This is a genomic window from Novosphingobium sp. FKTRR1, assembly GCF_020404405.1.
GTDB lineage: Bacteria > Pseudomonadota > Alphaproteobacteria > Sphingomonadales > Sphingomonadaceae > Novosphingobium.
This window is the reverse complement of record NZ_JAIZDA010000009.1, coordinates 55,846-142,649: the sequence shown is the minus strand read 5'-3', so window position 1 is coordinate 142,649 and position 86,804 is coordinate 55,846. Positions and strand designations below refer to the sequence as shown.

Genomic DNA, 86,804 nt, shown 5'->3' with positions numbered 1-86,804 from the left:
CCCGCACCTTCCCGCATATGCTTGCGGCGAGCGGTATCAGTCCAGGGCATGTGCTTCCTCCATCGTCTCGACAACGACGCTGAATCACAACCTACTGATATCGCTCAACCACTTTTCGCTCGGGCTCTAAGTGAAGTTAAGGCTCTCGATCCGCGTCGCGTCGAAATACTCTCCATTGCGGAGACGGGAAGTGATGCCGGAATTGGTGATTGGGTCCGCTCAAAAACGGATGGGCTTGGCGCTGACATCTTCGTTGACGCGGTTGGACCGGGGGCGCCGCACACCACATCGATGAACTGCATCGACGCACTCCGCCGTGGTGGCCGCATGGTCAATATCGGCGGAATGAGTGAGCCTCTCCCGCTCCACATGTTCAAGATGATGTGCTTCCAGATCAGCGTTATTGGGTCGCTCTGGTTCGACACCGCTGAGGGACAGGACATGGTCGAGATGGCGGCTGCTGGCACTCTGGATCTGTCGGTCTTCCGCCACAAAACGTTCGGTCTCAATCAGATCAATGAAGCTCTGGATGAGGTCGAAAACCGGCACGGTGGTTTCACCAACGTCGTGATCAAGCACGGATAAATATCATGACGATACGGCGCGTCCTGGCCAGCAATGTTGGCGGCAAATCGCAGGTGATTGATGATACCTCAGGTATCTCTAACGCCTTTGAGCATGTGCGTGGCTTTGACCCCGCTCTGCTTTGGAAAACTGCCCCAGGCGCACAAGTTGCGGTGGTGCAATCTCCTCGGTCGGGCCAAAATGTCCTCCCTGTTCCAGGCGAAACTAGTCTGCTGATCGTTACGTTTCCGCCAGACGGAAACATGATGGACATCGCGGACCCTGCGGCGGCTGGTGCTGAATATCTTCAAAGAATCCCTGGACTCGCTGAAAAGTTCGAGCCCGAAAACCCCGGCATGCACCGAACCGAAACCACTGATTACGGTATCGTCCTAGAGGGCGAAGTCGTGTGCATGTTCGACAACGGGGAAGTTACCCTGAAAGCTGGCGACGTGCTGGTTCAGGATCACACTCGACACGGGTGGAGCAACCGTACCAATGCTCCTGCCAAAGTGGCATTTGTTTTGATTGGTTGAGGCTTTGAGCCTCTAAAGTTCAACTATACGAGGGAGGAGAGCATGAAGAAGATCCTGTTAGGCCTAAGCGTGTCCACAACTGCCATGCTAGCATTTAACACCGCTGCGTTTGCTCAGGAGACTGCCGCTACTGCCAGCGGGGAATCCGAAGCCGCATCAAGCTCCGATAATGGCGACATCGTGGTGACGGCCCAGCGTAAGTCCGAGAAGCTGCAGAACGTTGGCATCGCTGTTTCTGCATATTCTGGGGAGGCACTCCGCACCCAAGGCGTTACCGCCACCATCGACATTGCCAAGTTCACCCCGGGCGTTAGCGCATCCGGAACGCTCGGCGGTCAGGGCATGCAATTCTCTATCCGCGGCGTAACGCAGAGCGATTATAACGACGCTATCGAAGCGCCTGTCGCTGTATACGTCGATGACGTTTATATCTCGTCGCAGCAAGGTCAGGGCATGGCCCTCTATGACATGCAACGCGCCGAGGTTCTCAAGGGACCGCAAGGCACACTGTTTGGCCGCAATGCGACAGGCGGCCTTGCCCATTTCATCGTCAACAAGCCTGAACTGGGCGTTACAACCGGCTACATGAATGCCGGCTACGGCAGCTATAATCAGACGAAGTTGGAAGGTGCAATCAACCTCCCGCTTGGCGACACACTTGCTGTTCGCGCCTCGGGCTTCTGGAACCGCCATGATGCGGTGTGGAAGAACGTCAATCCTGCGGGTGTCGCCACGGGCGCGCCGCTGAACTTCGGTCCGGCTGGCGTTAGCCCGGCCGGGCAGGACCTTGGTGGTGAAGATGCGCTTGCTGGCCGATTGCAGATTCTGTGGCAGGTCTCGGATGCAGTAACTGCCCGTCTTACCGGCTCGATCTTCCGTCAGAACCTCTCCGAGTCTCCGTGGACGTCTGCTGCTGTTGTACCGGAAGTGGACGCACAAGGCCGCGTTGTCGGGTCGATTTATGCTTCGCCAACCGAAACGCGCGCTGCCATTGGGCCAAACGGACAGAATTATTTCAATCCGGCCGTCCTGCCTTTCCAGGGCTTTCTTTTCAGCCCGAACAATGACGGCCACCGTGCCCCCGGCGCGAGCTGGTTCGGTTACACGCCGGTCAACATCGAAAATCGCACGCTGTCCAAGGACTTTGCCCTCAGCAACCTGAACCAATTCCGGGCATACAATGTCGCGTTACACCTCGATGCCGACCTTGGCTGGGCACAGCTCGCTTCAGTGACCGCGTGGTCGCAGTACCGCAAAGTCTTTATGCTCGATGCCGACGGGTCTCCTGTGAACGGCTTCGCTTTCGGTACCAAATCGAACATCAAGACGATCTCGCAGGAACTGCGCTTGTCTGGTGAAACCGGCAATTTGTCGTGGACTACAGGCGCCTATTTTCTGAACATCAAGGCCCCCAACGCGCAAGGGTTGCTTGCTCCCAAGGGGTCGGCGCTTTCAGCTGTGTTCGGCATGGCCGCTACCGGCGTAGACCCGATGAGCGTGTTCACGCTCAAGACAACATCTGGCTCGCTCTTCGGACAAGCGAATTGGAATTTCGCCCCCAAGCTGACCTTGGTGGTCGGTGGTCGCCTCATTCGCGAGCATCAGGAATATGACTTCTCTTCGGGTGGCTACCTGAATGAGAACGACTATACCGTGGACACGGGCACGCTGCTGTTTCCGCTTCAACCCAGCTTCACGGATCGCCGCACCAATACTCTTTGGGCCGGCAAGGCGCAGCTGGAATACCGTCCCATTACAGGGCTTCTGGTTTATGGTGGCGTCAACCGCGGCGTGAAAGCTGGCAGCTACAACGGCAAGCTGTTTGACGGCACGCCGGCGCTGGCTCCAAGTCAGATTCCCTATAAGCCGGAAGTACTGACCTCGTTGGAAGGCGGCTTCAAGTACACCGGTCCGGGTGGCGCATACACGCTGAATGGGACCTTCTTCCACTACAGCTACAAGAACTACCAGTCGTTCGTTTTCTCTGACATTTCCGGTTTCGTCCAGAACCGCGATGCTCGGACCAATGGCGTAGAACTGGAGGCCACTTTCCGCCTCCTCGACAGTATCCGCGTTGGGCTGAATGGTTCCTATGTCGATGCAAAGGTCAAAGACCTGCAAATCGCGCCTGGGGTCTTCCGGGATACTCGTCCGACCTACACGCCAAAATACTCAGGCAGTGCCAATGTCCGGTACACCTACCCCAATCCAGTGCTGGGAGGAGAGCTCGGGTTCGGGGCAATGGTCTCGTATCAGTCCAGCTTCTACCAGAACGCGCGAAACTTCGCTTCGCAGTTGTTTGATAGCCGGACGCTTGTGGACCTCTCAGCTGACTGGAACTTCAATTCCGGCCTGAGCCTGTCCGCCTATCTGCGCAACCTGACCGACAAGCGCTACAAGCAGGTCGGTCTTGATCTCGGCACGGGCTGCGGGTGCAATCTTGAAGCTTACGGGATGCCTCGCACCTGGGGCGTCTCCGTCGGCTACAAGTTCTAACATGCAAGGGGTGTCTCTCATCGAGAGACACCCCGGTTGCGGCTGCACTCTGCCGCGCATGAAGACCAGTTGTTGATGAAGCGGAGTGGGTAGCCCACCTTCAATCTAACACTCTAGTATGCTAATGCGACAAGGTCCCGACCATGCCAATTGCAACAATCTGCGCTTCCCACTCGCCACTCATGCATGAGGGTGAAGCGGATCAGGAAACCAAGGATGACGTTCGGGAGGCATTTGCTTCACTGACCTCCTTTGTCGCAGACTTCTCTCCAGATCTGATCGTGATGTTCTGGCCAGATCACTTCAACAGCTTCTTCTACGATTTGATGCCGCCCTACTGCCTTGGTATCAGTGCACGTTCCATAGGAGACTGGGATACTCGGGCTGGTGAGCTGCCGGTTCCGTCCGAGGACGCCTCAGATCTACTCTCCCAACTTCTGTGTAACGGCGTCGATATGGCATCGTCACGGCGAATGTCGGTGGATCATGGCGCTGTCCAGATCTGGGAGGAGATGTTCGGCCAAGACAATCCCTATCCTGCCCCCATCATTCCAATCTTCATAAATTGCTCGGCGCCGCCTGTTCCTGAGTACCAGCGCGTGCGGCAACTCGGCCAACTGGTAGGCAAATGGGCTTGCCGTACCGGGAAGCGGGTGCTTATCGCCGGCTCAGGCGGGCTCTCTCATGATCCGCCAACTCCCGAAATCTCAACTGCTCCGGATGAAGTTCGAGAACGGCTCATTTCAGGTCGGAATCCCACGCATGAGGCGATGGCTGCACGTAAGGCTTTCGTCCTCGAAGCCGGGGCTGCCGCTGCGAAGGGCTTGCCGCCCTGCATGCCGCTAAACCCTGCCTGGGATGCTCAAGTTCTGGAGATCATGTCCAGTGGCAAACTGAGCGAATTCGACGCATTCAGGCCGAGGCAAGTCCGGGAGATCGCCGGTCGAGGCGCCAACGAGATCCTCACCTGGGTAGCGGCACTGTCGGCCCAGGCGGCGGCTGGTGACTACGAGTCCGCATTCCAATTCTACCGAGCTGTCGATGGCTGGATCGCCGGCATGGGCATGATCGCGTGCCGGTCGAGCCAGTCCTGAACCCGATACAATAATTCAGAAAATCTCGGAGATTTTTCCATGAACAAAGGCCACTTCGATACGGATGTGCTGATTGTTGGATCCGGCCCCACCGGAACCACGACAGCTCTGGCACTGGCCACCTACGGAATTCGCTCTCACGTCGTGTCGATGTGGAACTGGCTTGCTCACACGCCCAGGGCACACATCACCAATCAGCGGGCAATGGAGGTGTTTCGTGACCTTGGCTTTGAAGACCAGGTCTTGGAACAGGCCACGGCATGGGAGATGATGGGTGATACGCCCTATACGACCAGTCTTGCAGGCGAGGAACTGATCCGCCAGCGCTCTTGGGGCACCGGTGACAAGCGCAAGGGCGAATACCTTCAGGCCAGCCCTTGCGGTCTCGTCGATATTATCCAGCCGAAAATTGAGCCGATCCTGCTCAAGAACGCTGCGGAACGCGGAGCTTCATTCGCCTTCAACACCGAATACCTTCGGTTCGAAGAAGACACTGACGGCGTAACTGTATTTCTGCGGGAGCGGTTGACTGGCCGCGAGTACACTATGCGAGCACGATATCTTGTCGGTGCTGATGGAGCCCGCTCATCTATCGCAGAACAGCTTGATCTCCCGATCGAAGGCCAAATGGCTCGCGCGGGCACTGTCTACACCCTGTTTGATGCAGATCTCACCCGGTATGTCGAACATCGTCCTAGCATCCTGAACTGGATCGTTAGCCCGGACGCCAGCTTCGGTGAAATCGGCATGGGCCTGCTGCGGGCTGTAACGCCATGGACCCGCTGGATTGCAGGTTGGGGTTTCGACATCAGCAAGGGGGATCCTGATCTCTCGGACGACTTCGTCATCAATCGCATTAAAACGCTGATCGGTGACCCTGAAGTCGATGTGAACCTGATCAATACGTCCGTTTGGTATGTAAATCAGGCGTATGCGACCAAGTATTCACATAGCCGCGTCTTTTGCGGTGGCGATGCCGTTCACCGGCATCCGCCCTCCAGCGGCCTCGGTCTGAATACCTGCGTTCAGGACGCCTTCAACCTCGCATGGAAGCTGGCCTATGTTACTCATGGTTTCGCTGGCCCGGAGCTGCTGGAAACCTACAGCGTGGAACGCGCTCCCGTCGGTAAGCAGATTGTCCAGAGAGCAAACCAGTCGCGCCTCGACTATGCTCCGCTGAATGCTTGCTTCCGGGTCCCGGGCGCAGAGAACCCGGTTCACGAGGGCATCAAGCGTTTCCGTGATCCCGGACCGGATGGCATGGCCGCTCGGAAGGCCGTTCTCGATGCACTTCGTCTCAAAGACACGGAGTTCAATGCCCTCGGTCTGGAACTAAACCAGCGCTATAATTCCTCAGCCGTTGTCTCGGACGGAACGGGCGCAGAAGTGTCGGACCGGGACCCCGTTCTCCATCTGAACCCAACGACCCGGCCAGGTGCCAAACTGCCTCATGCTTGGCTGGTCGGCAGGACCGGCAGGCGTGTGTCTACCCTCGACATAGTCGGAAAGGGTATGATGACGTTGATCACCGGATTGTCGGGTGACGCTTGGGCCGCTGCAGCCGAGCGCCTGTCATTGCCGTTTCTCAAGACTGTCGTCATCGGGGCACCTGAATATCAGGATCTATATTGCGACTGGCAGGAAGCTCGCGAGATCGATGAAGACGGTGTGATCCTCGTTCGTCCAGACGGATACGTGGCTTGGCGCAAGCTTGCGGGCGTCTCTTCAACCGATGAAGCTGAAGCCATGCTTCGAGAAGTGCTCAGTGCAGCACTCTCACAGGCACCTGGCAAAGAGCAAGGTGGTGCCTACCGTCCCAACTTCGGCCCCCACCTGTTCGGCTGAATTTTTCGCCTGCGGGACAGGCTAAAAAGATCGAGGAGTATTTTATGAGTGAAATCCGCCCGACGAATTTTTCGAGTGTGTGGTCCGACTTACGTGGGGTGACCTTTTCGCAAGGTTATCTGGAAGCAGGAGGTATCCGCACGCGTTACATTCAATCCGGCGATCCGTCGAAGCCCTTGGTGCTTGCGTTACACGGGGTGGGTGGACATGCGGAGGCCTATTCCCGCAATTTCGGACCTCATGGTGAACATTTCTGGTTCGTTGCCATCGACATGCTCGGGCATGGTTGGACTGACCAGCCGGCGATAGATTACCAGGTCAAGGACTATGCGGAACATGTGCTTGCTGTTCTCAAAGCTCTCGGCCGTTCGAGTGCGATGTTCACTGGCGAGTCCCTGGGGGGCTGGGTCGCGACATATCTCGCGGTTCACCATCCAGAAGCCGTTGAGCGGCTGGTTCTGAACACGTCAGGTGGCTGGACGGCTCATCCTGAAGTCATGGCTCGTCTCAAGAAGCTGTCGAACGAGGCCGCCTCGGATCCTTCGTGGGAACGCATCAAGGCTCGCCTTGAATTCCTGATGTGCGACAAGTCGATGGTTTCCGATGATCTGATCGAAACGCGACGCGCGATCTACGCCCAGCCGGAGTTCGAGGCCACGATGGCGCGGATCATGTGCCTGCAGGACATGGAAATCCGGCGTCCTAACATGATTACCGAGGCACAATATCGCTCGATCAAGGCTCCGTCTCTGGTCGTTTGGACGTCGCATGACCCCACGGCTACGCCGGAAGAAGGGAAGCAGATCTCGGAAATGATCCCAGGCGCCCAGTATGTCGTTATGAACGAATGTGGCCATTGGCCCCAGTTCGAAGACGCCGACGAGTTCAATCGTCTCCATATAAACTTTCTTTTGGGACGATCCTGATGGCCGGGCCCTATGAACAGACCGCGCGCGCGTTGCGTGATGCCTACACCAACGGTGCGATCCCCCCCCTGCGTGATGCCTTGGAGCCCACGGACGCTGCTGGCGCCTATGCGGTGCAAGAGATCAACACCCGCTATTGGGAAGCGCAGGGCCGGCGCATTGTCGGGCGCAAGGCGGGGCTGACCGCGAAGGCGGTACAGGCGCAGCTAGGCGTAGACCAGCCCGATTTCGGAGTGCTGTTCGAAGACATGCAGGTGGCTGATGGCGGGAGGCTCGATCCCGGCAAGTGCCTGCAGCCCAAGGCCGAGGCGGAGATCGCCTTCGTGCTGGCGTCAGATTTGCCTTCGGCACAGACGACGCCTGCCGATGTCGCTGCGGCAGTGGGCGCGGTTCACGCGGCGATCGAGATCGTCGATTCCCGCATTGCTGACTGGAAGATTACGTTCGCCGATACCGTGGCCGATAATGGCTCGTCGGCCTTCTTTATTCTGGCTGATGAAGGCCTTCTGCTGGCCGGGCTCGACCTTGAAGGCGCGGCGATGGAGATGAGCTTCAATGGGAAGGTCGTCTCTACAGGGGTGGGTTCAGCGGCACTTGGCAACCCGCTCAATGCGGCGGCGTGGCTCGCCTGCACACTAGCCTCGCGCGGCGAGCCACTGAAGGCGGGCGATATCCTGCTGGCAGGAGCCCTCGGTCCGATGGTGGCGCTGACCCCGGGCGATGTCATCCATGCGCGCATCGCCGGGATCGGCGCATGCGGCTTCACATACAAAGGCGTTTGAGATGACGAAGACCAAGGTCGCGATCATTGGTTCCGGCAATATCGGCACCGACCTGATGATCAAGGTGATGCGCCTGTCCTCGGTGTTGGAGATGGGTGCGTTTGTCGGCATCGACCCGGAATCCGACGGGCTGAAGCGCGCTCAGCGCATGGGCGTGCCCATCACCGCCGACGGCATTGACGGCCTTGTCGCCATGCCCGAGTTCGTGGACATCGGCATAGTGTTCGATGCGACCTCGGCCGGAGCGCACAAGCATCACGACGCGGTGCTGCGCGCCCATGGCAAGCGGGTGGTCGACCTCACCCCGGCTGCAATCGGCCCCTATGTCATTCCGCCGGTCAACGGCGAGGCAGCGCTCGATGCCCCCAATGTTAACATGGTGACCTGTGGCGGGCAGGCGACTATCCCGATTGTCGCGGCAGTGAACCGGGTGGCCAAGGTGCATTATGGCGAGATCGTCGCCTCGATCGCATCGAAGAGCGCAGGCCCCGGCACGCGCGCCAATATCGACGAGTTCACCGAGACTACCAGCCAGGCGATCATGGACGTAGGCGGCGCAACCCGCGGCAAAGCGATCATCGTCCTCAACCCGGCCGAACCGCCCCTGATCATGCGCGACACTGTCTATTGCCTATGTGACGATGCTGACCAGGAGGCGATCCGCCAATCGGTCCACGACATGGTCGCAGAAGTGCAGAGCTACGTTCCCGGCTATCGCCTGAAGCAGGCTGTGCAGTTCGAGCATATCGGCTCCAACCGGCCACTGCGCATTCCCGAGATGGATGGCGAGTTCACCGGCCTCAAGGTCTCGGTCTTTCTCGAGGTAGAAGGCGCGGCGCATTACCTGCCCGCCTATGCCGGCAATCTCGACATCATGACCTCGGCGGCGCTGAAGACCGCCGAGAAGATCGCGCTGCGGATGCGTGAAGGAGCAGCGGCATGACTTTCGACCCCATCACCCAGAAGCTCTACATTCAGGACGTCACTCTCCGCGACGGGATGCACGCGATCCGCCACCAGTACGGGCTCGACCACGTGCAGGCGATTGCCCGCGCGCTCGACCGGGCCAAGGTCGATGCGATCGAGGTTGCGCACGGCGACGGGCTGCAAGGCTCCAGCTTCAACTACGGCTTTGGCGCACATACAGACTGGGACTGGATCGGGGCGGTGGCCGAGGTGCTGGAGCATTCGGTGCTGACTACCTTGCTGCTCCCCGGCATCGGCACGGTGCATGACCTGAAGCATGCTTACGAGATGGGCGTGCGCTCGGTCCGCATCGCGACCCATTGCACCGAGGCGGATGTCTCCAAGCAGCATATCGAAGCGGCGCGCAGCCTGGGCATGGATGTCTCGGGCTTTCTGATGATGAGTCACATGACCGGCCCCGAGGCGCTGGCCCAGCAGGCCTTGCTGATGGAAAGCTACGGCGCGCATTGCGTCTATGTCACCGACAGCGGCGGGGCGATGAGCATGGACGACTACGCCGCGCGCGTTGCCGCCTATGACAGGGTGCTGAAGCCCGAGACACAGCGCGGTGTGCACGCGCATCACAATCTGAGCCTTGGCGTCGCCAACTCCATCGTCGCCGTGCAAAACGGCGCAATGCGCGTCGATGCCAGCCTGGCCGGGATGGGCGCGGGCGCGGGCAACGCGCCGCTCGAAGTCTTCATCGCCGCTGCCGACCGCATGGGCTGGAACCATGGCTGCGACCTTTACGCGTTGATGGATGCGGCAGAAGACCTCGTCCGCCCCTTGCAGGACCGCCCGGTCCGGGTCGACCGCGAGACGCTCACGCTGGGATACGCCGGGGTCTATTCAAGCTTCCTGCGACATGCCGAGAAGGCCAGCGCCGATTACGGCGTCGATACCCGCTCGATCCTCGCCGAGGTTGGCCGTCGCAAGATGGTCGGCGGGCAGGAAGATATGATCGTCGATATCGCCCTCGACCTTTCGAGGTCACAGGAAATGCGGAATTCACAGTGAATTGATGGGGGTGGGAAGCTACCGAGATTGCCTCTCGAATTGCGGCACATCCGCTATGTGGTGGCTGCCGCAGACCATGGCAGCTTCCGCCGCGCTGCGGCCGCTCTTGGCATTCAGGAGTCGGCTGTCAGCCGCAGGATTCGTGATCTTGAAGATCGACTGGGCACGGCATTCTTCATCCGCTCTCCTGGCGGCGTAAAGCTGACACATGCGGGCAGGCAATTCGTCCAGCGTGGGCGCAAAGCGTTGTCAGAGATTGGCCTAGCAAAGGCTGAAGTCTCAGCCATCGGGCGCGGAGATGATGGTCACCTGAAGATTGGCATATTCTCATCATTGGCGTCAGGGTTCCTCTCCGAACTGGTCCGGGCCTTTGGCGACCGATACGCGGCGGTCCAACTCACTTTCATCGATGGCAATCCGGCTGAGCATCTTGCGGCAATCCGCCAGCACCAGTTGGATGTCGCCTTCATTACCGGCTCCGGCTCTTGGCCAGGATGTGCCAGTCAGCATCTCTGGTCGGAACGAATCTTCGCGGTCCTGCCCACGCATCATCCCCGCGCGGGCGACCTCATGGTCAAATTCGAGGATCTGGCCCATGAGCCGTTCATGGTGAGCGAGGCTGCACCGGGAGAGGAAATCCACGACTATCTGGTTCAGCGACTTGCCGGTCTTGGAAGGCACCCGGACATTCATCAACACCTGGTTGGGCGGGACAATCTGATGCAATTGGTGGCACTCGGGCGCGGACTGACGGTCACGAGCGAGGCCACCACTGGAGCACAGTTCCCCGGCGTTGTGTTCAGACCCATCGAGGATGAAGTTCTCCCCTTCTGCGGAGTTTGGTCGGATGGCAATGACAACCCCGCGCTGGCGGGCCTTCTCGACCTAGCCCGATCCATGACCAGCGCCGACGAACAATCCGCCTTCAGCTTCCTGTTCCCCGAAAAGGGAGAAAGCGATCTTTAGGACCTCTCGGTCTCGAGGGGACCAACAGTGAGAGGCCCGGTTGTCCCGTGTCCGAAATCTGCATGCGGATTTCGGACAAGCCAGTCCAGGCTATCATTCTCCGTTTCGGCGTTCGGCATCACGCCTGGCTTTGGCAAAGCCCCGGTCTGAGGCCACGAAGCGCTCGAGCATGGGAACGATCAGGCGGATGGGATCGCCGCTCGCCTGCCCCGCTTCGCGACCCAGGATAGCCGCATAGGCCACGAGGTCGCGGTGTAGGCTCGCCGGCAATTCCAATGTGATCTTGACCGGCTTGTCGTCTGCGATCGGCCCCAATTTCAGCTTTGCCATCTCAGCCTCCGTAGGGTTCAAGGACAAGGTCGCGGGTCACCATTACCCGGACCGGGAAGCCGGGCCTGATGGTCAAAGTGGGCGCGATTCCGAGCTGCCGGCTGACGATCTGCTGGCCAGTCTGGCTGATGCTGTTCGAAGCCCCCGTGCGCAGCGCCTGCACCAGGCTGCTCTCGTTCTGGCTTGTACCCGCCTCAGCACCCACCGAAAGCAGCGTCGAAAGCGCCGCAGCCTTGAACATCTCGCCCCAGTGGAAATCGACGCCATCTTCCAGGCCGGCATAGCCTTCGGCGTTGGCGCCGGGTTGCCGTTCAAGGACGATGGAGCGTCCGTCTGGCATGATGAGGCGGCTCCAGACCAGCAGGACCCGGCGCTGGCCGAAGCCGACGCCGCTGTCATACTGGCCGATGATCCGCGTTCCTTGAGGCACCAAGAGGATGCGACCAGTGGGGCTGTCATAGACGTTCTGCGTGACCTGCGCGGTGATCTGGCCGGGCACGTCGGAGCGGATTCCGGTGATCAGGGCAGCGGGAATGACAGCGCCCGCCTGAAGGACATTGGCAGAGGCAGGCGCCATGACCCGGTCGGGCGCAATCGTGCGCTTGTCGGGTGTTTGCCCGAGGAACGCGAGTTGGCGGTCCTGCGCCGTCGGTGTGGCCGGCTGCGGCGCAAGACCGAGACCGGCAAGGTCGGTCGGGGCTGCACCGGACTGCGGGGCAGGCGAAGCATTCCCGGTGACCGCCTGGGAAGCCGAGAACAGGCGAGCCGTCCGTGCCGCCTCCAATTCCTGACGGCGGCGTTGAATTTCAGGATCGGGACCGGTTGGCGCGGCGGCTTGCGGCGCCATGCCAGGTGTAGGAACTGGCTGGCCGTTATTCTGGGCATTGAGAATTGGTCGCCCAAGGTCGCCCGGAAGCGGCGGCCCAAGCCGCGGGACCGCACTATAGTCCTTGGGTAGCCCCGCCAAGCCATCCGGAGCGCTGCGACCATCCGTCGTGTAGAGTTCCTCGGTCGCCTTGCCGCCGTGCTGGGCCTGGAGCGCGTAGATCAGCGTGCCCCCAATTCCGAGGCCGGTCACGATACCGACCCCGGCCAGCACCTTGCGCGACAGGCGTGTCACACGAGGCGGTTCTGGCCGCAGTCGCATGCGCGCGACCGGCTCGCCGACAAGCGGCAGTGCGTTATCATCACCGTCCGCGTCCGGCAGGGCAGAACCCTGCGGCGCTCCACCGTCTCCCTTTTCGGGTTCCTTCTGTTCGGTCACGATGCCGGCCTCCCGTCGGTACGGGAGATCCGGACCCGCTGCTGGTGCTTGCCGGACCCGAAGCGTAGTTCCGCGGCTGCAAAGAGCCGGTCAACGATCATGTAGTTGGCGCGGACCCGGTAATTCACCAGTTCGGAGGTGTTGCCTTCAGGGCCGACCACGAAGATCGGCGGCATCTCCCCTTGGGCAACACCGCGCGGGAATTCGATGAAGACCTGGCGACCATCGTCAAATGCCCGCAGTGGCTTCCACGCCGCCCGATCGCCCACGATGTCGTAGCGGAAATTGACGCGGGCGAGATCAATGCCCGACGCTACGGGCTCGGCGGCCCTTGCCTCGGCGTTCTGACGGCGAAGCGCAATGAGCTGGTCTTGCGGATACTGCCACGAGACAGAGGCCATGTAGGTCTTCTCGGTCGAGCGCAGCTCGATGTGATAGGTGCGCTGGGTGGTGTTGATGACGAGGTTGGTCATCAGCGAGGCGCGCGTCGGTTTGACGAGGATGTGGACCTGCCGCGCTGAGCCGATGCCGCTTTCGGTATCACCGATGATCCAGCGCACCGTGTCACCGGCCGCGACCGGGCCGGCACCGACGAGTTGTTCGCCGGGTTGCAGGCTGATGTCGGTGATCTGCCCCGGCGCGGTATAGACCTGATAGAGCGCCCCATCGACAAACGGGTAGACCTGGATGGCGTTGATGAAGCCGTTCCTGACAGGCTGCATTCGTGCTGCGGCATTGGCGGCGTTCACGCGAGAGGCCGGGTCGGGCGAGTCGGGCGGTGGCGACCCGTCCCTGCCGACCGGCTTCAGCTGCCCCGGCAAGGGTAGAACCTGTGGGAGTTCCACGACCTTGATCGGCAACGGTGGTTCGACCGATTGCACGGCGGCCGGGGCATCGTCGAAACTGATGGCGGGCGGCTTCTGCACCGTGGCACAGCCGCCGAGCGTTGACGTGCAAAGCAGCAGGGGCAGCGCGGAGTTCCGCACGGCCGGGATGACAGCGAAGAGGAAAGCCGGGAAATCCACACTCGGGCTCAAGGCATTGCGCAAGGTGGGTTTCATTGTCCAAGCTCCTTCGACCAGTTGATGGCGTTGACGTAGATGCCGAGCGGATTGGCCCGGAGTTTCTCGGGATCGCGGGGCGGTTGCACGGCGATGGTGAGGATGGCGGTCCAGCGTTCCGTCGCTGCGAGCGCGCCGTCCTGATAGGTGCGCTGGACCCAGGCCACGCGGAACGAGGTCGGCGATGCCCTGATCACGCTGGAAACGTCGATCGCCACCTGCGTCTTGCCGACCTTGGCGAAGGGATCATTGGCACGGGCATAATCGCCCAGCGCCAGCGCCCCGGCCTGAGTGGTGAAGTCGTAGGCGCGCAGCCAGTTCTGGCGCACGATGATCGGGTCGGCGGGGATGCTCCTGACCTGCTCGATAAAGCGCGCGAGATAGAACGCGATCTGCGGGTCGCTCGGCTGATAGTCGGCGGTCGCTGGAGCAACAGCCTGAGCCTGTCCAAGATGGTCGACCTGCACCACCCAGGGTACGATGGAGCCGCTGGCGGTCTGCCAGACCAGTGCCGCCGAAAGGCCTGCCGACAGGGTGAGTAAGCCGAAGGCCATGAGCCGCCAGTTGCGGGCCTGGACGCGGGCCGACCCGATGCGGTCATCCCAGATCTGTGCAGCGCGCTGATAAGGCGTCTCGGGCGTGGGCAATTTACCGTAATGGGTCGAGGGGCGTTTGAAGATGCTCATGGGTCAGTCGCTTTCGGAAAGGTTGATAGAAGCGCCGCCGCCGTGGCTGTCGCCGGCTTTGACGGCGTGGGCGGCGACCTGGACGCCTTGGGAAAGCTGCTGATTGCGCTTCATGCGCTTGGCCCAATCGGGCTGGCCTTCCGGGGGCGGCGATGAAGTGGTTGCGGCGGGGTCGCCTTCGGTGGCTCCGCCAGCGATCCCGGCGGCGGCATCAGCACCCGCCTGATAGCTGGACTTGAAGCTGTCGGCGGTTTTCGAAGCGGCCCGTTTGAACGGTGAAGCGGCGGCTTGAGCGCCGGTGCTGGCGACACTGCCGAGGCCCGAAGCGACGCTGGCAACGCCGGTCTTTTCGGCCGCACCCAAACTATAGGCGGTCGATGCTCCTCCTGCGAGCGTTGCACCGCCGCGCGCGGCGGCAGCGGCCCCGCTTGCCAATGCGGCCCCGCCTGATGCGACCGCTCCGGCAGCGGCTGCCCCGGCAACGGCCATGCCGCCGGCGGCGAGGCCGGTCCCGACAGCAGCGCCTGCACCGAGTTGCGGTCCGCCCGAGACGATGCCGTTCGCAATGCCCGGTCCGAAGATGCCAAGGCCGAGCAGCGACAGGGCGGCAAGAACGATGGCCATGGCCTCGTCGATCGTTGGCGTCGCACCGCCGAAGCCTGCTGTGAACTCGGAGAACAGCGTCGAGCCGATGCCGACGATGACGGCGAGCACCAGGACTTTGATGCCAGACGAAATCACATTGCCGAGCACGCGTTCGGCCATGAAGGCGCTTTTGCCGAAGAGGCCGAAGGGTATGAGCACAAAGCCTGCGAGCGTCGTCAGCTTGAACTCGATCAGGGTGACGAAAAGCTGGATCGCAAGGACGAAGAAGGCGAGCAGCACCAGCGCCCAGGCGAAGAGCATGACGGCGATCTGGATGAAGTTCTCGAAGAAGGACCAGTAGCCCATCATGTTGGAGATCGAGTCGAGCAGCGGCCGCCCGGCATCGAGCCCAGTCTGCGCGACCTTGCCGGGGCTGAGGAGGTCGGCGGTGCTGAAGCCCGATCCGCTCGCCTTGAGACCAAGGCCGGCGAAGCTTTCGAAGACGATACGGGCGAGGTTGTTCCAGTTGCCGATGATGTAGGCGAACATGCCGACGAACAGCGTCTTCTTGATCAGGCGCGCCATGATGTCGTCGTCGGCACCCCACGACCAGAACAGCGCGGCAAGCGTCACGTCGATGACGACCAGCGTCGTGGCAATGAATGCGACTTCGCCGTGCAGGAGACCGAAGCCGCCGTCGATGTAGCGGGTGAAGACCTCGAGAAAATGGTCGATGACGCCGGTGCCGCCCATGTCAGCGGACCTCCGTGGGATCGGATGCAGACTGCTCCGGCTCAGATCCGAGGAAGCGACGGCGATTGTCGGCCCAGGCCTTCAGGCATTGCGGATCGTGTGCACCGGCCTCGCCCGCCTCGGAGCAGCGGGCAAGCTGCGCGTCGAGTGGATCTTGGGTAACGATGGATGGCACCTTTGCCGATGTCGTCCCCGGCGCTGGATCGCGGCGGCTCATGTCGATCGCGGTTGCCGTGACCGCGAGGGCCAAGAAAACAACGGCGCCGATGCGTGCGAGGGTCTTGCCGTCCATCGTCTGACCTCAATTGCCCGACTGGAACATCTTGGCGTTGCCGGGTTGATAGCCGGTTCCGGGCGTCAGGAATCGGCGGCGCTGTTCCTGACCCTGTGCCGCCGCAGCCGCCTGTTCAGCCGACTGGAGCGCCTGCGCCCGGCCGTTGGCCGCGATGAGCGCGGTGAGGTCGGCCAGTTGCTGTGCCTGAAGTGCGAGGAGCTGGTTTCCGGCTTGTGCTGCCTGCAAGGCTCCGGTTGCGCCCTGGCTCTGGCTGATGAGCGCCGACATCTGGGTACGGTTGGTGTCGATATTGCCAACGACACCGGCCTGCACGCGCATGGCATCCTGCAAGCCGCCCACCGTATTCTGCCAACGCGTGCGCGCATCGGCGATGAGCTGGGTATCGCTCGGCGACATGGCGGTGCTGCCATATTTGAGCTGAAAAGCGCGGTCGATCGACTGCACGTCATAGGCGATGTTCTGGGCCTGGCTCAGCAGCGACTGGGTGCGCTGTACCGACTGCTGGAGCTGCTGGAGCGCTGAATAGGGCAGGCTTGCGAGGTTGCGGGCCTGATTGATCAGCGACTGCGCCTGATTTTGGAGTGAGGTGATCTGGTTCGTGATCTGCTGGAGCGATCGCGCCGCCGTCAGCACATTTTGCGCGTAGTTCGAGGGGTCGTAGACGATCCCGCCGAACCCGAATTGTGCGTAAGCCGGCGCTGCCAGTATCGGAGTGAGGGCCACAGGGGCGACAAGCAGCGCGGCAATGAGCCGAACGCTGCGCGAGCGGCGCAGTTTCATGGGGCTTTGTCCTGGTTTGTGAGGTTGGGGACGAGGTCAGCGGCCCAGCCGAGCCCGCGGTGTTGAAGCCATTGGATAAGGAAGGCTTCGCGTCCGTGCTCGCTGAGGATCTTGGCAATGGCAGCCTGATCGGTCTTCGATGAGGCAGCGCAGAGCGCCAGTGCGACGTCGGACAGACCCAGCTCGAACAGCCGGTTGCCGCGCCGGGACTGGCAGTAATAGTCGCGCTTGGGGGCTGCCCTCGCGATGATCTCGATCTGGCGATCGTTGAGCCCGAAGCGGCGATAGATGGCCGTGATCTGAGGCTCGATCGCGCGTTCATTGGGGAGGAGCAGCCTAGTCTGGCAGCTCTCGATGATGGCGGGCGCGATCGGCGAGCCGTCGATGTCGGACAGTGACTGTGTGGCGAAAACGACGCTGGCGTTCTTCTTGCGCAGTGTTTTCAGCCATTCGCGCAGCTGGCTGGCGAATCCCTCGTCGTCGAGCGCGAGCCAGCCTTCGTCGATGATGATGAGCGTTGGCGATCCGTCGAGCCGGTCTTCGATCCGGTGGAAGAGATAGGCCAGGACCGCCGATGCCGCTCCGGTGCCGATCAGTCCCTCGGTCTCGAACGCCTGCACTGTGGCGCTGCCGAGATATTCGGCCTCGGCATCGAGCAGGCGGCCGTAGGCGCCGCCGACGCAATAGGGACGAAGCGCCTGTTTCAGGTCATTGGACTGGAGCAGGACCGCAAGGCCTGTGACGGTCCGCTCATCGACGGGAGCTGAGGCCAGTGAGGTTAGCGCGGTCCAGACATGCTCCTTCACATCGGGCGTCATTGCCACGCCTTCGCGCGTCAGGATCGCGCCGATCCAGTCGGCAGCCCAGCCGCGTTCGGCGAGATCATCGACCCGCGAGAGCGGTTGCAGGTTGACCGAGGTTTCTGCGGCGTCGGTGAGACCGCCACCGAGATCGTGCCAGTCGCCGCCCATGGCGATCGCGGCTGCCCGGATCGAACCGCCGAAATCGAAGGCGAAGACGTGGGCTCCGGTATAGCGGCGGAACTGGAGCGCCATGAGCGCAAGAAGAACGGACTTGCCCGCGCCCGTTGGGCCAACGACGAGCGTGTGCCCGACATCGCCGACGTGAAGGGAAAACCGGAACGGGGTCGAGCCTTCGGTCTTGCCGAAGAGCAGTGGGGGGGCTGCAAAATGCTCGTCCCGTTCCGGCCCCGCCCACACCGCTGACAAGGGTATCATGTGGGCGAGGTTCAAAGTGCTGATGGGCGGCTGCCGGACGTTGGCGTAGACATGCCCCGGCAGGGAGCCGAGCCAAGCATCGACCGCGTTGATGGTTTCCGGGCTGGCGGTGAAATCGCGGCCCTGGATGATCTTCTCGACAAGGCGCAGCTTTTCATCGGCGGTGCGCGGATCGGTATCCCAGACCGTCACGGTCGCTGTGACATAGGCCATGCCTGCATAGTCCGCCCCGAGTTCCTGGAGTGCGAGGTCGGCGTCGGCGGCCTTGTTCGCCGCGTCGGTATCGACCAGGATCGATGCCTCGTTGGTCATTACCTCTTTCAGGATTGCAGCGACGCTTTTGCGCTTGGCGAACCATTGCCGCCTGATCTTGGTCAGCAGCTTAGTCGCATCGGTCTTGTCGAGCAGGATCGCGCGGGTTGCCCAGCGATAGGGAAATGCCAAACGATTGAGTTCGTCGAGTAGACCGGGCGTCGTGGCCGTGGGAAAGCCCGTGATGGTGAGAACGCGCAAATGCGATGCGCCGAGGCGCGGCTCGAGGCCGCCGGTAAGCGGCCGATCGGCGAGCAGCGCGTCGAGATACATCGGCGTTTCAGGGACGCGGACCCGATGGCGTTTGGTCGATACGCAGCCGTGGAGGTAGGTCAGCGTCTCGGCATCATCGAGCCAGCGGCATTCGGGCATGAAGGTTTCGATCAGTCGCAGGATGCGATCGGTGCGGTCGGCAAAACCAGAGAGCACTTCGAATGGCGCGATGCCGGAATGCTCCCGGCCCTCATAGAGCCAGCTTTCCGCGCGGGAGGCGTCTTCCGCCGGTGGCAGATAGCAGATGGTGAGGAAGTAGGCGGACTCGAAGTGTGCGCCGGCTTCCTCGAAATCGGCCTTGCGCTCGGCATCGACCAGCGCCGAGGCCGCGTCGGGAAACCGGCTGTCAGGGTAATGGGCAGCGGCGTGGCGATCGGCCTCGACGAAGATCGCCCAGCCCGATCCGAGGCGGCGGAAGGCGTTGTTGAGCCGCCCTGCCACGGCCACCAGTTCGGCAGGCACCGCGGAATCGAGGTCCGGTCCTCGGAACTGAGCCGTGCGCTGAAAGCTTCCGTCCTTGTTGAGGACCATCCCTTGGCCAACCAAAGCCGCCCAGGGCAGGAAGTCTGCGAGCCGGCTGTTGCGATTGCGGTATTCGGCGAGGTTGAACACGGATCGGCGCTCCTCAGACGGAAAGATGGCCGGGGATGCGCAAATGGCGGCGCACCACATCGACAAAGAGCGGATCGCGCTTGGCGGCCCAGACGGCGACGACATGGCCGACTGCCCAGATGCCAATGCCGACGAGCCAGAGGCGCAGGCCAAGGCCCACGGCGCCTGCGAGCGTGCCGTTCAGGATGGCGAGACCGCGCGGCGCCCCGCCCAGAAGGATCGGCTCGGTCAGCGCCCGGTGAACCGGGACCGTATAGCCTGCGATCTCGCCGCCTTGTTCGACACCGCCGATCATCAGACGAGCGCTCCGCCGCCGAACGAGAAGAACGAGAGGAAGAAGCTCGAAGCGGCAAAGGCGATCGAGAGACCGAAGACGATCTGGATCAGACGGCGGAAACCGCCCGATGTGTCGCCGAACGCCAGCGTCAGTCCGGTGGTAATGATGATGATCACTGCGATGATCTTGGCGACAGGGCCTTCGATCGACTGGAGGATGGATTGCAACGGGGCTTCCCAGGGCATCGAGGAGCCGGAAGCGTGGGCAGCAGGCGCCATCACGGCACTGAGGACAAGCGCAGACAGGGCCGTTGTCAGGCGGCGACAGGAACGATGGGCAAGCGCATTCATGGGCAGGCTCCTTCTTTGGGCCGAGGGATGATGGGTGTGACGTGGTAGTCGCCGTCCGGCCCCAGGCCCTCGACGAGGGCCAGTTCGACAAGGCGGCGAGAAGCACCGCGACCCGCGAGGACGGCGATGAGATCGATCGTTTCCGCGATCAGCGCGCGGGGCACGGTGACGACTGCTTCCTGGATGAGCTGCTCCATCCGCCGCAGTGCGCCGATGGCGCTGCCGGCGTGGATCGTGCCGATCCCGCCGGGATGGCCGGTCCCCCAGGCTTTCAGGAGATCGAGGGCCTCGCTCCCGCGCACCTCGCCGATAGGAATGCGGTCAGGACGCAGGCGGAGCGACGAGCGCACGAGTTCGGACAGTGAGGCGACACCATCCTTGGTGCGCATGGCGACTAGGTTCGGCGCGGCGCATTGCAACTCGCGCGTGTCCTCGATGATGACGACGCGGTCGTCAGTCTTCGCGACTTCGGCCAGGAGCGCGTTGGTAAGCGTGGTCTTGCCGGTCGAAGTGCCGCCCGCGACGAGGATATTGGCGCGTGCGGCAACACCTGAGCGCAAGGCCTCGGCTTGATCGCTCGCCATAATCCCCGCAGCGACATAGTCAGCCAGCGTAAAGACCGCGACGGCGGGTTTCCGGATCGCGAAGGCGGGCGCGGCGACGACAGGCGGGAGCAGCCCCTCGAACCGCTCCCCCGTTTCGGGAAGCTCGGCGGATACGCGCGGCGAACTGGCGTGCACTTCGACGCCGACATGGTGTGCAACGAGGCGGACGATGCGCTCGCCATCGGCCGCAGAGAGGTATTCGCCGGAATCGGAAAGCCCTTCCGACAGGCGGTCGACCCAGAGCCGTCCGTCAGGATTGAGCATGACTTCGACGACCGACGGGTCTTCGAGCAAGCGGGCAATGGCGGGACCGAGCGCTGTGCGCAGCATGCGCGCGCCGCGTGCCGACCTTTGCGAATTGTGGTGTGAAGCCGCCATCGGGTTCCCCGTGTCACCGGGGAGAACAGGCGCTCCCCGGCTTGGGGATGATTAAGAGAGCCAGAAATTCGGCCGGTTCAACAGCTTTCGGTCGTAGTAGAAGCGTGGCGTGCAAATACAGGGAAACGGCGGAGTTCCGGCGATCTGGGAAGGCAGCGGGGCGACGCGCAGTGCCTTGGTCGCCTGTAACAGAGCACGGATAAGCGCTCGGCATCGCCAATAGCTTGAGGTTCTGCCGGCAGGTCTGGAAATGACCGCCATAGCCGTCAGGAATGGGCTTCATGACTGCCTACACGGTCATTCCATTGTTTTTTAACATAGTTGCTGGTATTGACCGTTATCGCGGTCGAGAAATGGCCTTATGACCGCCATAACCGGCATTGAGGTTCATGTGACTAACCATCCCCGCCCATATTCCCGCGTGACGCGTGAAGCGCTGACCATGATGGGCGGACTCATTCGCCTCGCACGTAAACAGCGCAAGATGTCGGAGGCTGATTTGGCGGCCCGCGCAGGTATCGCGCGCAGCACGCTGCAACTGATCGAAAAGGGGCACCCCAAGGTAGAAATCGGGCTGGTGTTCGAGGCTGCGACGCTGGTGGGTGTACCGCTCTTTGTTGACGAGCCTTCGCGGCTTGCTCCCGAGATTTCCAGGGTCAACGACAAGCTGGCGCTCCTTCCGCAGTCGGTGCGGCGTCCTCGCTCGGAGGTGAAGGATGACTTCTGATCGCCCTCAGCCCACCACTACGGCTCACGATCCGATCGCGCCCGCCACGGAAGCTTTCGTGTGGATATGGCTGCCGGGCGCGCTTGAGCCCGTCATTGCCGGGAGGATCGAGTTGGATGGTGGCCTCTATGCCTTCAACTACGGCCGTTCCTATCTCGAACGCGCCAACGCCATACCGATCTATGCACCGGAGCTGCCACTCCAGCGCGGCAGGATATTGCCCGAAGCACCACTCGACATGGCCGGGTGCTTGCGCGACGGCGCGCCGGACGCATGGGGGCGCCGGGTCATCATCAATCGTCTGACGGGCCTTGGCGGTGAGGCCGCGCACAATGTCGAGTTCGACGAACTGACCTTCATGCTCAATTCGGGTTCCGATCGCATTGGCGCGCTCGATTTCCAGACCTCAGCCGACAAGTATCAGCCCCGTGAGCAGGATAATGCGACGCTTGAGGAACTACTGGAAGCGGCCGAACGGGTCGAGCGCGGCGAACCCATTCCCCCGGCTCTGGACAAGGCGCTGTTCCACGGGAGTTCGATAGGCGGCGCACGTCCCAAGGCCTTGATCCAGAATGGCGAAGACAAGTTCATCGCCAAATTCTCAGCCACCAATGATACCATGGCCGTGGTGAAGGCCGAGTTCGTTGCGATGCGCCTGGCGGCAGAAGTGGGCCTCGACGTCGCGCCCGTTCAACTGACGCAGGCGAGCGGCAAGGATGTCCTCCTAGTGCGCCGCTTCGACCGCAAATGGAACGGCACTGGCTGGACTCGCCGGGCAATGGTCTCTGCCCTGACGATGTTTGGCCTCTCCGAAATGCAGGCCCGCTATGCGAGCTATGTCGATCTCGCAGAGATGGTGCGCGCGCGCTTCACCGATCCGCAAGCGACTCTGCGCGAACTGTTCGGGCGGATGGTCTTCAACGTGCTGACAGGCAATACCGACGACCACGCCCGCAACCATGCGGCCTTCTGGGATGGTGCCAGCCTCACACTCACCCAGGCATACGACATATGCCCGCAGCCACGAAATGGCCGGGTGGCCAATCAGGCGATGCTGGTGAATGGTGAGGACAAGCGCAGCCTGCTGGAAAGCTGCCGCCTATCGGCGCCGAATTTTCTGCTCAGCGACCGCGATGCCCGTGATCTGATCAACGACCAGATCGTCAAGATCGCCCGGTTGTGGCCCAATATCTGCGAGGAAGCCGCACTGAGCGAAGTTGATCGCGGATATCTGTGGCGCCGCCAGTTCCTCAATGATTACGCCTTCGAAGGGTATGTCGATGGAGTGCCGCAACTTTGAGTGCAATGCACCGCACAAATGGGAATCCCAAGGTCCGAAAAACCGACATCGACGGCTCAGCGACCAAGTTGCTGGGGTTTCTGGAGAGAAACAGGCTCGAAAGGATCTTCGACTACCCCTTCGGATATTCCTACCCGCAGAATTGCTGCGAGAGCGTGTCGCTCATGCTGACCTACCTCCTCGAAGAGAAATATCGCCTCGACAACGTCTGCATTATCAAGGGATCGAAGGCTTGTGGATATGATCACCATTTCTGGGTCATGGTAGGTGACTGGAACTACGATCTGACCGCTCACCAATTCGCCGGCCGCAAGCCGCGGATCGGCGTTCTCGCCGATCCCTTGTTCCTCTCCTTTCCTGAGTGGAACATCGAGAATAAGCGGGAGTTCGTGGAGCGGTCGGAAGTCGTTGCCGCATTCCGCAGTGGGGTCATTCCGTTTTGAGCGGATGAGATGGCGAAGCACCGCTACCTTCAACCGCGCGTTCCTCTGGGATTTCCTGACGCAGCCTCGGTCCCTTGGCCAACCGTCGGCCGAGTGCCGTGACAAAGGCGTCGTAGCGTTCGCCGGCTTTGGCCCGGGCAGCATGGGCCGCCGGTTCTGGCAAGGCAGGTGTGGTCGCCAGCCAGAAGCGGATGAAAACCGCCAAGGTCTCGATTCCAATGCCCACATCGCGTTCCGTTCGCGCCATACGTCGATCGAGCTGATCGAGCCGTTTAGCGAAAGCCGCTTCGCGTCGGTCGGCAGCATCCGGCGAAAGGAACGAAGCGATGGCCGCTTCCGCTACCAACGACTGTGACTGATTGCGACGTGCGGCATAATCCGCCAGCATCGTCATGACATCAGGGTCGAGATAAACGGAAATCTGCGCCTTCTTCTTGCGGATGGTCATCTGTCAGATCTCAATCCCGTCGCCGAGGTCGAGCGAAGCTTGACGCGCTACGCCCTGCATGATCCCGGTCAATGCGCGGTTTCGTGCAGCCAGATCGTCTCCATCATCATTGTGCTCGCTGTCGATCTCGAACTCATTGGGGATAGGCTGCGGGCTCTCCGCGGGCTTGGCCAGACTCAATTCGGGCTGATGGCGGCGCTCGGAATCCGTAGGATCATCATCCCCACCACCAGTCAGCATTGCCTCTGGGACCGCCGGCGGCGCTGGCAACGCCAATCCGGTCCAGTCGTCCGCCTGCCCTTGTTTCGGTACGTCCAGTTCAGGCGGCGGCAATATGCGCTCTCTGAAACGGGAGTCCTCGAAATAGCGGGCTTTCATGGCCCGGATCGGGGGAATGCCCGCAGCCATGACGATTTCATCGGCGGGCGGAAGCTGCATGATCTCGCCCGGTGTCAGCAAGGGACGCGCGGTTTCGGATCGCGACACCATCAGATGCCCGAGCCAGGGCGAGAGGCGGTGCCCGGCATAATTGCGCATGGCCTTCATTTCAGTGGCGGTGCCGAGCGCATCCGAGACACGCTTGGCGGTGCGCTCGTCGTTTGTCGCGAAGCTCACCCGGACATGGCAATTGTCGAGGATCGAGTTGTTCGGACCATAGGCCTTCTCGATCTGGTTCAACGACTGCGCGATGAGGAAGCTCTTCAGTCCGTAGCCTGCCATGAACGCCAGCGCGCTTTCGAAGAAGTCGAGGCGGCCAAGCGCGGGAAACTCGTCCAGCATCAAGAGCAAGCGATGCCGGTGGCACTTGGCTTGCAAGTCCTCCGTGAGCCGGCGTCCGATCTGGTTGAGCAGGAGCCGAATGAGCGGCTTTGTCCGGTTGATGTCGGATGGTGGGATGACGAGATAGAGCGTGGTCGGATGCTTTCCGCTTACGATGTCGGCGATCCGCCAGTCGCAGCGCCGGGTCACGGCGGCGACCACCGGGTCCCGGTAGAGGCCGAGGAACGACATGGCGGTCGACAGCACACCTGATCGCTCGTTGTCCGATTTGTTGAGCAATTCGCGGGCAGCACTGGCGATGACGGGATGTGGGCCGACCTTGCCCAGATGCGCCGTCGTCATCATTGCAGCGAGCGTCGATTCGATAGGGCGCTTGGGATCGGACAGGAAGGCAGCGACGCCGGCGAGCGTTTTGTCGGCTTCGGCGTAAAGGACGTGGAGGATCGCGCCGACCAGCAGGGCGTGGCTGGTTTTCTCCCAGTGGTTGCGCTTCTCAAGGCTGCCTTCGGGATCGACCAGAATGTCCGCGATGTTCTGGACGTCGCGCACTTCCCATTCGCCGCGCCGAACTTCGAGCAGTGGATTGTAGGCGGCGGACTTTGCATTGGTCGGGTCAAACAGCAGCACGCGCCCGAAACGCGCCCGAAAGCCCGCAGTAAGTTGCCAGTTCTCGCCCTTGATGTCGTGGACGATGGCAGAACCCGGCCATGCCAGCAGCGAGGGCACGACCAGGCCGACGCCCTTACCCGAGCGGGTCGGTGCAAAGCACAGCACATGCTCAGGGCCATTGTGCCGCAAATACTCGTGCTGAAAGCGGCCGAGAACGACACCATCGGGACCAAGCAGGCCTGCGGAGCGAACCTCACCGGGTTCTGCCCAGCGCGCCGAGCCATAGGTCTCGACCTTCTTCGCTTCGCGCGCACGCCAGACTGACATGGCGATGGCGACGACAACCGAAATCAGGCCACCGGAGGCAGCGATATAGGCCCCCTCGACGAAGATGGCTGGTGCATAGGCATCGAAGCCGTACCACCACCAGAAGAACGAGGGCGGCAGATAGAAGGGGAAACCGAAAAGCCGGAACCATGGCGCGCCCAATTCTGGCTGGAATGCCAGGCGCCAGGCCACCCATTCCGTCGCTGCCCATGTCGTAGTGAGCACGATCAGGATGACGGTAATGACCTGGCCCCACAGTATCTTGGTCGCGGACATAAAAATGGTCCTTTCGTATGTGATGGATCAGAGACCGAGCCCCCGCTTGCGGGCGAAGCTCCAGTCGATGCCGCCGTCGCCCCGCGCCACGCCGGAAACGTGGCGACCGAGGTGCTTTTCAAGGGCGGGCGTCCAGGGCACGAGCTGGAAGCCGAGACCATCATCGAGCATTGCGAAGCGGCCAGACGCCAACGTCATGCGCTGTCGGTAAGTCCCGGCCACATATTCGCCGTTGCTTGCGTGGTTGAAGGGCTTGCCGGTCTCGGCGGAGAGCCTGTCCCCAAGAGCGTCCAATTCTTGCCGCCGAAGCGTATCGATGAGATTGCGCGCGAACCGAACCTGCACACCGTGTCGCTCGGCGAGCCCTTGGCCGATCAGATGTTCGGCACGGCGGCCCAGTGCTTCACGCACGTCGCCACCGAAGCCGCCTTCTGACAAGCTGGCTGGTTCCTTGGCGATGGCTTGTCGGTCGAGCCAGGTCGCACCGGCGGCTTTGATCTGATGGTCGATGTCAAGGTCTGATCGGATGGCCAGTGCTACACGCCGCATCCCACGCGCGTCATCAAAGGCACGTAGTTCGACGATGGAGCCTGGCGTGCAAGCACCAGCGGCATCAAGGTCGGACAGCCTGATGTGATGGGCTCTCCCATCGATGCCGTCGACCACCGCATAGGCGGTGCCCTTCAATTCATCGTCGAGCCCGCGCGTCACCAGCCGGCCCACAACCGGCTGGTCGAAAAGCTCGGCGGCAAGTACGTAACTGGCAGCGGCGCGTTCTATGCCGCGTTCGGTCAGTGCCCGGTGCATGCGCTTGATGATGTCGCCGCGCTCGCCGATTTCGCGCAAGGTTGCCTCGGCCCTGGCCCCGATGGACCATTGGCCGGGACCGATCTGTTCTGCGAGCCCGAACGCCTCCAATTTGCGGAGGCGACCGACTTTGAGAGACTGGAACGGATCAGGCTCCCCGCCGGGCAGCGGCGCCACGTCGATGACACCGTTCATGCCGCCATCACGAACCAATTGCCGGTCGAGCTGAGTCCACCGCTCCGCGCCGATCTGATGTTCGAGGGTCCGACGAATCTCGAGGTCGGTGCGCGGCCCCAATTCCTGGGTGATGAGGTCGCGCGCCCGATCGCGCATGCCTTCCTTGATGTAGTCCCGGGCGATGACCAGATCCTGCCCGTCGTCACGTACACCGCGCACGATGAGGTGGACGTGGGGATGTTCGGTGTTCCAATGATCGACGGCGGCCCAATCGAGCCTCGTGCCGAGATCCTTTTCCATCTGCGCTACCAACTCGCCGGTGAAACTTTGGAGATCCGACATCTCCAGTGCGTCATCGGGTGAAACGATGAACCGGAAATGGTGGCGGTCATCCTGACAGCGCTCAGCGAACGCCCCGCCTTCGACGTTGCTCTTATCCGGACCGAACAGACGGGCTTTCTCGCCATCGCGGGTAACGCCTTCGCGGCGCAGATAATCGAGATGGGTCGTAAGCGGCGCGCTGCGTGCATTGTGCCGGACGATGCGCGCCTTGACGACGGCGCCGCGTGTTCGTGCGGTTATGAGCCTGTTGGCCTGGATGCTGGCGCGCTGTCCTCGGCCGAAACGCGAGGTATTTCTCGTCTTGATGCGGCCAGCCCGGGAGATGCCGCCGCCAGCTCGCTCGGCTGCCGCCAAGGCTTGGGCGATGAATGGCCGTGCGCGCTGCGAGCCCGATGAACGAATGCGGCCAGGGCGGATGCGAAATTCGCGGTCATCGGCCATCGGTGCACCGAACAATGTGCAAAAAGCGATGGATAAACAGACTGTTAGGTAGGTTCGGCACCTTGCCAATACCCGGCACAAGGTGTGCAAGGGCCACAAAAACCTCGAAAAAGCAACCAACCGACCGGGGCGCAACGTGCACCCTTTTATCCTGCCCTCCCTCGGTTGTGGGCGCAGTCTCCCCCCATCTCCCGCTATCCTTCGAGAGAATGCGATTGGGTGAGGTGTCGATCATTGAGGTCCTGCCCCTGCAGTCCGCGCAACGAAGAGGCCGTGGGTTTGCTTGGCTGGAGCGGTGTCGGCACGTTGCAGAGGCTCGATACCTTGCGCGTCAGCTGGCTCTGCCGTCAGCGCACCGGAGACGTCACGGCGCCCGACGAAGATCGGCGAACGTGTCCAAGCGAAGCGATCGACCATCGCAATTGTCGGAGTGCTTGCAACGCGATTCTGCCCGATCGCGGGTGCGACCACAGCGACATAGGCGCGAGTTTCGGCGGGCAAAGGTCGCCCCCTGAGCGAAGCTTCATAGCGCCCGGGGCCGGCATTGTAGGCTGCTATCCAGCCAGGCGAGCCGTAGCGATCATACAGCTCACGGATGTATCCAGCGCCTGCGATGATGTTGTCGTGCGGATCGAAAGCGTCTGGTCCAAGGCGATGCCGTGCGCGCAAATAGTCCCATGTCACGGGCATGATCTGCATCAGGCCCATCGCCCCCATTGGCGAAATGGCGCGGGACTTTCCGCGACTTTCGGCATGCATGATGGCGTGCAGCCAGGCTGGAGGAAGCGCAAAGCGTGACGCCGCCTCGGTGATGAATTCGCTGAACGGAACTCCTGGCATCGCGCGTTCGGTCGCAGCCGATTGCGCGAGCGCGGCCGTCGGCAGGGAGCAGGCGCAAGTCAGGCCGGAAAGGAAAAGGAGTGCAGAGCGGTGCATGGCATCAATCCCGCGCATCGCGCCTGGAAATGCGATTCCAGTGCAGTGTCCAGGACGCACCGTCGGCGCCGGCGCGGAACAGATTGGCGCGAATGGGCTGCGGCAGAGCGGGATCGTCGATGATCAGCGCGATGAAGATGCCGGCACGCTCGCCGGCACGTTTCCAGCCCGCGCCAATCACGGGTCCGACCTCGATGCCGTCGTCAAGACGTATATGAATGCGAAAGTCCGGCGCATTTTCAGCATCAGACGGCTCGGCGGGCAGGATGCCGACTTCCTGGCAATGCGAGAAAGTATGGATACGTCCGACAAAGCCGTCCGCCGTTTCAGTGAAGGTGCCGATCTGTGGCATTGTAGGTCTCCTCGCGTTGCCGGTTGAGATGCTGTTTGGTGAGCGATGACGGGGCCGAAGGGGCGTGGTCAGCGCGCCGCCAGCTGGTCGTTTGCGCGCCAGACGAATTGGCCGTTCGCCGCTTCGTCGGTGTAGATCGGCGTGGCTCGACCTATGATCGTGCGAGCGGAGATCGGGCCGAAATAGCGACCGTCGAGACTGTCGGGAACAGCGGCGTTCATCAGGAAGACGGTGCCAGCCGCGATGGAATGGCACCCCTGCCAGACCGGCAGATCGCGTCCTTTGCGGTCATGGGCGAGCGCCTCGCCAAGGGCCATGCCATCGACAGTGATGGTGCTCCTCAGCCGGCAAACAGTCTGTCCCGGCAGTGCGGCCACATGCTTCATCAGCGGCACGCCCCTACCGAGGTAACCGCGCTCCACCATGAAATCGGCCAGCGGCCGCTGCGGTGTCACGGCGACCAGATCGCCGACGCTAAGATTGCGCGGCGGTTCAAGCCCATAGAGACCGATGGGAACGCTGGCCGATGCATTCCAGACCAGCCGGAGCGGCAAAGGCAGGAATGAAGCGAGGCCCATGCCAAGGACGGAGAAATACGTCGTCATGACGTAGCCGAAGCGGGTCATCCCTCGATCTCCCGGCGCTTGAGCCATGCCTGATGACGCTCTGGCGTGTATGCACGGGGAGCCTGACCGACGCTCATCCGGTTCGCGACATGGCGCCAGTGATCGGGGGCTACGTCGCAGGCATCGAGTCCGACGGCCTCCACGTCATCGATCAGGCGGAGCACCTGGCAAACCTTGGGCCAGCCATCGGCCGTCAGTAGGATCTCGCCGCCGGGTCGGATGAAAGCCAGCGTCTGATAGGCTTCAGCTGGCGCCACGGTACGAACGATGTCGATCCGGGAGGCGACGGTGCCGAAGTCGTTTGCGGCCCAACGGACGAAGCCGAAAACGCTGCCCGGTCGATAACTAAGCACGCGCCGTCGTCGATCGAGGATCTGTTCGTGTACATGGCGGCCGAACCTGATCCAGTTCTCGATCCGCTTCTCGATATGCGTCAGTTCGACGTGGGTCAGGGCATCGGCAGCGGGCGTGAGCGGCGCGGGGCAGCGATGCGCGCCGGAGGTCGTGGCGCTGTTCATGATGGATCTCCAAGGAAGTTTGCAGAGGCGCGGTCAGCAGCGCGCAAACTGCCGATCGAGCGGGTGCAGGTTCGCTGCGTTCGCGCAGGTTTGTGGTGCGGGGTCAGCATGGCTGCTCATCCGGCGGCGACTTGAAGGGAAGCTCGGATGTGCGGGCAAATTCCCGCTCGTTGTGGAGATGAGATCGCCGCTGCCGCGCATTGACCGTGAGGCCGTTGCGGACTGTGTCGATGAGGCCGCGCACCTCGCGCGCGCGTTCTTCAAAGTTAGATTCTTGGTTAGAGTCTAAGTTACGGACGCGATTTCGGCTTTCCCTGTCGAGAGTTAGCCCCTGTTTTGGTTCCCGATGGCACGAGGCCGAGGTTCCTGATGGCACGGGCCGTCTGGTTCCCGATGGCACGACGCCATCCACAGGGTTTCCACAAGGCGCCGACGGCTTGAACGCGAGCAGTGTTCGGCCACGAGCCTCCACTTCGAGGAACAGGACATAGCCTGGGAGCGGCTGGCGCCGGACGATGTCCCGCAGCTCAAAAGCAAACCGCTTGAAGGGCGACAGGCTGCCGGACTTCAAGTGAAGATGGCGAAAGTCGAACCGCCAGCCATGACGCTGCTTGCCGCCATGCTTGCGGACCAGGCGATAGAGCCAGCGATCAAGGCCGCCGGTGAGATCGAAATAGGACCGGTCGATGGTCAGCACGAGAGCGTCATCGAGCACGGCTTGATAGAACCAGTCGGACAGGATCAGTTCGATGCCGTCGGGGCGGCCATTGCTGTCCCGACGTTCCTTCCATTCATTGATCCATGAAAATCGGTGTCGCCGTCCTTCGGCATGCTGGCGGATGGAAGTGGCCACGGTAGTCGATTGCAGCCGGTCCAACGCCGCTTTCAGGCGTTGATAGTCGCGCATGGACGTGCCGCGTCCGATGAACTTGAGCACCTCATAGGGCGTGGCGACGATCAGCCGGGACGTTCGAAAGCCGGCGTCGCGCGCCTCGACGATCTGGCTGGCGGCCCAGATCAGGATGTCCGCATCCCAAATGGTGGCCATGCCATGATCTGGCACGGCCTCGACCCGGATCGAGACATTGCCAGCGGCAAAGTCGATTGGAGTGATGCGGTGGGTCTTGGATAGAGAGAAGAATGGATAGGCCATGAGGTCCTGCGCGTCTCGGGGGGCGACGTCGCCGGGGATCGTGCGGAACAGATCGAGTTGTCCGCGCTCCGGGAGGGATTGAAGGCGGGGTGCCATCGGCAAATCCGTCGCGGGTCAGCGCGCCAGGCGCCCGGCCATGGAAACGACGTCGTCCGGATGCCACTTCGCTGGCAGCACGGTGCCGCGGGGGTCGGACGTCGAGGTGACGGCACCGCGCTCGGCCCAATGCTGCAAATCGTCGACCGAGTAGACCACCCGGCCACCGAGCTTCTTGTAGGCGGGGCCGGTGCCGTAAGTCCGGTGCTTTTCGAGCGTTCGCGGCGAAAGGCTGAGAAAAGCCGCTGCTTCCTTGGTGCGCAGGTAGCGTGGCGGCAGAATGGCGAGGTCGGGTCGCATAAGTCGGCCTTTCGTAGGCTTCGTTGGTGCCGTCGGAGATCGACGGCGGGCGACGGCCACAATGGCGAAGCGAAATCGGCGAGTTGCAGCGGGATTTTGGCACCAGTTAAATACCCACACCGGTTGCCAAGGTATGGGTCAGGACCGCCGACGGTGCCGCAAGAGGTTGCGATATCCGCCCGCAACCATCGCACGGGCATCACGCAGCAGTGCCATAACCGCGTGCCGCGAGGCAGATGCCTGCCATTCGTCCCGGCTTACAGGGCCAATGCGGAACAGAGTTCGAGCGATCTCTTGTTGGGTGGCGCCACTGCGTGCCCCGTCGAAAGCCTGCAACATTCGGCGCGATCGCATCCGTTGCTGTCGGGTCAACCGGGTATCAGGAGGAATGGTCCGCCCGTGAAGCGCCGCCAGGAGGCGATGGGCGGCCTCCAGCCTACCAAATCCGTCGATATCCAGTGGAATCAAGGCCACCGCCTGGCCGGCCCCGGAGGTCAGAAGCTGAATCTGGATATGCTCGCCGTTGGCTAGCGGGAGAGTGATGCTGCCATCGCTTCCGGTGATCGCCTCAGGCAGCATGCTCCCGCCAGAATAGGAGGCCAACTCAGAAGGAGCGTCGGCAACCACAACGATGCTGGTGTCGTCTTTGGGCATCCAGAAAACGGTGGTAGCGGCCTGATCGAGTGCTGGGTCGACCGCGAAATCGTAACCTCCAGCGCTGACGGATCGCGTCCGTCAGCATGGGGATGTCGGCATCTTTCGCCGACAATTCGTCGAAATCGCGGTTATAGGCCTCGTTTCGTCGAAGCCATTCCCACGCAAGGCCCGAGGCGCTCATGCGTTCGACGGGTTCGTAGCGTGCAGCGGAACGCCATTGAGAAGCATCCGGCATCATCTCGATTCTCCCCCGGCCTCAGACGATTACGGGAGGGCGATGATTCCTTTCTGTGACGGGCGCCGGAAGTCCCCATCTCGGCAACAGGCGATGCCGCAGCGGCATCACCTGTCAGTCGGTTGGCCCCTTGCGCAGCAGTTCGCGGTAGCCGTGTTCGGTCATCCATTGCGCGCGCGCCAGGTGGGCGTCATGAACCTTGCGGGCTCTCACCGGATCGATCGCGGCGTCCAGTCCGAACAGGATCTGCGCGGCTTCACGCCAGTCGGCGCCGTCCCTATGGCTGTCCAGGAGCCGAAGATACAGCACCATGTGCTCACGATCGTAAGAGGTGAGTTGCTGGCCCTGCGGCGGTTGATCAAGAAACTGCGGTGTAGACTCGTCCATCACCGGCCACCACGTTGTTCTAGGTGTTTTTGCGACTTTCCATTGACCCTAGCATTGATCCAGAACAGCGGCCCGCAGAATTTTTCCGGTCGAAGATAGCTGTGACAGCCAGCCTCAAGGCCTGGCTGATCGATCACCTGGTTGATGAAGTCGCAGAACACCTTCGCCCTTCTCCGTGGACAAGAGAACGACACCGGCGGATTCAAGCGCCCTGCGCACCTGATCGCGTGTGGATTCGTACACCTCGAGCCCGCTTTCGGATTCGAGGCGCTTGAGCGCGGTCAGAGAGACCTGGGCCTTGTCAGCGAGCGTCTCCTGTGTCCATCCCAGCAACGCGCGTGCGGCCCGCGATTGGCGAGCGGTGATCATGCATGATCGCCTCCCACCGCCGCGGATGAACGCGCCAGAACTACGACTATATTAGTCGCCCTTGGCGCGAATGCCACCTCTATCGTGCACCACTCACCCTTTGGATCTGGGAACTAGTGGCGAGGCGGACGGAACTGATTCGGTTGCTCGAATGCCAAAAGGCCCCGGCCGTTTCGGCCGGGGCCTGGCTGCGGGCCTCAATCGCCCCGGCGACCATTGGGGCGGGACCAGATCAGCGAGTAACCTTCGCCGTCTTCGTCGTCGAAGAGGTTGGCGTAGATCGGGGCATTGAAGCTCGGATCATCCAGCTTGAGGCCCAGATAGTCGCGGCCCTCGCCCGAACGCTTGGACCAGGCTGCGCCGATTTCCGCGCGGCCGACCACGACCCGGTGGCTGGGGGCGTTTTCGCCGGTGGCGCGCAGGTCGGGGATGATGCGCACGCCCTTGGCCTGGACGCTGAGGGTGATGATGTCGCCGGTGAACTCGTTCGAGCCGGCCTTCTTGAAGGTGCCGATGGTAGCCATGAGAAATCTCCGTTCATTCGTCTTCGAACCCGCACCATTGCGGCCTCGATGGCGATCGAGAGGCCGGAGACGACCGACGCCGCACAGCTTGCTGCCGCAGCGAAGCGCAGGACGGCGTGAAGCCAGCTTTCTTGTCGCGCGAGGAATGACGGCCCTGGCCGGCAGGGGAAGAAAGTTGGCGGAACGCGGTTGCGGCATAGGCGGTCGAGGCGCAGCCGGTCTTCGGCCAGATCAGCCCATGACAGAGGCCGTTTGGAGCGGGCGCGAGCGAACTGTTACGGGACAATCGTGGCGATACGCCTTCGCCCTTCAGACCGGCGCGGCCCACCAACACCGCGATCTCGCCCTCGCCAGACAGGCTGGCGCGCTATCAAACGCAGCACGCACAGGAAACGCCCTGGGCCACGTGTTGGTCATATACCGCGTCAATCGGGGAACCCTTGGTCGTTCGGACGGTGGCGCCGCGTGGCAAGCATGGGCCAGGGTGATCCGACGACGCAGCCCCGTTTTGCTACTCTCTTCCAGCAAGACGGCAACAGTTTCGCCTCATCGGTCGTCCGGTAAATCGGTTGGGCTGCTTCAGGTTCTTGCCAGATGCCCCGACGACGGCTTGGTGCCTGCCATGCCTGCTACTCGAACGAACGCCGTGCAGCCCACCACGAACGCGCCGATCACCGAGAATACTTGCTGCCAGGCTTCGGAGGGCATGGTGTGCTGTACGATGCCGTGGGTAGCATGGTATCCGGCTATAACCGCAGGCGCGACGAAGGCGAGTGCAATCAGCAGTCTCGCCCAAGTGGGCCGCACGAGCATTAGGCCAATCTGTCCAAAGCCGAGCGTCAAGCCTGCCGCAAGCAGTCCGATGAATGCCGCGCCCAGCCAGCCGGCGCCGGATTGATAGGCCCATGCAGCAACGCTCATGCCGATGAAAAAGGGCAGCGCGAACACCGCAAGCGTGAACAGCAACCAGCAAAAGAAGCCGATCGCCGCAATCGACAGAAAAATACCAAGAATAATCATGGTGGTGGTCTCCCGTGACAAAAGGTCTGACGGTTGCGCCTCCACCACCACCACAGCGCAGGTAGCCATATAGCGGAATTCAGGCCCCGACGGGAGCGGAAACCGTCGCGATTTCCGTTCCGCCTGAGCGATCGGACGCGGTCAGAGCGCGAAGGGATCGATTTCCGCGATGACTTCGGCATCGTGATCGAATTCGGTGGCCGGTATGACCGACAGGCTGCCGTCACCGGCGCGGAAAATGACGATTGCGACCATCAAGGTTGCAGCGAGGCTGAAGGCGAAGGCTTGTGCATCGTTGAGGGACATCGGACCTGCTCCTGTTCGAAGCGGAGGCTCATCCCCCGCTGACAGGCGCCCGAAGTGACCGGCCAAGGGCTGCAATCACCGGGCTGGCGAAGCCAGTTCGGCGGCACGCTTTGCGTAGTCCGACCCTTTACGGGTTGATGGCGTCAGGCCCTGGGCCGGGCCAAGGATCAGCGCATTTGAAGCGGGGGTGAGCAGTTGCCGAATTGGAGCGATGTGGCCGAGGATCAATGCCCACGCGACATTTGCATGCCTCGCATCTGCGACAGAGCTTGACGCCGCCCCATTGGGACGGCTTGCTGCCGGTATGTTTGAACCGTTCAATGCCATTCAGCTTCGTGTGTCGGTTGACGACATCGAACCTCCGGTCTGGAGGCGTCTGATCGTTCCGATCCACTGGGACCTTGAGCAACTCCACCTGACGATCCAGGCGGCCTTCAACTGGTGGAATTACCATCTGCATGAGTTTCAGATCGGGGGGCTGCGTTTCGGCGATGCCGCCGCCGCCTACGAGGGTTCTTGCGAAGGCGACCCTCAGGTCTTTGAGCAGACCGACGTGCGCCTGCGAGACTTCTCGAGATCTGGGACGAGGTTCAACTACCTCTATGATTTCGGCGACAGTTGGATGCACACTGTCGAATTGGAGCAATGGCTTTCCCTCGATGCTGCGCCGAAGAAAGCCCAATGCGTGGATGGATCGGGTGCTCGCCCTCCAGAAGATGTTGGGGGAATTCCGGGCTATGAACGGTTTCTCGAAATCATGGGGGACACCGGCGATCCAGAACACGGCGAAACCAAACGATGGTGCGGAGGCCATTTCGACCCGGACTGGTTTGATCTAGCGATCGTCGACAAGGACGTTGGCAATGCACTGAAACCCAATGTCAAACGGCGGCTGTACCAGCCCAAGCCTCGAAAGAGCTAGCGTCCGGCGGCGCTCACGCGCCGCCAGAGCCGAACCGATAGACAGGAATCCCGAGCTTGCGGGCCTTGTCGGCAAGGTTGTCCTGAATGCCGGTGCCGGGGAAGATGATGACGCCGATCGGCATCACGGCCAGCATCTGATCATTGCGCTTAAATGGCGCAGCCTTGGCATGCCGGGTCCAATCGGGCTTAAATGCGATTTGCGGCACCTTGCGGGTGTCGGCCCAGCGGGATGCGATCCTTTCTGCACCTTTGGGCGAACCGCCATGCATCAGCACCATGTCGGGATGCTTGGCCCGAATCTGATCGAGCTTCGCCCAGATGAGCTGATGATCAGTGCTTTCACCGCCGGAAAAAGCGATCTTTGGTCCGGCAGGAAGAAGTACTTCGGTTTCGGCGCGGCGCTTGGCGTTGATAAAGTCGCGGCTGTCGATCATCGCCGCGGTCAGGTTGCGATGGTTGACGATTGAGCCTGAATGCGGCTTCCAGCTTGAGCGGGTCTGACGCTCGAAATGGTCGGCTGCCTGGTCACGCATCAGTTCAAACGTATCGCGCCGTTCGAGGAGGGTCTGGCCCTCGGCGGTCAGGCGCTCGAGTTCGACCGACTTCACCTCGCTGCCATCCTGTTCGTTCTGGAGCCGCCGCTGTGCTACCTCGTTGTCGTCTAGTTCACGCTCGATCCTCTGGCAGGCTCGGTGGAAGAGATTGACGGTAGACCACAGGAGGTCGTCGAGGTCGGGTTCGAGGCGGGTGTCTTCCAGGGTCGAAATCAGGGCGTCGAAGATGTCGGCGATGGCTCCTGCGACCCGGTCGCCTTCAGGCAGTAGCCGGGGATCGGGTTCATCCTCGAAAGGGCGGTAGCCGTAGAGTTGAAGCTCTTGCAGGACGTGATCGGTGGGGGAGGATGCGTGATGCGGTTCAAAGTCGTCATGCTCGTCCATCGGATGCTCCATCGATTGGACCGCGCCCTCGCGGCCTTCATGGCGATGAAGCCCACGAACGGGCCGGTCCTGCACCCGTAGGGCCGCAGCGGCAGCGGAGGATGGCGCAAGGCCGGCTATTTTGTCTCGCGATGGAAAGGCGGGCGAAGCGCGCCGCCGGAAAATAGCTGGCCTCAGCCATTGCGGGGCCGGAACGCTTGTGGGCCTATCGCCCTCTCGAAGGCCGGGCGCGGCCCATTGTCGATGGTGAGATCAATCGCGATGCGACCAAACCCGCAGGACCGCGCGAATTTCCCGGACCGATGATCAGGCTGCACAAGTGAGAAAACGAGCCACGTCCTGCGGGGCGATCTGGCTCCGGATACTTGCCCGCAGCGCGTCAAGGCCGTGAGCGCAAAGGTCTTCGTTGAAATCCCCATGCACTGGCGACAACACAAAAGCCTCGATCCCGGCCGCATGGGCTCGTTCGACCAGGCTATTGCCAGCCCAATCGCCCGCCGGATCATTGTCGCGGATGATGTAGAGGCGCCGCAGCGCATCGGGGAATGCGATGGCAGTGAGGTGCGCCGCGGAAAGTGCAGCGGCCATCGCCATGCCGGGGGCGGCTTCGCGAACGGATAGCACGCTCTCGATGCCTTCGCCGGCCGCCATGACTTCGCCAGGTATGCCGAAGTGAACCGCATGACCGAGCAGGTCTCCCATCGCCTTGCGAGGTGTATCGACGGGTGCCTTGCCGGTCCCATCGTGAGCAAGCCAGGTGCGGTGAACCCCGGTAATCTGGCCATCGAGATCGGTGACGGCGGCGATCATAGCCGGCCATGTCTGGGTGGCTTCGCCTTCCCCCGCTCGATAGTAGCAGCGGGGATGGAAGCGCAGGGTTGCCGGGCCGGGCAATGACGCAATGCCGCGATGTCGCAGATAGATGCCGACGACGGAGCTGACGCTTGGTTGTGACATGGCAAAGAGCCGTTTTGCGGCTTCGACCGATCCCGATGCAGCAGGTGGCAGTTTGTTCGGCAACGGCGTGGGTTCCGGATGCGACAGGCTTAGGAACGTGCGGGCTTCGTCGGCAACATCGGCGAACGCGGTGAGTCCCCGTGCCAGTCGGATGAGGTCGAGCAAATCGCCGTGGTCGCCCGTTGCAGCGTCCTGCCACTTGCCTGCGGCGCCCTTGGGAGAATCATGGAGCCGGACGAAGAGGGAGCGCCCCGGCGTGTTGTTGGCATCGCCAACCAGCCAGTAATTGCCCCGTTTGCAGCCGGCACTGAGGTAGCGGCGGCACACCGCCTCGGCCTGGCGGCCGAGACGATGGGCAAGATCGCCTGCATTGATCCGGTGCATCAGGCCGCCTCCCGTTCCAAAAGGCGCTGGGCTGGAAAGGTTTCGAGCAATCGCGCGAGCACAGTGGGGCCGCTCGCGCCGACGGGGACAAAAAAGCGCAGCTTCCACGAGATGATTTCGGTGAACAGCCCGTAGGCGCGCAGGCGTGCGCGCATCGCCTCGGTAAAGCCGGTCAGCTCAATGCGGTTTGCGGCCATGACCTTGATCCGCCGCAATTGCAGACCTTCGGCAAGGTCGATGATCGTCTGCCCGTCGAGAAGGGCGCCGTAGGCTGCATCACCGGTCAGGTCGGGCGAGCTCGAAGTGTCAGCATTGGCCGCCCACGCAGGCGACACGCGCCGGCCAATGATGCGCTCACCGTCGTCGGTCTGGAGCCGATAGACCCGGGTCGATTCGTCGGGCAATCGCTTCCACACCGGCAGGAGCAGGCCAGCCACGATGTGGATCGTGCTATCGGTGAAGGTCGGTACGTCTGCCAGCTCGCGTTGCCAGGCATGGGCGAAGGCATCGCGGTCCACCTCCTCCCAGTGGCTGTCGGCCATCATGGCGCATGAGGCGTGATGGTGTTCCATCGGACGGATCAGGCGAACCCGGCGCTCGATCTCGCCATCGTCGAGCATCAACGACGGTGCCGGGACCTGGACGGCGGCGCGGCCCGACTTGGTGTTGACCAGCAAACGACCCTGGTCATTTTCCAGCCATGCCAATGCATCACCGAGCGACAGTGGTCGATTGCGCTCGCGCTGGGTAATGGTCAGTAGCCGCGTTTGCGCGCCGGTTGCCGGGTGCGTGTAGATGCTGACCCTATCAGTGAGCACGAAGCTTTCAGCGGTGAGGGTTTCGAGCCCCAGATCATAGGTGCCGCTCGCCACGGCGCCAGCAACCTTCGCGTCGAGCAACTGCTCGAAGGCCGAGAACAGGATGCCCTGCAATTCGATGGTGAGTGCGAGAAGCCGGTTCAGGAAGGTCGTGATCGGCGGCAGTTCGTCCTTGATGCCATTGGTGTCGGTCAGTTTCAGGCCTGTGGCATTTTCGAACCGCGCGAGCGAGCAGCCCTCGATCTTGCCGCGGACCACCAGCAGATAGAGCTGGCGCAGCGCAGCGCGTGCATAGGGGCTTTCGAGATTGTCCTCGGGCCGAAACAGGCCTTGGCCTCCGGTCTGCCGCTGGCCGCGCGTGATTGCCCCGAGCGTGTCGAGCCTGCGCGCGATCGTACTGAGGAACCGCTTCTCGGCCTTCACGTCGGTCGCGATCGGCCGGAAAAGCGGTGGCTGGGCCTGATTGGTGCGATTGGTGCGCCCCAGACCCTGGATCGCGGCATCCGCTTTCCAGCCCGGTTCGAGAAGATAATGGACGCGCAGGCGCTGGTTCCGGGCGGAGAGGTCGGCGTGATAGCTGCGTCCGGTGCCGCCGGCATCAGAGAAGACGAGGATACGCTTGAGGTCGTCCATGAAGGCGGCGGTCTCTGCCAGATTGGCGCTGGCGGCCCGGTTTTCGACGGCGAAGCACTCGCCTTTGCGCACGATCCGCCTCGAGCGCCCGGTGACTTCCGCGACCATTTCGGTGCCAAACCGCTGGACGATCTGGTCGAGGGCGCCGGGCACCGGTGACAGGGAGGCAAGCCGTTCGATGAGGTCGTCACGGCGTGCGACAGCTTCACGGCATTCGACCGGCTGACCATCGCGAACGACCGGGCGTGAGGCCAGATTGCCCTCGCTATCGGTGTAGGGCTCGTAGAGCTGCACCGGGAAGGAGTGCTGCAAGTACGAGAGAACATATTCGCGCGGCGTGATGTCCACGCGCACGTCGCCCCATTCCTCAGTCGGGATCTCGGCGAGCCGCCGTTCCATCAAGGCTTCGCCCGTGGACACGATCTGGATCACGGCAGCATGACCGGCTTCGAGATCACGCTCGATGGAACGGATCAGGGTGGGCGTCTTCATCGAGGTCAGGAGGTGACCGAAGAATCGCTGCTTGACCGACTCGAAGGCGCTGCGGGCGGCGGACTTCGCCTGGCGGTTGAGCGTGCCATCGCTGCCGGTGATATTCGCGGCTTCCATTGCCGCATCCAGGTGGTTGTGGATGATCGCGAAGGCGCCCGCGTAAGCGTCATAGATCTGGCGCTGATCGTCGGTCAGCCGGTGTTCGACCATTTCATATTCGACGCCGTCGTAAGACAGCGAACGGGCGGTGTAGAGCCCGAGCGCGCGCAGATCGCGCGCGAGCACCTCCATGGCTGCGACGCCGCCATCTTCGATCGCCTCGACGAATTCGGCGGGGGTTGCGAAGGGGAAATCCTCGCTGCCCCAGAGCCCAAGACGCTGGGCATAGGCAAGGTTGTGCACGCTGGTGGCGCCGGTTGCGGAAACATAGACTACGCGGGCATCGGGGAGCGCATGCTGAAGCCGCAGGCCCGCGCGCCCTTGCTGGGAGGGAGCGACATCGCCGCGTTCGCCCTTGCCGCCACCGGCATTCTGCATGGCATGGCTCTCGTCGAAAATGATCACGCCGTCGAAATCGGCGCCTAACCAATCCACGATTTGCCGGACCCGTGAAACCTTGTCGCCGCGCTCGTCGGAGCGCAGCGTAGCATAGGTTGCAAACAGGATGCCTTCCGACAATCCGATTGGCTTGCCCTGGGGGAAGCGGGAGAGCGGCGTGACCAGCAGGCGCTCCATACCGAGCGCTGACCAGTCGCGCTGGGCATCCTCGATCAGCTTGTCGGATTTGCTGATCCAGACGGCCTTGCGCCGGCCCTGCAACCAGTTGTCGAGGATGATCCCCGCCGATTGCCGTCCCTTGCCCGCGCCGGTTCCGTCGCCGAGCATGAAGCCGCGCCGGAACCGAACGGATGCCGTCGCACCTTCCGATGCTGCCTGCACGAGGTCGAAGGTCGGATCGACGGTCCAGGACCCGGCGAGGTAATCGCTGTGCGCCTCGCCGGCGTAGATCACGGTTTCGAGCTGGGCATCGGACAGCTGGGCATGGATGTTTGTCGGCAGGCGCGGACGATAGGCGGGCTTGGGTGGCGCGACCGATGCCATGGCGGCCGACTGTACCAGCTTGGTCGGATGGGGTTGCGCGCCCGCGATCCGGATCGATTGCAGCGTGTAGCCCTCGTAAAGACCGTCGCTCATCCGGGCCTCTTCGGGCGGGCTCCAGTCGACGGGTTCGTAAGCAAGTTCGACATGCTCGGGATCGGCGGCGACGTGATTAGGCGGAGCTTTGGCTGCCGCGCGGGCGAGATAGCCGCGCACGGATTTATGCGGGGCGGCGATCGGCACGGTCGTTGCCGGGAGACTGACCGGCAATCGCGGCGGAACGTGTGTTTTGATCCAGGCCAGCAGCGTTGCCACATCGGGCGCAGTTCCGGGCGCGAGCGGGAGCACGTCGGGATCGTCGGCGGGGGACTTGTCGATGACAGTCAGGCGCGTAGGGAAGGTCGTGCCGTGGCGGGCATAGACGCTGCCCGCCATCGGGCAGCTGAACACGACACGTGCCCGCGCCTGCAAGGCGACAAAGGCATCGCGCCAGTCGGAATTGTCCGGTCCGACATTGGCGCCGGTGATGGCGACAAGCCTGCCGCCCGGGGCCAAGCGACGCAGTGCGGAGGAAATATGCCGGAAACCGGCGTCCTGAACGCGGCCTGCCACATGGGCCATGGCCGAAAACGGCGGGTTCATCAGCACGACGGATGGGACCACGGCATGATCCAGGTGATCGTCGATCTGCGCGGCATCGAACTGTGTGATGGGCGTTGCGGGGAAGAGCGTGGCCAGAAGCTCAGCCCGCGTTTCCGCCAGTTCGTTGATGGTGAGCGACCCGCCAGCCAGCTGGGCGAGAATGGCTAGCAGGCCTGTGCCGGCCGAAGGTTCCAGCACGCGGTCACCGGGACGGATCGCGGCTGCGGTCATGGCTGCGAGCCCGAGCGGGACCGGTGTCGAAAATTGCTGGAGCGTCTGGCTTTCCTCCGAACGCCGGGTGTGGGTGGGAAGCCGGCCCACAATTCTGGTCAAGGCAGCCAGACGCGCTGCGGGCGTTGCGGCTTTGCGAAACAGGGCCGGGCCATATTTGCGCAGAAAAAGGACTGTTGCAGTCTCACAGGCCTCGTAGGCCTGCTTCCAGTTCCACACCCCAGATGCGTCCGAGGCACCGAATGCCGCTTCCATGGCTTGACGCAATTGGGCGGTGCTGATCGCCTGGCCCTGTTCGAGACGTGGGAGCAAAAGTTCCCCGGCCGCGAAGATGCTGGCGGAGTGGTCGGGTAAAGGCGGCGTCGCCGGAGAACCGGCAACGGCGGACAGGATGTTCATGACGGAAGACCTCAAGGAGAGCGGGAAGGACGGAGCGCGCGCGACGCTCTCTCTCAGCCGCGCGGGTCTCGTCCCGTCCCGGCAGACCTCTTCCTCTCCTACGCGCTGCCTGCGCACATCAATTCATGGATTTGCGCGGGCGTTGCGGCTATCCGGGCGGCCCCATCAATTCACGAAAGTAGCTTTCATTATGAACAACAGTGATCTTGCCGACGCACTTGCCGCTGCGAATGGCTTGACCAAGACCGATGCCCGGAAGCTGGTCGATGGCGTCTTTGCCGCAATTGCTGACGCAGCAGCCAAGGGCGATGAAATCGCGATCAATGGCTTCGGCAAGTTCAAGATCAAGGACACGCCGGCGCGCGAAGGCCGCAATCCCTCGACCGGTGCGACCATCCAGATCGCTGCTTCGAAGAAGCTGACCTTCGCACCAGCGAAGGCCATCAAGGACAAGCTGAACGGTTGAAGTAATGGAAAACGCCCTGCCGATGCAGGGCGCTTTTCCCGTCAGCCGAACCGACGACCGGAACCCGTAAACGTGTAGGCGTTGGCGGTGATCGCCGTGTCGATACATTCGTCAGACGAGAGGTATTCGTACTCGCGCTCAAGTTGGCGGTAGAGCCAGCGTGCCAGATCGCGCAGCGTTTCCATGACAACATTCTCGGCATCGGCGGTCATGTCCTGGCCGGTGGGGCTCTCGCGCTCGACCGACACGTCCATGCAATACTCATGATAATAGTGGCCGCGGTGGCGTGCCCGAGCATGGAGCTGATAGAAATTGCGGCGCTGCACCGCCTGTAAGGTGTCGGCGAGCTGATGGAGTTCGGTGTCTTTGGGCGCGTACTCGCGGATATTGGACGGAACGCCGCGCGCGTAAGCGTAGCGCCCCTCGAAGCAGGCGCCGTCGCCCTGGCTCCAGAAGCCCCGGAAATAAATGCACGGCTCCTGTCGCGATCCTCCGCCGACGAGGCAAACGGTGCGGGTGTCGAGTGTAACGCCCAGAATGGCGCAGATCTGCTCGAAGTCAGCGTAGACGTCGTCATACCAGTCATGGTCGAAGCCACCTTCGCGAAACCAGGCCCGTGCCTTGTCCTTTGCTGCCTCATCCAATTCGGCGAGTTGATAGACGGTGGTCTGGATGATCTCAGGCATCGCCGTCGCCTCCGTCCAAAACGGATGCGAGCCACCCGTCGGTATAGGTCCAGGCAATGGTTTCGCGGGTGGCCAGATCGAGGACATGGGCGCCGCCCCCGAATCCATCGAGGCGGTGCTTCGAGCAGGTGTTGGCGTATTGGAACCCCCACCGTCCCGTGAGCTGGAACTGCTCGGCGCAGCGCAGCACGAACTGAATGACGCGCTCCGGGTCTCCGGTCACGTCATCCCGCATCCAGAGCGCGGTGCCGCCATGTTCGGGCTGGATCGAGAGGAGATAGCCCTCGGACGGCGGTTCCTCCGAGGCGCCTTCCTCGGAAAGGGCGTTGTAGAGCGCGAGTGCGCGGGCGGCATTTTCAGGCGTGCCGACATCGAGCAGGCACGAGAAATGGGTGAAATAGTCAGCCATTGAGAGCCTTTCAGATGAAAATGCCCGGCCCCGCGCGAACGCTGTCGCGCAGTGATGGCCGGGATGAGGTGGAGAAGAATGTGGAAGTGGGTTCAGTACCCAAACTGCCATGACGGCCAGTCCTGGCCGTCGTCGGCAGCAGCGACGGCTGCCGGCAGCAGTTCTGCATCGCCCTCAACGAGGATCGGATCGCGGACCGGGGTTTCGTCGATCACCGTGACGCAGGTGACGATCCCGTCTTCGACTTCGACATGGACGGGCACGAGGTACTGGAAGACCACGCGGCCTGTCGACATGGGCAAATCGGCCATGGCGCATTTCCTTCGAAAGGGGCGCGGAGAGCGGTTATCCCGCCCTCCGCTTGAGGCCGATCATTCGGCAGCGATGGCGGTGAGGTCTTCATCCTCGCTTTCCGCCTGTTCGTCGTCGTCGCCATCCTCGGTGAGGAATGCCGGCAGTGTTGCCTCGCCCTCCGCCTGATAGGTCAGGTCGGCACCAGCGGCTTCATCGGGGTCGGCGAGCCGTAGCGGCTCGGGCAGCCAGCCAGAATCCGCGAGCAGGCGTTCGGCCTCCTTGGCCATGTCGCCTTTCTTCATGTGGTCGATGAGCTGGGCAGCCCGGTCGCCAGCGCCCTCGCGCACGGCCTCCAGAATGCGCGACTTGGTGACACGGCCCAGATAGTTGCCGACGGTCGGCCGCCATCCAACCTGCACCATGTCGAGGCCGGTTTCCCGTGCGAGGCGGTCGGCCTGGTCGAAGCGCAATTGCAGGCCGTATTCACTCACGCCCGAACTACTGTAGGGATTGGGCCGCTCGTAGAGCGCGTTGATGCCGTAGCTCACGCAGTGGGCAAGAAGCGCCGCCCGGTTCTCATCGTCGAGCACGGTCAACCAATCCCACAGCATGGCGTCATCGACCGGGATGCGGCTTTTCCAGTGCTCGTTGCGCTCATCGACCGACTTGACCGACAGGCTGTCACCGAGATCTTCGGCCTGGGCCGGGAAGAAGATGTGCCGAACCTGTGCCTCGAGAACGCCGCTCATCGAGCGGTGGTGGAAGGTGTCCGACACGAGCTTGTGGAGCAATGCCGTCATCGCAATCCGCGGATTTTGGGCGACAGCATCGCGCAATGCCAGCGTGCGGTGAGCGGTCAGTTCGGTTACCAGGCGTTCGGGCAGCGGCTTGATGCCGTCGTCCTCTTCGTCCTCGACCGGCGCTGGCTGGCTACCCATCGTGACGACGACCGGCCGAACAGCGTGGGCCATCGGCGATTTGCTGTGCCCAGTCTCGGCGGCAGCGTCGCCGTCACGTTTGGATGCGGCGGGTGCCTCGTCTTCGGGGCGGACATAACCGCGGTCCGCGATCAGCGATCCGTCCGTATCAATGGTGACGAAAACCCCGGCGGTCGCAATCTCGGCGGGTTCGAAGCGCATGGGGCGATTGTCGAGTGCCTCCAACGCGGCCTCGATCTCGCCGAGGCGTTGATCGATTTCATCGGGGAGTTCGTCCGCGTCCTCATACTGGTCGGTCAGGCGATCCAGCTCGGCCTGCAATCCGGCGCGCGTGACCTGCTCCTCCTCGGTCATGTCGAGCGGTGTGCCGGTGATTTCGCGCATGCCGTGCGCGACACCGTAGGGGATGCTGAGGCTCGCCTCGACCCACTTCCATCCTTCGGCGGCGATCCGGTCGGCCTCGGTGTGGAGCTTCTCAGCGACGAGCCGGTCGAGCAGGCCCACGTCCTGAAGCCAACCGCCATCATCGGACTGGAAGAGGTCGCGCAGCACGATGCCCCCCGCTGCCTCATAGGCATCGATACCGACGAACAGCGCGCGCCTGTCCGATGCCCGAACGGTGGTTTCGGTGAGCATGCGCCGGATCTGCCATGGCTCCTTCTGCCAGCTGTCGCGGATCGCCTCCCAGACCTGCTCCTGGCGGGAGTGGTCTTCGGACACCGTGAAGGCCATCAACTGTTCGAGGGTCATGCCGTCTTCGGCATAGACCTCGAGCAAGGCGGGCGCGACAGTCGCGAGCCGCAGGCGCTGTTTCACCACATTAACGCCGACGAAGAAGGCTGCGGCGATGGCCTCTTCGGTCATGCCCTTGTCGCGCAGGGCTTGGAACGCGCGGAACTGGTCGAGCGGATGGAGCGGCGCTCGCTCGATGTTCTCGACCAGCGAGACTTCGTCGATGAGGATGTCGCTGGCGGCATCGCCGACGACGCAGGGCACTGGCGTGGTGCGGGCAAGGCGCTTCTGTTTGGCGAGGAGTTCGAGCGCACGGTAGCGGCGACCACCGGCGGGCACTTCGAACATGCCGGTTTCAACGCCGTCGGCGTCCATCACCGGCCTGACGTGCAGCGACTGGATGAGACCACGCCTGGCGATGGACTCTGCGAGTTCCTCGACCGACACCCCGGCCTTCACACGCCGGACGTTGGACTGGCTGAGCACCAGTTTGTTGAAGGGGATGTCGCGCGAGGACGACAGGGTGATCTTCTGGACGGCAGTTGCCATGGCATTACCTTTCGCGACGGGCTGCCCGAAAGCCTCTCTCTCGGACCTCAACCCGTCACGAAGCGAAGCTCCGCCCTCTTCCTCTGAAGGGGGCAGCGCAACGCAAGGTATGCCGGAGTCTTCGCGGCAGGGGTCAGTGAACCCGGTCGAGGAGCTTCTTGGCCTTGCCCTCCATGTCGAGGCGGGCGTCCTGGTGGGACTTGTCGCGAGCCAGCGCGGTGATGCCCTGGACGAAATCGAAGATCGATTCGGGCGGGCGACCTTCCTCGGCGAGTACGGTCTCAATGATCTTGCCTGTCTCCGCCTTCGAAAATCCGCGCCCCCGCAGAAAGTCGCTGCGATCTTCATCTGTGCGGGCCACGATGCGTTCGCGGGCCGCCCTGATGCCGTTCACGAAAGGCAGGGGCGAAGAGTTGGCGAACCCCTCCAGGGCAGGAGCCGCTTCATGGGCGAAGCGGTTGGCGGCGTATTTGCTATGCCGAATGGAGATTTCCTCGAATTGTTCGACGCCCCAGAGGTTCCGGTTCTGGCAGACCGCGCGCAGGTAGAAGCTCGCCATGCCGAGGGTCTTGGCGCCCACCTCGGAATTCCAGCAGTAGAATCCGCGGAAGTAGAGGTCGGGCGATCCATCGGATAGCCGCCCGGCTTCGATCGGGTTGAGATCGTCGACCAGGAACAGGAACACATCGCGGTCAGAGGCATAGAGAGTGGTCGTGTCGCGGGTGATGTCGACACGCGGGTTGTAGATGCCGGTCGACCAGTCGAGCACGCCGGGGACCTTCCAGCGGGTGTCGCCCGTTCCGTTGCCAGCGATCTTTTGCACGGCTTCGACCAGTTCGTGGTCATAGATCCGGCCATAGTCCGGCCCGGTCACTGCGCGCAGTTCGAGCCTGCCGTTTTCGGTCTCGAGGGTCTTGATCTGCTCGGCCCGATGCGAGGTCAGCCCGTATTGCAGGTTAATTGCCGCGAGCGGCGCGGGCAGCTGGCGCAAGTAGGCTGCGGGCGCACTGACCTGGCTGGCGAGCTGGCCGAAGCTCCAATGCGTCGGGGTAACTGGCGCATCGGCACCCGGCAAGATCAGGGCAAGCCGCTCGGGATCGTTCCGGTTCGCCTCGACGTGGATCAGGGTGGTTTCGACGACACGAGTCCGGCTTCGCTCTGATCGGCCGCGCACCGCACCGGCCATATCCCCAAGCGACAGGAATCGCTCGTCATCGGGCCGCGAGAACCACTCCGACGAAACCCGGCCTACGCGCTCGCCCCGCGAGACATCGACTTTATAGCCACCACTCGCATCGCGGCGAGCATCGAGAACCTGCATGTTCATGGGGAAACCTCCATGACGGGCGCCGAGAGCCTCTCTCTCAGCCCTGCTCCGTCACGGAATTTCTCGCTCTTCTCTCACTCTGAACGGGGCGTTGCGGGGTGACCACGCTGAACTCGCCGAAGCTCGCGTTGTCTAACGCGTAGTCCAGAGAGTTCAGCCGACTGGACAGCATCATTATGGTGCGGAATGCTGGGACAGCCTTCGCAGTCGCATCGGCACGCACAAGATCACGTGGCCCTATGCTGCTCGATGCCTCGTTGATTGCGCGGGCAACAGCAAACCAAACATCATTGGCCCTCCCGTTGCGTTCGTGAATTTGCCTCCCGTGTTCGGCAGCCTGCTGTGCAACGCCGCCCTCGTTTCCAAGATCACGTTGGGCGGGCATTGCCTCGTAGGCGACCTTTTCCGCCATCACGAGGAACTGACGCAATGAGAGCTTCGGCATGCGGCGCAAAGCGTCGCTGATCTCCTGCTTAATACGATCGCGCGCCTCGGCGACTGCGACGCTCAATTCGACATAGCGGATGTACTCGGCCCGTTCCTCGCTATCCTCTATGACTTGCGCAGCCTCAATGAGAACTTTGGCAGTGTGTCCACGATCCGTGCCCCGCGCCCGCATGACCGTCTTCTGCCGACGCATCGCCAGCAGAAGCACCAACGAGCAATGAGCTCGAACTTTGTTCTCGAATGTGTCGAGTTCACTCGCTTCGAGATGCCGCCCCAGCACTCGGACTAGCTTTTGAATCTTCCGGTCAGTTGCTGGTGCGAGGTTCTCGTCCATCTGGAAGCGTATAACGATACAAGGCGAAATTTCGTAATGCTGTCAATTGAGCGCGACCAAGCCGAAGGGCAAGGTTAGCCATGAAACGCCTGCGACATTCTCGCGTAAACAAAATTGGCCCCGCGTAAGCGTTTTTCATGGTTCGCGTAATCAGCCCCATCGCTCCGCATCAGTGCTGTCGCGCCCAACTTTAAGGTAGTCGAACTCGATCGGAAAATCCCCGAGATTAGCGAATTGATCAGCCCACTCTGCCGGAAGCGTCCCAAACACCGCCGTTTCTGCGAGTTGCACCGCTTACGCATTGCTTACTTTTGTGATTCTGCAGAGCGCGTAAACAGAAAAAGCGACCCTTGCGGATCGCTCAACTTCTTGATTTTCCGAAGAAAAACTGGAGCGGGCGAAGGGATTCGAACCCTCGACCCCAACCTTGGCAAGGTTGTGCTCTACCCCTGAGCTACGCCCGCTCGTGCGCGTTTTTGGCCTTTCGGCCGCCGGTCCGAAGTGTCGGTCCGGCTGGGGTGAGGCGGGCCAATAACGGCGACTCGGATTGTGCGCAACCCCCAATCGCACATTATCTGTCGGACTATCTTCCCGCAGGCGGATCGCTCTTGCCGAATGGCGGCTCAATCCCACATGGTGCGCCACGCACGCGCAACCGGAGAAGCATAGTGGCAAGCCTTGGCCTCAGTCTCGACGAACAGAAGGCGGTCGACCGTTTCCGCAAGACGGTGGTCGAACCGTCGATGACCAAGCTGGTCATCCTCGACTTCTGGGCGGAATGGTGCGGGCCGTGCAAGCAGTTCACCCCGGTGCTGGAAAAGGTTGCCGCCGAATACGCCGACAAGGGCGTGGTGCTGGCCAAGATCAATGTCGACGAGGACCAGTTCATCGCCGCGCAGTTTCAGGTGCGCTCGATCCCCACGGTCTACGCGATGTTTCAGGGCCAGCCGGTGGCCGATCTGACCAAGGCGCGCACCGAATCGCAGTTGAAGCAGTACCTCGACCAGATTCTGGCGCAAATTCCGGTCGAGGCGGGCGAAGCTGCGGCGCCCGACATCACCCCGCTGCTGGCAATGGGCGAACAAGTACTGGCCGACGGTGACGGAGAGCGCGCTGCTGATATTTTCGCCCAGATCGTCGAGATCGCGCCTGACAACGTGCCCGCCCATGCCGGATTGATTCGCGCGCTGCTGCAGGCAGGGCACAAGGACGATGCGGCCGGCATACTCGCCGCGCTCGATCCCAAGCTGGCCGATGATCCCGGTCTGGCGCAGGCCAAATCAGCGCTGGCGCTGGCCGAGGACGCACCCGAGGCTGATGAACTCATCGCACTGCGTGCCGCGGTTGCCGCCGATCCGGACGATCTGGAAGCGCAACTGGCGCTGGCCAATGGCCTTTATGCCAGCGGAGATCGCGATGCGGCGGCGACGACACTGCTGGCGATCGTGGCCAGGGACCGCGCGTGGAACGATGGCGCCGCGCGGACCCGCCTGCTGCAAATCTTCGAAGCGATCGGGTTGGAAGATCCGTGGGTCGCGGCCACCCGCCGCAAGCTTTCCACCGTGCTGTTCGGATAAGGCTGATGGGCGGAACCGACGGGACCGTGAGACTTTCGATCTTCCCCTTGGCCGGGGCACTGCTGTTTCCCGGCCTGCAACTGCCGCTGCGCATCTTCGAGCCGCGCTATCGCGCAATGGTGTCCGATTCGCTGGCGCGCGACCGCCGCATCGCGATGATCCAGCCGCAAGCTCCGGGCGAAGGTGCGCCGCTGTTCCGCATCGGCTGCGTCGGCAAGATCGGCGATGTCGAGGCGCTGGAGGACGGACGCTACAACGTGATCCTGCAAGGTGTCTCGCGGTTCCGCATCGTTCGAGAACTCGACGTAACCACGCCGTTCCGCCAGGTCGAGGCAGAATTGCTGGCCGAGGATGCCGATGCCTCGTTGAGCGCGATCGAGCGCGCCTCGTTCGAGCGGGAAGCGCGGGCCTTTGCCACGGCACAGGGTTACGCGGTCGACTGGGAGTCGGTCACCCGGCTGGATGACGTGGCGCTGATCAACGGTGTGTCCCAGATCGCCCCGTTCGATGCCGCCGCCAAGCAGGCGCTGCTTGAAGCGGACGGACTTCACGCGCGCTGCGAATTGCTGGTGCAACTGATGCAGTTCTTCCGCCGCCGCGACAATGACGACGGGCGCGTGACTTTGCAGTAGCAGTGCGCCGCCTAGAACTGGCTCTGGATCCCGTCGATCACGAATTGCGCGGCCAGCGCTGCAAGCAGTACGCCGAGCAGGCGGGTGAGTACCGCTTCGACTTGCGAGCCGAGTACGCGGATGATCGGGCGGGCAGCGACCAAGGCGGCAAAGCACAGCACCATCACCGAACCCAGCGCAGCCAGTACCACCAGCGTTTCGGGCGTTCCGCGAGCGCGGGCGGTCAGCAGCATGATCGAGGCGATCGACCCCGGTCCGGCCAGCATCGGCATGGCCATCGGGAACACCGACACGTCCTCGACATGCGGCTGGGCAGACTTGACCTTTTCGGCGCGCTCCTCACGCCGCTCGGTGCGCTTTTCGAACACCATGTCGAGCGCAATGAGGAACAGCATGATCCCGCCTGCGATGCGGAAGCTGTCGAGTTCGATGTGCAGTGCCCCCAGGATGTCCTCGCCGAACAGCGCGAACACCACCAGAATGCCGGTTGCGATCAGGCAGGCGCGCAAGGCCATGACGAAAGCCTGCCGTGACGAGGCATTGGCGGTCAACCCGGCATAGATCGGCGCGCAACCGGGCGGGTCGATCACCAGAAACAGCGTGACGAAGGCGGAGAGGAACAAGGGGAGCATCTCAGCCTCCGTGCGCGGGGTTGGGTGCTGCGGCCGTGCGGTGGAGCACTTCGCTCATCGTGCCGTCCTTCCACAACCAGACGTGGGTATCGCGCGCGCCATCGGCGGCGACGGACGTGCGCCAGACCAGCGAGCCGTCGTCGGACCGGCCATCGCTGGTGTCGGCACCAGCTACTGCCTGAGCCGCCGGAACCGGTCCGGGCAACGGCGGCAATGGCGGCGGGGGGCTTTTGCCGCCAGCGGCCTTGCGAGCGGGCGGTTGCGCGCTCTCATCCGGCATTTGCGCATGATGACGTGGCGGGCAATCGGCGACTTTGCCCTCGATCCAGTCGACTGAAGGCAGCGGCGTGGACAGAGCGTCGCCCTGATCAAGCAGCCACAGGTAATTGCCCTTCTTCCGCTGGCGCTGCCAAACGGTCGAAAACCAGCCGTTTGCGTCCCCTGCACCCTGGTAAGCCCCGAACGTGACCCCAGCGGTACCATCACAACTGATCCATGCCTGCTGGACCTGCCATTTCACCGCCTGCGCCGGATTGGCCTGTTTGCGCAGCCATGGCTTGGCCAGCGTCCGTTGCGGCACGAACAGTTGTGCTTCTTCGGCTGCAAAGGCATCGAACGCGGTCCATTGGCCCCTGTCCTGAGCGGCGCGGGCAAAGGCGATTTCTGCCGCAATCAACGCGCTGGGATTGCCTGCCGGGGTGATCGTGCTGCCTGCGGCGTCGCGCCCGGACCGTCCGGTGGGCTGGGCCTGTCCGGGGGTGACGGCAAGGCCGAGCGCCAGCAGCGCGAATGTCAACAATGAGGTTGGGGGGATCAAGCGCTTCATACCGCCTGCCTTAAAGCATGGCGGCAGCCACGAAAACCCCGTCGCAAAAAGCGTCAGATCGCGTCGGAGGCGAGATCCAGCGCAGCATTGGCATAGGCGGCAACCAGAGTGTTGCGCAACAGCACCGCGATGGTCATCGGCCCGACCCCGCCCGGCACCGGGGTGATCGCGCTTGCCACCTGTGAAACGGCCGCATAATCGACATCGCCGACCAGCCGAGTCTTGCCAGGTTCGCGGCCGGGTACGCGGTTGATACCCACGTCGATCACGGTCGCGCCCGGCTTGACCCAGTCGGCCTTGACCATTTCGGGCCGTCCGACCGCTGCCACCACGATATCGGCGCGGCGCACCACGTCGGGCAGATCGCGCGTGCGACTGTGCGCGATGGTGACCGTGCAGCTTTCGGCCAGCAGCAGTTGCGCCATCGGCTTGCCGACGATGTTGGAGCGACCGATCACCACCGCTTCCAGCCCCGACAGGCTGCCCAAACGGTCCTTCAGCAACATCAGGCAACCCAGTGGGGTGCATGGCACGAAGCCGGGCTGGCCAACTGCGAGACGGCCCGCATTGGTCACGTGAAAGCCGTCGACGTCCTTGTCCGGGCTGATCGTGGCGATCACCTTCTGCTCGTCGAGATGGCGGGGTAGCGGCAGTTGCACCAGAATGCCATCGACTGCCGGATCGACGTTCAGCGCTTCGACCAGCGCCAACAGATCGGCTTCGTCAGTGTCCGCTGGCAGGCGGTGTTCGAAGCTGGCCATCCCGGCCTCAAGCGTGCTCTTGCCTTTGGCACGGACATAGACCTGGCTGGCGGGGTCTTCGCCGACCAGCACCACGGCAAGGCCCGCCTTGCGCCTGGCTTGCGCTTCGAATTGCGCGGCCAGTCGGCCGACTTTGGCGCGCAGGTCAGCGGCAAAAGCCTTGCCGTCGATGATCTTGCCGTCGCGAACGGGTGCAAGCGTATCGGTCATGGCATATCCTAGAAGCCTGAAGCGGCAAGTCCGGTCAGAAAGATGATCAGCAGCCGCAGCGCGATCAGCAGCACCATCGGCGACAGGTCGATCGCGCCGGTATCGGGCATGATCCGCCGGATCGGCTTGAGTACCGGGTCCATGATGGCGGACAGCGCCTTCCAGATGGCAGCAACGGCGGGGTTGTGCAGGTTCACCACGTTGAACGAGATCAACAGGCCCAGAATGACCTGCACGATCACCACGGTCGAGAATATCTCGACCAGGTACACGATCATCGAAATCAACGTGTAGAGCATCATCGCGGCACACCTCAGGAAAAGAGGCGTCCGTCTAGCCGATGACCCCGCCCGAGGGCAACGGATTAAGGGCGCGGTCAGGGCTTATGCAAATGCGCGCCAGATTACCGCGATGGACGCGCCACCAGCTGGCCGCGTCGGGAGCGTCACAGCGGCAGTGTGCTGCGCTCGATATGCCAGCGCAGCTGCTCAGGACTGGCGCCGGACACGTCGTTGACCCGCCGCAGGGTAACTTCGCCCTGCACCGCACGTCCGCCGTCATCGATCCGCACCGACGCTGTATAGAACAGCGATCCTGCCGCGCCTTCCTGCTGTCCCTTGCCAAGCGTTACGCGCGGTTCGTGCAAACGGCCCCAGCGCTTTTCGAAGGCTTCGTTGCCAAGCCCGCTGCGCGCTCCGCCATCGCCCCAATAAGCGCGCACGGTACGCCAGTCCTTAAGCTCCACCGCCTTGGCCCAGTTGGCCAGAACCACCACCGGGTCGCGGTCGGTCGAGGGTGCAAACGCGGTCAGCGCCGAAAACGTCCGGGTCGCCGGATCGGAAGGCGCCGCAGCGGCAGGCCCTGAAGCAACAGGCGCCGGAGTCGCGCTGGCATCAAGCTCGTTATCGGCCTCGGTCGCGCCGAATTCGCTGGTGGGCAGGACGACGGTCTTGGACTCGTGCCGTTGACACCCGGTCAGGGATACGGCGAGAACGGCGACGGCAAGGGCTTTGGTCAGGATAGGGGACATGCCTGCATGACGCCCGACCCCGCGGATTGTTCCGCAAGCCGCAAGGTCTGCACCCGGTGCCGCAAACCTCAGGCCCGGATCAGCGTGCCTGCCCCGCGCGCGGTGAACACTTCCAGAAGCATGGCATGTGGCACGCGCCCATCGAGCACGACCGCCGCCTCGCAGCCCGCCTTTACCGCCATCACGCAGGTTTCCAGCTTGGGGATCATGCCGCCGCTGATCGTGCCTTCGGCAGCCAGCGCAGCAATGTCGTCCGGGGTCAGGTCGGTGAGCAATTGCTTGTTCTTGTCGAGCACGCCGGGCACGTCGGTCAGCAGGAACAGCCGCGCCGCACCCAGTTCGGCGGCGATCGCGCCAGCCATCGTATCGGCGTTGATGTTGTAGGTGCAGCCATCCTCGCCCACGCCGATCGGCGCGATCACCGGGATGATCCCGGCGGCGCTGGCGGTGTGCAGGATGGTAGGGTCGATGCGCGAGGGTTCGCCGACGAAGCCCAGATCCACCGACAATTCATCGCCGCTGTCGGGATCGATGATCACCTTCTCGACCTTGGTGGCGGTAACAAGCCCGGCATCCTTGCCCGAAATGCCCAGTGCCTTGCCCCCGGCGGCGGCGATCCAGCTGACCAGCTCCTTGTTGATCCGGCCCGAGAGCACCATTTCGGCAATCTCTGCCGTGGCAGCGTCAGTGACGCGCAGGCCATCGACAAACCGCGATTCGACGCCCAGCTTCTTCAGCATCGCACCGATCTGAGGTCCGCCGCCGTGGACCACCACCGGGTTGATGCCGATGGCCTTCAGCAGCACCACATCCTCGGCAAAGTCACGCGCCGCTTCGGGATTACCCATCGCGTGGCCGCCGTACTTCACCACGAAAGTGCGCCCGGCGTAGCGCTGCAGATAGGGCAGCGCTTCGACCAGCGTTTCCGCCTTGGCGAGCATCGATTGCCGGTAGGCGTCGGAGAAATCGAGGTTAGTAGCCATAGTGCCGCCCGCCATACGCTGCCGCCCGCGAATTTGAAGCGGATTCGTGCGTCGCCAATGCTGGCGCCCGCTCAGCGCCTTTGGGCGCAGCCCCTAGCCTGTAGCGTCAAGCCTGCGGCCCAGCCGCACCGCCAGCCAGATCAGCACCGGTACCATCACGGTCGACAGCGCCAGCTTGGCGATCACCTGGCTGGCCATCATCTGCCCGATCGGCAAGGCGGTGCCGTCCGCTCCGGCCACGCCCCAAAACGAGATGGTGATGAAAATCGCGGTATCGACCACCTGGCTGAGCATGCTCGCCAGCCAGGCGCGCACGATCAGTCCACTGCCAACACCATTGCCAACGCCAGCGCCTGCCAGTCGGGCAAAGACATAGACGTTGAGAATCTGCGAGGTGCCATAGGAAATCAGCCCGGCGAACTGCATCCGTGCGCCCTGCCCCAGAATCAGCGCGAATTCGGCCTGATGCGCCCAGATCGGGGCGGGTGGCACCACCTCGATCACCAGCTTGAGCAGGATCATCGAGAGGATCAGCGGAATGAAGCCATAGCGCACCAGCCGCCGCGCCACCTGTTCGCCGTGCAATTCGGTGACCGTGCTGGCCAGTACGACCAGCAACAGGAAGGCGAAGATGCCGCTTTCCACCGCCATGTCACCCAGCACCGGCCAATGACCAAGGTCGGCGATCTTGGTGCCCAGCACGCCTGCCAGCACCACCAGCCCGCCATAAAGCGGCGCGAATACGAACAACGAGCGGGGAATGGAAACGGATGCCGGTGGTGTCTGGGTCATCACAAAAGGACTAGCCGCATTTTGACCCGTCGCCAAATCCCGTTTACCCCGGCCATCCCTGCCCCCTTGCTGCGAGCCAGTACCCCCGCGATGTCGATCCTTCACAGTCTGTTCGGGATGGCGCTCATCCTGCTGGTTGCCGTGCTGCTGTCGTCCAACCGCCGCGCGATCCGCCTGCGGGTGGTGGCACCGGCCTTTGCGCTGCAGGCGGGCCTTGCCGCGCTGGTGCTGTATTTTCCGCCCGGCAATGCCGCGTTGCAGGGCGCCGCGCACGGGGTGGAGGGGCTGCTCGGCTTTGCCCGCGAAGGCGTCGCCTTCGTGTTCGGGCCGATCGCCTCGCCCGAGATCGGCGGGCGCAGCTTTGCCATTTCGGCGCTGCCGACGATCGTGTTCTTCGCCGCGCTGATCTCGATCCTCTACTACCTCGGGATCATGCAACTGGTGATCCGCTGGATCGGTGGCGGGCTTGAGCGCGTGACGGGCATCAGCCGGGTCGAGGCGCTGTGCGCGGCCTCGAACATATTTGTCGGTCAAAGCGAATCGCCGCTGGTGATCCGGCCCTATCTGGCGGGCCTTGCCCCCGCGCAAATGTTCTGCGTGATGACCGTGGGCATGGCGGGCGTGGCGGGAACCATCCTTGCCGCCTATGCCGCGATGGGTATCCGCATCGACTTTCTGGTCGCCGCTGCGTTCATGTCGGCTCCGGGTGGCGTGCTGATGGCCAAGCTGATGATGCCCGACGAACCGCCCGCCCCGCCTGAAATGTCGGGCGAAGCACCGCTCCCCAATCCGCATACCGGGGCAAATCGACAGGCCGACGTGGTCGATCCGGGCGAGGAGCGCCCCGCCAACCTGATCATGGCCGCCAGCCAGGGCGCGCAGACCGGGGTCAAGCTGGCCGTTGCCGTCGGTGCGATGGTGCTGGCCTTCGTCGCGCTGGTGGCGCTGGCCAACGGCGTGTTTGCGTGGGCAGGCAGTTGGTTCGGCCATCCCGACCTGTCGTTCCAGCTTGTGCTGGGCTACCTGTTCGCGCCGGTGTTCTGGCTGCTGGGCGCGCCGAACTGGGCCGAAGCGACGCAGGCGGGCGGCCTGTTCGGGGCCAAGATCGTGCTCAACGAATTCGTCGCCTTCATCGATCTGGGACAGGCCAAGACGCTGTCCGCACACACCGTGGCCATCGTCACGTTCGCGCTGTGCGGTTTTGCCAACTTCAGCTCGATCGCGATCCAGATGGCGGTGGCCGGCAGTCTTGCCCCCAACCAGCGCCCGGTGATCGCGCGCCTCGGCATCCGCGCCCTGACCGCAGGTGCCCTGTCCAACCTGATGAGCGCCGCGCTGGCGGGGTTGTTTCTGGGGCTGGCATGAACGAGCCCCATTCCTTCAGCTTGCGCGATGCCGACGAGGCGGCGGCCGAATCCCCTTACACCTTCTTCATCCCGCTACGGGAAGAGCGTGTGGCCGTCGTTCCCGGCGATCTGGTCAAGCTCGGTTTCGAGTACGAGTGGGAAACGCAGGACTATGGCGGCGAGCGGATGTGGGTGAAAGTGACCGGCAAGTCCGGCCTGCGGTTCACCGGCACGCTCGACAACGATCCCTATGAAAAGGGGCTGGAGCACGGACTCTCGGTCGATTTCGGCATTGAACACATTCTGGACATTCAATGGGCTGATCCGGCAGCGCACCCGCCGTTCCACGAGCACAGGACGTGGTTTGATCGCTGCCTCGTCGATGCCTGTATCGACGATGACGGCGTACCCGTGGAGTATATCTACCGCGAAGAACCCGACATGGGCGAGGAAGGGGACACCTACCCCGACAGCGGCTGGCGCATTCGCGGGCGCGACGGCGATCCGCGCGCTGCCCCGCTCGATGAACGCAAGCTGGAATACATCGCGCTGGGCAGGGTGCTGAACCGTGATGACAGCTTTCGCGATCTGCTCGATGCCCCGGTCGGCTCCGCCTTCATGCGCAACTTCGAGACCGGCAGGTACGATCCCTGCGGCTGACGATCAGCCGTTGGCCTGCGCCTTCAATTGATAGAGCAAGTCCAGCGCCTCACGCGGGGACAGCGCGTCAATGTCGAGGCCGTTGAGCCGTTCGCGCAGGGCGTCGACCTTTACCTCGGCAGCTTCGATCGCGGCGGCGAACAGCGGCAAGTCGTCGAGTCCCGCAGCCAGCCCCCCGGTGGCGGCGCGACCCTTTTCCAGCTTGTCGAGCACCGCCTTGGCGCGGCGGATCACCGGCTGCGGCACCCCGGCAAGGCGCGCGACGGCAAGCCCATAGCTCTTGTCGGCGGGGCCCTCAGCCAGTTCGTGCAGCAGCACCAGATCGCCCTTCCATTCGCGCGCACGCACATGGTGGAGCGAGAGCGCCGCACAGCTTTCGGCCAGCCGCGCCAGCTCGTGGTAGTGGGTGGCGAACAGGCACCGACAGCGATTGACCTCGTGCACCGCCTCGGCCACCGCCCAAGCCAGCGCCAGACCGTCATAGGTCGATGTGCCGCGCCCCACTTCATCGAGGATCACGAAACTGCGCTCGCTCGCCTGCGCCAGAATCGCCGCGGTCTCGACCATCTCGACCATGAAGGTCGATCGCCCGCGCGCCAGATTGTCGGCCGCGCCGACCCGGCTGAACAGGCGGTCGACCAGCCCGACCGTCGCGCTCTGCGCAGGCACGAAGCCACCTGCCTGGGCCAGCAGCACGATCAGCGCGTTCTGGCGCAAGAACGTCGATTTACCGCCCATGTTCGGCCCGCCGACCAGCCACAGGCGGTTGTCGGGAACCAGCGCGCAATCGTTGGCGACAAAGCGTTCGCCCTTGCCCGCCAAGGCCGCTTCGACCACCGGATGGCGCCCGCCGATCACATCGAGCAACGGCTCATCGACCACGCGCGGCAGGCTCCAGCCACCTTCGGCTGCGCGTTCGGCCTGACTGGCGGCCACATCGATGCGGGCAAGCGCGGCGGCAGTGGCAGCGATAGCCTCACGCACGGCGACCGCACGCGCGATCAAGTCCTCGAAATGGGCTTCCTCGGCCGCCAGCGAATGACCGCCCGATTCGGCGATGCGGCTGGCCTCTTCGTGCAGGGCCAGTGCGTTGAAACGCACTGCCCCGGCCATCGTCTGACGATGGGTGAAGCCTGAATCGGGCTGCATCAGCTTGTCCGCGCGCCCGGCGGGTACTTCGATGAAATAGCCCAGCACGCCGTTGTGGCGGATCTTCAGTGCAGGAATGCCGGTTTCGTCGCGGTATTTGGCTTCAAGCGCGGCGATCGCCCGACGCGAATTGCCCGAAGCCCGGCGCAGTTCGTCAAGCCCGGCATCATACCCTTCGGCGATGAACCCGCCCTGCACGCGCTCGGTCGGCGGCGCGGGAACGAGCGCGCGGGCGTAGAGATCGATCAACGCGCCGTGGCCGCCAAGGGCCGGCAGCAAGGCTTCGGCCAGCGCCGGCCGGTCGGGCCGGGCGAACAACAGGTCGCGCAACCGCGCCGCTTCCGACAGGCCATCGCGCAGCTGGCCCAGATCGCGGGGACTGCCACGCCCGGCGACAACCCGGCCGAGCGCGCGACCGATATCCGGCGCTGCGCGCAGGATCGCCCGGACATCCCCGCGCAGCAGTGGGTCATCGTGCAGCCAGCTGACCAGTTCCAGCCGTTGGCGGATGGCGCCGATATCGGTGAGCGGAGCCGACAGATCGTCGGCCAGCAACCGCGCGCCGGCGCCGGTGACGCAGCGGTCGATCGCTTCGACAAGGCTGCCTTTGCGCCCGCCGCCGCTGGAGACAAGGATTTCCAGACTGGAGCGCGTCGCCTCGTCCATCGCCATGTGGCTGCCCGATGCGCGCAGCACCGGCGGCAGCAACAGCGGCAGCCGCCCCCGGCCGACGTGGTCGAGATAGTCGATCAGGCCTCCGGCAGCGGCCAGCATCGCCCGGCTGAACATGCCAAAGCCGTCCAGCGTCGCCACACCATGCAGTTCGCGCAGGCGGGCGTCACCGCGATTCGAATCGAAGCCCGGCGCCGGTCGCACGATCGCTTCGGGCCACAACTCCGCCAGCCCATCGGCCATCACGACCTCGCTCGCGCCCAGCCGGGCCAGTGCCGCCCCGGCAAAGTCGGCGGGGCATTCTTCCAGCTCCATCCGGCCAGTGGAGATGTCGCAGGCGGCGATCCCGACCATCCCGCGCACTTCGCACAGCGCCGCCAGGACGTTGGCGCGGCGCGGTTCGAGCAGCGCTTCTTCGGTCAGCGTTCCGGCGGTGACGAAGCGCACGATGTCGCGCGCGACCAAAGCCTTGGAACCGGCGCGTTTGCGGGCTTCTTCAGGGCTTTCCACTTGCTCGGCTATCGCCACCCGGTTGCCCGCCCGGATCAGACGGGCAAGATAGCTTTCGGCCGAATGGACCGGCACGCCGCACATGGGAATCGGTGCGCCATCATGCTCGCCGCGGCTGGTCAGCGCGATGTCGAGTACGCGCGCGGCGATCTTGGCATCTTCGAAAAAAAGCTCGAAGAAATCGCCCATGCGATAGAACAGCAGGCAGTCGCCAGCCTGGGCCTTGAGCGCAAGATATTGCGCCATCATCGGAGTTGGGGCATTAAGGGTCACGTCGCTGGTGGCTAGACCAGTCAGGCGTGTTTCTCAAACCACCGCGACCGGATATCGACAATTCCGGTGCCACAAGGGGCGCTAAAGGGCTGATGCAAGTCCGTCAAAAAGGCTGGTTGCTAGATTTCAGGTCCGCGGCGCTGCCGTGGCTGTCGACCCCGGGCATGGCTTTGGCGGTCCTTTTGGTGTGCCTGCCGTTCGCGCTGGTCGAAGTGCCCCCGCTGGTCGATCTGCCCGGCCACATGGGCGCCGCCGCGATCGAGGCGGCTGGCCCCGGCAATCCGCTGGAAAAGTACTTCACGTGGAAGTGGGTGTTCACGCTGAACATCGGCGGTGGCGTGCTGATGAAAGTGCTGGGCGCGCAGTTCGGCATTCTGGCGGCAGGCTGGTGGAGCACGGTGCTGGCCACCGGGTTGTTTGCCGGTGGCTGTCTGGCGACGATCCGCGCCATCAATCACAAGGGCGGCCACGCAGCTGCCTGGGCGCTGATGTACGTGTTCAGCTTTCCGCTGCTGACCGGCTTCCTCAACTACATTTTGGCCACCGGCCTGTCGCTGACGGTGTTCGCGCTGGCGATCTGGCTGGAAAAGCAACCCGCCCGCCGGGCGGCCGTGCTGATCGTGGCGCAACCGGTGGCGATGTTGTGCCATGCCATCGGCGGCCTGCTGATCGCGCTGCTGGTCTCGGCCAATGCCTTCGGGCGCGAGGTCGATCGTCTTCCCGCTGGTTGGTGGCGCCCTTCGCAGAGCCGCACCGTGCTGGCGGGCTACGACTGGCGCGCCGCGGCCAAGCGGCTGGCGGTACTGCTGTGGCCGCTACTCGCCACCGTGGTCACGATCACGCTGTGGAAACTGTTTTCACCCGAGCCGGCGCGCAGCATGAACAACTGGCGCTGGGACCAGAAGTACTGGTACTTGGCGCTGACGTTGCGCGACCAGTCGCTGGTGCTCGATGCCATCACCACGATCGCTTGCTACGGCTTGATCCTGTTCGGCTGGATCGCGGGCGGACGTTTCAAATGGCATCAGTTCCTGCCCGGTTTTGCGGTCTTGGCGCTGTTCGTGGCGATTCCCAGCGACATCAACGGCAGCAACTTCGTCGACGTGCGCCTGCTGCCTGTGGCCTGCATGTTGCTGCTGGGCCTGCAGGACTGGAGCCGCGCCCCGGGCAACCGCGCGCGGATCGTCGCATACGCCGGGATCGCGCTGCTGGCTGTGCGGTTGGTCGTGACCGGCGCAAGTTTTGCCGACTACGCGCAGGATTACCGCAAGCAGCTGGCCGCGCTGCACATGGTCGAACCGGGCAGCCGCGTGCTGGCCTTTGTCGAACACTCCTGCCTTGACGAATCGTGGCGCAATACCCGGCGCGATCACCTTGCCAGCCTTGCCAGCCTTTATCGGCAGGCGTGGGTGAACGACAACTGGGCGGTGCCGGGCCTGCACATGGTGATTCCGCGTTTCCGTCCGGGCCGCAATTTTACCGCCGACCCGTCCGAGTTCGTGTGGTCGCAACGGTGCCAGGGGCGGCGCTTGCGCAGTGTCGACAACGCGCTGAAGTACGCCCCAATCGAACGTGTCGACTACGTATGGCTGATCGATACAGGCCTGCCCAACCGCCCCGATCCGCGCCTGCAACTGGTCTGGCAGGATGGGCGCAGCATGCTGTTTGCCGTGCGTCCGCTGGGCTTTCCAACATGGAAGGCGCGCGATTTCTGATCGCTGCGGTGTAGTTACACCCCCTGGCCACATCCGACCATGCACAAAACCGCAACTGTCCATGCTGATAAACGCATGGGCAAGCGCTTGACGTAGCGGCGGCGCTCGGACAGGGATCAAGCTCCATCGGCGCGGCCGTTGATGCCGCGCATCTGGCCAAACCGACCGTATCCGGGGAAAAATGATGTCCGAGGAAAGCAACGTCCGCTTCACTGAGCGCGAGGCGCTGTTTTACCACAACACCATCCGCCCGGGTAAGATCGAGATCATCGCCAGCAAGCCGATGGCGACGCAGCGCGACCTGAGTCTGGCCTATTCCCCCGGGGTTGCCGTCCCGGTGCGCGCGATCGCCGACGATCCGGCAACCGCCTATGACTATACCGCCAAGGGCAACCTGGTCGCGGTTATCTCGAACGGCACCGCCATTCTGGGCATGGGCAACCTTGGCGCGCTGGCATCCAAGCCGGTGATGGAAGGCAAGGCCGTGCTGTTCAAGCGCTTTGCCGACGTCGATTCGATCGACATCGAACTGGCCACCGAAGACCCCGATGCCTTCATCGAGGCGGTGGCCCTGATGGAGCCGAGTTTTGGCGGCATCAACCTTGAAGACATCAAGGCACCCGAGTGCTTCATCATCGAGCAGGCGCTGCGCGAACGCCTGAAGATCCCGGTGATGCACGATGACCAGCACGGCACCGCGATCATCTCGGCCGCCGGACTGCTCAACGCCTGCTTCCTCACCGGGCGCGAGCTGAAGGACGTCAAGGTCGTCGTCAACGGCGCAGGCGCGGCGGCGATCGCCTGCACCGCGCTGATCAAGGCGATGGGCGTGGCGCACCAGAACGTGATCATGTGCGACCGTTCGGGCGTGATCTATCGTGGCCGCGAAACCGGCATGGACCAGTGGAAGAGCGCGCACGCGGTCGACACGCCCGCCCGCTCGCTCGAAGAAGCGCTCAAGGGCGCGGATATCTTCCTTGGCCTGTCGGCCGCCGGTGCGCTCAAGCCCGAATGGGTGATGGAGATGGCGCCCCAGCCGATCATCTTTGCCATGGCCAACCCCGACCCGGAAATCACCCCGCCCGAAGCCAAGGCGGCGCGGCCCGACTGCATCGTCGCCACCGGCCGTTCGGACTATCCGAACCAGGTCAACAATGTTCTCGGCTTCCCCTTCATCTTCCGCGGCGCACTTGACGTGCGGGCGACCGCCATCAACGAGGAAATGAAGATCGCCGCCGCGCGCGCGATCGCCGAACTGGCGCGCGAATCGGTGCCCGAGGAAGTGGCCGCCGCTTATGGCCAGAACCACGCGTTCGGGCTGGATTACATCATCCCTGCCCCGTTCGACCCGCGCCTGATGGAGGTCGTCTCCTCGGCCGTGGCCAAGGCAGCGATGGATTCCGGAGTCGCGCAAAAGCCGATCGAGGATTTCGACGCCTATCGCAACACCTTGAAGGCGCGGTTGAATCCGACCACCTCGGTGCTGACCAATATCTATGCGCAAGTTAAGGCCAATCCCAAGCGGGTGGTCTTTGCCGAGGCCGAGAACGAGGTGGTGCTGCGCGCGGCCATCCAGTTCCGCGATTTCGGCTATGGCACTCCGGTGCTGGTCGGCCGCACCCCGGCGGTGCTCGACAAGCTGGTGGAGCTGGGCGTCTCGAACCCCGAAAGCTACGAAATCCACAACTCTACCGTCTCGCCGCTGGTGCCCGAGATGGTCGACTTCCTCTACCCGCGCCTGCAGCGTCGCGGTTTCATGACGCGCGACGTGCAGCGCATGGTCAATAACGAGCGCAACGTGTTCGCTTCGCTGCTGGTCGCGTTGGGCCATGCCGACGCGATGATCTCGGGCATGACCCGCACCTTTGCGCAGACACTGACCGAAGTGCGGCGCGTGCTCGATCCCAAGCCCGGCCATCTGGCCTTCGGCATCCACCTCATGGTGGCCAAGAACTATACCGTGTTTCTGGCCGACACCACGGTGAACGAGCGGCCGAGCGGCGAGGAACTTGCCAAGATCGCGATCGAGACCGCCGCCGTCGCCCGCCGCATGGGCCACGAACCGCGCGTGGCGTTCCTGTCGTACTCCACTTTTGGCAACCCCTCGGGCCGCTGGCTCGATCCGATCCGCGAAGCGGTGGCCATCCTTGACGCGCAGGATGTGCCGTTCGAGTACGAAGGCGAAATGGCGCCCGATGCCGCGCTCAACCCCAAGGTCATGGCCGCCTATCCGTTCAGCCGTTTGTCGGGCCCGGCCAACGTGCTGATCATGCCCGGTCTGCAATCGGCCAACATCTCGGCCAAGCTGCTGCGCGAACTGGCGGGCAACGCCGTGATCGGCCCGATGCTGATCGGCATGGAAAAGCCGGTCCAGATCGCCCCGATGACCGCGCTCGCGCCCGACATCCTGACGCTGGCCGTGTTGGCCGCGGCAGGCGTGGCTGGCTGATTCTGAGCGGGGCGGTTCAGCAAACTCGCCGCCCCGTACCCTCACACACAACGTCACTCCGGGCTTGATGCGGGGCCCCGAATCAAGCCCGGGGTGACGAGGCCTCTGAATTCACTGTTTGCGGTCGGGTTTTCTGCAAAGTTTGATGCTGAGTCGATCCTGCCGGCAAGTTTCAGTGACAGGAATTCTGAGAGTGGTGCAGGCCTCGGCTCCCCTCAAATCAACCCGGCCAGCGGGCTGCTCGGGTCAGCATACTTGCGCGTGCCCATGCGGCCTGAGCGATAGGCTTCGCGGCCTGCTTCCACCGCCAGCTTCATGGCGCGGGCCATGCGGATGGGGTCTTTGGCTTCGGCGATGGCGGTGTTCATCAGCACGCCGTCGCAGCCCAGTTCCATCGCCACCGCCGCATCGCTGGCGGTGCCGACGCCTGCATCGACCAGCACGGGCACTTTGGCACCTTCTACGATCAGGCGGATGGTCACGCGGTTCTGGATGCCAAGTCCCGAGCCGATCGGTGCGCCCAGCGGCATCACCGCCACGGCGCCCGCATCTTCCAACTGCTTGGCCGCGATGGGATCGTCGGTGCAATAGACCATCGGCAGGAAGCCTTCCTTGGCCAGGACTTCGGTGGCGCGGATGGTTTCGATCATGTTGGGGTAGAGCGTGCGCGCCTCGCCCAGCACTTCAAGCTTGACCAGATCCCAACCGCCCGCCTCGCGCGCCAGCCGCAAGGTGCGGATCGCGTCCTCGGCGGTGAAGCACCCTGCGGTATTGGGCAGGTAGGTGATCTTCCGGGGGTCGATGAAGTCGGTCAGCATCGGGGCCTTGGGGTCCGACACGTTCACGCGGCGCACCGCGACGGTGACGATATCCGCGCCCGAGGCTTCGACCGCAGCGGCGTTCTGGGCAAAGTCCTTGTACTTGCCGGTGCCAACGATCAACCGCGAACGGAAGGTGCGGCCAGCAACGGTCCAGGTATCGTCATCAATCTGCCCACCGCCGACGAAGTGGACGATTTCCAGCACGTCGCCATCGCCAAGCGCCACATCCCCCAGAGTCGAGCGCGGCACGATCGTGCCGTTGTGCTCGACCGCGACCTTGGCCGGATCGAGCTCCAGCGAGCGGACCAGATCGGCAATCGTGCCGGGAGCGGAACGGCGCGGTTCGCCGTTGACGATGAGCGAGAGTTCGGTAGCCATGGCGCCGCTTTAGCGGGGCCTCGCCACCTTGCAAGCATACAGCGGGGCAGCGAAGATCGCGACCCGGCGTTTGTGGGTCAGCAAGCGTTGTGGCGGATGTTGACGAGATGCGCGGCGGCCAGCAGCACCACGCCGCAGACCGTCAGCACGACTTCTGCCGTGCCATGCCCGGCGATCACCGCGCTGGCCATCAGCGCGATCCCTGCAAGCCCCAGCGCCAGCGGCAGCTTGTGGCCATGGCGCAGCGCACCGATGCCGATGGTTGCGACGCCGATCAGCACGGCCAGCATCAGCCCATAGCGGTGGATTTCGGGCGATAGCAGCAGCCCACCGCCGATCCCCAGCATGCCGACAAGGAACAATCCCGCAAGGCAATGGACCAGACACAGGCCTGAAAGCAGCACCCCCATGCTGTCCAGTCGCCGGGAGACCGCCTTTTGCGGCAGGATGGGGAAAGGCTCGGTCATCGCCGTCGCGATATATGTGATAGTATAACATCGCACAAGGGGCTTGGTGCGTTCGCGTGGCAAGTCGGCGCCGCGCCTGCCCATCGGGGCGAGTGCATCCGCACCGCACGCAATTCCGGCTTGCGTGCGGCACAATGGCGCAGCAATGCACGCGTCATGTCCAACGCTGCTGCCTCTCCCTCGTTCGCATCGTCTCCATCCGCCCTGCCCGGCCAGCCATTGGCGCTGGTCCGCTGGCTGAGCGTGGTTGCGGCCATCATCATCGCGATGGTCGTGGTCGGCGGGATCACGCGGCTGACCGAATCGGGCGTGTCGATCACCGAATGGAACGTTGTTTCGGGCACCCTGCCGCCGCTGACCGATGCCCAGTGGCAGGCCGAGTTCGCCAAGTACCGGCAGACCCCGCAGTTCCTGCTGGTCAACGGGCCAGCCGGAATGACACTGGCGACGTACAAGTTCATCTTCTTCTGGGAATGGGTGCACCGGCTGATCGGACGGACGATCGGTCTGGCGTTTGCCGCGCCGCTCGCGTGGTTCTGGCTGCGTGGGGCCATTCCCGCAGGGTACAAACCGCGCCTGCTGGCTTTGCTGGCACTCGGCGGATTGCAAGGGGCCATCGGGTGGTGGATGGTCAAGTCGGGCATCGTGCATGACGTGAAGGTCAGCCATTACCGGCTGGCGGTGCATCTGGTGGTGGCGCTGGCGACCTTGGCGGGTGTGGTGTGGACCGCGCTCGACTTGCGCGCGCTTGCCAAAGGACAGCCCCGCGCGCGCCTGACGCCGTTTGCCGCGCTGGTGCTGGCAGCTCTCGTCCTGCAACTGGGCTACGGCGCGCTGCTGGCAGGCTTGCGCGCGGGCGTCGTCGCCGGAGCCGGATGGTTCAGCCTTGATGCCTGGCCGCTGATGCAAGGTGCGTTCTTCCCCGCTGGCATCGACTGGTCGCTAGGGCCGGTCCATGCGTTCACCAGCGATCCCTACCTTGTCCACTTCATCCATCGGTGGTGGGCGTGGGTGCTGGTGGCAGCGCTGATCCTGCTGGCGCGCAAGGTACGCAGGGCCGGACATCGCCCCGTCTCGATCGCGTTGCACAGCGCTTTCGGCACGCAAGTCCTGCTGGGCATAGCCACTGTGTGGAGCGGCGTCGCCCTGCCGCTGGCTGCGCTTCACCAGTTGGTTGGCGCGGTGTTGGTGGTGGCCACGACATGGAGCGCGCACGCGCTCGGAAGGTCGCGCTGACGGGTGATTTTGCTTCAAGGTATTATTTTACCTCCTCGCAAACCCGCGCCAAAGCTTGACTTGCGCAGGGCTTTGCAACAAAGGCGCGCTTCCTCGCCGGTGGCGTGCGGTTTTCCTGGCGGAGATTCGCGCAAGGTCCGGTGAACACGAAACCCTAGGGAACCGAACCAGCCATGAAGGCGCTCAGCAAGGTCACCCGGTCGATCAAACCGGCCGAGGTGGAAAAGAAGTGGCATCTTATCGATGCCGAAGGTCTGGTGGTCGGCCGTCTGGCTGTCATCATCGCCAATGTTCTGCGCGGCAAGCACAAGCCGAGCTACACCCCCCACGTCGATTGCGGCGATCACGTTGTCGTGATCAACGCCGACAAGGTGAAGTTCACCGGCAACAAGCTGAAGAACAAGGTCTATTACAAGCACACCGGCTATGCCGGCGGCATCAAGGAAGTGACCGCAGCCAAGGTGCTGGAAGGTCGCTTCCCCGAGCGCGTGCTTGAAAAGGCTGTGGAACGCATGATCCCGCGCGGGCCGCTCGGCCGTGCGCAAATGCGTGCTCTGCACCTCTACTCCGGCGCGGAACACCCGCATGCCGGTACCCAGCCCGAAGCGTTCGATGTCGCTTCGTTGAACCGCAAGAACAAGGTGGGTGCGTAAGACATGGCCGACACCGATACCGTATCGAGCCTGGCGGATCTGGCCAACCTGACCGCCGCTGCTCCCGCTGCAACCGACGATTCGTCGGCTGCGGTCGATGCACCCTTCGTTCCTTCTGCCCCCCCGGCACCGCTGCGCGATCGTGAAGTCGACGCGCAGGGCCGCTCGTATGCCACCGGCCGCCGCAAGGATGCCGTGGCCCGCGTGTGGATCAAGCCCGGTTCGGGCAAGATCACCGTCAACGGCCGCGATCAGGAAGTGTACTTCGCACGTCCCACGCTGCGTCTGGTGATCAACCAGCCGTTCGACGTCGCTGACCGTTCGGGCCAGTACGACGTGATCGCCACCGTCAAGGGCGGCGGCCTTTCGGGTCAGGCCGGTGCCGTCAAGCACGGCATCGCCCAGGCGCTGACCAAGTTCGAGCCTGCACTGCGCAGTGCGGTCAAGGCCGCCGGCTTCCTGACCCGCGACCCGCGCGTCGTGGAACGCAAGAAGTACGGCCGGGCCAAGGCTCGCCGCAGCTTCCAGTTCTCGAAGCGCTGATCTTTCGCGCTTCTGGCAACTGCTGCAAGACAAGGAAAAGCCCGGCCTCACCGCCGGGCTTTTTCTTTGCTCTGACGATTGGGCCTTGCGAAGTTGCGCTATGTCACTGACCGGATCCGGCAGCCTGATCGGTAAGCCCATCTTAATCGCCAGAGCGCAGGATCGCGGCCATGCTGTTTCCCGGCCCCAAGCTCAACACGGTGTTTGCCAGCCGATGGAAGGCTCTGCTGTGGGCCGCCGGTGTCCTGCTGACGGCCTATTGCACCGTTCCCAGCCGCGAAGAGACCGACGCCGAGGACGGTGCCGCGCATCACGGCCAAGGAGCCCCGGCGAAATCGCCATGGGCGCTTGATCCGGCACAGGCCAAGCCGAAGTCCTGATCGGCGCCTTGGCAGGCAAGGACGGCACCTTTCTTGACCCAGACCGCCGCGATGGCCTTGAGGGATTGCCCCCGGCTCTGCCGCTGCTATCGCATATCAGGATGATCCCGGACCGGAATTGTCGGGATGGACAGGGCGCGGCAAGTGATGGGGCATCGGGTGGGATTGCGCTGGTGGCAGGCGGGGCTGCTTGCCGCGGCATTGCTGACCGCTATCGGCCTGTGGCTGCGTCAGGCCAGCTCATCGCTGGTCTTTGACGAATACGCCTCGCTCTACTTCTCGGACCAGTCCTTCGGCCGTCTGTGGGGCTGGTGGTTGCTGCGCGAAACCAATCCACCCTTGTTCTATTCGCTGTTGCGGGTGTGGCGCATGGTCGTGCCCGAAACCGATTGGGCGATGCGCGCGCTGCCGCTGCTGATCGGTTCCGTCCACCTTGCGCTGTTCACCCGCTTCACCTGGCGCCGGTTCGGCTTTGCCCCGGCGCTGCTGGCGGTCATGCTGTTCGCGCTATCGCCCGCCGATGCCTATGCCACGGCCTATGTGCGCGGCTATGTGCTGGCCAAGCTGGCGATACTGATCTCGTTTACCGGACTGTTGAGTGCGATCGACGGCCGCGATGCGCGATCGGTGCGGATCGGCTGGCTGACATACGGTCTTGCGGCCACGGTGGCGATCTATTGCCACACCACGATGGTGCTGTGGCCGGTGATCGCGACTATCGCGGTCTTTGCCGACGCGGCACTACGCCGCGACATCGCGCCAGCCAGATTGGCGCAGTTGCTTGCGGCCAACGTGGCCGTGGCGCTCGCCTCGTTCTGGGTGATCGTGATCGCACTGGTCCAGTTGCGCCAGCACACCGCGAACATCGACTGGCTGCAACCACTTGCGCTGGTCGACTACCAATCCACACTGAACCTGCAATTGCTGACCGATGGCACGGTCAGCACCGCGCTGATGGCGGCGCTGGTGGTGATTGGAAGCTGGCGGAACTTTGACCAGCGGGTTGTGCGGTTGAGCGTGTTCATCGTGGTCGCGACACTGGTAGTGTTCAAGGCGGCCGATGCGGTCCATCCCATCACCTCGGACTACACGCTGCACTGGTGCGCCAACTTCACCGTGCTGCTGGCGGCTTCATCGTTGCACGCGCGGCGTCTGTGCGCCGATCTGGCCGGGCGCTGGCTCCATGCCATCAGCGTGGCGTCGATCTGCATCAGCCTGCTGGTGTCGGGCCTGATCGACTTGTTCCTGTTCGACTGGATCTCGGTTCCGCAAGACTGGCGCACCACCGTGCGCACCGTGGCGGCAACGCCCCATGCAGCGCTGCTGGCCAGCCACGAATCGATCGGCGTGATCCTGCAGCAGGCGTGCCACCTCGAATTCAAGGGGGCCGAGTGTCCGTTCCCGCTGGTGGTCATGGCCGACCCCAAGCCAACCGACAACTGGGCGTTCGGCGGCTATCGCGGAGCGCTTGTCGCCCCGGACAAGGTGCGCGCGGCGCTCGGCGATGTGCAAGTGGTCTATGCCTTTAGCCGCTATTTCTACACGCCCCTGCAGCATCTGGGCCTTGATCCGGGTGACTATCCCGAACTGCAGTGGGACGATGGTGAGTTGATCGGACCGATCCCGATCGCCGCTTTCGACCCGCCTGCCACCGGTGAGCCGCCACGCGTGCCCGACTACACCGCCGAATATACCGGCGGCGCAGACGATGACGACGCCGAAGATGGCGCGGACGATGGCGCTGGCGGATAGGCCCGTTTCATTCTGCCGCAGCGTTGCGCTTCATGCTTTCGGCCATCCGCGCGAGCTGTTCGGGGGTCGCTTCGGTCTGGTAGCGCTCTTTCCAGTCGGCGGCGGGAAGGCCGTGGATCACTTCACGCGCGGTCGCCTTGTCGAACCCAGCACCGGATTCGTTGATCCAGTCGGCCAGGCAGTTGCGGCAAAAACCCGCCAGTCCCATCAGTTCGATGTTCTGGGCATCGTGGCGATGGCGCAAGTGCCGGACCAGCCGACGGAAGGCTTGTGCCGCTACGGCATCGGGCAACGAATCGAGCGGATCGGATGCATTCGTATCCATGTCAAAAGTCCTGAGGGAATTGGGCCTTGGGTTTTAAGGATCCATAGGCCATACGCCAGCCGCATTCCAAGCCGCACCTGTGGCCCGTGTCGGGCCTGTCACCCTGCCCAAAGGAGATAGTCGTGGCGACCTCGGAACCCAATCACAAGCCGCGCGGACGTATGGTCAAGATTCTCGCCACGGTCGGCCCGGCCAGTCGTGCGCCCGAGATGCTCGAAAAGCTCTATCGCGCCGGCGTCGATGCCTTTCGCGTGAACATGAGCCATGGCGATCACGCGACCCACGCCCAGACCATCGCCGATATCCGTGCGCTGGAGGAGCGGGTCGGTCGCCCCGTCACTGTCCTGTGCGATCTGCAAGGCCCCAAGCTGCGGGTCGGCACGTTCAAGGATGGCCGCGCCGTCATCCGCCATTCGGGCCACTTCACGCTCGACCGCAATCCCGAGCCGGGCGATGAAAACCGCGTCTGCCTGCCGCATCCCGAACTGTTCGGCATCCTGCAGAAAGGCCAGCGCCTGCTGATCGACGATGGCAAGCTGCGGCTCCGGGTGATCCGCGCCAGCGCGGACGAGATCCTGTGCTCGGCCGAAGTTGGCGGCGTAATCTCCGACCGCAAGGGCGTGAACGTACCCGACGCGGTGGTGCCTGTGCCCGCACTGACCGAGAAGGACCGTCGCGATCTGGCCTTTGCGGTCGAGCACGGCGCCGACTGGATCGCGCTGTCGTTCGTGCAGCGGCCCGAGGACGTGGCCGAGGCGCGCCGCCTGATGGGCGGTTACGGCGCCCTGATGGCCAAGATCGAGAAGCCGGCCGCAATCGGCCGTCTGGACGAGATCATCGAGCTGTCCGATGGCATCATGGTGGCACGCGGCGATCTGGGCGTCGAACTCAATCCCGAAGAAGTGCCGCCGCTGCAAAAGCGCATCGTCGAAGGCGCTCGCCGTCAGGGCAAGCCGGTGGTTGTCGCCACGCAAATGCTCGAATCGATGATCGAGGCGCCCACACCGACCCGCGCCGAAGTCTCGGACGTCGCCAACGCGGTCTATGACGGCGCCGATGCGGTGATGCTGTCGGCCGAAACTGCCGCCGGTGCCTGGCCCGAAGAAGCGGTCACGATCATGCACCGCATCGCGACGCAAGTTGAGCGCGATCCGGGCTATGCCGCGCGCATCCATTTCATCGAAACCCAGCCCGATCCGACCACCGCCGACGCGCTGGCGCAGGCGGCCGCGTCGATCACCGAGACGCTGCCGATCGCCGGGATCATCGTGTTCACCGGCTCAGGCTCGACCGCGCGGCGCGTGGCGCGCGAACGGCCCGGCGTGCCGATGCTGGTGCTGACGCCTGCGGTCAAGACCGCAAGGCGCCTTGGCCTGCTGTGGGGCGCCCACGCGGTCAGCACCAAGGACATCGGCAGCTTTGAAGAAATGATCGCCAAGGGCAAGCGCATGGCGCTGCGCCATGGGTTCGGCACCGCCGGTTCGAAACTGGTGGCGCTGGCCGGGGTGCCATTCGGTACGCCGGGGGCGACCAACCTGCTTCATGTGGTGACCCTGAGCGGCAACGAACTCGAACGCTACGGCGAATAAGGCCAGCGCGCCCGGTGCGCCAGCACCGGGCCGAAAGCCGATGCTACTTGCGCCGGTAGCGGAAGTACCAGACCTCATGCCCTTGCGCGCGGGCCTTGGCCTCGTAGCGGGTTTCGGGCCAGCCGCCCGGGCGCACGAGGAAGTCACGCGGGGCCTGCGCCAGCCATTCGAACTGGTCGGAATGGCGGCGCATGGTCATCAGCGCATGGCGCAGATAGATCGGGTGATCGGTGCCGAAGCGGAACTCGCCGCCCGGCTTGAGCTTGCGCGCAATCAGGTCAACCGGCCCGTCGTTCATCATCCGCCGCTTGGCATGGCGCGCCTTGGGCCAGGGGTCGGGGTGAAGCAGATAGAGGAATGACAGCGCGCCATCGGGCACCCGCGCCAGCACCTCCAGCGCATCGCCATGGTGGATGCGGACGTTACCGATCGGCGGATGTGCGCCGTTGTCGCCATCAAGGTGCGTCAGCGCCTGCGCGACGCCGTTGAGGAACGGCTCGGCGCCGATGAAGCCGTGGTCGGGTAGCATGTCGGCGCGCCCGGCCATGTGCTCGCCCCCGCCAAAGCCGATCTCGAAGTGCAGCGGGCAATCGCGGCCGAACAGACGGGTGGCGGTCACCTCGCCCTCAAGCGGCACGGCAATGCGCGGCAGCAGGGTATCGACCAGACCCTGCTGGGCAGTGCGCAAGGGTTTGCCCTTGGCACGGCCATAGAGTCGGTTGAGCGTGGTGGGATCGCCGGATTTGTAGGCTGTCATGGCCGCGCCCGATGGCAGGGGCAGCCGGCTTGGTCAATGGGGACCGGCCACCCATTGACCAAGCCGCTCCGGTTCAGAACGTGGCGACCTTGATCACGAAGCGGACATTGCGCCCCGGACTGATCACCAGATCCTTGTTGAGCGAGGCCGCATTGCGTTGCACCGCGTTGGTCAGGTTCTGGCCGACGATCGCGAACTCCACGCCCGGCAAGTTGCGAAACGGCCGCCACGAGGCTTGGGCATCGAGCGCATCATAAGCCGGGGTCGCCGAATCGAACCGCCCGAAATGGCTCTGCCGCCCGGCGTGGATCAGGTTGATGCCCGCGTCAAAGCGATCGCCCTGCCAGCCAAGGCCACCGCCCATGCGCCACGGCGGAATGCGGGGCACGTTGCTGCCGTCATCGAGCGTGGCGCGCGTCACATCGCCCATCAGCTTGGCCGAAAGCGTGCCGCCTTGCCCGCGCAGCAGGTCATAATGCGCCTCACCCTCGACACCCCGGAAGCGGGCGCCCTGCTGGCGATAGAACAGCTGGCGCAAGCTGCCATCGGTGCCGCAGACCCCGGCATCGTCGCACAGCTTGCCGGTCAGATCGCCATAGATGTAGTTGTTGAACCACGTGGCATAGACACTGCCGTCAAAGCGAAATGGCCCCTTGCGGATGCGCAGCGATCCCTCGAGCGAGTTGGCGCGCTCGGGCTTGAGTGTGGCGTCGCCAAGTTCGTAAGTGCCCGGACCATCGTGCGCCCCGCGTGCGAACAGTTCGGTCAGCGCCGGTGCGCGCGCAGTGCTGGCAAAAGTCAGGCCCAGCTTCACCGCGCCGGCCGGCTCATAAAGCACGCCGATGGCGCCGCTGACCGGGGTATAACTTACCCGCGTCGGCAGATCATTGACCGGAGTGCCGCTGATCGCGACCGATTCGATTCGTCCACTTGCCTCGAGGTGGAAGCGCCGCCCCAGCTTGGCATCGGTAAAGACATAACCGGCGATGGTCCGGGCCGTGGCGGGCGAGAGGTAGTCGCCGCCTTCGCCCAGCGCCGAAAAGGCGCGATGCTGGTACTCGCTGCCCAGCGCGATATTGCTGAACGGGCCGATCGGATTGGCGACCAGTTCGGCCCGCGCATCGTATTCCTTGTTCTTGAAAGTGGAGTTGGTGCTGCCGTCGGGGTTCTTTTCCTGATGCTGGTAATTGGCATAGCTGCCATCGAGCGTGAAGGCCTTGAACGCGCCTGAACCCAGATCGAAATACGACTTTGTCAGCACCTTGGTCTGCTTCATGTCGATGTAGGTAATGTCGCTGGGGATGCCGTAGCGCGCATCGTACTGCACCACGGCGGCGCCGATGCGGCTCTTGCCGTCGCCCAGAAACCAGCTTGCCCCGGCCGATTCGCCACTACCGCGAAAGAAGCTGTTGGCCTGACGGCCGAGCGGGGTGTCATAGTCCGAGGAATCGCGCACGAACCCATCGGCATGCAAGGCGACGTTGCCCGCTTTGGCATCGACCAGCCCGGCCCCCTGCCATGTATCCGAGACGCTGGCATACGTGCCCGAAGCCTCTGCCGCCAGCGGCGTCGATGACAGCGTCAGGGGCACGCGGTTGTTCAGGACGTTGACCACGCCGCCGATGGCCTGGCTGCCATAGCGCAGCGTTCCTGCGCCGCGCACCACTTCGATGCTGCGCGCGGCGAGCGGGTCGATCGGCACGCCATGATCAGGGCCGATGTCCGAAACGTCCGAGCTGCTGGTCCCATCCTCAAGCATGCGGACGCGGGTGGAATCCATGCCCCGGATGATCGGACGGCTGGCGCCTGCGGCGAAGCCGGAACTGGACACGCCCGGAATGTTGGCCAGCGCCTCGCCGATGCTCGATCCGCCAGACTTGAGGATCTGTTCGGCATCGACTTTGGCAACGATCGCAGGTGTCTCGTCGCGGGCATGGGCAAAGGGTGAGGCGGTAACGACGATCTGTTGCTGGGCGGATTGAGCGGCCGGGGACTGCTGCTGGCCATCGTCGGCCGCAACCGCAGCATCGGGTGCGGCCAAAGCAAGGGTCGGCGTGAGCGCGGCGAGCGCCACGCTGGTCGGGAAAACGAAACGCATTGCGGAAAACCTCCGGATGACGAGCGTCGACGGCTCGCCGGAAACACGACCGGCCAAGGGGGGAAGCCGGTGTGCGAGACAAAGTGCGATCAGCCTGAAGCGGTCGATTGCCAGTTCAGGCGTTCAAGCGTTCATCGACGGCGGCGGCGCGCGGCTTTGCCAGTTGTGCCCGGTCGCACGGTGCGCCGCATGGAGCGCGCAGGGGCGATGGCTCCAATCGACCGCTGCCGGGCGAGGCTGGAACGATGGCGCGTCAGGGGACAGGAAGGCGCCCGAGAACGCGCCTTCGCGCTCGATCGGACAGGTTTCGGAAACAGGCAGCCGGCGCTCGCCATCGCCGCTGGTCAGGCTGCGCGCGGCATGCATTCCGGCATTGGCCGGGGCATGGATATGGCTCTGCAGGACAAGGCCGTGCCACCCGAATGCGAACAGCAGCACGATCAGCCACGCCTGACGCAAGCGGGCCATCGCTCCTGTCGATTCGGGCCAGACGGCCGGTTTCACCCCATTCTCCTTGCCGAAGCGCCATCCAGCGCGACGCTGCCGCACGGCAGGCAGGGGGTTCAATATGTTATAGTATCACATTGAGCAAGGCTTAAGCTTTGCAAGCGGTTAAGCGCGCATCGAGCGTTGTGCGGATCGCTAGCCGATGGTGCTGGACCACACCGCAAGCCGTTCGGGAAACACGCTCATGGGAACGTTGCCGAGTTGGCCGCCGCCGATCAGGCGATGCCTTTTTACGCCAGCCCGACATAAGCCGCGCAGGCAGGGCAACGCATGACACCAAACAGCGGATCACCATTCGACGCCTGAGGGCTGCGGCGGGCCTCAGGCCTCAGCGCGCAGGCGCCCTCAGGCAGCGGCGATGGCTGTAAGATCGTCGGGATCACGCAGCACGTAGCCACGGCCCCACACGGTTTCGATGTAGTTTTCACCATCGCAGGCGTGCGCGAGCTTTTTGCGCAGCTTGCAGATGAACACGTCGATGATCTTCAGTTCCGGCTCATCCATCCCGCCGTACAGGTGGTTGAGGAACATTTCCTTGGTCAGCGTGGTGCCCTTGCGCAGCGAAAGCAACTCGAGCATCGCGTATTCCTTGCCGGTCAGGTGCACGCGCGCGCTATCGACTTCGACCGTCTTGGCGTCGAGATTGACCGAAAGCTTGCCGGTGCGGATGACCGACTGCGAATGCCCCTTCGAGCGGCGCACGACCGCGTGGATACGGGCGATCAGTTCTTCGCGATGGAAAGGCTTGGTCACATAGTCGTCGGCACCGAAACCGAACGAGCGGACTTTTGAATCCATTTCGGAGATACCGGACAAAATCAGCACCGGTGTCTGCACTTTGGCGACGCGCAGCTTCTTGAGCACATCGTACCCGTGCATGTCGGGCAGGTTCAGGTCGAGCAGGATGATGTCGTAATCATACAGCTTGCCCAGATCGAGGCCTTCCTCACCCAGATCGGTGGAGTAGACGTTAAACCCCTCAGCCGAAAGCATAAGCTCGATGGCCTTGGCCGTGGTAGGCTCATCCTCGATCAGCAGCACGCGCATTGATCAGCCCCTTCTTGCCATTTTGTGCCGGCAACAGCCCCTTCCCGGTCGTGATTTCAATCGGGTTCGTTCGGGTTCTGCCGTCCATTAACCATACGAGCAATGAACATGAAAGGTTAATTTAACGTCAATGCACCCGCTGTGAAGGCAAGGGTTAACCCGCATTCGCGGTTATGGCCGTCATTTGCCGGGGGTAGCAGCCGCCTTAGCCGCACCATGTGGTTTAGCCGATTCGGCAGGGGTGCCGGGTCCGCCACCGGTCTTTGCCCCAGCCGCAGGGGTCGGCGCCGCGCTGGGGGGAACGAACTGCACCTCGGCAAGGCGCTTTTCCACCTCGATCTTGTGCTGTGCGCCAACGCTGCGGATGACCTTGCGGATATCGTCGGCGTAGGGCGCGTCGGGTGGCGTATCCTTCAACTGATCGAACCACGCGTTGATCGCCCGCCGGTGCTGCCCGCCCAAGTCAAGCGACAGGGCCCTGAAATAGCGCGCCCGTGCATCCTTGGGGTTGAGCTTGAGCGCCTTTTCGAAGGCGGCGCGCGCCTCAGGCGGGATGCGTCCTTCGCGCTTGCTTGCCAGAACCAGCGATTCACCCAGAAACGAATAAGTCTCGGCGTGGGTGGGATCGAGCTTGTTCGCCTTGCGCAGCGCGGTGGCCGCAGCGGCATAGTCGCCGGTCTGGAAGTGCGACCAGCCCAGCTTGCGCCACGCATCGGCATCGTCGGGCGCATCCTTCAGCCGGGTTTCCAGCCGGGTGATCACGTCGTCGACGACAGGAGCCTCGCTCGACACGGGTTCGGGCGGGGCGACAACCGCAACTTGCGCCTTTTCCCCCCGATTGAATGCCATGCTGCCCGCGGCGGCAACGGCAACCGCAGCGGCGCCGAACAGCGCCCAACGCGGCAGGCGCGCGCGCGATCCGCCGCCTGTGTCATCCCCGCCCACGCCCACACCCACACCCGCGCCCACGCCCGAACCCTTGGCATCGGGCGAGTGGGTTGCGGACTGGGGATCGAAATCGGTCATCAATTGCTCCTGAAGCACCCCGAAGGTGCCCCTTGTTAAGGCCGCATATCGTGCCCGGGCGCATCGTTGCAAGCCGCGTGCATGGTCGATCCGGGTTGACGCTGCGGAAACTTGGAATTTGCGCCAAAGCGAACGCGCTCCCGGTCGATTTTTTCCGCGCACTGTGAGAGGCTGGCACCCATGGACAGGATCGATCCCGGAACCGGCCAGAAAGCCTCGCGGGCAGCGCATGGGCGGCAATTGCCTTGGTCCTGATCGCGCAGATCACCGACCTCCACCTTGGTTTTCCGGACGGTTGCGCCGGGGAAACCAACCGGCTGCGGCTCGATCGGACCCTGGCGGCGCTGGTCGCGCTCGATCCACTACCCGATCTGCTGCTGGCCACGGGAGACTTGTCCGAATTCGGTGACCGCCAAAGCTATGAACACTTGCGCGACGTGCTGGCCGGCCTTCCTTTTCCGGTCCATTTTGCGCTGGGCAACCACGACCAGCGCGCAGCCTTTCACGCCGCCTTTCCCGAAGCCCCCTTCGCCGAAGGGTTCCTGCACTATGCCATCGAAACGCCCGCCTTGCGCCTGCTGGTGCTCGATACGCTCGAGATCGACCGGCACGGTGGCGGTTTTTGCGAGGTGCGTGCCGCCTGGCTCACCGCACGGCTCGACGAAGCCCCCGACAAGCCCACGCTCATCGTCCAGCATCATCCGCCGATCGAGGTCGGCATTGCGTGGATGAATACCGATCCGGCCGAGCCCTGGGTGGAGCGGCTGGCCTCCTGCCTGCGCGGTCGCGCCAATGTGGTCGGCCTGATCTGCGGCCACCTCCACCGCGCCATCGCCGCGCAATGGGAAGGATTGACCGTCACCGTCTGCCCCGCAACCGCACCGCAAGTGGCACTCGATCTGCGCGCGATCGACCCCGCCCATCCCGATGCGCGCGCGATGATCGTGGCCGACCCGCCGGGCTTTGCGCTGCACTGGTGGAATGGCCGCCAGATCGTCACGCACTGGCAAACCTGCGAGGTGCATGAGGTGCTCGCCCGTTTTGACGTGCAACGCCAGCCGCTGATCGAACGGCTCCTGGCCGAACGACCGGCTCTCACCTGAGTTAACCCGCTGCCTAACGCACGCCCGCCAAGGTCTTCTGCCGTCTGCGTTGTACCGAACTGCCAAGGCCGATCGCCTCGCGATATTTGGCCACGGTCCGCCGGGCAAGATCGAAGCCGCGTTCGCGCAGCAACTCGACCAGCGCATCGTCCGACAGCACCGCTTTGGGATCTTCGGCATCGATCAACTGGCGGATCCCGGCCTTGACCGCTTCGGCCGAGACCGCACCTTCGCCATCGGCCGAAGCCACGCCCGAGGTGAAGAAGAATTTCAACTCGAACGTGCCGCGCTCGCAATGCAGGTACTTGTTCGAAGTGACCCGGCTGACGGTCGATTCGTGCATCGAGATCGTCTCGGCCACTGCCCGCAAGGTGAGCGGCCGCAGATGCGCCACACCATGGCGAAAGAACCCGTCCTGCTGGCGCACGATCTCGCTGGCGACCTTCAGGATGGTCTTTTGCCGCTGGTCGAGCGCCTTGACCAGCCAGTTGGCGTCGGCCAGCCGTTCGCCCAGCCACCCGCGCGCCTGTTTGCTGACACAGGCGCCGCGCATCTCGACATAATAGCTGCGGTTGATGATCAGACGCGGCAGCGTGGCCTGATTGAGCGCGACCGTCCAGTCACCGGCCTGCGCATCGGCGGCCTTGCTGCGCCGGACCAGAATGTCGGGCACCACCGCTTCGGCCGGACCGCTACCAAAACGCAAGCCCGGCTTGGGATCATAGCCGCGCAGTTCGGCCATCATCCCGGCAAAGTCCTCGTCATCGACCCCGCACATCCGCTTGAGCCGCGCCAGTTCACCGCGCGCCAGCAGATCGAGATTGTCGAGCAGGCGCGCCATGCAGGGATCATGGCGGTCCGCCTCACGCGCTTGCAGGGCAAGACATTCGGCCAGCGAGCGCGCGCCAACGCCGGTCGGATCAAGCGCCTGCACCAAGTCCAGCGCAGCCTCCACCCGCTCCAGCGGAACCCCCAGCGCGTTGGCGGTTTCGGCCAGCGAGGTCGTCAGATAGCCCGCTTCGTCAAGCTGATCGATCAGCCAGCGGGCGACGAACAACAACACTGGGTCGGACGTGGTCGCGCCGATCTGGCCGTGCAGGTGTTCGGCCAGCGTGGCATCAAGGCTGGCTCGTTCCTCGATGTCGGGCGCTTCGCCACCACCGCCGCTGCCGCTGGCACTTCCGCTGGCACCAGGCGCATCACTCCAGTCGCCGGTATCGCGGTCGCGGTCGAGCGTGGCGGGGTCGATATCCAGCGGGCGGTCATCCGCCGCCCTTCCCTCACCTACCAGTTGATCGACCGGTGAATTTTCCAGCGACGTGCGCCGCTGCGCCTCTGCCTCGGACGGGGCGATGTCAGAATCGGCGCTGCCCGCGCTCTCGCCGATCTCGAGCAGCGGGTTGGCGTCGAGCGCCTCGCCGATGAAGGCTTCGACCTCAAGGTTCGACAGCGCCAGCAGCTTGATGGCCTGCTGCAACTGCGGCGTCATAACCAGCGACTGGCTCTGCCTGAGATCCAGTCTTGGGCCCAGCGCCATCCTTGTCATCCCCTCCGCATCATGCGCATGGCCTTACAGGGTGAAGCCTTCACCCAGGTAAAGACGGCGCACGTTGGGGTCTGCGACCAGCGCTTCGGGGCTTCCCGAAAACAGCACCTGCCCGCCATAGATGATGCAGGCGCGGTCAACGATATCAAGCGTTTCGCGTACGTTGTGGTCGGTGATCAGCACCCCGACGCCGCGCCGCTTCAGATCCTTGACCAGATGGCGGATCTCGTTGATCGACAGCGGATCGATACCGGCAAAGGGTTCATCCAGCAGGATGATCGAGGGCCGTGCCGCCAGCGCACGCGCGATCTCGCAGCGCCGCCGCTCGCCGCCCGACAGTGCCATGGCCGGGCTGGTACGCAACCGGGTCAGGCCGAACTCGTCGAGCAGCCGTTCCAGCTCGGCTTCGCGCGTCGCCTTGTCGGGTTCGCCCAGTTCGAGGACGGTGGCGATGTTCTGCTCCACCGTCATGCCACGGAAGATCGAAGTTTCCTGTGGCAGATAGCCCAGTCCCAGCATCGCGCGACGATACATCGGCAGCCGCGTGATATCGACGCCATCGAGCAGGATGCGCCCCGAGTCGGGCCGGACCAGTCCCATGATCGAATAGAAGCATGTGGTCTTGCCGGCGCCATTGGGGCCGAGCAGGCCCAGTACCTCGCCCTTGGCCACCGACAGCGAGATATCGGTCAGAACCGCGCGCTTGTCATAGGACTTGGCGATCGAGACGACCTCAAGCCCGCCCTGTTCAAGGCTGCTTGGGGCCGCCGCCTGCGTCGCACCGCTGCGAACGGGTGCCGCGAATTCGTCTGCCAGGGCCGTCATTGCCGTGCCGTCTCGCCTTCCTTCACGCCTGTTTCGCGCTTGTCCGGGCGCTAACGGCGGTTGTCATCCGGGGCCTCATAGCCCGCCCGGCGCGTCGGGCAAAGAGCGCGCACGCATGATCTGGCAGGATTTGTGCATGGTGCGACCCGATACTATCAGGTTTCACCCTTATGGTCCGCCCCGTCCCGCTTTGAAAACCGATCACACTTGAAACCCGTTTCGATGCGTGATCTAGTCGAAGGTGGAGAGACAAAACAAAGGGACGGCTATGAACAAGTCCTTCGGCAGCGGAATCCATCTGGTTTCGCGGCACAGTCAGGTCGACTGGCGCAAGCGCATGAGCGACACGGTCGCTTATGGCCTGCTGGTTTACACCGGCCTGCAGATTTTCGTCACGATGCATGCGATCGACGGCAAGGGCAGTTCGCTGCTGCCGCTGTTCGCGCTGGTGGTGCTGGTGGCCGCAATCATCCCGTTGTTCCGTCACTTCGAACGCCGATGGGAAGGATTGGATGACATCGCCGCTGCCGATCCCGCACGCGGCGCCGCCTTCCGCCGCGATCGTATCGCCGTGTGGCTATTGTCGATCGGCCTGCCGTTCCTCGTCACCGGTCTGTTCAAGGCGGTCGTCAGCGCGATCTGAGGGGCAGCGAGCCCCCAGGAAACTGCTGGCACCTTCCAAGGTGCACCGATTCAGGCGCACCGATTCAGGCGCACTGATTCAGGCGCACCGGCTAGGCAGCTCCCCTTGCCTGCCAACCATGACGTTGCGCAATCTCTCCCCGCCGCCTAGATCGCGGTCTTTCTTTGCGAAAGGCCCGACAATGCTCACGCCCGCCCAAGCCCAGGACCGCTGCGAGGCCTTGATCGCGCGTGCGCGCCGCGCCGGAGCCGAAGCGAGCGATGCTGTCTACATCGCCAACTCGTCCGAATCCGTGGCCGTGCGGCTTGGCGCGCTCGAAGATGTCGAGCGTTCGGAATCCGAACAGGTTTCGCTGCGCGTGTTTGCCGGTGGCGGCTCGGCCTCGATCGGGTCGACCGATCTTGGCGATGAAGCGCTGGATGAACTGGCCGCACGGGCCGTGGCGATGGCCCGGCTTGCCCCGCCCGACGCCTTTGCCGGGCTGGCCGATGCGGGACTGCTGCTGCGCGGCGATGTGCCTGACCTGGACCTTGACGATGGGAGCGACCCCGCGCCGGCCGATCTGCGCCGCCTTGCCCAAGCCGCAGAGGACGCGGCGCGTGCGGTTCCCGGCGTGACCAACAGCGAGGGCGGCGGCGCCTCTTCCGGGCGCAGCGTGGTGGCTCTGGCCACCAGCCACGGATTTGGTGGAGGCTATTCAGCCAGCAACCATGGCCTTTCGGCCAGCGTGGTGGCGGGCGAAGGCGGCAACATGCAGCGCGACTATGGCTGGCGCAGCGTGCGCCACGCCGCCGATCTGGCCGCGCCCGAGGTCATCGGGCTTGAGGCCGGCACCCGCGCGGTGCGCCGCCTGAACCCCGCACGGGTGAAAAGCGGAACCAGCACGATCGTGTTCGATCCGCGCGTCGGCGGCACGCTGGTCGGCCACTTGCTCGGCGCGATCAGCGGTGCATCGATTGCCCGGCGCTCCAGCTTTCTGCTCGATCGGGATGGCGCGCAGATATTCGATTCCTCGATCACCATCGTCGATGAACCGCTGCGCCTGCGCGGCCTGCGCTCGCGCCCGTTCGACGGCGAGGGTCTGCCCACTGCACCGCGCGCACTGGTCGAGAACGGCCGGCTGACCGGTTGGCTGATGGATTCAGCGGCCGCGCGCCAGCTCGGTCAGGCGCCGACCGGCCATGCCGGACGCGGCGGTTCGGGCGCGCCGCACATCAGCGCCGCCAACGTCGTGCTGCAACCCGGCGCGGTGGCGCCCGAAGCGCTGATGGCCGACATCGTCGATGGGATCTACGTGACCGAATTGATCGGCCAGGGCGTCAACGGCGTGACCGGTGACTACAGCCGCGGTGCATCGGGATTTCGGATCGTGCGCGGCGAGATCACCGAGCCGGTCGCCGAATTCACCATTGCGGGCAATCTGATCGACATGTTTGCAGCGCTCGTCGCCGCCGATGATCTGGAACTGCAGCGCGGTATCGACACGCCCACGCTGCGGATCGACCGCATGAGTGTTGCCGGCGACTGAAGCTGCCCTGCCAATCAATGACAAAAGGGCCGCCGCAGGAATCCCTGTGGCGGCCCTTTTTGATTGGTCTGAGGAAACGCAGCCCCGGTCGGGAGCCCGCCAGCCGATCAGGCGTCCTTGTTGGCGTTATAGCGCTCGATCGCCTCGATGGTGATCTGCTTGGCGTCTTCCGCACCGCCCCAGGTGCCGACGCGAACCCACTTTTCCTTCTCCAGATCCTTGTAGTGGGTGAAGAAGTGTTCGATCTGCAGCAGCACGATCTCGGGCAGATCGTCCTTTTCCTTCACGTCCGAATAGTACGGGAAGGTCGAATCGTCGGGAACGCAGACCAGCTTTTCATCGCCGCCGTGCTCGTCCTCAAGGTTCAGCACCGCGATCGGGCGTGCGCGCACGACCGAGCCGGGCACGAACGGCGAGCGGGCAATGACCAGCGCATCGAGCGGGTCGCCATCGGGCGAAAGCGTGTGGGGAACGAAGCCGTAGTTGGCCGGATAGCGCATCGGCGTGTGCAGAATGCGATCGACGAACAGCGCGCCCGACGCCTTGTCGAATTCGTACTTCACCGGCTCGCCGCCGATCGGCACTTCAATGACGACGTTCAGGCTTTCCGGGGGATTCTTGCCAGTCGGAATCAAGTCGATACGCATTGTGTGCCCCTGCTTGGCGTGGAGTTCCGGCCCTTGCCTCTAGCGGCGCGCCTTGTGCATCGCAACAACACACTTATGGTAGACTTTCGGTTAACCCGTAGCCCCGCCGATGACATTTATGGTGAAGGCGATCACCCCGATGTTGAACACGAAGGCGGCAAGGCAGTGGACGATCGCGATCCGACGGATGGCGCGCCCGGACATTTCGACGTCCGCCGTCTGAAACGTCATGCCCAGCGTGAACGAGAAGTAGAGGAAATCGAGGTAGTCCGGCGGCTCGTCCCCCGGAAAGGCAAGTCCCTTGCGATCTGAACCACTTGCGGGGTCAATCCGATAGTATTCGTGGGCATAGTGCAGCGCATAGACGACATTGGCGAACAGCCAGGTCAGCGCCAGCGTGCCGATCAGCTTGCCCACCGCGATCAGGTTGCCCTTGCCGGCATTGGGCAGTTCGCCGACGATGGCAGCCAGGATCACGATCGTCAGGATCGTCGTGACAGCCAGAACGACGGCGCGGTTGGCATCGTTCCGCGCCGAATTCGCGCGCATCGCTCCGATATCGCAGGCGCGAAACAGCGGCCAGAGCGACGCGAAGAACATGACCGCGGCAAAGTCGAAGCCGATCGCCAGCGAATCGGTCACCCGATGCCCGCCAAAGCCGATCCGCCATCCGACATAGCCCAGCGGCAGCAACAGCAGGAACATCAGGAAGCGCGGCGGCGCCAACCGCTTGCCCACCCAATACGCGGTCGCCGCCGCCCGGTGCCGTGCCAAGCTCTGCCCCCTATTTCGCGCGCGCGGCGCGGGGCGAGAGCAGCCAGTCCAGTCCGCCCGGCCCCGTGGCCCCCGGTGTCCGTTCAAGCCAGGGCCAACGCAGCCCATCGTGATAATCGACCGGCACCGTGGTGAAGCGGTCGTCGCGCTTGATCAGCAGTTCCACCGCCTTGCCCGCGCCCTTGGCCGCAGTGATCGCGGCCTTGATCGTGTCCTGATCATAGGCCGTGCCGTTGACCGCCACGATCGTCACACCCGGCACAATCCCGGCCTTGAACGCGGCGCTGTCCCAGCGGGTACCGGTGATCTTGCCGTCCTTGTCCAGATTGATGCCCAGCGAGTGCCACAGCGACAGCGTCTTGGCCGCGCCCATCCGCGCCTTGTCAAAGACGTTTGGCTCGTCCTTCCACACCAGCCGATATCCGCCGCGTTCGATCCCGCCAAGCGGTGCAGGCTGGCCCGGGGTCTGGATGCGGGTCTTGAGGAACCCGGCCCAATCATAAGCATAGACGCCGTTCAGCGTCGCCACCACATCGTCGAATTCGTAGGGAACCACACCCCAATCGCCCTCACGCAAGCCGAAGAAGGTGCGGGCGAAGTCATCGAGCCCCTTCTTGCCTTGCGTGCCGGCGCGGATGATCTGGTCGGCTTCGAGCCACACCAGCGCGCCTTCGGTGTAGTATTCCTCCTGCCGCGACAGCGACGGGAACGGCTTGGGCCGCCGCGCCGCGAATACGGGATCGTGCGTGGTGTCCTCGACCGAGCGCCATTCGCGGCCCGGATACTGGGTGAAGCTGCCCGCCCAGTTGGCCAGCGAGCCCAGCACCATGTCCTTGCTCTGCACGCCCGAGCGCGCCGCGAGCACATAGCCCCAGAACTGCGTCTGCCCTTCATAGACCCACAGCAGGTTGTCCTGCATCGGCGTGCGGTAATCCGGCGTCCACAGCTTGGCCGGGCGACGGAACTTGCCGTCCCACGAATGGGTGAACTCGTGCGCGATGACGTTGCGGTCCCAATCACCGCCCGCCCAGTCGATCCACGTGCGCGGCTCGTACTGGTTCTCGCTCGACCGGTGGTGCTCAAGCCCGACCCCGCTC

The 86,804-nt window shown here is 63.5% G+C and carries 87 protein-coding genes and 1 tRNA gene (1 of these 88 running past the window's edge); 30 read left to right on the top strand and 58 right to left on the bottom strand.

Annotated features, from left to right (window positions below; translation table 11 throughout):
- The 10 genes from LDN95_RS11105 to LDN95_RS11060 all read left to right on the top strand — a co-directional run.
- On the top strand, nt 1-585 hold a 585-nt coding region (locus LDN95_RS11105), incomplete at its 5' end, for a zinc-binding dehydrogenase (RefSeq protein ID WP_226017738.1).
- 5 nt (nt 586-590) lie between these two features.
- On the top strand, nt 591-1,100 hold the full coding sequence (locus LDN95_RS11100) for a cupin domain-containing protein (RefSeq protein ID WP_226017737.1): 510 nt from the start codon (nt 591-593) through the stop codon (nt 1,098-1,100).
- 42 nt (nt 1,101-1,142) lie between these two features.
- Nucleotides 1,143-3,596 (top strand): TonB-dependent receptor, encoded by a 2,454-nt coding sequence (locus LDN95_RS11095; RefSeq protein WP_226017736.1) that lies wholly within the window; start codon nt 1,143-1,145, stop codon nt 3,594-3,596.
- Nucleotides 3,597-3,739: 143 nt separating this feature from the next.
- Entirely contained in the window at nt 3,740-4,690 is a 951-nt protein-coding gene (locus LDN95_RS11090; RefSeq protein WP_226017735.1) for a 3-carboxyethylcatechol 2,3-dioxygenase, read from the top strand.
- Nucleotides 4,691-4,729: 39 nt separating this feature from the next.
- Nucleotides 4,730-6,535 (top strand): FAD-dependent monooxygenase, encoded by a 1,806-nt coding sequence (locus LDN95_RS11085; protein ID WP_226017734.1) that lies wholly within the window; start codon nt 4,730-4,732, stop codon nt 6,533-6,535.
- 44 nt (nt 6,536-6,579) lie between these two features.
- Nucleotides 6,580-7,461, top strand: coding sequence for an alpha/beta fold hydrolase (locus tag LDN95_RS11080; protein WP_226017733.1), 882 nt, complete (start codon nt 6,580-6,582; stop codon nt 7,459-7,461).
- Nucleotides 7,461-8,243 carry a 2-keto-4-pentenoate hydratase gene (locus LDN95_RS11075; RefSeq protein ID WP_226017732.1) on the top strand — a complete coding sequence of 261 codons (783 nt, stop codon included), beginning with the start codon at nt 7,461-7,463 and terminating at the stop codon, nt 8,241-8,243. The genes LDN95_RS11080 and LDN95_RS11075 overlap by 1 nt, the downstream gene beginning before the upstream one ends.
- Nucleotide 8,244: 1 nt before the next feature.
- On the top strand, nt 8,245-9,186 hold the full coding sequence (locus LDN95_RS11070) for an acetaldehyde dehydrogenase (acetylating) (RefSeq protein WP_226017731.1): 942 nt from the start codon (nt 8,245-8,247) through the stop codon (nt 9,184-9,186).
- Nucleotides 9,183-10,226, top strand: coding sequence for a 4-hydroxy-2-oxovalerate aldolase (gene dmpG, locus LDN95_RS11065; protein WP_226017730.1), 1,044 nt, complete (start codon nt 9,183-9,185; stop codon nt 10,224-10,226). The genes LDN95_RS11070 and dmpG overlap by 4 nt, the downstream gene beginning before the upstream one ends.
- Before the next feature lie 27 nt (nt 10,227-10,253).
- Nucleotides 10,254-11,192: a LysR family transcriptional regulator gene (locus LDN95_RS11060; protein ID WP_226017729.1), complete on the top strand. Its 939-nt coding sequence runs from the start codon at nt 10,254-10,256 to the stop codon at nt 11,190-11,192.
- Between the two features lie 93 nt (nt 11,193-11,285).
- Here LDN95_RS11060 and LDN95_RS11055 read toward each other — a convergent pair whose 3' ends face one another.
- The 11 genes from LDN95_RS11055 to trbB form a co-directional block, all read right to left on the bottom strand.
- Nucleotides 11,286-11,522 (bottom strand): DUF2274 domain-containing protein, encoded by a 237-nt coding sequence (locus LDN95_RS11055; RefSeq protein ID WP_226017728.1) that lies wholly within the window; start codon nt 11,520-11,522, stop codon nt 11,286-11,288.
- Between the two features lies 1 nt (nt 11,523).
- On the bottom strand, nt 11,524-12,669 hold the full coding sequence (locus tag LDN95_RS11050; protein ID WP_226017746.1) for a TrbI/VirB10 family protein: 1,146 nt from the start codon (nt 12,667-12,669) through the stop codon (nt 11,524-11,526).
- Nucleotides 12,670-12,782: 113 nt separating this feature from the next.
- Complete coding sequence (gene trbG / locus LDN95_RS11045) at nt 12,783-13,847, bottom strand: P-type conjugative transfer protein TrbG (protein ID WP_226017727.1); 1,065 nt, start codon at nt 13,845-13,847, stop codon at nt 12,783-12,785.
- On the bottom strand, nt 13,844-14,533 hold the full coding sequence (trbF, locus tag LDN95_RS11040; RefSeq protein ID WP_226017726.1) for a conjugal transfer protein TrbF: 690 nt from the start codon (nt 14,531-14,533) through the stop codon (nt 13,844-13,846). Before trbF ends, trbG begins: the two co-directional genes overlap by 4 nt.
- A 3-nt stretch (nt 14,534-14,536) precedes the next feature.
- Nucleotides 14,537-15,871: a P-type conjugative transfer protein TrbL gene (gene trbL, locus LDN95_RS11035; protein ID WP_226017725.1), complete on the bottom strand. Its 1,335-nt coding sequence runs from the start codon at nt 15,869-15,871 to the stop codon at nt 14,537-14,539.
- 1 nt (nt 15,872) lies between these two features.
- Nucleotides 15,873-16,163 carry a putative entry exclusion protein TrbK-alt gene (gene trbK-alt / locus LDN95_RS11030; protein WP_226017724.1) on the bottom strand — a complete coding sequence of 97 codons (291 nt, stop codon included), beginning with the start codon at nt 16,161-16,163 and terminating at the stop codon, nt 15,873-15,875.
- A gap of 9 nt (nt 16,164-16,172) precedes the next feature.
- A complete protein-coding gene (gene trbJ / locus LDN95_RS11025; RefSeq protein ID WP_226017723.1) occupies nt 16,173-16,946 on the bottom strand; it encodes a P-type conjugative transfer protein TrbJ in 774 nt (257 codons plus the stop codon).
- On the bottom strand, nt 16,943-19,381 hold the full coding sequence (gene trbE / locus LDN95_RS11020; protein WP_226017722.1) for a conjugal transfer protein TrbE: 2,439 nt from the start codon (nt 19,379-19,381) through the stop codon (nt 16,943-16,945). Before trbE ends, trbJ begins: the two co-directional genes overlap by 4 nt.
- Before the next feature lie 13 nt (nt 19,382-19,394).
- A complete protein-coding gene (locus LDN95_RS11015) occupies nt 19,395-19,676 on the bottom strand; it encodes a VirB3 family type IV secretion system protein (protein WP_226017721.1) in 282 nt (93 codons plus the stop codon).
- A complete protein-coding gene (locus tag LDN95_RS11010) occupies nt 19,676-20,008 on the bottom strand; it encodes a TrbC/VirB2 family protein (RefSeq protein ID WP_226017720.1) in 333 nt (110 codons plus the stop codon). The genes LDN95_RS11015 and LDN95_RS11010 overlap by 1 nt, the downstream gene beginning before the upstream one ends.
- Nucleotides 20,005-20,991 carry a P-type conjugative transfer ATPase TrbB gene (gene trbB / locus LDN95_RS11005; RefSeq protein WP_226017719.1) on the bottom strand — a complete coding sequence of 329 codons (987 nt, stop codon included), beginning with the start codon at nt 20,989-20,991 and terminating at the stop codon, nt 20,005-20,007. Before trbB ends, LDN95_RS11010 begins: the two co-directional genes overlap by 4 nt.
- 361 nt (nt 20,992-21,352) lie before the next feature.
- On the opposite strand from trbB, the gene LDN95_RS11000 reads away from it, so the two are divergent.
- From LDN95_RS11000 to LDN95_RS10990, 3 genes are read left to right on the top strand one after another with little or no spacing between them, the layout of a single operon-like run.
- Nucleotides 21,353-21,718, top strand: a complete 366-nt coding sequence (locus LDN95_RS11000) for a helix-turn-helix transcriptional regulator (RefSeq protein WP_226017718.1) — start codon at nt 21,353-21,355, stop codon at nt 21,716-21,718.
- Nucleotides 21,708-23,018 (top strand): type II toxin-antitoxin system HipA family toxin, encoded by a 1,311-nt coding sequence (locus LDN95_RS10995; protein ID WP_226017717.1) that lies wholly within the window; start codon nt 21,708-21,710, stop codon nt 23,016-23,018. Before LDN95_RS11000 ends, LDN95_RS10995 begins: the two co-directional genes overlap by 11 nt.
- A gap of 5 nt (nt 23,019-23,023) precedes the next feature.
- Nucleotides 23,024-23,461, top strand: coding sequence for a hypothetical protein (locus tag LDN95_RS10990; RefSeq protein WP_226017745.1), 438 nt, complete (start codon nt 23,024-23,026; stop codon nt 23,459-23,461).
- On the opposite strand, the gene LDN95_RS10985 is transcribed toward LDN95_RS10990, so the two are convergent.
- The 16 genes from LDN95_RS10985 to LDN95_RS10910 form a co-directional block, all read right to left on the bottom strand.
- Nucleotides 23,448-23,909, bottom strand: coding sequence for a CopG family transcriptional regulator (locus LDN95_RS10985; protein ID WP_226017716.1), 462 nt, complete (start codon nt 23,907-23,909; stop codon nt 23,448-23,450). The genes LDN95_RS10990 and LDN95_RS10985 overlap by 14 nt on opposite strands.
- Before the next feature lie 3 nt (nt 23,910-23,912).
- Nucleotides 23,913-25,901 carry a conjugal transfer protein TraG gene (locus tag LDN95_RS10980; RefSeq protein WP_226017715.1) on the bottom strand — a complete coding sequence of 663 codons (1,989 nt, stop codon included), beginning with the start codon at nt 25,899-25,901 and terminating at the stop codon, nt 23,913-23,915.
- Between the two features lie 27 nt (nt 25,902-25,928).
- Complete coding sequence (locus LDN95_RS10975; RefSeq protein ID WP_226017714.1) at nt 25,929-27,668, bottom strand: VirD2 family relaxase/mobilization nuclease; 1,740 nt, start codon at nt 27,666-27,668, stop codon at nt 25,929-25,931.
- A 231-nt stretch (nt 27,669-27,899) separates the two neighbouring features.
- Nucleotides 27,900-28,604, bottom strand: coding sequence for a lytic transglycosylase domain-containing protein (locus LDN95_RS10970; RefSeq protein WP_226017713.1), 705 nt, complete (start codon nt 28,602-28,604; stop codon nt 27,900-27,902).
- Nucleotides 28,605-28,608: 4 nt separating this feature from the next.
- Nucleotides 28,609-28,956, bottom strand: coding sequence for a DUF736 domain-containing protein (locus LDN95_RS10965; RefSeq protein WP_226017712.1), 348 nt, complete (start codon nt 28,954-28,956; stop codon nt 28,609-28,611).
- A 68-nt stretch (nt 28,957-29,024) separates the two neighbouring features.
- On the bottom strand, nt 29,025-29,582 hold the full coding sequence (locus tag LDN95_RS10960) for a S26 family signal peptidase (RefSeq protein WP_226017711.1): 558 nt from the start codon (nt 29,580-29,582) through the stop codon (nt 29,025-29,027).
- On the bottom strand, nt 29,579-30,100 hold the full coding sequence (locus tag LDN95_RS10955) for a DUF2840 domain-containing protein (protein ID WP_226017710.1): 522 nt from the start codon (nt 30,098-30,100) through the stop codon (nt 29,579-29,581). Before LDN95_RS10955 ends, LDN95_RS10960 begins: the two co-directional genes overlap by 4 nt.
- Before the next feature lie 103 nt (nt 30,101-30,203).
- Nucleotides 30,204-31,349, bottom strand: a complete 1,146-nt coding sequence (locus tag LDN95_RS10950) for a replication initiator protein A (RefSeq protein WP_226017709.1) — start codon at nt 31,347-31,349, stop codon at nt 30,204-30,206.
- An 18-nt stretch (nt 31,350-31,367) separates the two neighbouring features.
- Nucleotides 31,368-31,649, bottom strand: coding sequence for an AlpA family transcriptional regulator (locus tag LDN95_RS10945; protein WP_226017708.1), 282 nt, complete (start codon nt 31,647-31,649; stop codon nt 31,368-31,370).
- Between the two features lie 138 nt (nt 31,650-31,787).
- A complete protein-coding gene (locus LDN95_RS10940; RefSeq protein ID WP_226017707.1) occupies nt 31,788-32,303 on the bottom strand; it encodes a DUF2285 domain-containing protein in 516 nt (171 codons plus the stop codon).
- A complete protein-coding gene (locus tag LDN95_RS23305; RefSeq protein ID WP_226017744.1) occupies nt 32,254-32,541 on the bottom strand; it encodes a transcriptional regulator domain-containing protein in 288 nt (95 codons plus the stop codon). Before LDN95_RS23305 ends, LDN95_RS10940 begins: the two co-directional genes overlap by 50 nt.
- Nucleotides 32,542-32,655: 114 nt before the next feature.
- Entirely contained in the window at nt 32,656-32,928 is a 273-nt protein-coding gene (locus LDN95_RS10930) for a DNA -binding domain-containing protein (protein ID WP_226017706.1), read from the bottom strand.
- A 114-nt stretch (nt 32,929-33,042) separates the two neighbouring features.
- On the bottom strand, nt 33,043-33,297 hold the full coding sequence (locus LDN95_RS10925; protein ID WP_067733899.1) for a helix-turn-helix transcriptional regulator: 255 nt from the start codon (nt 33,295-33,297) through the stop codon (nt 33,043-33,045).
- Between the two features lie 197 nt (nt 33,298-33,494).
- Nucleotides 33,495-33,821, bottom strand: a complete 327-nt coding sequence (locus LDN95_RS10920) for a DUF736 domain-containing protein (protein WP_226017705.1) — start codon at nt 33,819-33,821, stop codon at nt 33,495-33,497.
- A gap of 579 nt (nt 33,822-34,400) precedes the next feature.
- Nucleotides 34,401-34,841 (bottom strand): hypothetical protein, encoded by a 441-nt coding sequence (locus LDN95_RS10915; protein ID WP_226017704.1) that lies wholly within the window; start codon nt 34,839-34,841, stop codon nt 34,401-34,403.
- Between the two features lie 141 nt (nt 34,842-34,982).
- Nucleotides 34,983-35,147: a hypothetical protein gene (locus tag LDN95_RS10910; protein WP_169800969.1), complete on the bottom strand. Its 165-nt coding sequence runs from the start codon at nt 35,145-35,147 to the stop codon at nt 34,983-34,985.
- A 304-nt stretch (nt 35,148-35,451) separates the two neighbouring features.
- On the opposite strand from LDN95_RS10910, the gene LDN95_RS10905 reads away from it, so the two are divergent.
- Nucleotides 35,452-36,069, top strand: a complete 618-nt coding sequence (locus LDN95_RS10905) for a plasmid pRiA4b ORF-3 family protein (RefSeq protein WP_226017703.1) — start codon at nt 35,452-35,454, stop codon at nt 36,067-36,069.
- Between the two features lie 13 nt (nt 36,070-36,082).
- Here the strand turns inward: LDN95_RS10905 and LDN95_RS10900 are convergent, their stop codons facing one another.
- The 3 genes from LDN95_RS10900 to LDN95_RS10890 form a co-directional block, all read right to left on the bottom strand.
- Entirely contained in the window at nt 36,083-37,009 is a 927-nt protein-coding gene (locus LDN95_RS10900; protein WP_226017702.1) for a DUF2493 domain-containing protein, read from the bottom strand.
- Nucleotides 37,010-37,315: 306 nt separating this feature from the next.
- Nucleotides 37,316-38,350 (bottom strand): toprim domain-containing protein, encoded by a 1,035-nt coding sequence (locus LDN95_RS10895; RefSeq protein WP_226017743.1) that lies wholly within the window; start codon nt 38,348-38,350, stop codon nt 37,316-37,318.
- Nucleotides 38,350-42,663, bottom strand: coding sequence for a strawberry notch-like NTP hydrolase domain-containing protein (locus LDN95_RS10890; RefSeq protein ID WP_226017742.1), 4,314 nt, complete (start codon nt 42,661-42,663; stop codon nt 38,350-38,352). The genes LDN95_RS10895 and LDN95_RS10890 overlap by 1 nt, the downstream gene beginning before the upstream one ends.
- Before the next feature lie 190 nt (nt 42,664-42,853).
- Between LDN95_RS10890 and LDN95_RS10885 the strand changes: the two genes are divergently transcribed.
- Nucleotides 42,854-43,129 carry an HU family DNA-binding protein gene (locus tag LDN95_RS10885; RefSeq protein ID WP_067737502.1) on the top strand — a complete coding sequence of 92 codons (276 nt, stop codon included), beginning with the start codon at nt 42,854-42,856 and terminating at the stop codon, nt 43,127-43,129.
- A 41-nt stretch (nt 43,130-43,170) separates the two neighbouring features.
- Here LDN95_RS10885 and LDN95_RS10880 read toward each other — a convergent pair whose 3' ends face one another.
- The 7 genes from LDN95_RS10880 to LDN95_RS10850 form a co-directional block, all read right to left on the bottom strand.
- Nucleotides 43,171-43,815: an antitoxin of toxin-antitoxin stability system gene (locus LDN95_RS10880; protein ID WP_226017701.1), complete on the bottom strand. Its 645-nt coding sequence runs from the start codon at nt 43,813-43,815 to the stop codon at nt 43,171-43,173.
- Nucleotides 43,808-44,224: a hypothetical protein gene (locus LDN95_RS10875; RefSeq protein WP_226017700.1), complete on the bottom strand. Its 417-nt coding sequence runs from the start codon at nt 44,222-44,224 to the stop codon at nt 43,808-43,810. Before LDN95_RS10875 ends, LDN95_RS10880 begins: the two co-directional genes overlap by 8 nt.
- Nucleotides 44,225-44,316: 92 nt before the next feature.
- Nucleotides 44,317-44,535, bottom strand: a complete 219-nt coding sequence (locus LDN95_RS10870) for a hypothetical protein (RefSeq protein WP_226017699.1) — start codon at nt 44,533-44,535, stop codon at nt 44,317-44,319.
- 60 nt (nt 44,536-44,595) lie between these two features.
- Nucleotides 44,596-46,737, bottom strand: a complete 2,142-nt coding sequence (locus tag LDN95_RS10865; protein WP_226017698.1) for a ParB/RepB/Spo0J family partition protein — start codon at nt 46,735-46,737, stop codon at nt 44,596-44,598.
- A gap of 133 nt (nt 46,738-46,870) precedes the next feature.
- Complete coding sequence (locus LDN95_RS10860; RefSeq protein ID WP_226017697.1) at nt 46,871-48,064, bottom strand: DUF932 domain-containing protein; 1,194 nt, start codon at nt 48,062-48,064, stop codon at nt 46,871-46,873.
- Nucleotides 48,065-48,101: 37 nt separating this feature from the next.
- The gene (locus tag LDN95_RS10855; protein WP_226017696.1) at nt 48,102-48,845 is read right to left on the bottom strand and encodes a hypothetical protein; all 744 of its coding nucleotides are present in this window, start codon (nt 48,843-48,845) and stop codon (nt 48,102-48,104) included.
- 389 nt (nt 48,846-49,234) lie between these two features.
- Nucleotides 49,235-49,309: transfer RNA gene (locus LDN95_RS10850), tRNA-Gly, on the bottom strand.
- A 204-nt stretch (nt 49,310-49,513) separates the two neighbouring features.
- On the opposite strand from LDN95_RS10850, the gene LDN95_RS10845 reads away from it, so the two are divergent.
- Nucleotides 49,514-50,422, top strand: coding sequence for a tetratricopeptide repeat protein (locus tag LDN95_RS10845; RefSeq protein ID WP_226017695.1), 909 nt, complete (start codon nt 49,514-49,516; stop codon nt 50,420-50,422).
- A 5-nt stretch (nt 50,423-50,427) separates the two neighbouring features.
- Nucleotides 50,428-51,054: an LON peptidase substrate-binding domain-containing protein gene (locus LDN95_RS10840; protein WP_226017694.1), complete on the top strand. Its 627-nt coding sequence runs from the start codon at nt 50,428-50,430 to the stop codon at nt 51,052-51,054.
- Nucleotides 51,055-51,065: 11 nt separating this feature from the next.
- Here LDN95_RS10840 and LDN95_RS10835 read toward each other — a convergent pair whose 3' ends face one another.
- From LDN95_RS10835 to LDN95_RS10805, 7 genes are all read right to left on the bottom strand, one after another.
- The gene (locus LDN95_RS10835) at nt 51,066-51,686 is read right to left on the bottom strand and encodes a MarC family protein (RefSeq protein ID WP_226017693.1); all 621 of its coding nucleotides are present in this window, start codon (nt 51,684-51,686) and stop codon (nt 51,066-51,068) included.
- A gap of 1 nt (nt 51,687) precedes the next feature.
- The gene (locus LDN95_RS10830; RefSeq protein ID WP_226017692.1) at nt 51,688-52,482 is read right to left on the bottom strand and encodes a hypothetical protein; all 795 of its coding nucleotides are present in this window, start codon (nt 52,480-52,482) and stop codon (nt 51,688-51,690) included.
- Between the two features lie 83 nt (nt 52,483-52,565).
- Nucleotides 52,566-53,483 (bottom strand): bifunctional methylenetetrahydrofolate dehydrogenase/methenyltetrahydrofolate cyclohydrolase FolD, encoded by a 918-nt coding sequence (gene folD, locus LDN95_RS10825; RefSeq protein ID WP_226017691.1) that lies wholly within the window; start codon nt 53,481-53,483, stop codon nt 52,566-52,568.
- Between the two features lie 8 nt (nt 53,484-53,491).
- A complete protein-coding gene (locus LDN95_RS10820) occupies nt 53,492-53,785 on the bottom strand; it encodes a YggT family protein (RefSeq protein ID WP_226017690.1) in 294 nt (97 codons plus the stop codon).
- 143 nt (nt 53,786-53,928) lie between these two features.
- Nucleotides 53,929-54,513, bottom strand: coding sequence for a hypothetical protein (locus LDN95_RS10815; RefSeq protein WP_226017689.1), 585 nt, complete (start codon nt 54,511-54,513; stop codon nt 53,929-53,931).
- A gap of 68 nt (nt 54,514-54,581) precedes the next feature.
- Nucleotides 54,582-55,496 (bottom strand): acetylglutamate kinase, encoded by a 915-nt coding sequence (gene argB / locus LDN95_RS10810; RefSeq protein ID WP_226017688.1) that lies wholly within the window; start codon nt 55,494-55,496, stop codon nt 54,582-54,584.
- A gap of 93 nt (nt 55,497-55,589) precedes the next feature.
- Nucleotides 55,590-56,288 carry a queuosine precursor transporter gene (locus LDN95_RS10805; RefSeq protein ID WP_226017687.1) on the bottom strand — a complete coding sequence of 233 codons (699 nt, stop codon included), beginning with the start codon at nt 56,286-56,288 and terminating at the stop codon, nt 55,590-55,592.
- Nucleotides 56,289-56,378: 90 nt separating this feature from the next.
- Between LDN95_RS10805 and LDN95_RS10800 the strand changes: the two genes are divergently transcribed.
- On the top strand, nt 56,379-57,653 hold the full coding sequence (locus tag LDN95_RS10800) for a NupC/NupG family nucleoside CNT transporter (RefSeq protein WP_226017686.1): 1,275 nt from the start codon (nt 56,379-56,381) through the stop codon (nt 57,651-57,653).
- The gene (locus LDN95_RS10795; protein ID WP_226017685.1) at nt 57,650-58,294 is read left to right on the top strand and encodes a DUF2185 domain-containing protein; all 645 of its coding nucleotides are present in this window, start codon (nt 57,650-57,652) and stop codon (nt 58,292-58,294) included. Before LDN95_RS10800 ends, LDN95_RS10795 begins: the two co-directional genes overlap by 4 nt.
- Nucleotides 58,295-58,297: 3 nt before the next feature.
- On the opposite strand, the gene mutS is transcribed toward LDN95_RS10795, so the two are convergent.
- On the bottom strand, nt 58,298-60,874 hold the full coding sequence (gene mutS / locus LDN95_RS10790) for a DNA mismatch repair protein MutS (RefSeq protein ID WP_226017741.1): 2,577 nt from the start codon (nt 60,872-60,874) through the stop codon (nt 58,298-58,300).
- Nucleotides 60,875-61,062: 188 nt separating this feature from the next.
- Between mutS and LDN95_RS10785 the strand changes: the two genes are divergently transcribed.
- Both LDN95_RS10785 and LDN95_RS10780 read left to right on the top strand, forming a co-directional pair.
- On the top strand, nt 61,063-62,613 hold the full coding sequence (locus LDN95_RS10785) for a hypothetical protein (protein WP_226017684.1): 1,551 nt from the start codon (nt 61,063-61,065) through the stop codon (nt 62,611-62,613).
- 184 nt (nt 62,614-62,797) lie between these two features.
- A complete protein-coding gene (locus LDN95_RS10780) occupies nt 62,798-65,062 on the top strand; it encodes an NADP-dependent malic enzyme (protein ID WP_226017683.1) in 2,265 nt (754 codons plus the stop codon).
- 215 nt (nt 65,063-65,277) lie between these two features.
- Here LDN95_RS10780 and thiS read toward each other — a convergent pair whose 3' ends face one another.
- Together thiS and LDN95_RS10770 are read right to left on the bottom strand one after the other, a co-directional pair.
- Nucleotides 65,278-66,261: a sulfur carrier protein ThiS gene (gene thiS / locus LDN95_RS10775; RefSeq protein ID WP_226017682.1), complete on the bottom strand. Its 984-nt coding sequence runs from the start codon at nt 66,259-66,261 to the stop codon at nt 65,278-65,280.
- Between the two features lie 77 nt (nt 66,262-66,338).
- The gene (locus LDN95_RS10770; protein WP_226017681.1) at nt 66,339-66,728 is read right to left on the bottom strand and encodes a MerC domain-containing protein; all 390 of its coding nucleotides are present in this window, start codon (nt 66,726-66,728) and stop codon (nt 66,339-66,341) included.
- 156 nt (nt 66,729-66,884) lie between these two features.
- Between LDN95_RS10770 and LDN95_RS10765 the strand changes: the two genes are divergently transcribed.
- The 5 genes from LDN95_RS10765 to LDN95_RS10745 all read left to right on the top strand — a co-directional run bounded on the left by LDN95_RS10765 (nt 66,885) and on the right by LDN95_RS10745 (nt 71,292).
- A complete protein-coding gene (locus LDN95_RS10765) occupies nt 66,885-67,964 on the top strand; it encodes a COX15/CtaA family protein (RefSeq protein WP_226017680.1) in 1,080 nt (359 codons plus the stop codon).
- 173 nt (nt 67,965-68,137) lie between these two features.
- Entirely contained in the window at nt 68,138-68,617 is a 480-nt protein-coding gene (gene rplM / locus LDN95_RS10760; protein ID WP_226017679.1) for a 50S ribosomal protein L13, read from the top strand.
- 3 nt (nt 68,618-68,620) lie between these two features.
- Nucleotides 68,621-69,160, top strand: a complete 540-nt coding sequence (gene rpsI, locus LDN95_RS10755; protein WP_226017678.1) for a 30S ribosomal protein S9 — start codon at nt 68,621-68,623, stop codon at nt 69,158-69,160.
- Between the two features lie 170 nt (nt 69,161-69,330).
- A complete protein-coding gene (locus LDN95_RS10750; protein ID WP_226017677.1) occupies nt 69,331-69,540 on the top strand; it encodes a hypothetical protein in 210 nt (69 codons plus the stop codon).
- A gap of 126 nt (nt 69,541-69,666) precedes the next feature.
- Complete coding sequence (locus LDN95_RS10745; RefSeq protein ID WP_226017676.1) at nt 69,667-71,292, top strand: glycosyltransferase family 39 protein; 1,626 nt, start codon at nt 69,667-69,669, stop codon at nt 71,290-71,292.
- Between the two features lie 7 nt (nt 71,293-71,299).
- On the opposite strand, the gene LDN95_RS10740 is transcribed toward LDN95_RS10745, so the two are convergent.
- The gene (locus LDN95_RS10740; protein ID WP_226017675.1) at nt 71,300-71,617 is read right to left on the bottom strand and encodes a DUF1244 domain-containing protein; all 318 of its coding nucleotides are present in this window, start codon (nt 71,615-71,617) and stop codon (nt 71,300-71,302) included.
- A gap of 161 nt (nt 71,618-71,778) precedes the next feature.
- Between LDN95_RS10740 and pyk the strand changes: the two genes are divergently transcribed.
- Nucleotides 71,779-73,206, top strand: a complete 1,428-nt coding sequence (pyk, locus tag LDN95_RS10735) for a pyruvate kinase (protein WP_226017740.1) — start codon at nt 71,779-71,781, stop codon at nt 73,204-73,206.
- 43 nt (nt 73,207-73,249) lie between these two features.
- Here the strand turns inward: pyk and LDN95_RS10730 are convergent, their stop codons facing one another.
- From LDN95_RS10730 to LDN95_RS10710, 5 genes are all read right to left on the bottom strand, one after another.
- Entirely contained in the window at nt 73,250-73,963 is a 714-nt protein-coding gene (locus tag LDN95_RS10730; RefSeq protein WP_226017674.1) for a tRNA (guanosine(46)-N(7))-methyltransferase TrmB, read from the bottom strand.
- Between the two features lie 73 nt (nt 73,964-74,036).
- Complete coding sequence (locus tag LDN95_RS10725) at nt 74,037-76,061, bottom strand: TonB-dependent receptor (RefSeq protein WP_226017673.1); 2,025 nt, start codon at nt 76,059-76,061, stop codon at nt 74,037-74,039.
- Nucleotides 76,062-76,184: 123 nt separating this feature from the next.
- The gene (locus tag LDN95_RS10720) at nt 76,185-76,565 is read right to left on the bottom strand and encodes a hypothetical protein (protein ID WP_226017672.1); all 381 of its coding nucleotides are present in this window, start codon (nt 76,563-76,565) and stop codon (nt 76,185-76,187) included.
- 348 nt (nt 76,566-76,913) lie between these two features.
- Nucleotides 76,914-77,615, bottom strand: coding sequence for a response regulator transcription factor CtrA (gene ctrA, locus LDN95_RS10715; protein WP_226017671.1), 702 nt, complete (start codon nt 77,613-77,615; stop codon nt 76,914-76,916).
- Between the two features lie 180 nt (nt 77,616-77,795).
- A complete protein-coding gene (locus LDN95_RS10710) occupies nt 77,796-78,641 on the bottom strand; it encodes a tetratricopeptide repeat protein (protein WP_226017670.1) in 846 nt (281 codons plus the stop codon).
- Nucleotides 78,642-78,886: 245 nt separating this feature from the next.
- On the opposite strand from LDN95_RS10710, the gene LDN95_RS10705 reads away from it, so the two are divergent.
- Entirely contained in the window at nt 78,887-79,744 is an 858-nt protein-coding gene (locus tag LDN95_RS10705; protein ID WP_226017669.1) for a metallophosphoesterase, read from the top strand.
- Between the two features lie 13 nt (nt 79,745-79,757).
- Here LDN95_RS10705 and rpoN read toward each other — a convergent pair whose 3' ends face one another.
- Together rpoN and lptB are read right to left on the bottom strand one after the other, a co-directional pair.
- On the bottom strand, nt 79,758-81,281 hold the full coding sequence (rpoN, locus tag LDN95_RS10700; protein ID WP_226017668.1) for an RNA polymerase factor sigma-54: 1,524 nt from the start codon (nt 81,279-81,281) through the stop codon (nt 79,758-79,760).
- 33 nt (nt 81,282-81,314) lie between these two features.
- The gene (gene lptB, locus LDN95_RS10695) at nt 81,315-82,115 is read right to left on the bottom strand and encodes an LPS export ABC transporter ATP-binding protein (RefSeq protein ID WP_226017667.1); all 801 of its coding nucleotides are present in this window, start codon (nt 82,113-82,115) and stop codon (nt 81,315-81,317) included.
- A gap of 268 nt (nt 82,116-82,383) precedes the next feature.
- Here lptB and LDN95_RS10690 point away from each other — a divergent pair, with 268 nt between their 5' ends.
- Both LDN95_RS10690 and LDN95_RS10685 read left to right on the top strand, forming a co-directional pair.
- Nucleotides 82,384-82,758 (top strand): hypothetical protein, encoded by a 375-nt coding sequence (locus tag LDN95_RS10690; RefSeq protein ID WP_226017666.1) that lies wholly within the window; start codon nt 82,384-82,386, stop codon nt 82,756-82,758.
- A 181-nt stretch (nt 82,759-82,939) separates the two neighbouring features.
- Nucleotides 82,940-84,286 carry a TldD/PmbA family protein gene (locus tag LDN95_RS10685; protein ID WP_226017665.1) on the top strand — a complete coding sequence of 449 codons (1,347 nt, stop codon included), beginning with the start codon at nt 82,940-82,942 and terminating at the stop codon, nt 84,284-84,286.
- A 107-nt stretch (nt 84,287-84,393) separates the two neighbouring features.
- Here the strand turns inward: LDN95_RS10685 and ppa are convergent, their stop codons facing one another.
- The 3 genes from ppa to LDN95_RS10670 all read right to left on the bottom strand — a co-directional run.
- The gene (gene ppa / locus LDN95_RS10680; RefSeq protein ID WP_226017664.1) at nt 84,394-84,933 is read right to left on the bottom strand and encodes an inorganic diphosphatase; all 540 of its coding nucleotides are present in this window, start codon (nt 84,931-84,933) and stop codon (nt 84,394-84,396) included.
- Between the two features lie 90 nt (nt 84,934-85,023).
- Nucleotides 85,024-85,707 (bottom strand): DUF1345 domain-containing protein, encoded by a 684-nt coding sequence (locus tag LDN95_RS10675; RefSeq protein ID WP_226017663.1) that lies wholly within the window; start codon nt 85,705-85,707, stop codon nt 85,024-85,026.
- A 10-nt stretch (nt 85,708-85,717) separates the two neighbouring features.
- Nucleotides 85,718-86,804: the 3' portion of a M61 family metallopeptidase gene (locus LDN95_RS10670; RefSeq protein ID WP_226017662.1), read on the bottom strand. The gene runs 911 nt beyond the window's last position; 1,087 of the gene's 1,998 nt are visible here — the last part of the coding sequence; the start codon falls outside the window, past its right edge; its stop codon occupies nt 85,718-85,720.

What these genes read in the sequence shown, in the direction of transcription:
- LDN95_RS11100 (WP_226017737.1), top strand. Translation starts at nt 591, where the DNA reads ATGACGATACGGCGCGTCCTGGCCAGCAATGTTGGCGGCAAATCGCAG.
- LDN95_RS11095 (WP_226017736.1), top strand. Translation starts at nt 1,143, where the DNA reads ATGAAGAAGATCCTGTTAGGCCTAAGCGTGTCCACAACTGCCATGCTA.
- LDN95_RS11090 (WP_226017735.1), top strand. Translation starts at nt 3,740, where the DNA reads ATGCCAATTGCAACAATCTGCGCTTCCCACTCGCCACTCATGCATGAG.
- LDN95_RS11085 (WP_226017734.1), top strand. Translation starts at nt 4,730, where the DNA reads ATGAACAAAGGCCACTTCGATACGGATGTGCTGATTGTTGGATCCGGC.
- LDN95_RS11080 (WP_226017733.1), top strand. Translation starts at nt 6,580, where the DNA reads ATGAGTGAAATCCGCCCGACGAATTTTTCGAGTGTGTGGTCCGACTTA.
- LDN95_RS11075 (WP_226017732.1), top strand. Translation starts at nt 7,461, where the DNA reads ATGGCCGGGCCCTATGAACAGACCGCGCGCGCGTTGCGTGATGCCTAC.
- LDN95_RS11070 (WP_226017731.1), top strand. Translation starts at nt 8,245, where the DNA reads ATGACGAAGACCAAGGTCGCGATCATTGGTTCCGGCAATATCGGCACC.
- dmpG (WP_226017730.1), top strand. Translation starts at nt 9,183, where the DNA reads ATGACTTTCGACCCCATCACCCAGAAGCTCTACATTCAGGACGTCACT.
- LDN95_RS11055 (WP_226017728.1), bottom strand. Translation starts at nt 11,522, where the DNA reads ATGGCAAAGCTGAAATTGGGGCCGATCGCAGACGACAAGCCGGTCAAG.
- LDN95_RS11050 (WP_226017746.1), bottom strand. Translation starts at nt 12,669, where the DNA reads ATGCGACTGCGGCCAGAACCGCCTCGTGTGACACGCCTGTCGCGCAAG.
- trbG (WP_226017727.1), bottom strand. Translation starts at nt 13,847, where the DNA reads ATGAAACCCACCTTGCGCAATGCCTTGAGCCCGAGTGTGGATTTCCCG.
- trbF (WP_226017726.1), bottom strand. Translation starts at nt 14,533, where the DNA reads ATGAGCATCTTCAAACGCCCCTCGACCCATTACGGTAAATTGCCCACG.
- trbL (WP_226017725.1), bottom strand. Translation starts at nt 15,871, where the DNA reads ATGGGCGGCACCGGCGTCATCGACCATTTTCTCGAGGTCTTCACCCGC.
- trbK-alt (WP_226017724.1), bottom strand. Translation starts at nt 16,163, where the DNA reads ATGGACGGCAAGACCCTCGCACGCATCGGCGCCGTTGTTTTCTTGGCC.
- trbJ (WP_226017723.1), bottom strand. Translation starts at nt 16,946, where the DNA reads ATGAAACTGCGCCGCTCGCGCAGCGTTCGGCTCATTGCCGCGCTGCTT.
- LDN95_RS11015 (WP_226017721.1), bottom strand. Translation starts at nt 19,676, where the DNA reads ATGATCGGCGGTGTCGAACAAGGCGGCGAGATCGCAGGCTATACGGTC.
- LDN95_RS11010 (WP_226017720.1), bottom strand. Translation starts at nt 20,008, where the DNA reads ATGAATGCGCTTGCCCATCGTTCCTGTCGCCGCCTGACAACGGCCCTG.
- trbB (WP_226017719.1), bottom strand. Translation starts at nt 20,991, where the DNA reads ATGGCGGCTTCACACCACAATTCGCAAAGGTCGGCACGCGGCGCGCGC.
- LDN95_RS11000 (WP_226017718.1), top strand. Translation starts at nt 21,353, where the DNA reads ATGACCGCCATAACCGGCATTGAGGTTCATGTGACTAACCATCCCCGC.
- LDN95_RS10995 (WP_226017717.1), top strand. Translation starts at nt 21,708, where the DNA reads ATGACTTCTGATCGCCCTCAGCCCACCACTACGGCTCACGATCCGATC.
- LDN95_RS10990 (WP_226017745.1), top strand. Translation starts at nt 23,024, where the DNA reads ATGCACCGCACAAATGGGAATCCCAAGGTCCGAAAAACCGACATCGAC.
- LDN95_RS10985 (WP_226017716.1), bottom strand. Translation starts at nt 23,909, where the DNA reads ATGACCATCCGCAAGAAGAAGGCGCAGATTTCCGTTTATCTCGACCCT.
- LDN95_RS10980 (WP_226017715.1), bottom strand. Translation starts at nt 25,901, where the DNA reads ATGTCCGCGACCAAGATACTGTGGGGCCAGGTCATTACCGTCATCCTG.
- LDN95_RS10975 (WP_226017714.1), bottom strand. Translation starts at nt 27,668, where the DNA reads ATGGCCGATGACCGCGAATTTCGCATCCGCCCTGGCCGCATTCGTTCA.
- LDN95_RS10970 (WP_226017713.1), bottom strand. Translation starts at nt 28,604, where the DNA reads ATGCACCGCTCTGCACTCCTTTTCCTTTCCGGCCTGACTTGCGCCTGC.
- LDN95_RS10965 (WP_226017712.1), bottom strand. Translation starts at nt 28,956, where the DNA reads ATGCCACAGATCGGCACCTTCACTGAAACGGCGGACGGCTTTGTCGGA.
- LDN95_RS10960 (WP_226017711.1), bottom strand. Translation starts at nt 29,582, where the DNA reads ATGACCCGCTTCGGCTACGTCATGACGACGTATTTCTCCGTCCTTGGC.
- LDN95_RS10955 (WP_226017710.1), bottom strand. Translation starts at nt 30,100, where the DNA reads ATGAACAGCGCCACGACCTCCGGCGCGCATCGCTGCCCCGCGCCGCTC.
- LDN95_RS10950 (WP_226017709.1), bottom strand. Translation starts at nt 31,349, where the DNA reads ATGGCACCCCGCCTTCAATCCCTCCCGGAGCGCGGACAACTCGATCTG.
- LDN95_RS10945 (WP_226017708.1), bottom strand. Translation starts at nt 31,649, where the DNA reads ATGCGACCCGACCTCGCCATTCTGCCGCCACGCTACCTGCGCACCAAG.
- LDN95_RS10940 (WP_226017707.1), bottom strand. Translation starts at nt 32,303, where the DNA reads ATGCCCAAAGACGACACCAGCATCGTTGTGGTTGCCGACGCTCCTTCT.
- LDN95_RS23305 (WP_226017744.1), bottom strand. Translation starts at nt 32,541, where the DNA reads ATGCCGGATGCTTCTCAATGGCGTTCCGCTGCACGCTACGAACCCGTC.
- LDN95_RS10930 (WP_226017706.1), bottom strand. Translation starts at nt 32,928, where the DNA reads ATGGACGAGTCTACACCGCAGTTTCTTGATCAACCGCCGCAGGGCCAG.
- LDN95_RS10925 (WP_067733899.1), bottom strand. Translation starts at nt 33,297, where the DNA reads ATGATCACCGCTCGCCAATCGCGGGCCGCACGCGCGTTGCTGGGATGG.
- LDN95_RS10920 (WP_226017705.1), bottom strand. Translation starts at nt 33,821, where the DNA reads ATGGCTACCATCGGCACCTTCAAGAAGGCCGGCTCGAACGAGTTCACC.
- LDN95_RS10915 (WP_226017704.1), bottom strand. Translation starts at nt 34,841, where the DNA reads ATGATTATTCTTGGTATTTTTCTGTCGATTGCGGCGATCGGCTTCTTT.
- LDN95_RS10910 (WP_169800969.1), bottom strand. Translation starts at nt 35,147, where the DNA reads ATGTCCCTCAACGATGCACAAGCCTTCGCCTTCAGCCTCGCTGCAACC.
- LDN95_RS10905 (WP_226017703.1), top strand. Translation starts at nt 35,452, where the DNA reads ATGTTTGAACCGTTCAATGCCATTCAGCTTCGTGTGTCGGTTGACGAC.
- LDN95_RS10900 (WP_226017702.1), bottom strand. Translation starts at nt 37,009, where the DNA reads ATGGACGAGCATGACGACTTTGAACCGCATCACGCATCCTCCCCCACC.
- LDN95_RS10895 (WP_226017743.1), bottom strand. Translation starts at nt 38,350, where the DNA reads ATGCACCGGATCAATGCAGGCGATCTTGCCCATCGTCTCGGCCGCCAG.
- LDN95_RS10890 (WP_226017742.1), bottom strand. Translation starts at nt 42,663, where the DNA reads ATGAACATCCTGTCCGCCGTTGCCGGTTCTCCGGCGACGCCGCCTTTA.
- LDN95_RS10885 (WP_067737502.1), top strand. Translation starts at nt 42,854, where the DNA reads ATGAACAACAGTGATCTTGCCGACGCACTTGCCGCTGCGAATGGCTTG.
- LDN95_RS10880 (WP_226017701.1), bottom strand. Translation starts at nt 43,815, where the DNA reads ATGCCTGAGATCATCCAGACCACCGTCTATCAACTCGCCGAATTGGAT.
- LDN95_RS10875 (WP_226017700.1), bottom strand. Translation starts at nt 44,224, where the DNA reads ATGGCTGACTATTTCACCCATTTCTCGTGCCTGCTCGATGTCGGCACG.
- LDN95_RS10870 (WP_226017699.1), bottom strand. Translation starts at nt 44,535, where the DNA reads ATGGCCGATTTGCCCATGTCGACAGGCCGCGTGGTCTTCCAGTACCTC.
- LDN95_RS10865 (WP_226017698.1), bottom strand. Translation starts at nt 46,737, where the DNA reads ATGGCAACTGCCGTCCAGAAGATCACCCTGTCGTCCTCGCGCGACATC.
- LDN95_RS10860 (WP_226017697.1), bottom strand. Translation starts at nt 48,064, where the DNA reads ATGAACATGCAGGTTCTCGATGCTCGCCGCGATGCGAGTGGTGGCTAT.
- LDN95_RS10855 (WP_226017696.1), bottom strand. Translation starts at nt 48,845, where the DNA reads ATGGACGAGAACCTCGCACCAGCAACTGACCGGAAGATTCAAAAGCTA.
- LDN95_RS10840 (WP_226017694.1), top strand. Translation starts at nt 50,428, where the DNA reads ATGGGCGGAACCGACGGGACCGTGAGACTTTCGATCTTCCCCTTGGCC.
- LDN95_RS10835 (WP_226017693.1), bottom strand. Translation starts at nt 51,686, where the DNA reads ATGCTCCCCTTGTTCCTCTCCGCCTTCGTCACGCTGTTTCTGGTGATC.
- folD (WP_226017691.1), bottom strand. Translation starts at nt 53,483, where the DNA reads ATGACCGATACGCTTGCACCCGTTCGCGACGGCAAGATCATCGACGGC.
- LDN95_RS10820 (WP_226017690.1), bottom strand. Translation starts at nt 53,785, where the DNA reads ATGATGCTCTACACGTTGATTTCGATGATCGTGTACCTGGTCGAGATA.
- LDN95_RS10815 (WP_226017689.1), bottom strand. Translation starts at nt 54,513, where the DNA reads ATGTCCCCTATCCTGACCAAAGCCCTTGCCGTCGCCGTTCTCGCCGTA.
- argB (WP_226017688.1), bottom strand. Translation starts at nt 55,496, where the DNA reads ATGGCTACTAACCTCGATTTCTCCGACGCCTACCGGCAATCGATGCTC.
- LDN95_RS10805 (WP_226017687.1), bottom strand. Translation starts at nt 56,288, where the DNA reads ATGACCCAGACACCACCGGCATCCGTTTCCATTCCCCGCTCGTTGTTC.
- LDN95_RS10800 (WP_226017686.1), top strand. Translation starts at nt 56,379, where the DNA reads ATGTCGATCCTTCACAGTCTGTTCGGGATGGCGCTCATCCTGCTGGTT.
- LDN95_RS10795 (WP_226017685.1), top strand. Translation starts at nt 57,650, where the DNA reads ATGAACGAGCCCCATTCCTTCAGCTTGCGCGATGCCGACGAGGCGGCG.
- mutS (WP_226017741.1), bottom strand. Translation starts at nt 60,874, where the DNA reads ATGATGGCGCAATATCTTGCGCTCAAGGCCCAGGCTGGCGACTGCCTG.
- LDN95_RS10785 (WP_226017684.1), top strand. Translation starts at nt 61,063, where the DNA reads ATGGCTTTGGCGGTCCTTTTGGTGTGCCTGCCGTTCGCGCTGGTCGAA.
- LDN95_RS10780 (WP_226017683.1), top strand. Translation starts at nt 62,798, where the DNA reads ATGTCCGAGGAAAGCAACGTCCGCTTCACTGAGCGCGAGGCGCTGTTT.
- thiS (WP_226017682.1), bottom strand. Translation starts at nt 66,261, where the DNA reads ATGGCTACCGAACTCTCGCTCATCGTCAACGGCGAACCGCGCCGTTCC.
- LDN95_RS10770 (WP_226017681.1), bottom strand. Translation starts at nt 66,728, where the DNA reads ATGACCGAGCCTTTCCCCATCCTGCCGCAAAAGGCGGTCTCCCGGCGA.
- LDN95_RS10765 (WP_226017680.1), top strand. Translation starts at nt 66,885, where the DNA reads ATGTCCAACGCTGCTGCCTCTCCCTCGTTCGCATCGTCTCCATCCGCC.
- rplM (WP_226017679.1), top strand. Translation starts at nt 68,138, where the DNA reads ATGAAGGCGCTCAGCAAGGTCACCCGGTCGATCAAACCGGCCGAGGTG.
- rpsI (WP_226017678.1), top strand. Translation starts at nt 68,621, where the DNA reads ATGGCCGACACCGATACCGTATCGAGCCTGGCGGATCTGGCCAACCTG.
- LDN95_RS10750 (WP_226017677.1), top strand. Translation starts at nt 69,331, where the DNA reads ATGCTGTTTCCCGGCCCCAAGCTCAACACGGTGTTTGCCAGCCGATGG.
- LDN95_RS10745 (WP_226017676.1), top strand. Translation starts at nt 69,667, where the DNA reads ATGGACAGGGCGCGGCAAGTGATGGGGCATCGGGTGGGATTGCGCTGG.
- LDN95_RS10740 (WP_226017675.1), bottom strand. Translation starts at nt 71,617, where the DNA reads ATGGATACGAATGCATCCGATCCGCTCGATTCGTTGCCCGATGCCGTA.
- pyk (WP_226017740.1), top strand. Translation starts at nt 71,779, where the DNA reads ATGGTCAAGATTCTCGCCACGGTCGGCCCGGCCAGTCGTGCGCCCGAG.
- LDN95_RS10730 (WP_226017674.1), bottom strand. Translation starts at nt 73,963, where the DNA reads ATGACAGCCTACAAATCCGGCGATCCCACCACGCTCAACCGACTCTAT.
- LDN95_RS10725 (WP_226017673.1), bottom strand. Translation starts at nt 76,061, where the DNA reads ATGCGTTTCGTTTTCCCGACCAGCGTGGCGCTCGCCGCGCTCACGCCG.
- ctrA (WP_226017671.1), bottom strand. Translation starts at nt 77,615, where the DNA reads ATGCGCGTGCTGCTGATCGAGGATGAGCCTACCACGGCCAAGGCCATC.
- LDN95_RS10710 (WP_226017670.1), bottom strand. Translation starts at nt 78,641, where the DNA reads ATGACCGATTTCGATCCCCAGTCCGCAACCCACTCGCCCGATGCCAAG.
- rpoN (WP_226017668.1), bottom strand. Translation starts at nt 81,281, where the DNA reads ATGGCGCTGGGCCCAAGACTGGATCTCAGGCAGAGCCAGTCGCTGGTT.
- lptB (WP_226017667.1), bottom strand. Translation starts at nt 82,115, where the DNA reads ATGACGGCCCTGGCAGACGAATTCGCGGCACCCGTTCGCAGCGGTGCG.
- LDN95_RS10690 (WP_226017666.1), top strand. Translation starts at nt 82,384, where the DNA reads ATGAACAAGTCCTTCGGCAGCGGAATCCATCTGGTTTCGCGGCACAGT.
- LDN95_RS10685 (WP_226017665.1), top strand. Translation starts at nt 82,940, where the DNA reads ATGCTCACGCCCGCCCAAGCCCAGGACCGCTGCGAGGCCTTGATCGCG.
- ppa (WP_226017664.1), bottom strand. Translation starts at nt 84,933, where the DNA reads ATGCGTATCGACTTGATTCCGACTGGCAAGAATCCCCCGGAAAGCCTG.